Below are 115343 nucleotides of genomic sequence, written 5' to 3' on the forward strand. Positions count from 1 at the left end.
ATTGATAATTGACAATTGATTAATTGGGTCTAAGACCTCTTCGTTTACGAAGAAATTAAAAAAGATTTTCCTTAATTTCAATCCTCTTCTTTTAAGGAGAGGTCATTATCCATTGTTCATTATCCATTGTCAATTTGTGAATCATTTAGAAGTGTCTCTGTGATCAGTTCCTCTGTTCAGGTACTTATTCGTTGACGTAAGGATTAACAATTTTAGCCCAGTTGAGGTATCCTTTGCCGTTTAAATGCACGCCGTCAACGGTGTATAGGGGGTCTAATTGTTTCTGGTTGTTGGTAAAATGTTGATGTAAATCAATGTAGGTATAGGAAAATTCGCTGGCTAGGTTTTGCAGGTGGCGATTGACGGCGATAATATCTGAGTTGTTAACTTTGATGGGATATTGGATAGTGTTCATGGGTAAGAGGCTTTGAATAAAGACTTGAGTTTCTGGGGTTTGCTGTTGAATTTTCTCTAGGATAAGTCGATAGGTTTGGGCGATTTCGGTGGCGGATTTTTGTTCATTCCATAAGTCATTGGCACCAATCATCAGAAAGAGTTTTTGGGGTTGGGATGCGGTGATTTCATCGAGGCGATTGAGTACGCCGTCGGTGGTGTCTCCAGATATGCCGCGATTGCGGATATTGGTGTTTCCCAGGAGTTCTGCCCATTCGCCTTGATCGGTGAGACTATCGCCGATGAAGATAATTTCTGTTTCGGAGTTGGGGAGTTGTTCAAACATCTGTTTCCGGATATGGTGATAGGTTGATTGATAGGTGTTGCGACGACGGGGGATTTTTACGGTTTGTTCGATTTGTTGATGAAAGGGGAGTTTACTGACTAGATAGGGAATGCCGCCTCTGCGAATGATTAAGACACTGAAGACAGTAATAAATAGGAGGTTGAGGCTGAGGGAAACTCCCAGCAGGAGAGGGCTTTTCAATACCATGGTGAATATCTTAGAGGTGGCTGAGTAAGTGGTGGTTATCGGGACTAGATTCGGCTTGTAGTAAGGGATGGGAGCCCTATATTTTGTTGGGTTTCACTTCGTTCAACCCAACCTACAACTTAAATGACGAATCAGATATTATAAGATTAATTATTGGATCAGATGTGAGGGATAAAATTGGCGACTGTGATTCCATCAGAAACGTGCTATTGGCTGAAAAATGCTCGTGTGCCAATCTCAATGTTACAGGTTGAGGATGCGTCGATTCTGGAGAGTCGAACGCCTGATGGGTTGTGTTTGGTGGATATTCAGGTGGCTGAGGGGAAGGTGGCGCAAATTGTGCGGGCGAATTCTGTGTGGGTGGGAGATGGGGCGGTGGTGGATGTGCAGGGGGGACAGGTTTGGGCGGGGTTTGTGGATTTGCATACTCATCTGGATAAGGGGCATATTTGGCAACGCACGCCGAATCCAGATGGAACGTTTGATAGTGCGTTGGATAGGGCGAAGCAGGATAGTTTGCGGTATTGGCAAGCTGAGGATGTTTATCGCCGGATGGAGTTTGGGTTGAGGTGTAGTTACGCCCATGGTACTCAGGCGATTCGGACTCATATTGATGCGTTTGGGGAACAGGCGGGGATTAGTTTTGGGGTGTTTAAGCAGTTGCAGCAGGAGTGGGCGAATCGATTGGTTTTGCAGGCGGTGGCGTTGGTGTCGCTGGATTATTATTTGACGCCGGAAGGGGTAAGGTTGGCGGATTTGGTGGCGGAAGTGGGGGGTGTTTTGGGTGGGGTGGCGTATATGAATCCTGATTTAGAGGCGCAGTTGAATCGGGTGTTTCGGCTGGCGCAGGAACGGGATTTGGCGCTGGATTTTCATACGGATGAGACGGATGATCCGGAGTCGATTTGTTTGAGGAAGGTGGCGGAGGCGGCGCTGCGGTGTCAGTTTGGGCGACAGGTGGTTTGTGGACATTGTTGTAGTTTGGCGGTACAGTCGCCGGAGGTGGTGGCGGAGACGTTGGCGCTGGTGAAGGAGGCGGGGATTGGGGTGGTGAGTTTACCGTTGTCGAATCTGTATTTACAGGATCGGAAGTTGGGGAGAACTCCTCGTTGGCGGGGGGTGACGGTGATTCAGGAGTTACAGGAGTTTGGGATTGGGGTGACGTTGGCAAGTGATAATTGCCGTGATCCGTTTTTTGGGTTTGGGGATCATGATCTGTTGGAGGTGTTTAATCAAGGGGTGAGGATTGCCCATTTGGATGGGTTGTATGGGGAGTCTCCGGCGATGGTGACGAAAACGGCGGCGGATTTGATGGGGTTGGGGAATGTGGGGCGGATTGGTGTGGGTTTGGCGGCGAATTTGGTTTGGTTTAAGGGGCGCAGTTATAGTGAATTGTTATCACGTCCTCAGTGCGATCGCGTGGTGATTCGCGATGGGATGGCGATTGATACGACGTTACCGGATTATCGGGAATTAGATTTGTTGGGTTCGTAGTTAGCCCGCCAGGGATTCAAATCCCTGGCTCAAAGCTTAAGTCGTCTAAAGACGACTGTGTGGGTTTTTCCTTGTTTCGTTTCAATCCCTGATAGGGATTATAGAGGATTTCGACCGGTCAGCGTGCAGGGGTTGGTGATCCTAATCGATAGTTTCAATCCCTGATAGGGATTATAGAGGATTTCGACTCCTAAAAGAGTTACTGGTGTATTGAATGAATTTGTTTCAATCCCTGATAGGGATTATAGAGGATTTCGACTTACTGTAATTTTGTTCTTTGTTGAGCGGAAACTAGTTTCAATCCCTGATAGGGATTATAGAGGATTTCGACGTTAGCCCAATACTATGTACTTGATAATTAAGTAATGTTTCAATCCCTGATAGGGATTATAGAGGATTTCGACCCTCCTTCCCTTGTCAAAATCGGATCTGCCGAAAGTTGTCTCGTTTCAATCCCTGATAGGGATTATAGAGGATTTCGACGAGGATCGTTGAAAAAGCTATAGGTAGATTATTAGTTTCAATCCCTGATAGGGATTATAGAGGATTTCGACAAAAGTGAATTGATACTTTTATGGGCGATTCGTGTTTCAATCCCTGATAGGGATTATAGAGGATTTCGACGTAGGTCGTAGTAAGCCCGGATACTCAAACGATTGTTTCAATCCCTGATAGGGATTATAGAGGATTTCGACGCAGATTAGCAGCACCCCCAGAGGGTGAACCTTGTTTCAATCCCTGATAGGGATTATAGAGGATTTCGACTCAGCTCAGATAGGGTGTACTCTTCTATGGTAAGTTTCAATCCCTGATAGGGATTATAGAGGATTTCGACGAGCTGGTGGCAGGATTTTGTTGATGTCTGCGGTGTTTCAATCCCTGATAGGGATTATAGAGGATTTTGACCTTTATGTCGTGGCAGGGCGATCGGGGATGGGGAAGTTTCAATCCCTGATAGGGATTATAGAGGATTTTGACAGCGTATATGCTGGCTTCAGCGTCAGCATATAAAGTTTCAATCCCTGATAGGGATTATAGAGGATTTTGACCACATCCGCAGGTACAGACGGCGATTCTGGCACGGTTTCAATCCCTGATAGGGATTATAGAGGATTTTGACAGAATGCAGCCACGCGATCGCACTTGTACGATCAGTTTCAATCCCTGATAGGGATTATAGAGGATTTTGACGAGATCAAAGATCAGAGAGAAGAGAATATCTTCTAGGTTTCAATCCCTGATAGGGATTATAGAGGATTTTGACTGCCGACCTCTGAAACGCTTACTGTATTTGATTTTCAAGGTTCGATTGCGACAACCTCCTCTAACTATAGCATTTCAGCCCTCACTTTTGACAACCCCCGCGAACAAAAAAGTCTCAAACCCTTTCTGAATCAGCGTTTCAGCTTTTGCGACAACCTCCTCATTCGCGAAAAAGGCTGTATCCCTGACTCAATAAGGAATACAGCCTCAAATTTTGACTCCTCGAAAAAAACACCTACTGGTTGTCGCATCAGACAAAGAAAATCGAACTATCCCGAAGTGCTTCACCGCCGATGCGCTCAACCTTGCCTTGACAGCAGCCACAGAGGAAATAGAAGCGAATGCTATCCTGATCCGGCTTAATCACCTTATTCAGACGCGATCGCAACTTGGCATACTGGGTATCACTCAAACTGCACTCAAACACACTATACTGCATCCACTGCCCATAGGACTTAAGAATACTGTGTATTTTCGTCCGGCGCTTATCTTCGGAGATATCGTAAGTCACAACAACATACATCATCAATACAGGACTAACGGTGGATACTTGTCAATTTCTCCCATTAAATACTTCGCCAACAGTCGCGCCTGGATTTCAAACGCCTCCTGATAGGTACATTTGCGCCCTAACACCGGATGCTTAAACTTAGATTGTTTCTTTTGTTCGTATAACTTCAGAAACTCCCGCCGCCCTTCTGGAGATAAGTAAACCACATCACTCAGGGGTTCGCTGACAAAATCATCCGGCTTGAGTATCCGCGAATTAATCGCTTTGAGAATACTCCCATCCACGATTAAGGGGCGAAACTCTTCCATCACATCCAATGCTAAACTGGGACGACCATAATGTTGGCAATGAAGATAGCCCAAATAGGGGTCAAATCCGACAATATTCACCGCACTTTGTATATCATGGCGCAGCAGGGTATAGCCAAAATTTAATAACGAGTTTACCGGATCAGTAGCGGGGCGATGTCTGACTCGAAACTTAAACCCTTCAGCGCGAATTAGCTGATTAAACACCTTAAAATATGCTGCACTTCCCGCCCCTTCTAATCCGCGCAAGGAATTAATTGTCTTGGTTTTGTCTAAGGAGGTAATCGCCTTACTAATTTGAGTGATGGCTGATTTTAATGTCAGTTCTGGATATTCGCGCTGATTGCGACTGAGTAGGGTGCGATAATTTTTCAGTTTTCCCCGAATAAATCCCCGGACAATATGCAGCGCTGATTCCGATTCCCCAGCGGCTTGCCATTGGGCTTTCCGCACAAAGATATTTTTGGTCATTTCCGGTTCCAATCGTCCCAGATATTTCCCGGTTCCGGTGATAAAAGTTAAGGGGATTTTGCGGTCTAATAGTTCTGTAACAACGGCGGGAGATACGGTTGCCCGTCCGCAAATAACTATCCCATCCACTTTAATTAGGGGGACATCCAAGAGTTTCTGTTTGTTGGCTTTGACGCTAAGACGTTCATCGGTTTTGCCGATAAATGAATCATCTTGGGTAATGTAAACGGTTCCCATAATTTTTGTCCTTGTTTTGAATCGTGATGATGGTGGTAAATCAATTGAGTTTTGACCTCTCCCCCAGCCCCTCTCTATCCCCCCTTGCCCCCCTTTGAAAGAGGGGTGGTAGAGGGGTGGGAATGGGGCTAGGGAGTTAGGTTTTTAATTGCCTATTTCCCTGGGGATTGGGGCGGGTTTTATTTTATCTCGGTTGTGTCAAAAAGGATGGTTGTAAAACCCGCCCATACAGGAAAATTCAAACTTTTTTATTCCTCCTCCCGATACCGCCCCACCTTATCGGCGGCTTGGGGTAAACATTGAGGATAAAAACTGCATCCTTTACAGCGTTTACTGTAAATGGGTTTTGGCATTTTCCCAGTTTCTAGTAACTCAGTAACTGATTCAATCGTGTCCAGGGTTTCCTGTCGCAATGCGTCGGAAATCTCTACGAATTGCCGTTGATGGGAATGGGCATAATAAACATAGCCCCGACTTATAGATTGTCCCGTCATTTCTTCTAAACACAACGCCTGGGCGCACACCTGCAATTCATCGTTATCCCATTCCCCTTTCCGCCCCCGCTTATATTCCACGGGATAGAGTTCACCAGATTCTGATTCAATTAAATCTGATTTACCTATCAGGTGATACTGTTGAGACTTCAGCCAAATTGCCCGAATTTGCCATACTTCCTCCCGTTGCGCCTCGCCTAAAGTATGGACGCGATCGTGTAAACTGGTTCCTTCAATGGTATAGTGATTCTCAATAAATTCTCCCGCACAAAACATCCGCCAGCAACGGTGGGGACAGTAGGTATATTGGTTGAGAGAGGCGATGGAAATGTAATCAGGATTATTCATTATTTTTACCTATAAATGGTTGGTATTTTACGTTGAGATCCCCCTAAATCCCCCTTAAAAAGGGGGACTTTTTCGGGTAAGTTTTCCGGTTTCCCTCTTTCATTTTCCGGTTCCCCCCTTTCAAAGGGGGGCTAGGGGGGATAAATAAAATTAGGGTTGTAGGGGCGTAAGGCTTGCGCCCTTATTCAATTCGAGAGGGATAGTTTTACCGTCTTGTATTAATCGGGGCGGGTTTATTTACTTAAGGGAGTTGTAGCATAAGTTAACGGTAAAACCCGCCCCTACAAAAAAACCCTTTTATCCAAAAGTTTGAGCGAAATATTGCTACGAATTTATTCGCCTCACCATCCCCATTCCCATCGTTGTTTTCCGCCCCACACCAGAATAGAGGGCAAAATCCGCTAAGGCATTAATCTGCTGAATTGTCTCCGAGTCAACTTCCCCCATAATCCGAAAATTCATGCCCCCAATACAGCCAATAAACTTACTGCGAGAATCGGCAACTAATTCTGTATGAATATCAAAGAAACTGGGAAAAATATACTCAACCAATGTTTTGGGGAATTCTATGCCACTATATTGATTCCAGCGCTTAATCAAACTGTTACATACTAACTCCCTTGTGGGTAAGGCACAATCATATTTACTCTGACGAAATGCCGTGGGGGTAGAGAAGGCAAAATTCAGGGCGCGATCGCACGTTGACGCTTGGTCGTATAATTGCTTATAACTGAGAGCATTTGCCCAACATCCAGGCATTCCTTTTTGTGGTGTTCCCAGGATACTGGTAATCTGCAAATCAGCAGGACCTAAATGCCAAGGTTGTTCGGGATTCAGGTTTAGCCACAAGTGAGTTAATTGGCTAAATAAGGCATCATCTAATAGAGAAATCCGCCACCAACAGGGAGTACCCTGGGGAATTGGTTTATGGTGTTGCCATTGTAGACTAGCGGAAGCTGTATCACCCCGATGCTGAAGTTGTAGGGGACTCAAGGTAAAGGCTTTATCGGATTTGGCTTCATGGAGATAATCGCCTAAGTTTCTATCGACAGAACTCACCAAATTAAGAAATAGGGCGTGTAAATGTCGTCCACTGAGAAACTGGGTGGGAATCGGGGATTGGGGAAGCAGGTTTAGAATTAAACTATGAGGCATGAAAATAACCTATTATCGGGGTATTTGTACGGGTACGGCAGTGCCGTTCCCCTACCTAAGGTATCAACTAAAGCGATACTGCATCAGCCCAGGAATTTTGAGACGATTAAATCGGTAGTATTTTCCATGTAAACTTACCATTTTGATCAGACTTACAGGAGGCATATTAATCACGTCATAACGGGTAACACGATGGGAAAACATCACATCTAACGGGTTGAGAGGATAGGGAAATATAAAATCTTCTTCCCCCCCAGATAGTTTACTCTCCTGGGTTTCTACAATCTCCACCCGCGCCTTACTTGCCCATTTCCCTAACCGAATCCAGGTGGGTAAGGTTAAAGGCTTCTGGCTAATCAAAAAGCCCTCAAATCGACTTTCTGGGGCAATTTCTTTTGCCCTGCCAAAACTGGGAATATTTTTCTGGGTTTTCTTCATCTCAACATGATAGCGATTGTCGGCATATTTCCAGGTATTGAGAACCGACGCATGATAAATGCTGCGGGCGGGTGTGATATAAATCCCTTGCTGATTCAAGGGGGTTAATTGTGCCTGATACTGGGGAACTTGTTCGGCACAAAAATAGCGATAGGAATTCTCTGGGGGAACGGTTGTGGCATACTTTTCACTATCGACTAATCCTAAAGCATAGGAGAGGGCATAATTGTGTAGCACAGGTTCTGTTTCATAGAGTCTGCCAATTTCACGAGTGGCGAAATAGAGACTATCGTGTAATTCTATTTGATAGCGGTAAATGATTGCCATAATGTTAATGGAAATTGGGGATTGGGGATTAGGGAACGTTAAGAGATCCCCCCTAGCCCCCATCCCCCCTAGCCCCTGCTTTGAAAGGGGGGAAAAAGGGGGGGACAAGATATTCTTCAACGTTAACGTTTCCTCTAAAAAGGGGGGAACAAGATATTTATCAAAGATTACCCTAAAAATAGAGGAACAAAATATTTCTCAAAGTCCCCCTTTTTAAGGGGGATTTAGGGGGATCTAAACGGGGAACTAGGTTGAACTGACGTTGATGCCAATGCCAGCCTTGTGCCCCTACGTCAATTGGTAGATTTAGCTTTCGCCTTTTTCTTGGAACTAATGTGTTTTTGGGCATAGTCTTTGGCTTCAGCATCGGCTTGCTGTAACACAGATTTAATCCCGGCTTCATTTCCGACCAAGGTTTTCACCTCATTTAGCAGCGGTTGAAAATCACTGCCAATATAATCGGTGTGGACAATAAATTCTTGAATCATTAACTGTTCAATGGCGGTTGTCGCGGCGTCTATTACATCCTCTTCAGCTAAAGGATCAAGGGTGAGTAAGGTATTTTTTGCTTTCATTTGGTCATAAATTGCCTGAGTCCAACGTAAATTACTGGTAATCTCCCCATCGGCAAAAATAACCCCCATTAATTCATTTCTGACTCGTCCAGTGCGGGTAGTTTGTGCGCCATAGTGACGGGTGCGGAGGATATTATTAAATACATACAAAAAACTTGCCTCTGTGGGATCTTTGAGGGTGACAATACTGGGAAAAAAGACTTGGGGGCGGATATGATCCTGTTGATTAATTCGACTGGTGACTTCTCCGGGTTTAGAACCTTTTTCTCCTTTGGATGTCATTGTGCCATTTTCAAAGGGCGCATTCAGGGTAAAGGTTTCGTGAGATTCATCAAAGGGGGTAATGGAAAAGGCTGTATCAACGATAACTTTCGACTTTTCTGAACCCGAATCACCAATGGCAAATCCATAGATAATACAGTCCGGATTATCCATGGCAAAACTGACGTTATATTCACATTCGTCAGCCGTCATTAAGCCATAGTTTCGCAGTAATTCGCGCCCCACTAAGCGTTCTGGAGTAGACTGTTTCCGCTTAAACATGGAGAGGCGACTAATCGGGGTTTTATCTTGAATCCCTGCCCGCACTCGCGCCTTATTCAGTTCGCCATCGGTTTGAAACAGAGGATAAGATTCAGTAATCCGAATAGTCAGAAAATGAACATATTTTCCCATGGGTTTGTAGGGAATCTCTGAATGAAATAACTTTGTGTCGATACTTTTGATAAATGGCATTAATTTTCTCCTAAATAGTGAGTAGTAACTAAAAAAAGGTAATGTTCAACTAATCATCTTTAACTTATTCCTCCAACTCGATAAACCTTTCCCTCGAACCTGTTAAAATCTCTGCGTACCTCTGCGCCCACCTCTGCGTACCTCTGCGTTAAAAAAATAATTTTGGTCATAAATTAACCTCAACCCTCCCTAACTCCATCCTCTGTTAATTCCTCCTGGCGCTGACGATTTTCTTTATCATCTTCCAGGCGATACAAGAACTCACAGGTATCGCGAATTAAATTAATTTGTCGCCCAGCTAACCGGGCGCGATCGCACGAAAAAGATTTCTCAAATACTTCCACCACAAAGTATTGGGCAAATTCTAAAATTGCCTCCCGTTCTTTTTCCCGATTACTAATCACCCAGCGCCCTTCAGCGGTTGATCCATGAACCCGATCCATCAGTTTAAATACTTCCGCCGCTACCGCCATAACTAGGGTTTCACCATGAAAGACAGTACTATCCGCTTTAAGAATTGTATCAGCAGCAATATCAATGGGTTTTAACACGGCATTTGCTTTGGGATTATATCGCTTATTTGCCCGATAAAATTGGCGATACAGTTCCATCAACCGCTTGGGATGATTGAGACTCGATTGTTCCGTCACGATTAATTCCTCCAGTTCAGAATCATAATAGCTATAGGGGTCAAAACAAGGGTAAAATTGATAGGCATAGAGGCGAATTTTATTCAACGGTGCAGTATCATGGCTTTGGCTACGAACCCAACGGTTGAGATAACTAAACACATAGAGAGGGCTGGTTTCAAAATCTTTCGCCAGTTCAGTTAATCTGCCCCAATTTGGGTCATACCCAGACTTACCGGATTTAGCATTAACATCCAAATGAATCCCATAAGCGGCTGTAAGACTATTCAACGGTGCGGGATGCTGCAACCCGTTCTCTGTCCAGCCTTCTAAGATATAGTCTAAGCGGAAGCGATCGCGTCTCACCAACGCCCGAAATGCTGGGGGCGCACTATCCAGAAAAACCGTCTCTTCAAACGCCGCCCCATCAGTAAAGGGTGGAATGGGAGACTCAGAAACTACCGTTTTTACATCCAGAATCATCGGAAAAGCTAACGCTAACCAACTCGGCATTACCCACGACTCCGTATCCGTACTATCGCGCCCCGGTGGGATTGCCATGAAGTAAAATGTCATCGGTTGATCATCAGGATATGCCAATTTAAACGTGCGATCGCGTCCCGGTTCAATGGTGTCTTGAATCAGAAACATATCCACATTCTGATAACGGCTACGGCTTAAATCTGCCCTCAACTCCTGACTAATAAAATGATTGCGAATCTGAGTATTAAACCGAGTTTGAGCAATCCCACTATATGCCCGTTTCAGAAACCGATTTGTCTCTGGAGTAAAATAATAGGTGGGATAAAAATAGAGATAACGATATTTCCCATCCTCAAACCGTTTACCCACCGCTTGGGTTTGGTTCATCAAGATTTGCCGCAACATCATCTCAATTCCCGCAATACTAGAAATATTCCGCTTGGCATTAGAACCCCCCAGCATTTGCTTATTCGTATACACCTGGGGCGTAAACAAAACCGCCGATTCTATCTGTTCAATTACCGTATAAGCAGAATGAGAAATCGAACAGATTAATTGTCGCCCTCGCCCCGGTTTCTTCGCCGCCTGATAACTGGCAAATTCCTGTAAAAATACATCAACCGTCGCCTTGTCATCTCGATGACTGGGTAACATTACTACTCGTTCCAACCAAAGCCTTAAATCATCCCAGCCATCGGGTAATTCATACTGAGACACAAGCGGCTGAATTAACTCAGTTACATAGGCAATTAATTCCTCCCCCGTTTCTCGAATGGTTTCAATCCCCGGATTCTTTTGCAGATACTTCGCCGCCAAAAAATACCATGGGTATGGAACCCCGCCTGTATTCCCTTTCAACTTCTGCTGCTTCAGTTGTTGATTAATCTGCTGAATCTCCCGAATTGGCGACAAATAATCACCCAAATGCCAATACTCAGCCAGCTTATGGATTAAATCCAGATGGGGAAGTTCTGGTAACTGCTTATCCTGCTTCCGCGCCGCTTCAATTTGACTCACCCGTTCCCCCCAAATCTTACGACTGACTAAATCACCAAATTCTGCTAATTGATCAATGCGGATATCATCGCCAAATTTAAAGTCATAATCGGCGGATAAGATTCCCTGTTGCTGAAATTTAATCAGGTTATCACTGCGACTCTTGGCGACTGAGGGTTTATTCGGATTTAAAATCCGCAACGTCGCATCTAAGGCTACATTCATTAACCCAGATTCATCAAAGAATAACTGATAATAGTCTGCATATTTCATCCCCTTCCCATCGCGCCCAAACCCTGTTTGTCTCAGGCGCAATTGTTCCCGACAGAGGGATTTAATCGTGGCGACAACTCTATCGGGTAAACCATCCAATGAAATCTCTGGCGCGTGACGATGTGCTAGATAAATTACCCCGGTTGGTAAATAAAGTAACGGTTCATAGGGACAATGATTACCTGGGGCAATTTCTGGTTGGGTTTGATAAACCTGAATTAAGGCATTATTTACCACATTAGTTAATACTCCCCGATTCTCGGCAATACTGTGATATGTAAATGTCAGTTGTCCATCACTGAGGCTATGAATAAGTTCCTGAAGTCTAGGGTGTTCCGCGTCTTGAGGATGCTTCACAATCGACGCCAAGGAGTCAGCCAGACAGGTTAAATCAGACAAACAGCGCAGGGTGCGATCGCGCAATACGGGATTAAGTCCATATTCAGAAAAGTTCCAGTTAGTATCCCAGCGCCGTTGAGCATTATATGCCATGATTAATAAATCATCAATATACTCAGAATAGGTGTCGGGATTCTCTGGATTAATCAAATAATCTAATCCCAGTTGGCAAACTTTATCCCCAATAATCTGCCGATGCTGTTCTAGGGGTAACTTGCGACAATCTTTGGGGACATCTGGGAACTTTTCAAAGTCATGAAGAATAAACGCGGCGATGACTAAGCGCCGTTCTCGTTCTCCCACGACTCGTTTAATGGTTGTATCTAGTTTTTCTAATCGCTGTTCAATTAAATTAGCCGGAAATAAACCATTGAGTAAATGAGTATTCAGGGATTGATCTGCCGCATTATCCCGGCGTACTTTTTCTTTCCCTGCGGCTTCTCGCTGTTGATCTAGGTGATCGAAAAACTTCCCCCCTTTTGCGGTTACGCCAATGGCGAATTGTAAGAGATTTGGTAAAACATACTCGCCAAAATCCCGGATCACGGGGTCATCCGGATTCTGTGCTTGAATCGCCTCTCGCAGTAGAGTTAGGGTGAGTAAGGATTGTGGGGTTTCAACGGTGCGATTGGAGGGTTCTGTATCAAAGCCTAAGTCGTCATCGTCTAACCAATCATCATCGGGTTCTGGGGTTATATCGAATAGGGATAACTGGTTAAATTGCTGAGATTTTTTCGTCATATTTTACCTCAATTAATTGGGGGTTTATCTATCTTTTCGGGTGTGTTAGCAAGGCTTAACGCACTTTGATCACGATAGGCGATGGTGTTAAGACAAAACATAAGCAAATTGATGTCACAATCATTACCTGTAGGGACACGGCACTGCCGTGCCCTTACTCCTAATTGGAATTAAGGTATTCAGGAATAGCGCCGATTGTTTTAACCCGCCGAGTTTGTCGTCAGCGTTTCGGCGTTGATGGCGCTAAAGCGCAACTACGAAAGAACCTCAAGCAATCCATACCTCACCCCCCTCACCCTGAAACCGATACGCCAAAGTATCCAGTAATAGCGCCGATTGACCTAACGCGATCGCATAAGGGGCTGTTGCTTCGTGTACACTATACTGGTCGCTGATGGGATAGATCTGAAAGTGCATCGGTAAGCGTAACCGTCGCCTCACTTCCACCACGGAGTACCGCAGTACATAACTGACTAATCCCTGCTTTTGCAACCGTTGGTTAATTGCACCCACCCAGAGGTTATCCGGTTGCCAAACTTGAATCCCAGTGAGTACCTGCACCTTGAACGCCTCCGCAATGGGTTGTAAGTCCCCCGGATAGGTAAACTTCCAATTTAATCGTTCCTCCCGATAGGTGTGCAGTTTCATAAACCCCAGACAGTATTCAAACCTCCCCTTGGCAATCGGTTGTCCGGTGTCTGTGGCTATCTGCTGAAGTGTCCGTATAAATCCGGTTTTTGTCCACCATTCAATCTCTAAGTTACCCAGAATTCCGGGTAAGTCGTAGGTTTTAAATCGATCAACGGGATTCTCTTCAGTGATGTCATAGAGTCCACATTGCAATACACTCACCCCCCGAAAACTAGCCGCATCTTCAGCAATCGGATTCCCTTTCTTTCTTGACAATTGCTGCCAGTCTTGCGCCCATTCCCGAATCCGCCCAGCCACCCGGCTTAACTTAGTATTAAATACGGCTTCGCTGAGTTGACAAAAATTTTCCCGACTCTGGGCATACTGAGACTGAATTGTGCGATCGCGTAACTGATAAGCTAGGAAACAGGACTGAACTGCCCCCCAGCGGGAATAATACCCACGAAAGTGATTAATTTGGCGATAGTTTTCGACAATAATTTGATGCAAAAATGAGCGGTTATAGTTTCCATCTCGGCTCAACGGTGGCATCTCTGCCGTAAACAAGCGTTCGACTAAAAAGTTGGGAACTAAGGCATAAGCTGTAAAGGCTTTAAATCTCACTAATTTACCATTTTGCTCATACCCATGATGACGCCCCAACCGCCCCAACCGTTGAATAAAATTCCCCGCATCTGAGGACTCAAAGATGATAAAATTAATCTTAAAATCCACCCCCACATCAATCGTACTCGTACCAATCACTAAATCTGCCCCCAGCGATCGCGCTTTTTCTCCGCTTCCTGATAACCCGGTATTTTCCCCCACCGTTAACCCCAAGGGCTGCAACTGTTCTCGCAAAAAGGTCACCAGTCGCTTCACCGCCGCAATGGAATTGAGAATAATCGCCCCTTTACTCCCTGGATACTGCTGAAACTGAGCTACAATTAACGCCCAGTTGTCTCCTATCCAGGCTTCTGAGGCTCTAAATGAGGGGTCGAGGGGAATGAAATTGAGCGTAATCGACCGAGAAACTTGCCGCCAATTCTGCTGTTCTAATTGTTGACTTTGTTCTATGGTATCCGGAAACTTATAGGTATTTTCAATCAGTTTTACCCGAAATCCGGCGGTTTTCAATCGCTCAATTAACGGTGGTTCCGGTGTCGCTGATAGAAACAGGAATTTTTTGCGGCGATTGGTGCAGCGAATCAGTAATAGGGTATTGATAATACTGGCAACTTGAGGCGGACTAAAAACGTGAAATTCATCAAAAATAAATAAGTCAAAGTCTTTGTCAATTTTCCCCCATAACCGATCTGGACTATCCCCTTTAAATAAATACGCACCGCGATGTAAATAATGGAAAATATCGGGATTTGTGAGTAACACTTCCGCCTGACCGCTACGAGACGCGATCGCGGCGCTTTTTCTTAATCCTTCATTTTCGGCATACTGTTCTAATTCTGCCCCAGAAAGGCGGACAACACGGGGGTCATTCGTGGGTTTAAAGGTGTCAATATAGCCACGAATTTGGAGTTCTTGGTCACGGGCAAGTTCATTGGTAGGATACAGTCCAATGGCATAACTGTTCCCTTGCATTACGTCTAAATAAGCGGCTAAACTTTTCCCATCACCAGTCATGGCGGTGTTAAAAATTACATCAATCTCTGGGTTGCGGATTGCCGCTAAGGTTTCCACTTGATGTCCAGAAAGGGATGACCAGCTTTTCGGTAAGCTGATTCCTTCGGGTACTTTTTCAGCCGGACAAGAATAGATGGGTTTGAGCCTAATTTGATAATCGGACATATCCTTAAAACAGTGTCCGTAACGTCTTGTTATTTCCCATAATGACACTCAAAATAGAAAATGAGCCGCAATGTCCTGATAAAGTGTCCGTATAAATTCCATGAGTCGTAAAGGTCAGTCGATCACCCTATCCCTATCCGCACGAGACAAAGCCGAACTAGAAGCGATCGCGCTAGAATTAGGGATATTATGGGGAGAACGTGCTAATATCTCCAAACTGGTGGAAGCGATCGCGCGTCGTCAGTTATTGGTATTACCGAATAAGGATTGGACAGAAAGTCGCATCCAGGCGTTAGATCGGGCAATTGGCGCATTAACCGACATCGGCGAGATGGAACAAGCGCGGATTGTGGCAGAATTATTACTCGAACGCAGCGAACTCTCGATTCCCCTACGCCGCAAAATTGAAGGGTTTGTAGACAATTTACCCCCACCTTGGCGGCTAGAGATTGACCGTTATATTCGCCGGAATCATCCTTTTGAGTTATCCTATCAAGATGCCCCAGGGCGTTTATGGCACTTTACGATTCGCTACGGGAGAATCTATCTCCACGAAAAGCGTCAGTATTTGGATTGCTGGTGTGAAGAGACGGAGGGGAACCAAGATATTCCGGAGTTACAGCATAACTGGAGTTTGCGATTGGATCGGATTCAAGATGCTGCGATAACGCCGATTAAGGGACAATGGCGACGCAGTTTGGATCAGATTGAGGTGGAAATGCATCTATTAAGAGAGTTAGCATTTGCCTATCAAGCCAGACGCGAGGATCAGGAAAACGATTGGTTACCCGAAAAGCCACGAGTGCGGCGGGTGGTGAGAAGCGTATCGAGTACGTTTTGGTTTCTGCGGGAAGTGAAGCAATATGGCAAAGACTGTCAAATCATCGCCCCTGACTCCGTGCGATCGCGTGTTATCGATGAGTTAATTGCGACTTGTAATCAGTATGATTTAACTATTTTAATTTAATCCCTGATCAGATTGAAGATTTCGACAAGTGCGATCGCGCTGTGCTTTCTGGCTTTATGCATATTTATCAAAATTAGTCAAGATAACCCTGATAGGAATTTTGCACCAGAGAGGGTGACATAGTAGCCCTTGTCAACGGTGTGAGATTTGCCAAAGGAGAAGACGATGCATCGGATTCCCTGGGGATTAATATTGTTAAGCTAGTGATTGAGAGAGAACAGACAGCCCCTGAACAAGCAAGGCGCTTAATCGAACAAGCCCAAGCCCAGATAACGGATCAGACGACACAACGAAACCTGATTGATTTAATTGAGACAATCATTGTTTACAAATTACCGCAAAAAAGCCGAGAGGAGATAGAAACCATGTTAGGGTTAAGTGAACTCAAACAAACCAAAGTTTATCAAGAAGCCAAGCAAGAAGGGTTAGATGAAGGTCAACTCAAAGCCAAATTAGAAGCCATCCCTCGGATGGTTCAGTTAGGTTTGAGTGTGGAGATGATTGCTGAGGGGTTAGATTTACCTCTCAAAGTTGTCCAACCAGCAGCACAGTCATTCGCTCAACAGGATGTTGCGGCTTTTATTGAACTCTTAACTCATCAACGAGAGCTTTTCTCTGCTCAAGACTTAGCTGACTTGGCTGAATTAATCAAACCGTTACCCGATAAAATAGAAAATCTATCTTATGCGATCGCACAATGGTGCAAGCAAGACGGACATTCAGTACAGCTTCAGGCTTGGCGTCATCTTCTGTCTGGCTTATTGGCGGCTACAGTCGAGCAATTGTTAGGGAGGAACCTCGAATCCCTTGACACCCCATCTCCTGCACTCAACAAAGCCATGCTACAACAGGCAATTGAATAGTAGGGTGGGCATTGCCCACCTGACTCCTAAATCCCGCGTCGAAATGCCCGAATCGCTTCCCCTGCATCAGTTTCCGCCATCAAAATACACCGTCTCAGCCAGTCAATATCAAGTTCACTCAATCCAGATAGCTGGCTGCGTTCAATGGGTTCATAACCACTATCTCCAAGATGATAAAGCTGCAGTAATCCATCTTGCCAAAACCAAACCTCTGGAACGCCCAAAGCTTGATAGCGTTCTAATTTACTGGTATCTCCACTGGTGAAAACGACTTCAATTGACAAATCGGGAATCGGCTTGACACTTCCGATACAAAAAGACTCGTCAGCTTGGGCGAAAACAACGCCGGGTTTTTCCTGAGTCATCGCCCCTGTAGGCTTAAAGAAGATTCCCTGTTCAACCAGAAACGTTGTGATTAAGTAACTAATAATACGAGCAAATGTTTCATGATCTTGCCCCGGCATGAGAATCTCGATCATCCCTTTATAATAACAGAGGCGCACTCCAGAAGAACCATCAAAACCCGTTTGAATACACTTAAACTGTTCCCAGGTTCCCTGATGAACAATGCGTTGATCGGTTGTTTTGTCAAGTAGTGGGGACATGGTATTCAGTTTTGGTTATCGCTGATAGGAGTTATAGAGGATTTCGCCAATTGTCGGCAATTGTAGGGGCTTGGTTACCAAGCCCTTACTTAAATGGGTGTTTCTTTTCAATCCCTGATAGGGATTATAGAGGATTTCGACTTAGGGTGCAGCCTGCGATCGCGTCCAGTTTTAAACGGTTTCAATCCCTGATAGGGATTATAGAGGATTTCGACTGGATTAGAAGTCCAGATAATGCCTGGTGAATACGTTTCAATCCCTGATAGGGATTATAGAGGATTTCGACGTGTTCAAATGGATTTGAATGTTCCTAACGATGGGTTTCAATCCCTGATAGGGATTATAGAGGATTTCGACGATTCGGTTTATTGATTGTATCAGGCTTGATAAAAGTTTCAATCCCTGATAGGGATTATAGAGGATTTCGACCAGGGATTGGTGCGGACTCTTGTGGTTGCTCCTCTCGTTGGGGTTGTTTCAATCCCTGATAGGGATTATAGAGGATTTCGACGTGCTGCTTTAGTGTAGTCGTTAGCAGTTGAGCGTTTCAATCCCTGATAGGGATTATAGAGGATTTCGACTAGGAACTTTGATTCTTTGCCCCGATCCTTGCTCTGTTTCAATCCCTGATAGGGATTATAGAGGATTTCGACGGAGAGGCTCTCATCGAAAAATGGCAGGAAGTGTTTCAATCCCTGATAGGGATTATAGAGGATTTCGACCCGTGATAGGGTACTGTTGGCTTTCCCGCTTCCCTTTGTTTCAATCCCTGATAGGGATTATAGAGGATTTCGACCAGTAAATCCATTTTTTACTCCTTTTTTTAATCCGTTTCAATCCCTGATAGGGATTATAGAGGATTTCGACAGATTTTGGTTTAATTGTATGGCAAACTTATTCGTTTCAATCCCTGATAGGGATTATAGAGGATTTCGACCCTCCGTTTGTCTTTTTCCTTGTTTGCCATGTCTTTAACTGTTTCAATCCCTGATAGGGATTATAGAGGATTTCGACGGCATTAGAAGCCGCCGCCTCCACTGTGATGAAGATTGGTTTCAATCCCTGATAGGGATTATAGAGGATTTCGACGCATAAATTCAGAGTGCAAACCACGAAGACGCTCGTTTCAATCCCTGATAGGGATTATAGAGGATTTCGACGGATTTCTTGCTGCCCTTGACCCGGAAGCTGACGTTTCAATCCCTGATAGGGATTATAGAGGATTTCGACTCCTCCCTTTAACTGGGAAGATTTTGGTTTATCTAGTTTCAATCCCTGATAGGGATTATAGAGGATTTCGACTGCCGACCTCTGAAACGCTTGCTGTATATAGTTTTCAAGGTTCAGTTCCGAGAGACTCCATCTAATATACCATTTCCGACTTCGACAGACAAGAGGCATCTTTAAAAAAAACTCCAAAACACCCTCCCAGTAAGCCTTTCAAGATTTCCGAGAACCTCATTTTCGGGGTAATGTCCTCAAACCCAGACCCCATAAGGGACACAGCCGAAAAATTACCACAGCCCCTGAAAACACCTACCCCTTCTCGGATTCAAGCCCAGAAAATCGAATCAACCCTTCTACCGCTTCTGTGTAGATCCCCGACTTCTGAATCTACTTTATCCATACCATCAAGGTTTCAACCAAGATGTCGGGGATCTGGAAAGTTCCTGAGTATCAAGGTAACTCCACCGATGTCGGTTTAGCAATGTGAGGTAATCCCCAACCCAACTTCTCACGCAACACCCGGAAAAACTCAGGCGGTTGCAAGCGAATAAATCGAGCCGAATAGCGCGATCGCTCAACCTGTACGTGATCCTCCGGTAACACATAACAGCCTGCATTCCCATCCACCACCATCACCAACTGATTTGGCGTCGCCGGAAACACCTTCACCTGTTCCGTATCCGCAAAAACTAACGCTCTCGACGCCAAAGAATGAGGACAAATCGGCATCAACTGCAACACCGGCACCCCAGGAGTTACCACCGTTCCCCCCGCACTCAGGGAATAAGCCGTTGAACCCGTCGGAGTCGAAATAATCACCCCATCTGCAGCAATATCCACAGGAGAATGACGCCCAATTTGCACCTCAAAATGGCACATACAGGTCAAAGGTTCCCGGTGTAATACCATCTCATTCAAGCACAGGGCTTCCCACCACATACATTCATCCCGCACCACCCGCACCAACAGCATGGTTCGTTCTTCAATCTCATACTCCCCCGCCATCATCTGTTCCATCGCCTGGGGAAGTTGATTCAGGTAAGCCTCAGTGAGGAATCCCATGTGACCGGTATTAATCGCCAGCAACGGAATCCCAAAGGGCGCCACTTGACGAAACGCCGCCATCACTGTACCGTCTCCGCCCAGAACGATCGCAAACGCCATCGCTTCATCAAATCCAGGCGCCGCCAGCTTATCTATGGGTGTATGACACACTGGAGAATCGGGACGGGAATAGCCTAAAAGTCCGCCAACACCCGTTGCCATATATACGTCCCAACCCGCAGCCATTAGCTGCTCTTGTAGCTCCTGTGCTACCCGACGAGCTACAGGTTTATAGTCGTTATAGATAATCCCTGCTTTGCCCACATTCACCAGTCCGTGTCATACATAATTATCTTCGTTGTAGCCATTTGGATAAGACTTGCTCGCTCAATTTAGACCCCCTTGACCAAAAAGCTTACACCAAAAAGCGACAATCTGTGTCATTGAACCATCAAAACTCTGGCACCAACTCAGGGCGGGTTTAGGTACATCTGGGTGCGTTCAAAAACGATAGTCGTGAAACCCGCCCCTACACAATCACGCGCCATTCCCTCGAACAAAGTCAACACTCAAAACTCTTGCACTCACTCAGGGCGGGTGCGAGTTACATCTGGGAGAGGGAGAGAATTCAAAGCCTTCTCTCTCTAACCCCCCTTTATACCCCCCTTTCAAAGGGGGGCTAGGGGGGATGGGGGCTAGGGGGGATGGAGAGAGGTTTTCCAGAGAGGTTTTCCCGATCATAAGAAAAGTCAGCCCCATCACCCATCAGAACTTAAGGTTGTTTCATCGGCGTCTTCTTCTTCTTCTTTTTCGCTTTGCTCTTCTCGTAATCAATTTCCCTAAGCTTCTTCATAATTCGGCTAAAGTACTCTTGCAGGTAGGCTTCCAATGTGGTTATTTCTTTCGGATCAAGACCAAAAACCGGATAAACCTCATCCATTGAAGCCGTCATCGGTTTCCCCGTGGCTATCACCTCCGTGAATGCCAATCGATCCGCGATATTCCAACCCCACTGGAAAAATCGGGTAATCTGGCGCATTGCTCGCAAGAAATTAAGCGGAAGTCGGGCAATTCTGGCATCCTTACCAGACAAGCGCTCACATAGATTAATAATCTCATCAGCTCGCCACGCCCGTGTTCCCACAACTGGAAAGGTTTTATTTCCCGTTTCCGGAACCTCAAGAGCGCGAACCGCAAATTTTGCTATATCCTGAGTATCCATGTACGCTGTGGGCGCCGCTTCCCCCGTAATCCAAACCGCTTGTCCTTCTAAGATTGGCACAGCATACTGCATAATCAGTCCTTGCATAAAGCCGGCGGGTTGCAAGATAGTGTAGTTCAATCCCGATTCCGCCAGAAAGACTTCAGTACACCGCTTAATCTCCATCAGCGGCACACGGGGAAATTTTTCACAATTAAGAATCGAGAAAAAGACAAAGCGTTCTACTCCCGCCGCCACAGCCGCTTGAATCAGCGCCACTTTGCCATCCCAGTCTACCTGTTTAATGGTTAGAGGTCCTGTTGGTCTAGAGGTTGCTGCATCTACAATGGCAGTTATGCCTTCAAGAGCAGGTGGTAACGTCTGTGGTTCACACAGATCCCCTTGAACCACTTCGGCTCCCCATTCTTTTAAAAACGTGGCTTTTCTAGGGCTGCGAACCATACAGCGTACCTGATGACCCTGATCCAGCGCCCGACGAACCACCTGTCTTCCTAAAGTGCCTGTTGCACCGACGACCAACAAGTTCATTTATAAACTTTTTGCCTGTAAACTTAACGTTTCTATAAGATTCTATCAGAAAGGCTTCAAAGATGCTCAAATATAGGGAAGTTTTCACCCTTCACGACCTTCAAGGGCATGGTGCGTGACCCAAGGCTAGCTTCGAGGGAAGCTGGTTTTGGGGGAGTCACGTCTCGACAAGCTCCCCCAGCTTCCCCATCAGGTTACCCTTCGCCGCCTTGGATTTTGAGTAACAAAAAGCCCAAACCCATACCCACGAGAATTAGGGTAAAGGATAGTACGGCAGCATTAAAAATTTCAGCGCTCATGTCTTATCTCCTCTTGCGATCGCTTTAGCAGGCTCTAAGTTTAAGATTATCGTGATTGGGTTCAAATCCAAAATGAAAACTGAGAAACATTTGTTTACACAACCGATGCGTCAACCCCTAGGGCGTCCCCGCTTAGCGGTAACCTTGGGTGATCCGGCTGGAATAGGTCCAGAGGTGGTACTCAAGGCGTTGGCGGATGAGGAGATTACTCAGGATGCTGAAATAACTGTCATTGGCAGTCGCTCTTTGTTACAGACGGCGTATAATCAACTACGGCAACAGTTGCACCCGACCACGCCTCTAGCTGAACCGGATACCCTATCAATTTTAGATATTCCCCTAGACACCTCAAGAGAACATCAAATTACTCCGGGGTTGGGAAATGCGGTGAGTGGTGGTGCTTCTTTTGCTTACCTCCAGAGTGCGATCGCGCAAACCTTAGCGGGTGAGTTTCAGGGGATTGTCACCGCGCCAATTGCCAAGTCATTCTGGAAAGCCGCCGGACATGAGTATCCGGGTCAAACCGAAGTCCTGGCAGAATCTGCTGGTGTAGAGCGATTCGGTATGGCATTCGTGGCGCGATCGCCTCATACCCACTGGCTATTGCGGACACTCTTAGCGACAACCCATATTCCCTTGCATCAAGTCCCCCATACCTTAACCCCAGACTTGATGAGGTCTAAACTGGATTTACTGGTGGAGTGCTTACGCTTGGATTTTGGTGTAGAAACCCCGCGCATTGCAATTTCTGGGTTAAATCCCCACAGTGGCGAACAGGGACAGCTAGGAAGTGAAGAAAAAGACTGGTTGATTCCCTGGCTAGAACAGGAACGACAGCAACGTCCTCAGCTGCAATTGGATGGACCTGTACCACCCGATACCCTTTGGGTCAAAGCGGGTCAAGCCTGGTACGACAATCCAGAAATTCCCAATCTCCCCGATGCTTATTTGGCACTTTACCATGACCAAGGCTTAATTCCGGTTAAACTCATGGCATTTGACCGTGCGATTAACACAACGATTGGTCTACCTTTTGTGCGAACGTCTCCGGATCACGGTACTGCTTATGATATTGCAGGTCAGGGAATTGCCAATGCTACAAGTATGAAAGCAGCGATTCAATTAGCGGCACAATTGGTGCGACACAGGCGAAAAGAAGCATAGGTTATGAGTCATAAGTCATATTCTAGGGGCGGGTTTTACGAATAACGTTGGGCAAAAACTGATAACTTGACTAAACCCGTCCTCCGAAACATATTCTATTTCCTCTGTCAAGATGTAATTCCTATAAACTAGATGTTAGCTTAGTGGTGCTGATCCTGAGTGCGATTGCCACATTTTTGGCGGTGGTGATCGCAAGTATGGAGAAAACACTCATCGCCGCCCCACCGGGACGGATATTAATTAATTGAAAAAATGAGTGCAACTTGTTTGTGAAAGAAGCAAACAACTGGGAATACTAAATAGAGGGAAAAGCCGTGAAGGTAGGGTTACCAAGTTCACTGGAGTAACCCATCCTTATTAATCATCATGATTGACGTGGCTTAATCCTCAGACCATTGCCCTCGCGGCACAGTTAAACTGATGGTTGAAATATTCTCTCCCTAGATTTAGTTAAATGGAAAACACCAATACTTTGACCTTTAACAATAACCTGACAGCCCATGTTGTTCAAGTCCACAGTTTTACTGCCTTGAGGACGGCGTTGCACCAGCTTGGTCTCGACCAACCCCGCCCTACCCTAGCCCTCGTGGGTGGGGCGAGTAAGATTAGTGAGTCTGACAAAAATGATTTGCGACATCTTTTTATCGAAGTGATTGCGCCTCTAGCTGAACAACTGGGAATGGCAGTTGTGGATGGGGGTACGGATGCGGGGATTATGCAATTTATTGGTCAAGCGCGGACAAAGATTCGTGCGACATTCCCCTTAATTGGTGTCGCCGCCATTGGTACAGTTATCCTTCCTGGTGTTAAGAATGTGAATGCTGATGCGGAGATGCTAGAACCCAATCACACGCACTTTGTATTAGTTCCAGGCGGCAATTGGGGAGATGAATCACCCTGGTTATCTCAGATTGGTAGTCATTTAGCAAAAGGTTTACCCTCAGTTACAATTGTTGTGAATGGCGGCGAGATTACCTGGCAGGATGTGGCGCAAAGTGTGAAAGCCAAGCGACCTGCGATTGTCTTAGCCGGGAGTGGACGAACGGCGGATAAATTGGCAGCCGCGTTGCAGGGAGAGGTAACGGATGAGCGAGCTATAGATTTAGTAGCATCGGGACTTTTGCACGCTATTGAGATGAGTAAAGGTGCAGCAGCACTGGCTCCTCTGATTGGGCAGATGCTCTCTTTACCGCCAGATGTATTGTCAGAATAAATTAACTCCAGATAAGGTAGGAATAATCGTTGGTATTGACACGGTTAAACCCTAGGTTTTAGAGTATGTGTAATCAGGAAATTGCTGCCAATCCAAGAGTTGTTATGACATAATAAAAATGAGTTAACTGAGACATTTGCTGCTGACCTGCTTTAAGTCTTGTCTGAAGCGTTTGTTACTTAAAATCAATCATTCGTTGGGTCATTTGATACTGTCTTAAGCCCACCCTTGTTATATAGACTCTTGCAGATCAAGGTATAGAACGTGGCAAAAAAGAACTCTTATAGTCAATATCTTAGGAACCACCTGGGTAAATTAATCGATGAGACTGACTTACCCCCCTTGAAAAAGGAGTTTATGAAATCCCGATGGCTAGATCAAGTGCTGTGGTTGGAAGGACGGGCAACAAAGGAACGCGATCGCCATCACTCGCTGAGGCTACTGACGATTATCGGCGGTGTTATCGTCCCTGCCATGGTGGGATTCAACAGTACTAATCCTAGGATCAAGGAAATTGTCGGATGGTCAGCGTTCGGCTTGAGTCAAGCCGTAGCCATTTCAGCCGCCGTTGAAGAGTTTTTCTCTCATGGAGAAAAATACAAACAATTCCGTAATACAGCAGAAAATATGAAAATTGAGGGCTGGCAATTCCTGCAAATGGCTGGACCCTACAGCCAGTTTGAATCCCACGACGACGCTTATTCCACTTTTGCCTATCACGTTGAGCAGCTGATTCAGAAAGACGTGCAGGGTTTCGTGAGTCAGTTTGAAGAAAAAGAACAGAAGAGCAAGGAAAAGACAGCAGAAACCGTGGCTCAAAATGCCGAGCTAGCTCTGAGCAATCTCAATGAGCAAATGGAGTATCAAGCGCAATTGCGGCGGGAAGCGGAGAAACGCCGCTGGGAGGAAGAGCAGAAGCTTTTGCAAGGTGAATTTTCAGCACCGCCGGAACCGGATGCAACCAATGAGGAAGACGTCCAGCCAATCCCTTCGGTTACTTTAGAGGACTTGCCTATTTTAGGCGCCGCCGCGATGGCTTGGTTTGAAGAAGAAGAACCGGAAGAACCGAAAAAGCAGGAATCTTCAAACGGTAAAGGGAGCAGTGAGCCTGCCAAATCGGCTGTACCCCAACTGATTACACCGGAACAAGCGGCAAAAATTATGGATTGTCCGCTATCGGATTGCCAGAAATATTTACCTGGGGTATTGGAGGCACTACAAAACTATGAAATCTTGGATAAGCAGGTGCTGATTGGTTTACTGGCAACAGTGCGGGTAGAAACTAACGGGTTTAAGCCAATTAATGAGTTTGGTGGACCCAAATATTTTACCAAACATTATGAAGGACGCCGTGATTTAGGCAATGTGCAACCGGGGGATGGGGCGAAGTATCACGGGAGAGGCTATATTCAGATTACAGGTCGAGCGAATTATCGCACTTATGGGCAAAAATTGGGGGTTGATTTGGAGAATAATCCTGAATTAGCTCTTGACCCGACAATTTCTGCTAAGATACTAGCTTGTTACTTCAAAGATAGAGGAGTCGCCACTGCCGCAAAGGTGGGAGATTGGCGCAAAGTCAGAAAATTGGTGAATGGTGGCTATAACGGTTGGGATGTTTTTTCTAAGTATGTTGATAAAGCTAAAGCGGTAATTGGTTAAGGTATGGAACCCACAGAAGAAGTTTTTTTTCAACTTCAGGAACTCAAAGAAGTAATCCAGGAGCTTAAAGAACAGATTAAAGAAATGCAAACGATGCATGAGGCGCAACAAGAGTCAATTACATCTTTGATTGCTCTGTCTCAGAAGCAGACGACGGTGATTGAGCAGCAAACCTCTGTGATTCAACAGTTGGTAAGTCGATAAGGGAACAATGTAGCTGCACTGGCTCATCGGATTGGACAGGGCTGTTTCAAGAAATTGTCGCCTGGATAGCGTTTGTAAACTTGACAGAGATTTGAGGTTCTTCAGGACTTATTCGGCTAAATTATAAACTAAATGCCGAACAGCTTAAAGGCGGATTTGGTATGATTTACCGTTCAACAGCCCCTAAGGCTTTAAGGGTGGCTTTTTGTGCGTCCGTTAACCCTCGAGTCTCCGTAATGTTCATCCTCTCGTAAAGCCGATTCGCTCGTAGGGTTTTGAGGCACTCACCCGTATTGATATCCCAGATTTTAATCGTTTCATCTTGACTACTACTAATCAAAATACGACCATCTGGACTCCAAGTCACTGAATAGACCCAACTGGTGTGACCCTGCAACACTCCTATGGCTTCACAGGTTTGGGTATCCCATAAGCGAACCGAGAAGTCATGATTACCACTCGCCAGAATCCGACCATTCGGACTCCAGGCGACAACCCATACCCCACCCGCATCGCTATCCCAGGTTTTTAGACATTCACCTGTACTCACATCCCACAAGCGAATGGTTTGGTCATGACTACCACTGGCAAGAGTACAACTATCCGGACTCCACGCTACGGAACAGACCCAACCTGTATGACCCTGAAATATTTTCTGGCATTGACTGCTATTGACATCCCACAATCGAATCGAGAAGTCAAAACTACCCGTAGCCAGGGTTCGACTATCTGGACTCCATGCCACTGTCCATACCCAACTGGCGTGACCCTGCAACACTGAACGGCAAACCCCGGTTTGACCATCCCATAACCGCACCGACAAGTCATGACTGCCACTGGCAAGGGTATGACCATCAGGACTCCAAACTAATGCCCAAATGCTACCCGTATGACCGGGTAACGCCAAAAGACATTGACCACTCTCCACATCCCACAAGCGCACACAGGCGTCAAGACTACCCGTCGCCAGTTTACGACCATCTGGACTCCAGGCGACGCTGCGTATTCCATTCGTGTGACCGGACAAAACCTTGAGACATTCACCGCTACGGATATCCCACAACCGCGCCAAAAAGTCGTCACTACCACTCGCCAAGAACTCGCCATCGGGACTGAGAGCAACCGACCAGATCCCACTGGTGTAACCATGCAGCGCTTTTAGGCATTGACCATCACGGACATCCCACAAGCGAAGGGTTTGGTCATGACTGGCGCTGGCAATCGTGCGACTATCGGGACTGAAGGCAACTGACCAGATTCGTTCTGTGTGACCCTGTAAAATCTTAAGGCAGCGACGATGACGAATATCCCACAAGCGCACAATTGACTCAAAACCACTACTGGCGAGGAGATGACCATCCCGACTCCAGGCGACTGAGCGAATCCACTCGGTGTGACCTTGGAAAACATGGAGACAGCGACCATTACTCACATCCCATAAGCGCACGGTTTTGTCATCACTGCCACTGGCGATAGTACGACCATCGGGACTCCAAACTACAGCTCGTACCTCATCAGTGTGACCGTGAAAGGCTTTAATACACTGACCCTGACCCACATCCCAGATGCGAATCGCTGGGTCAAGACCACTACTGGCAATAGTACGACCATCCCGACTCCACGCCACTGACCAGATCCTACTCGTTTGACCCTCTAGCGCCTTGATACACTGACCCTTACCCACATCCCACAAGCGTACTGTGGGGTCAAGACCACTACTGGCTAAGGTTTGACCATCGGGACTGAAGGCAACCGCCCAAACTCCATTGGCATGACCGTGAAACGCCTTGAGACATTGACCCTCACGCACATCCCATAAACGCACGGTTTGGTCATCACTACAACTTGCCAGGATTTGACCATCGGGACTGAAGCTGACTCCCCAGACCCAACCCTGATGCCCTTTCAATGTCAACAGTTGTTTGCCATCTGCCACTTGCCACAAACGCACGTTCCCATCCACATCCCCTGTCGCCAAGTGTTTTCCATCGGGACTAAATGCTACTACCAGTACGCCACTTAAGGTTTCTGAGAAAACCGATCTACTTAAATCGGCATTTTGGAAGTTAACATTATACAAATTCCGGCGACGTAAGTCAGCTTGCCAAATCGTTAAATTAGAAAAATTATAGTTGGTTAAATTAATGTGGAGTTGATGTAAGAGGTTAATCAAATTTCCGCCACCATAGCCCGCTAATGCGGAACAATGTTCTCGGAGTTGGGTTAAAATACCAGCGAGTTTAGCTTCTAAGGTTTTAGGTGACTTAAAGGTTTGGTTAAGTCTTTGGACAAGGGGGTCTAGAACCAGACGGATTTGACTGGCTCTGACATAATCTTTGGCGGTCACTTTGACCAGAGGGTGACTGATTAATAATTCAGGGTGTTCTGTGGAAATTTCGTCATAACAGCCATAAATGAATCGCTCAGTCACGTATTCCATGACGACAGGTTGTTGGGTGTAACGGAACGACAACTTTTCTTGGGGTAGGCGCGTGGCTTTCTCAATTAGCGATCGCCCCCACAGACTTTCTAAGGATTCTAATAAATTTGACCGAGATACCCCAGGCACGATGTCGTCTTGAAGTTCGGCGATGGTTGTCCCTTCTCGATTAATCGCTAACCAGTACATAATAGTTTTTTCTAGAGACGGGAGGCGGTCAAACTGTTGATCGAGCAAGCGGCGAATGCTATTGAAGACAACGGTATCTTCGGCTAAAAAGGCTTCAATTTCACCGTCAAATAGGGCTTGAATCGAGGTGGCAACAATTTTGATAGCGAGGGGGTTATTGTCGTAGCGATCGCACAACTGTTTTTGGTACGTTGGTTGTCCGACTAATCCCTTATCTTGCAGCAATGCGATCGCGATATCAAAAGAGCCACTCAAGCGCACGGAGCGCACGGGCAGTTTTTCGCCTTCACTGGCGGTAATAATGGCTGGTTTTTCTCGACTGGTGAAGATGACACAACTTTGATGGGCGGTTTCGCCAATAGCTCGGAGCAGGTTCTCATAGTCCTCATAACCGGGACGAAATTGTCCAGCTTGAGCCGCTTCTAAAATGGCTTCCATGTTATCTAAAATTAACAGACAACGGAAAGTACGCAAATAATGAAGGAGTCGTCCCAATTCCGGTTTGGTTTCTTGTTGGTTAGAGATAAAGGACACTAAATCACCCACAAGGATTTCTAGAGGTGGGGCGTTGCGTAAACTTCGCCAAATCACATAGTCAAACTCATGCTGCACCTGTTGAGCCACCTTGGCGGTGAGTGTGGTTTTGCCGATTCCACCGATGCCTAATACTCCAATCAGGCGACACTGATCGGTGACAACGGATTGCACTAGAGTTGCTCGTTCTTGGCGGCGTCCATAGAACACGGAGACATCCGCCGCTTCTTCCCAGTCAGTGTGATTGGGGATTAAATTCTCTTTGGTTCCCCTGCCCCCCTGCTCCTCTGCTCCTCTGCTTCCCTGTTCCTCTGCCCTCCTGCTTTGCTGACGCCACTGGCGTTCTAGAGCTGAGGGAAAGTTGGTTTTACTGACTTGTTCACCCAAGGCTTCACTCAGCATCTTCCACAGCTTCGGACCTACATCTCGTTTCAGATAGCTGGCTGAGTACCCTGTTGCATCAGCAATTTTTTCGTAAGTCTGTTTTTGCCAGGAGCCTTTGAGGATAGCAATTTCTACATCACTTAGCCGTCTTCCTACTGTGGTAAAGATGACTTCGTCTGCCAGTTCCAAGCCTTGTTCAAAGTTCATAGTCATCATTGGACACCCAAAATTGCCATAATATTAGCAGAACTTTGCCAGAACTGATCTGTATTGACGATAACCTGTTGCTCTCAGAAACTAGGATTTCAGAGGATTTGACTTTGGAGCAATAATAATTGTCATTTTTACTGATGCAATGGATAGAAAAAACTCTATTCGGAATTTTGGTTCCTGAGTTCTGAACTCTTTTTGGGTTATATCAAATCCCTTCAATGGCTTATCGTCAAAAAACTCTACCCATTCCTCTATCTCGACATCTCCGTCAGTTTTAATGATAAGTACTCTAGCGGATTCGATTTTTTCAACACAAGTAAATCACCAGAACTTTTCCAGACTTTTCATGTATTGACGAGAATCTGTTGTTGGCACAAACTGGGGTTAAGAGACTTAGGTGAGCAATCAAGTTAGTCGTCTGAATCTATTGTTCTGCCAGTTCTTTAGTCATTATTAACGTTTCTTTAAAAACTGCCTCTAATCAAAAGGAGCATTATATGGCGCTTATAGTCAATTCAAGTGGTTTTGGCGTTTTCATTCAATGTGAAAATAATAAAGGAGAGGAAATTGGATGGAACGGGGGTGACATTCATCCAGGTGTTACTCGGTATATTCAAGCAGGGCGTATAGAGGGTAATGGAGGTACTTGTGAATGCAGGGTATATTCAGTAAAAACAACAAATGAACCTGCACCAGGTGGAGGATATGTACAGAAACAGACACCCGATCAACTTATCACTTCTAAAGTCATTAAACCCCATGCTCTTTGGTACTTTAATGGAGGTTCTCTGACTACAGACCCTACAGGTCTACGGTTTACGGATAATAGCAAGCGTCAGGGCTGGTAATTTCAATTTTATACGGAAAAGTATTTGGGTAGCGAGGAAATAGCTCTCTAGATACCACCAGCTTAAGTTCATTTTTTCACCAAATAATTATGTTCAGTTTGCTGATAGGAATAGTACTCTAACTAATAATGAGGTAGAAGTATGGCTGTTTTTGTTAACTCTACAAATTACGCAATCCATTTTGTTGGTTATAGAGCAGATGGCTTAAAATTTGAACAAAATGACCCCAATATATATCCAAATAACGCCCGATTTATTAATCAAGATCATTTTGGCGATACTAGCTGGTATATAGTCGTAGCATACGAGCTGGGTGCTTCTATACCAGATAAAGTAGGACTTGATAGCTCAACTTCTGGTGGAGGTCTAAGCGTAACTATTCCAGGATACGGAAGTATTGGCGCAAGCGTAAGTGGCGCAACCCTTTACTCAAATGGTCTAGCTGTTGTGAAAGCAGGACCTCACGATCTGTGGGAAGTCCGAGAAGATTCAAAAGGAGGTTGGGGTTTCCTTAAAGTTAGTACTTATTCAAAAGAAAGGCTGCATGGCTGGTAGTTAAGGGTAACTGCTCACAGTAAAAAACCGGGCTTGTTGAGAACGAAGTCAATGCGATCGCGTAATCTCTTCTGTTATTCTCCGCTAGATTAACGATTTTCCGAGAATAAACTCATCCATCAGGTGATTATTGCGATCGCACGCTGAACCCGCCCATCATTTTGGTCAAACCAAACCTTCCGCCCCTGCTGTTGTACGTTGATAGAGTTTTATAGCAAAGGCTTTACTATCTGCCCGTCCGTAGGAAATAAACGCATCCTGGAAGCCGTTCATGATATCAACTTTGATCGCATCGTTATGGCTTATGGGGGAAGGGGTAGAAAGGTAGAACTAACTTTTCACGGAAAGTCTAGAAACCTGCATCGGGGCGGGTTTAGTAAAATCTGGGTGCAACCGAAAAGATAGTTGTAGATACCAAACCCGGGTTAGCCACCCCCTTTATAAGCTAGTCCGCGCAGGCGGACTTTGTTTGTGTAGCTGCGACTTCTAGTCACCAGGGCAAAAAAGGGGTTCCTCACGTTGCACTGTGAAAACTAACCGCTATCATCAATGCAATACTCTAACTAGCTCCTTAACTTTAGCCGTCTGCCGATCCTTAAATTGCTCAGGAAAACTTAACTCTAGAGAAATTTTCTTAGGCGCAGAACTACTGCTATCACCAGGAATCAGGATTTCTAATGAGAGGATTTGGGTTAAAAATCGCTCCCGCGATTGGCTTAGGGGATCTTGACTTAAAAGCAAACCAACTAAGGGTTTTTCTTGCTGCATTTTATTTAAGTTATTGGGTTGAAGTAATTTAGCATTCGATGTGATAGAATCATCCAATTCCAACTGCAAGCTTCCCGTGCCAATTGCTGTCACAGTTGCCAAATAAAAGTCTCCTTCCCAAAACAGTTGAGCTGAGGCTTGAACCCGCTTGCGGACTTTGGCACTCCCTTTTTCCACTTTAAATTCTTGGAATGCACGGAAAAGACCTGTAGCCAAAAATCCTAAAGACTGCAACGGTTTATCCACATATTCCCGTGTTTGCGAATACCATTCCTTAACGTCAGAATACGTCACTAAGGTTAAATTATCTCGCTGTGCTTGGGTGACATTAATAAACTTAACCGCCAATTCCATTTGATGATCATTGATAGACTTTGCCACCACAATCTGAGCCTCCATAATCACCCTCGCCCCGTAATCACCCACTAATTCAACTTCAATTTCATCGGGTAAATTGGGTTGACCTTTGACTTCTAGGATCATGCGAGTTCCCGTTTCCGAAACATCCAGACTCACGCCACTCCAACTTTGGTCATAGCTGTAAATCGTTGCCCCAAGCCGTCGCCGTAAGCGGTGGGCGGTACGTTCTTGCGGTTGTTCAAAGGCAACCAGTAATGCTGCCATTAATAAAACCATGTTAAAGATACACCATAAGGCGTTAACCAAAACAGCCTCTGCATCCTCCGGACGCAGGATTAACCAAAAGGGAACTGACCCTAACGCCAGCAACACAAAAGCGGTAACACCTAAAAGCCCCCGTACAGATTGCCAATCAAAGTTGGAGAAGCTAAATTCCCGTTTGACGAGGGTCATGTCTTTGTCCGTGACGTTAAAAGAACCCAAATTGGGATTAATTAACGCCATCGTTGTCACATAGCCCGCCTGGAATGCCATGACAAATTCAAAGATTTCATTCCAGAAGGAAAAGCGTACATGCTTATAGGTAATGTAGTTAGCATTCAGGGACAGAAGGATATGAGGAAACGCATACGCCAAGGTTTCTAATCCCAAACCCTGAATTGGGTTGAGTCCAAACAGTAAGAACAGGGTAGGCGCGAGGGCATAAATCAGTCGGGGATAGCCGTAGAAGAAGTGAGACGTGGCGCTGAAATAACAAATCCGCTGTGGAATCGTCAAATTTAGCTTACGGTTGAGCACTGGATTTTCAATCCGCAAAATCTGCGCCATACCCCGCGCCCACCGGACTTGCTGACCCACATAGGAGGAAAAGTTCTCCGGGGCGAGACCCGCAATCATAATTTTGTCATAGTAAATCGACTTGTATCCCAGAGAATGCAGTCGGAATGCCGTGTGACAATCTTCAGTCACCGTCTCCGTGGCAATCCCACCAATCTGTAGGGCATATTCTTTACGAATTACCGCTGCTGAACCACAGAAAAAAGCTGCATTCCAAAAGTCATTCCCTTTTTGAAGTACCTTATAAAAAAGTTCATTACCAACCGGAATCCTGCCATCTGTACGCAAGTTCCGTTCAAAAGGATCAGGATTGAAAAACCAGTGAGGTGTTTGCACAAATGCCACTTTTGGATCAAAAAAGAAGCCGGCGGTATGTTTGAGAAAATCTCGCAGCGGAATATGGTCACAGTCAAGAATCATCACCAAATCCCCCTGCGTGCGGCGAAACGCGGTATTAATATTCCCCGCCTTGGCATGTTCGTTACTATCCCGCGTCATCATGGTGCAGCCAACTTCTTCACACATTTTCCGCAACTTCTCGCGACGAGCTTTATATTTTTCGGCTCGACCATCATCCAAAACATACACATGTTTTTTGTCATCTGGATAGTCAATTGCCATGGCTCCTATTGCAGTTTTGCGGACAATTTCCACATCTTCGTTGTAGGTAGGAATATAGATATCTACCTTGGGCCACTGGTCTTGAGGATATGCCGACAAATCGACCGGTTCACGGTCTTGAATGTGCAGGGTTTGAAAATACGCCAGAACTAGCGTCAGGATGGCATAGAGTTCAGCCACCAACAACAGCACACAAAAGAAGCCATTGAGAAACGTATCAAAATTGAGCGTGTAGTTGAGGCGATAGTAGAGATAGCGAGATGTGGTCACTAAACTCAACCACACTAAAAATAAGTGGTAGTACTCACTAATTTGTTTGTCAGAAACGCGGTTTTCCGCCCGCACAACCACTTGCCCGATCGCCAAAAGAAAAACGGCAACAATACCCTGTTGCCAAACCTTGAGTGGGGTAACAATCAAGGGAATCGAGATCACCAGAAGAAACAGAACCAGCCATTTCAAATGGCTCAAGCCAATTCGTGCCAGCGATCGGTCAAAAAACTCAGGCACGCCATCAACTAGCCAGTCAGTGGCGAAGGGACGTTGGGGACGAAATCGCTGGAATTTAGACGAAGACGAAGACATATTCAACGATATGGGTTAGTGAATAAAAAAGCAGGAGGCTCCCAGGCAGAAGGCTAACTCTGACCAATGACAAAGGACAAATGATCAATAACTAATGACTCTTTTGATCACTAAGCCGCTTGAGATAGAACTGAGAAATTCCATACAGCAGCAGCGCGATGACAAAAATGCCAGCCGGTAAAAAGAACCAGTTATCTTGAATAAAGCGAGACGCCTTACTCAAAAGTCCCGTATTTTCAACGCGACGAGTTGAAGGCGCACGTTCCAGGAATTCCAATGTGTAGGCATCAGGGTCATAGCTAGTTGCGTCTTGCTGATTGCTGCTAATCAGGACTGTATCTTCCTGTAGTTGGAAGAACCAGGGATCTTTGCTAATTACCTGCCGCACTCGTTCCAACCCATCCGCCGTCTGTGCAGTTAGCGCCAACAGCACCCGTTCTTTGTTATCTGGCGACATGATTTCCTTAATCATGCCTTCGTTATCTGGTAAGGCTTGAATGCGACCTTGATTCCACTGGCGAGAAAAAGCATCCTGCAAGCGGAAGCCACTGCCATCAAACACCTCTGGAAAGGGAAATTGCTCTCTTGTACCAATTCCCACCAAATGGTGTCCCTCGCGTACTTCAGCAGGCAACGTCGTCGTTGTATAGGCATCCAAGTTGACCGAATCCGCCTTACTGAGTCGTCCCAGACGTTCGCTAAAGGATAACATCGTCAGCAAATCCGTATCACTAGGGGAATCCGGCACAACAATCGCGGTTCTGGACAAATCCTGAGGTGCCGCAAAGGGATAACCTTCCTGCAACAGTTCTAAATCGGGGAGTTGCACCGATTGTTGGCGGTTTAGGTTAAAGCTAGTGTCTGCATGGAGGGTTCCTGTCAATTGTTGGTCGGTGACGTTACCGCATACGCCCGGTTCTCTGGGATTGAGTCGGAATGCTACTTCCAGTTGGGAATCAGGTTTGATTAAGTGAGGCGGCAGATCCACTTTCAGGCTTTTTCGGGTGGCGCCGTCTTCTGAGGTTAACCGTGCCCCACCGATAAACGTCCCATCCAGTAAAACTTCTACCGCAGAGGTACGGGGATTGATTTGCGGACCATAGCTATAGCGCAGGGTCATGGAACTCCCCCGCGTAAATTGGTCATCTGGCAAAGCGTGAAAATCAATTAGAATCGGGGGCGCCGCTGACCCACGTACTGTGATGTCTTCAACTGGATCACCGTTGGCTTTGGTTTGAATTTCGCTGAGGGTAAAGGAATTTTTTTCCGGTAAATAAGCGGGCCAATTCCGGAGTGATGGAGTGTCTACCTCTTTGAGATTATCCACTAATACGGCTTGACCTGTGCCAAATTTACGGCTCTCAGGCTGGACTAAAAACTGAGCAGCTTTGGCAACACCGTCGGCGCTATTTCCGGTCACGACTAAAACGGGAACGGCTCCATCTAAAGTCGTGGTCATCATCAAGATACCCACGTCACCGGGTAAAGGGACTTGGTTCCCATCTAAAATTTGGTCGCCACTGATGCTAAAGGGCAAATCCAAATCCGCTAACACCGGTTGCTCGGCGGGTGTACCAATGACGATCAACCGTTGACCCCACTCCACATCCTCCAAATCGTTGATGATTTCCGTGTCAATGGGACGGAATTCAGCCATTCTGCCTAACCCGGCTTGAAAGCGAGACGCGGCGGTTAACCAGGTATCGTTAACCTTGGGCAGAAGATAAGCAATACGATTGGTATCTAAACTGAGGTCGTCAAAGAAGGGATAGGGATAGCGGCTAAAGTTGAGCGGAATCGGTTGGGGCTGATATTCCAACTGTAACTCTGAATCGGGTAACACTTCTGTCCAAAGCGTGGGATCACCCGGATTGCTACATTCTTCGTCATTACTCTGTCGGGCGACAATTACCAGTTCGTTATAGTCCTGAATCAGTTGGGGTCGGATATTGAAGAGTACGCTGCCAACTTCCGATTGTTGACGGTTAAGGGGAACTGAACCCACACTCGCGCCATTAATTTGTACCGTGAGATTGGAGTCCTTGGCAATCAGGGCGGGTGAATGTTGGAAACGAATCAGGGCTTTAGCCCCTTGGATTTCCCAGCCTCGGGGACGGGTAAAGCCGAGTCGAGCTTCGGAATATACCCCTCGGAAGCGGAAGCGATTACCCACGATGGGTGAGCGATTGAATTGGAGGATGTACTCCCCAGTTGGTAGGGGTTCAGCATCCGCCGTTTCTTCCTCGCGCTCAGCCGGGGATGGTGCTGGAGAACGACGCGCTGGTGCCGGTTCCTCTTCGCTTGGGGATGACGCCGGAGAGCGACGCGCTGGTGCGCTTGATGCTGGCGCCGAGCGAGTGGGCTGGTTCTGAGGTGGCGGTTGACTGGGTGCAGGCGTTGTTCGCTTGCGCGTTGGCGATGTGGATTTTTGCGGGGGGGACGCCGGGAGTGGTTTGTAAACGGGCGCCTTATCGGGAGCAGTAGGTAAGGTGTATTCGCGAATTAACTGATCTTCCTGCTCTTGCAGGCTGTTGTCGCTTTGAGCGACGGCAAAGTTGGTAGTGAGCACCAGTCCGACGACTAAAACGCTACACAGAAGCAACAATCCGAGTCGTGTTCCATTAGATACACGGTTGGAGTGTTGACGTCCGCGATGGCTTGAAGGAGTTGGAGATTGGAAGTGGCGAAACAGGCGTTTCATAGGAGAACTCTTACGGTTGATGGAAATGCCCAGTTACTATTGCTTGGGGACTGAATTATGGGATTCCAGATATCTGGAATTCGGGGATGTTTAAACGAGCCAATTTGGTCGGTTGGGTTTGGCTATTGCTCTACCCAAACGACTTTTGCCAAACGGACAGGCTCCCATAAACGATGGCAAGGGACATCATTTATTCCCGGAACCCGCCAAAATTAGGATTGTCTGTAGATAGCATTCCCGCTTCAGTCCAACGAGTAACAGGTTGACTTAACCTGGTTATTTGTAGAAACGGTGGTGACATTTTTCTAGCCCTCTGAATCGGTATTCGACTGGATGCCACCCTGATTTAAGATGCGATTATTCGGGGTTACGAATAAATTCTCAACGGTTTAAAGCCTTGACAGACCTTATCGACCTCTGTATCATTGCTTTATCGATTTCTCTGAAAACTGCGGCTGGGGTTGAAAAAACTGAGAATTTTTAACCAGGTCGGGTGATATAAGTGCTATCCAAGCTAAGTTTTGGGTATAGTAAGCAGATTCATCATCCCAAATTCCCTGATTGTATTGCGGTAAAAGTTTACCCTCCAGTATTTGCTCAGCTATAGCGGGGTTAATTAAGCGCATAGCTGGGTAAAGCATGGCATATTGGGAGGTTGCATCGTATTTGACCAAAGATTCTCCATCTAGGTTAATTCGAGCAGGCAAGCGAGAGGTCGATTGCCATTGGTCTTGAAGATATTGAGTTGCTGTTTTCAGATAATTCAGCGCTTCGGTTGATTGGAACCATTCGGCATCCCAAGCGACTCGCCACCAGACGCGGTACGCATCAAAGCTATAGACGCTTTTCAGTTTGCTTTTTGAGGGTATGGACTGGAATTGATTGGTTTTGAAATCCAGAGCAATCCAATCACTAGGTAACCCAACCGCCGAAACTTGAGAGGAGTTCTCCAAGACGTAGTAGCTACTGTCTACTAAACTCAGCCAGTTTCGTTCGGGATCAACCTGAGCAAACAGGCGAAACGCATAAGGGGCGAGATAGGACGGATTAAGATAAATCGTCGATGGCGACGGGACAAAGGCTTCCTTTGGTCCAGGGAGCAGATAACGCTTCCCATCAGGTCCTGCGATGGTGGAATACTCCCACAAATCGCGCAACTTGATTCGCGCTAACTCTAGGTACTCCGGGCGATTCCAGCGGCGGTATGCCCAAATTAATGCTGTAATCGCATCAATATCAGCATCGCTGGCAAAATTTCGATCAATGGCGCCCCAATTTCCCTCATCGTCCTGACCCCACAGCCAAACCCAAAGATTGTCTTCGAGTTCGCCTGTTTTTGAGAGTCGATGCAGGTTCTCTTCTGCCCAGTTTAAGGTAAGGGCAAATGTGCTTGGGTCATTAATCAATACAGCCCTGAGCATAGCGTAGGCTTGTCCTTCTGAGGTAGAGCGATCGCTGGCTTCGTAGTCGATCACTCGCCCGTCTTCTTGAATAAATTGTTGTTTGTAGATGACCCAGCTTTGTTCGAGTATATCCTGAATAGCCGTCGATGGGGATAAAGTTGGAAAATCAGCAACCGGGGAAGTCGTTGCTGTGGGTTGGGAAGGGGATACAGACGCTTCCGGCTGTTCGGGTTCGGAGAATTTTATGGACACACAACTGGTGAGATTCAACAGCAGTAACATAGCGCTTGTAGTAAGCGCTTTAGCGCTTCTGGCACTAAAGTGCCTACTACGAACCCAGCTTTTAAGAACCCTTGCCAACTTTCCCCCCAAATCTATGATTTTTCCTTTGTCATTTGTCATTTGTCATTTGTCATTCGTCATTCATCATTCGTCATTCGTCATTCGTCATTTGTAGGGGCGAAGCATTTGGGGGGCTATCTGATGATACTTGTCCAAAATATTATACCCAAATGCTTCGCCCAGCTCCGGTGATGTCGTTGATGGATAAAACGGATAAAATCGGGGCGGGTTTAGTTACATTAGTGATTGAACCTGAATGTTATCAGTAAAACCCGCCCCTACCCATTCAAAACCGTTCCCACGGGGGTTGAAATCCTCGTCGTTGTAAAAAGTCTTCCTGAATTTGTTGCCTTTGATTTGATAATTCTGGATTGAGGGTTCCTCCTTGTTGAAGTTGCTCTACTTGTATCGCTTCCAAATCCGCTAAGGCTTCAAGTTGATAGTCTTGAACCCGTTTGAGACTAATCATCGCCTGACGAATCCCTTGATCATTGGGTTCAAGTGCCAAGGCTTGGGAATAAAGATTGCTGGCTTCATCCAATCGTCGTTGTTGAAATCGAACGCCAGCTAGTGCTGATAATGCCTCTTGATTATCAGGTTGCGCCGATAAAATTAACTGGTATGCTTGTTCTGCTAGTTCTAAATCATCGATAGCTTGACCAATTTGCCCTTGTAAGAAGTAGTTGCGGATGTTAGTAGGATCTCGCGCTACCAGTTGCGCTACCCTAACCCGGGCTTGTTCGGGACTGCGTTGAGCGATAAGCTGAATCGCTCGGATTTGCACAGGCAGGTTCGTCGGATCAATCTGAAGTAGTCTGTTATAGAGTGCCTCGCGTTGGGGAGACGGGGGTAATGCTCCCACCAGAGTAAATAACTCCGAAGGCGCATTGGTGGCGGGTTGAGTCTGTAACCAATAGTTGAGAACCCCTTGGGCTTGGGACTCAGAAATCAGATCCGCCTGGTATGCTAGGTTGGCACGCGCTAGTTGTAATGTCGTCTCCTGGGGATTGCGGGCAATTAACTGGTCAAATACGGCTAGGGCTTCCGTGGGACGATTTTGTTGCAGCCGAACATTCGCTAGCCCCCGTATAGCCCCGTTGAGAATATCCCGTTCTGAAGGATTACTGGCAATTAAGGCTTGGTAGCGCTGGGCGCTGGCTTCTAAGTTCCCTTCACGACGCTCAATTTCTGCGGCTAACAACTGTGGGGCTACGTCTTCAGCACCTGCGGGGGTTGCTGCATAAGCCGCTAACGCCTGTCTTGCTCCCGGTAGGTTATTGTTATCCAGCAAAATCTGGGCGATGCGGAAATTTAAGAAGGGAGCATTAACACCCGATTGGAGGAGATTGGTGTAAATGGGTAATAATTCCGGTCCTGGGGGTTCAATCCCGGCTAAGGCTTGGGCGATCAGTTGTCGTTCACTGGGATCGGCGGGTAGCGGTTGCAGGGCGCTCAATAGACGGGCTTTGAGTTCAGCTTCGGAAATTAAACCCAGTTCCCGTTCCAACGCCACTTGCTTGACTAAGAGGGTGCGGTCATTGGGTTGTAAGCTTAATAATTGCCGATAGAGATTTAGGGCGGTTTGCTGTTCGTTGGGTAACCCACTAAATATATCAGCAATTTCACGCAAAAGTTTGGGTTCGGGATTGGGGGTTTGATTGAGCGCCTGACGGTACAGATTTGCTACTTGTTGGGTCAGGGCTTGGTTACCCGTCTGATTGCGAATTTCATTTAAGGCTCGTGCTAACGGTAAAGTCGCATTAGGATTTCCTTGCAGGGGTGTTAAGACATTTAGCGCTTCAGTCGGCTGCTGATTGGCAAGATAGGCTTGGGATAAGGCGGCTCGGGTGAAAATGGCTAACTGCGGATCAGAGAGGAGTTGGGGCGATCGCAGTTGTCCTTCCAAAACCTGTACCGCAGCCGCTGGATTCCCGGTGTCTTGTAAGGCGCGGGCGTAAGCAACAGCAGGATACCCGGTAATTTGTCCCCCTGTCATCAGATAGCGGTTAAACAGTTCCAATCCCCGTTGCGAATCACCGCTATTGGTAAAGGTTTCGGCGGCTCCGAGAAGAATATCCGGTGTGGGATTTCCTTGTAGAACAATTTGATAGTCCGCCAAGGCTTCGGCAAATCGTTGCTGAAAGCCGTAGAGTTTGGCTCGCAAAGCCCGGGCTTCGATATCGTTGGGGTTGAGATTCAGTAATGTGGTCAGTGCTTCAATTCCCTGAACCTGCCATTCCGATCGATAAGTGCCAAATAGACCCACCGACTTTAAGGCTAGTTCATTTGTGGGGTCTTGCGCCAATACTCGTTGATAGGCATTCCACGCTTGATCAACATTTCCTTGTCGTCGATGAGCGATCGCTAGACCTAACTTGGCATCCAAGGAATCAGGATAGCGCCGCACCGCTGCCTCAAATGCCGCGATCGCGTCTTGGACTCGTCCTTGACTCAGCAGTGAAAAGGCTTGGCGGACTTCTGTGGGTACTGTTTGGGCATGAACAGCCGGTATGGCGTAAACCATCGGTGCGCTAATCACTAATCCAGCTAGTCCTAATCCAATGAGTTTAGTCATTTGTTATTCGTCATTCGTCATTCGTCATTCGTCATTTGTCATTGGCGAACCGGGGATTGGGCTCTCGCATTCGCGTTGACACTTTGGTAGAAAACCGATAGATTTGGGCGCGAATGCGAGAGCCCCTACAAATGGATCTGCTCCCCCTGCTCTGTTCAATTTCCTCGGGGAATTACATCGAATTCGGTTTTTAAGCGCACACCGACATCCGTTTCCGAGAAGTTATTGCGTTGCTGGAGGGTAAATCCCAGACGAAGATTGGGTAAAAATCGGAAATCATAGAATAGCTCTAAAACATCTGGATCTTCTTGACTTTCGTTATTCGATAATTCTTGACCATACCCTAATCCTAGGCGATCATTTTGGGTAAATACATCCAAAAAGCTAACACCAAAACTATAGGTCGTAGCCGCTTCGTCAATTTCGCGGTTGATATACCGACCATAGCGACCAAAGACCCCCATATTCCACTCTGGAATAAAATATTCAGCATTGAGACCATAAGCCTCTTCCCGATCATCTTCTTCGATTCCAAAATTATTATCCCCGCGTGCGATGGAGAAAATTTCGTTAAATCCTGTCTCTGAACCCCCGTCGCGATCAGTAGCATAAGTACCGCGAATAATGCCATTGCCATAGCGCAGACCAATTTCTCCAGCAAATCCATCTAAAGCAAAATCACCGATACTTGCCGATGATGAAAAAGCCGCCGCTTTGGCTTCAATATTGTCAGTCAGTGTCCAATTGACCAAGAAGCCGGGGCGAGGGGAAATTCCAGTAGCACTTAGGGCAGGATTTGTTTGAAAAACGGGATTAAAGAAATGGGTGACGCCATCTTTAGCAAAGCTGTTGCGATCAAAGTAAGAGGTTAAGTCTAATTGACCGATAACAAAGCGTAAATTCGGCAAATCGGTAAACGGAGCTGTGGCAAAATAAAGTTCGTTAATGTTTAATCCTTGGTTGGGAGAATCAGCTAAGCCACTATCTTCGCTGGTTAAATCCAATGTGGCAGCAAATAGCGCCCTAGGAGTTAGGGGATAGACTCCAGCCAACCGCGCCCTCGCTACCGATGAGTCGCCCTGTACCACATAAGTTCCTTGGAACTGTAAGGAGGGATCTCGCAACGCTGTGCTGCGTAGCAGGGAAGATGCTGGTTGATTGGGCTGGGTTGGGTCAAACTGAGGAGTCGCCACTGGAGGGAGCAGGTTTGGGTTAGGAGTACCGGGTACAACGACTGGATTGGGTGACACGAAAGGAGACTGTGCCAAGGAATTATTCCCGTTCAACCCGTTTGAGTTAGGATTAACCGTTGGGGGTAACGCCGCTTGAGTTTGTGGCAGGGAATAAAACTGTCCTCCACTGGGATTATAGGCATTAAAACTTGGGGAATTTGGGTTAATCGGTGCGGGCAAGGGAACTTGGTTTTGGGGGAAGGAATAAAACTGCCCGACACCTGGATTATAGCCATTAAAACTTGGGGAATTTGGGTTAATCGGTGCAGGTAAGGGAACTTGGTTTTGGGGTAGATAAGAAAACTGCCCGACACCTGGATTATAGCCGTTAAAACTTGGGGAATTTGGGTTAACTGGTGCGGGTAAGGGAACTTGGTTTTGGGGTAGATAAGAAAACTGCCCGACACCTGGATTATAGCCGTTAAAACTTTGGGAATTTGGGTTAACTGATGGAGGTAAGGGAGCTTGGTTTTGGGGGAAGGAATAAAACTGCCCTGCACCTGGGTTATAGCTATTAAACCCAACTGGAGTTTGAGTGGGTGGCATTGACCAAACTTGCGGCGTTTGAGGGATGTAAGCAAACTGCCCGCCTCCAGGGTTATAAGGATTTGCTCCCATTGGGACTCCCATGGATTGTATTGGCACCAGGATTAGGGTTTGAGGCATATAGGGAACTTGTCCCCCTCCTGGATTATAGATGCTGCCCCCGATTGGCATTCCCATGGTTTGTACGGGTACTAGAATGACAGCTTGAGGCATGTAGGGAACTTGTCCCCCTCCTGGATTGTAAGGATTTGCTCCCCCAGGAAAGCCCAGAGTTGACGCAGGTATAAAGTTTGGAGTTGGGGCAAAGGAAGAGGATTGTCCCCAGGTGGGGTTGTAGGAATTGATGCCCATAGCCGCTCCAGTACCGGGCATAGGGATAATGTTGGGCGTTTGGTTAAAGGAAGAGGGCTGTCCCCATGTTTGATTGTAGGGATTAGCACCCTGGGGTTGCAGAGTGGGTGAAATGATAGAGGGAAAAGCGGGGAGCTGCCCTGAGCCTGAGTTAGAGCCTGTAGAACCTAGAGGAATAGTATTTGTCGGTACAGGTAAAGGAGATGAATTTTGTAAGAGGGTAGGAAGCTGCGCCACCTTCAAGTCGAAGTTATCTCTAAACCTGACAGAGGTTTCGAGGGCAAGTGTTGGGTTACAGGTGGTTTGATCTTGACAATTCTGATTAGAGGAAAGTTCGGGAGTCAGAAACTCTTCCTGAATGTTTAAGGTTTGGTGGGAAGAATTTAGAGCCAGTTCTGATAAACCCGACTGAGTTGATATACTTGCTTGAATCGGAAGATTGGGGATGGGGGAAGGAATAGTCCTGAGATACGTGCTACTTTCTGCTTCCTCTATATCGGTGGGGGCGGGACTATTTTCCTGACTCTGTTGCTCAGAGTGTCTCGCTGGAACGGTTTGGTCAAGTGTTTCTTTTTTACCAGCTTTAGCATTGGCTTCAAACGCGATGACTGAAGGTTTAGGATTCAGGTTCATCGATGGAGAAGCATCTAACCCTGAGACGTTGCCAACCCTGTGGGCATAGACGGGAGCCTTATCTGGACGTTGGCTCAGTTCAAACACCCGTTGATGCGAGCGCTTTGCTTGATTCAGAGATAATGTGAAATCATCTGATGATTTTTCTCCTCCAATATCTTGCTGATTGGCAACCTCTGAGTCAGATAGAGTTGCCTGAGCGGGTTTAATTTCAAGTAATCCTAGCGTCCAAAAAGCGATAAGTGATCCAATACTAAGCAAATTAATCCATAGCAGCGGCTTAAGAAAGCCGAATCGTTGAGAATCAGGGACTATTAAGTTCATTACCGGAGTTTGTTTGACCGATTGATGTTTGCCCTGCACCCTGTCGCCACTCTAGCAAATGAATTAATCATTGGCGACTCATACAACCTCAGTTGAATTAAGGTTGAATCTTGTTTTATTGATAACCGAAGAGAGCCGATGATGTTTTTTGGTTATAAACATCCACCTGTTCTAGCTAAAATCACCCGATTACGCCTGAATTCCAGAAAATTGACAGGTCAATTCCTGCCATATTTATGGCACTCTTAGCACAATGGTTTAGTTAGGAACTAATCCCCACCCCTGAAACTTTTGCCAAGCCACAGAAACGTTTAGCTCTAAATAAAACGGTAAGGCAAAGCCTAAATCCGTCCTAAGCTAAGTTTACCCAAAGGTACAGGCATGGATTGCCGAAACCGTTGAGTTACTATGGCTTCGCTCGTTACCGAAACAGCGATCGCGCCTCAGTCAATCCCCTTTGATCAAAGGTCTAATCAGCTAGCTGTGTTGGCTTGTGCAACACGATGACAGATGGAGATACTTTGACTTAAGAGAATGGGTACTCCTTTCCTAGACCATAGTTTCACAGATTGTTTGCTCTTAGAGCGAAAATTGCACCCCTGAATAATTTTTAGATCCGCTCAAGAGGAGTTAGTCCATATCTAGTTTAATGCGTAGTTTGACAGAGGCTCCAGAACCCTTAAGCCATTGGAGCTGCAATTGAGCATTAATCTACAACCACGCCTTAACTTCTCAGTTTTAACATATTCAAGAAATTTGCCAAGGGGGTACAGAGTGTAGCGCGTCAAAACCTCCCAAATCCCCTGGGGCTAAAGTATTGATTCACTATTCCAAATATTCGCTGGTGAAAGGATAATAGATATGAGGCACAAAGGAGTAGAGTTCAGTTAATTCTGAGTGAATTCACAGATAAAGAGCGGGAGGATGGAAGCCCCGTATTTTTCAAATCGGAGATGAAATCCGACGCGGCGAATTTATTCGCTGTCAACTGGTACAAAAGTCCACACCGAACCCGATCAACCGAGTTCGGTGTGGGGTAGTTCACCGCCCGATTCCGACATAGCGGAACCCTGCGCCTTCTAGCACTTTAGGATCGAGAAAGTTACGACCATCAATGAGTACAGCATTATGCATCAGCTTTGCCATCTTGCCATAATCCAGAGTCTGGAATTGTTCCCAGTCGGTGACTAATACCAAGGCGTCACAGCCATCAGCCAAGCGATCAGGATCACCTTCCACCTGCACACCGGATAAACCGTGACTCATACCACTAGAGGAAATAATGGGGTCATAGGCTTTGACTTTTGCTCCCAACCGATTGAGATTTTCAATCAGAATCAGTGCTGGAGCATCTCGCATATCATCAGTATCCGGCTTAAAGGTCAATCCCAGAAGTCCCACCGTTTTACCTTTGAGGATTTTGAGTTCTTGCTGGAGTTTTTCCACAGCAATTAAGCGCTGGCGCTCATTCACACTAACCGCCGCTTTCAGTAGCTGAGCATCGAACCCATAGTCATCAGCCGTATGAATCAACGCGGAGACATCCTTAGGAAAACAGGAACCGCCCCAACCAATCCCAGCTTGCAGGAATTTACCACCAATGCGAGTATCTAAACCAATCCCTTTGGCGACTTGAGTCACATCCGCGCCCACGCGATCGCAGATATTGGCGATTTCGTTAATGAAGCTAATTTTCGTGGCTAAAAAGGAATTGGAGGCATATTTTACCATCTCCGCCGAACTCAAATCCGTCACCACCACAGGGACAGGCGGTAGGGAGTTATCTTCTGCAGGTTGACGCTCAACGATAGGAGCGTAGAGTTCTTTCATCATGGCAATGGCGCGATCGCTATTGCTTCCCAACACGATGCGATCGGGGTTAAAGGTATCATAAATCGCTGACCCTTCCCGTAAAAACTCTGGATTACTCACCACGTCAAACTCAACCCTCGAGTCTGACGTCGTATGATCGGCTACACCATCAAGTACAATCATTCGTACCCAATCCCCAGATCCAATGGGCACTGTTGACTTATTCACAATCACCTTGTATCCACCATTGAGGTGAGTACCAATACCACGGGCTACCGCTTCCACATAACGAGTATCACTTTCACCATTTGGTAAGGCTGGTGTTCCCACCGCAATAAACAGAATTTCCCCATGAGCGACACCCCCTGCCAAATCTGAGGTAAACTCCAAACTGCCAGCTTTACTGCAAGCTTGCATCAGTTCGGATAGTCCCGGCTCATAGATTGGTGACTGTCCTGATTTCATCAATTTGACTTTTTCTTCATTGTTATCCACACAGATAACATGGTGTCCGATATGGGCTAAGCAAACTCCGGTTACTAAGCCGACATATCCAGTACCGATAACACAAACGCGCATGAGCTGATCCTCTCTGGTAGATGGTAGGAATCAGGGCTATCTAGCTGATTGATTCGTTTGCTGGTAAGCCCCCTGACTTAATACTGTAATCGCTTAGCTCGAAACCAGGGAATACCCTTCAGCCGTTAAGCGATCGCGGAAATCCTCAACAGTTGTTTTCAACCCCTCCTGTAAGGGTATCGTCGGTTGCCAACCCAGTAAAGTCTTGGCTTTGATAATATCGGGGCGGCGACGTTGCGGGTCATCTTGCGGTAGATCCTTAAATATAATTTCTGTATCCGGATTGACCATTTGTTGAACCGCTTGAGCCAGTTGTAAAATCGTATACTCATCCGGATTCCCCAGATTAATCGGTCCGGTATGATCATTATTCATCAACCGAATTAATCCTTCAACCAAATCCGACACATAACAGAAACTGCGAGTTTGTGAACCCTTTCCATACACCGTTAGGGGTTCACCCTTTAAAGCTTGCACGATAAAATTACTCACGACGCGCCCATCATTTTCCAGCATCCGAGATCCGTAGGTATTAAAAATCCGAGCCACCCGAATTTCTACACCATTTTGGAGATGGTAGTCAAACGCCAGAGTTTCCGCCACTCGCTTCCCTTCGTCATAACAACTGCGAGGTCCAATTGGATTAACATTTCCTCGGTATTCTTCCGTTTGAGGATGGACTTCCGGATCACCATACACTTCTGAGGTTGAGGCTAATAAAAACCTTGCCCCCACCCGCTTGGCTAACCCCAACATATAGAGGGTTCCCATGACATTGGTTTTAATGGTCTTGACAGGATTGTACTGATAGTGTATCGGCGAAGCGGGACAAGCCAGATGGTAAATTTGGTCAACCTCTAGTCGAATCGGTTCCGTAATATCGTGGCGGATCAGCTCAAAGTAGGGATTATCCAGCCATTTAACTATATTGCGCTTGGTGCCAGTATAGAAGTTATCTAAACAGAGAACTTCATGATCGGCTTCCATTAACCGATCAATGAGATGGGAGCCAATAAAACCAGCACCACCTGTAACTAGAATTCTCATAGGTTTTTCAGGATAGAACGACCTTGTGGGCTACTTTGAGTAAATTGATTCAGCTCTACCATGTTACATTTAAACCCACATTGGCAAGTCATCGCCATCCTTAAAATCGCTTCATTCCTTTCAGAACGTGAAATTGAGACAAATTAAACGCCCAAACCCTGACAATCGCTTTTGCCTGTGGTTATGATATTGGTTGAACTTTCTTAACACAACTAGATTTTAGGCAAGCGAACGCGGTTTAGGGTGCATGATTTGATCGTTGACTTGCCATACCTCAAAAGTTTGACCTGATTAACTGACAAAACTGCCCAATTTATTTTGGCTCAAAGGTTGTCGATCGATCCTCACGGCTCGAAGTGAGGCTGTAACCTGGCACAACGTTGCTGGGACGTTTCTGAGGGGAGTTCTCTGGCAGTTTTTGCGTCAGAGACATTAATTTCGGTGCTTAAGTTGTATCCACCTGCTTGAACTTAATTTATGCTGCTAGAGACCTTACACTCGCCAGAGTCTGTCCTCGCTCAAATGGATACCTTCAGTACCGGGAAATTAGAACTGTGGTTTCAGCCCGTTTATCAAACGGCGACGGGTGCTGTATTACACAATGAAATACTTCTGCGTTGGCGAGACGAAGCCGGAAATCTGCACTTACCCCAGGAATTCTTACCCACGTTGTCGGATACCGGACAACTGCAAAAAGCTGATCGCGCCGTCATTCGCAAGGCAATAGAACTCTTAGCGGAACAGCCGGATCGATGCCTGTCGATTAATCTTTCGGGAGAGGGATTAAATAACTTTGAACTGATCGAATATATTGAAACACTTCTGGATCAGTCAGGAGTTGACCCGAAGCAACTGAGTTTTGAGCTAACCGAATCAACCATCGCCAAAGATTTTCCCACAATTCGGGCATTTGTCCGCGAACTCAAAAGTCTCGGTTGTGCGATCGTTCTGGATAACTTTGCCAGTCGCGAATTAACCCTGTTTCAATGTCAACAACTGGCGGTTGATCTGGTTAAAGTTGATGGTCAACTCATCCAACGGCTAAAAACAGAACCGAGTAGTCGTGTCTTAACCAAAGCCATTCTCGAAGGCATTCAGGCGCTGAGTCAGGTGGCGGCTAAATTTGTCAGCGATGCGGTTACCCTCTCACTGGTGAAAGAAGTCGGGATTGATTTAGTTCAAGGACACCATCTTAAAACCCCTAGTCCATCACCCGATTGGACGGAATTAGTTCGCCCAGAGGAGGAACAGGATTCACCCACGGCGGAAGTCCAAAAACCCACTCAATCCTGGCGTTTCCTGGTGGGAACGGGGTTTGTGGTGCTGGGATTAGGGGCAGTCGGTGTGGGGATTGCCTCCATTGGCTATCGCCTCAGTCACTTAGTTGTAGACGGTAGCACGATTAACGGGCGAATTGTGCGGTTACAAGCGCCAACCACGGGTAATATTCAAGCATTTTACGCCCAGCCAGGAGTGGTTGTGAAATCAGGACAACTTCTCGCCCGGATTAGTCAAGAACCTAGTCCCCAAGAACAAGAAGCCCTACTCCGCCTAGAACGCGCCCAAGAACAAGAACAAATCCGCAATCAGCTTGAAAGTCTCGAATTACAAGGGCAAATTCAGGTGAATGCCACTCAGCTAGCATCGGCGAAACAGTCCCTAGGATTACTGAAAACGCAGTTACAGCAACTTGAACGTCGAGACCAAGCCGTGCGACAAGTGGATGTAGAACTGGGCTTAGACTCGATTAAGGAACAGCAAGCTGTGGTTCAAGCGGCACAGGCAAAAGCTGAAGCCGCCCGATTAGATTATCAACGGTATCAAACCCTATTAGAAGCAGGAGGTGTATCCGCACAGGAAACCGATCAGTTGCGCTTAGTCTGGCAATCCGCACAAGCGGAAGTCAAGCAAGCCCAATCTGTCCTGGATGGGACGCAAAAGGCAGTCAATGCTGCCCAAGCGGGTATTGCTCGCAGTAATCGCAATAATATTATGGGCGGGGTTCTGTCCGATCAACGGATTACTTTACAGCAGACGATTCAACAGCAATCCGTTGTGGTAAATACGATGGAAGCGCAATTGGCTAAACTCAAGCAGCAGCTAAATAACAGCCAGTCTCTCCAAAAAAATGCTCCTTCTCTGGTCAACGATCTCAAACAACTGCAAAGCGAACGTAAAGTGCAAAACGTGTCAGCCCCCTTTGCGGGTGTTGTCTACACTACGGAACGAGAACAAGGCGAACAGGTTAATCAGTTAGAACCAATTGTTACGTTGCTTGATTGCAATAACCTGTGGGTAGAAACCGTAGTTAGTGCTGAACAAGCCAGTTCAATCAATACCGATAAACCTGTGACTGTAGGATTAGCAGGTTATGCCCAAACAGTCAAGGGTGAAATTGACCTGATTCAGCCGATTAGTAATATGCAGCAGCTTAATAAGTTGACCCAGGTTCAAGCCCTACAGCCTGCGATTCCGCCTAAATTAGTGGGACAACCGTTAACCCGAATTACAGTACGGATTCCACCGCCGCCGCAACATAAGAATTCCCAACAGTTCTGTGGATTGGGACAAGCAGCGAGGCTGACGTTTCCGAAGAAACTTTTTGGTAATCGTTGAATTGGGATTTATATCTCAATTTTTTTTGTCTGTATTCCCTTGATTGCAGGCAGTTATGGCTGGTTTATAGGACTTACGCAAAGGTTCTATAGGTAGGGTGTGTTAGCGTAGCGTAACGCACCTTAACCAATATATAAGTGGGTGGACACAATTAAAGTTAACGGTTGAGATTAGGGAACAGGGAACAGGGAACAGGGAACAGTAAGGGTTTGAGGACGATTTGCCAAACTTAATACAGTACCGTTTTCTTTTGTCCGACTACTTATGGTGTGGCTGCGTAAGTCTTGGTTTAGTTACATCTTTTGTGAGGTAAAACATGATAACCGTAATCTCACTCGGTCAGGGCGGGTTTAGTTACATCTAGGTGAGGTGACAAATGATAGTAGTGAAACCCGCCCCTACACACCATTAAAGACGTGCCATGGCACGTCTCTACATCCAAAAACTCTATGACTCGACTATTTCGTTGGCAAAACATCTCGTCCTATCTCAACGGGTTAGCCCTTCTGTGTCTTTCCGCCTTCGGTTTTATTGGCTTCTACCTGCTGCGTAACCCAGAACAATTAGACCTATTAGGCATATCCGGTTTAATTAGTATGGGGCTGATCGGCATTTGGCGATGGTCATGGTGGGCGCTGCAAGTGATTCGTTCTCGGATTTACCTACACTGGGTTTTTCCCCGGTGGCGCAAACAAGCCGATCGCATCCCCCTGGATAAGTTACCTCCTGTTTGCTTATTAGTCCCAACCTATAAGGAAAAACCTTGGATCACGGAACGAGTTTTCCGGGTAATCGCCCAAGAAGCCCAAAGCCTCTCTTATCCCCTGACGCTGCTAGTTACCAGTAGCAGTGATGACGAAAATGCTGCCATCTTAAAGGTACTTAAATCCGTTGATCCTGAACTTAGTTGTATTCGCCTGATCCAAATGGTGCAGACGGGGGAAGGAAAGCGCAAAGCCATGGCGGATGGATTACGAGAATTAGCGCGTTTAAATCTACCCCAAAATGCCGTTGTTGGTTTAATGGATGGCGATTCTGAACTAACACCTGGAACCTTACGTCGCTGCTTGCCATTTTTTCGCCTATTTCCCAAAATGGGGGCGCTGACAACGGATGAATTACCAATTGTTGAGGGATCGTATCTGTTTTCTGAATGGTTCCATTTACGCCTATCCCAGCGTCATTATCAAATGTGTTCTGTGTCCCTGTCGCAAAAAGTGATGTGTTTGACGGGACGCTTTTCCCTATTTCGGGTGGAGGCTGCGCTTCATCCCACATTTGCGGATCAGTTAGAACTGGATACGTTGGATGATTGGTTGTGGGGACAGTTTAAATTCCTCTCCGGCGATGATAAAACCACCTGGTATTGGTTACTGCGCCGGGGTTATGACATGCTTTATATCCCCGATGTGATTGTCTATTCCATTGAGACGATTTATGGGTCATTACTCGATCGCGCTTACCAGAATATGCGCCGCTGGTATGGGAATATGTTGCGGAACAGCGATCGCGCGATCGGATTGGGTCCGGGTAAGGCGGGATGGTTCATGTGGTACTGTCTCCTGGATCAACGGATTAGTTACTGGACGACTCTAATCACCCCCGGTTCGTTATCGATTTGTTTAGTTCAAGGGTATTGGTTAGCCGCTGGACTGATTCTCTGTTGGATTCTTTGTACTCGACCGATCATTTTAACCATCATTTTCTGGGGGCGACAATCTCGACTTAAACCGATTCATTTACCCGTCTTTTTAATTGCCCAGTGGAGTTCCTGTATTATCAAAATCTGGACTCAGATGAACCTTGCTCAACAAAAGTGGTCAAACCGAGGAAATCAAAGTATCTCCGCCGCCGGATCGGGTTGGGAACGGTTGGTTAAAGTAAGTGTGTCTCGTTTTCTTTATGTTTCCCAGTTATTTGGTTTTGTGATTATTTTATGTTGGTTTGCCAGCCTTCTCACTCCCTTGCAAGATGTGGCAGGTTTATGGTCAAACAGTACCTGGGCGATGAGTCAATCGGTTCCCCCTCAAATTATTGAAGCGATAGATCATGGGATTATTCCCAATGATGGTCAAGATGATGCCAAATCACTCCAGGCGTTAATTAATCGTCTTTCTGGGGAAGACTCAGTTCAGATTAATTTACCCATTGGTGAAATTGATTTGTTTCATCCCATCGAAATTAATCGTAGTCATACGATTATTAAAGGGCAAGGGATACGGCGAACGATTTTACAAGCGCATATCAGTCAAGCTGATACAGAAGCCGTTCTAGTCATGCGACCCCTAATCGAAAAAGTGGATTCTCGTCAGAATCGGATTCAGGATATACATTTAAGTGGATTTACACTTCGTAAAAAATTACCCAACTCAACGGAAAATATATCTGCTGTTGGCAGTATCCTTTTGGAAAATGTAGTAGAGTCTTCGCTGAGAAACCTTGATTTAGCTAACAGTAGCAATCGGGCTTTAATCATGCGTCATACGGAGGATGTAACTGTCGAGTATGTGTTGCCAGAGACAGCTTTCAAGAAAAAGGAATAAAAAGAATCTGATTTTCGTATTCTTCAGGCTGGCTACATCAAGTCCGGGCAATCGTCTGACCAGCCAACGCAATATGGCTCCGTTAAAGTTTTCGTCATTGGACTTACGCAAAACCTCTATGTGTAGGGTGTGTTAGCGTAGCGTAACGCACCTTTGCCACGATATGTGGTGTAGCTGCGTAAGTCCTGCGTCAGTCAAAAGACGCACTTGATATCAACTCATTGGGTATTAATGGCGAGTAAGGAGACGTTGCCTCAGATTAACCAAGTTATAGTTTTGAGCCAGTTTTTGTCTGTGTTGTTGAGCTTTTTGGCGACGTTGTTCTAAGTAGTTATCAATTTGCTGGCGATGGGTAAGGTAGTAAGTGATAGCCGTGTAAATCTCTGACAGGTGAAGCACATCGTACTGGAGAGCAATCTCTTCAGGAGTGGAGCCAGTGTGGTAGGCGGCAAGTAAGCTGTCAAGGGTAACTCGGCTTTGACCAATACGGATACCCCCGGCTTCGTCCCATCGTAGGGGTGGAGCTGTAGCTAGAAATTCAACTGGAATGCTCATGGGATAGTCTTTCTGGCAGAACTTGACTCTTTTTCCTAGCTTACTCTACTGGTCAAGGAACTTAATGCTTAAATTGGATTGACATGGGTTGAGCTTAAATGTGTGGGATGGGGAAGCAGGGACACCGTAGCTGAAAATTAGGATGGACAGGGGTTGTGGCTTAAGTTGACACGGATGAAGGCTTGCGCCCTGAGATACCAGATATAGTTTTGACCGCTACCTAATTAACCCAAGATACTAGTATATACCTCTTCCAGGCAAGCCGTATTCTGCTGCAAACTAAATCGTTGCTCTACGCGCTGACGTGCCGCGATCGCAAACGCTTCCCTCATCTGTGTATCCTGCACCAGAGTCAAGATAGATTTTGCCAGATTTTCCCAATCCCTTTCTCGAACCAGAAACCCTGTTTCGCCATCCACCACAGCTTCAGGAATCCCCGCACTCCTAGAACTCACCACAGGTAATCCCATCGCCATGGCTTCTAAGATAACTATCGGCAGCCCCTCTGTCTCTCCCCGATCAGTTGTGATACTTGGCGCACAGAGTACAGAAGCACAATTCATCCACATTTTAACCGTTTCTGGTGCTTGTACTCCCAGAAAACGGTAGCGACTTAATCCCTTTTTCGCTAACGTTTCTAAACTCTGACGCAGAGAACCATCGCCAATCATCACTAACTCGACATCGGGTCTAATTTTTTGCACCTCAGCCATTGCCCGAATTAAATAGTCGCACCCCTTTTTCTCAACCAAACGCCCCACAAATAAAACCGTTGATTCTCGCTGAACCTGGGTATCCGGCGTGAATTTATCGACATCAATGCCAATATAACCAACTTTCACCTTTTCCGCTGGACATCCTTTTTCTATCAGTTGAGAACGGATAAACTGGGAAACCGCAATCAAACAATCGGCTTCCCGAAAAAGGGTCTTGCGCCTTCTCCCATAAAACTCCCGAAAAAACTGACCCCGCCGCTTGACAAAATCTTCCCCATAGTCATACCACGTTTTTCCGCTTACTTCGATTTCCGCTGTTGCATAATAGCCGTGGAATGTAACAACTAGCGGAACACCTAACTTCCGAGCTAAAGGTAATGCTAAAACGCCATCCAAGCCAAAATGAGCGTGAATCAAGCTAGGTGATAAATTTTTGATTCGCTTCAGCCAATTCGGATGAAGTACGCCAGCTAATTTATACGCTGTCTTCCACAAACCGGGCAAAGGTTTTTCATCATCCAAAACCAAGCAGTTTTCCTTTGGTATCATAGATTTAGCACTATGAAGATAGGAAGACCCGACGTAGAACCCTTGATAAGACCTAAAACTTTCAACTTGAGCCGGAATAAACGTTTCTGAATAAGGTAACAGTTGGTCGCGGTAAATAAGAACTATTTTTTTCATTAATAATAATTTAGCTTATTTAGGCAGCAGAGGACGCAGAATTGACTTAGCTAGACCGCGAATTAACGGAAGACCAGTCAACGGAGAGAAAACCAGTTCGGGTGCAACGTTAGACGCTTTCAGATAACTCTCCCAAGCCGTTCTATAGTTCCCCTTTCTATACTCATTTTCCGCGCTTTGCGACAAACGAGCGCTTTCTCGAATCCGGTTTCCCTTGGGTTGCTCTGTAGCCGGAAGGCTATCAATAAACTCCTGAAACACTTTTTCTCTAAGTTCTTCTATATTTTTCGGTCGCCACTGTCTACCGTGAACACGGTAATCTAGTACAATATCTGGAATAAGAGCAACTTTACCCAATTTAGCCACTTTCAGCCAGAGTTGCCTATCCTCACAGATTATCAGATCGGGTCGATAACCGCCCACTTCTCTAATAATTTTTGTTCGGTATAAATTCTGACCCGAAATCGAAGACCAACCCGCCAGCAATTCCGACCAAATGAATTTCTCTACATAAACTATGGGATGTTCTATTTTTAGGGCATAATCACCCACTTTAAACTTCCATCTCGCGCCCACTGAAGCGACAATATTTTTATTTTTTACCAAAGGTTTGGCTAAATTAGCTAAAGCATTTTGACGCAGTAAATCGTCATCATCAAGAAACATGATCAACTCTCCTCTAGCCTCTTTTAACCCTCGGTTCCGTGCTGCCGAACGTTCGGAATTTTCGGGTTGCTTAAATATCCTAATATTAGGTTTATTTATGTTGGTTAGCCACGTCCAAGTTTCGTCTTCAGAAGCATCATCGACAATCAGAAGTTCCCAATTTTTAAAGTCTTGGGCTTCAACGCTAGCGACAGCTTCTTTGAGAAATTCCAGCCGATTATAAGTTGAAATTACCACAGAAACCAAGGGATGATGCATTACTTTTACCTCAAACGGTTAACCAGCTTGTTAAATCTTTATCAAGAAGCTCTTGAAGCTTCAATATGTCTTCTCGATACTCTTCTATCAGTTGTTTACGAACCTCTGGAAGCAGGGGTGGCTTGGGACGGCGGTTAAGGTTTAATAATCTGGATTTTACCGACTTACGTAATTCAGGTGAAACAAATTTACGCAAAAATGTACTGGTTGGGTTCCGAGGATCGAAAAACTTATTAAGCGTTCTATTTTTAGGGATAGAAGTAACATTGTATTTTTGCGAAATATTCGGACAAAAATTATCGTCTACACCCAAAAAAACAAAGATATCGTTTAATACAGAAAAAGAGTCCGCTTGAAAATCTTCATAAAGATAGACTTTAATTTGGTTGCTGGCAAATTTGTCGAAATAGCGCTTCAACTGAGAATAATAAAACCCTCTTTGTTTATAATGCCAACGAAACCAATAGTTCTGACAAATTCGCTCGGATTCGGCTGCGATTGCTTGGGAAAAATCAGCAATTGGTTCAGCGCCTCTACTCAAATTAAATAAAAAGTCAGAGTAGGCTCGTTCAACCGGATCGCGCAGGATTGCGAGCAGCTTGACATCAGGAATATAGTGCTTTATGGTATCCGGTGCTTTTGGACTTAGCAAATAAAGGGGTGATGCTTCACCAATTGCTACTTGGTTAGAAACCTTTTCAAAGAAACGACAATAGGCTTCAAGATTAGTAATAAAATTAGGCGTATCACTATCTCCATGAAAATTACCACAATAATCGTCTTGGCGTTCTCCTTCAAGGGCAAAAAAATTCAGTTCTTTACGAGGACTCATATATATTTGTGGATGCTCGTCAAGATAGTTATTCAAGGATGTTGTTCCCGCTTTTGCTGCACCGATAATTAAAAAATTAGGCAATGTCATATATTTGGGGTTTTGCTGATGAGATTATCTTATTTATTTACCTAAAAGTGTATTAATTTTGGTTTGACCAATTCTGGCTCGTTTACACAAATCGTAGAATGCGGCTAAAAACTGAGATTGATTATGGTTGGCTAGAACCCATTCTCTACCTTCTTTGCCTAAACGAGTTCGTAACTCTCGATCCTTTATCAAGCGAGTCAAACCGTCAATAAATTGAGGAATACTGTCCATCCCACTCCCATCCCAACGCCCCACATAAATCCCGAACCGAGACACGACATCTTGAGGATTAACACAACTTAACAACGGAGTTTCACATTTGAGTGCTTCTTGGAAGCTGACAGCTAATCCTTCATGAATAGAGGTGTTAACTAAAACCCAGGCTGAAGCCAGAAGGCGAATTTTTTCCTCTCCTTGAACATGACCCATTAGTTTCACATTATCAGGTAAGTTATCGGGTTGCCAAGCCCCCTTGCCTTGAAAATGAGGTTGCCCCATAAAGATAAACTCTACATCCGGAAAATGGCGGGCTAATTCTGCAAAAAGCCAAGGGCGTTTATAGGGGTCAAGACGGGCTAAAAAAATGACGCTTGGTTTTTCACTTTTGACAATCTCTCCGGGTTCTAGATCAATAATATTGGGCAAAAAATAAACCTCTGGCGGTTGTACTCCGTAAGTTCCTAGAACTTTATCTTTGAGAAAAGGTGCAGGAGTGGCAAAGAAAATCCGACGTCCCATCCATTTTGATTGGTTAACGACTCCAGCAAAGGATGTACAGTCAAAGCATTTCAGTCCTAAAGGCAACATATTTTCTTGCCCCGGAATGCGTACTGTATTAATTTTTTCGACATCTTCTGGCGGACGCGGATCACGTACCCAAAGAACGATAGGTGTGCGCGGTAGAAGCCAAAATAAAGGGCGATAGTTCGGGCGGTAGTCAATCGATAGGATTAAGTCAAATTTTTCACTCCAAATGCGACGAACATAAGCCCATTTATCAGGCTGACGCAGGATCAGCGGTGTTTGATGAATTCGGGGATCGGGTTGACCCGATTGAGCGTAGGATTCACCCGCAATAAAGACAACATCCACGCCTAAGTTGGGGTTAGCGTTAAAGCAGTTAGCCACTTGCCGTGTCGCCCAGCCAAATCCGCCCATGCGACTGACAGATAGATCGAAAAATTCGTTAGCAATTACACCTACTTTTAGATTTTCTTGGGAATGTTTGGGAGTTGATTGGTTCATAAAATTAATAAACAAATAACTAATTTCATTTTTTAAACTAACGTCTTCTAAAATAGAAAGGACTTGCTAAACTATTAACTAGCAATGACATTTCACTCGCAGCTACGATATCAGTCGTCATAACTCGGCGGTATTTTAACCAATGAATCGCGAGGCGACGAAAATCGTTAATCAGATACAAGAAAAACATAAAGGGACGTTGCCATCGTTTATATCGTAGCATACGAGTATGATGGCGACCCCTGCCGATTCCCTGAAAAAACTGCTGTAAGTATTGCTTTTCTAAGCGGGTTTTGGGAATGTAATGATCAATGTGCATTTCCGAGTTATACCAAATTTCCCAGCCAGCTTTTTGTATGTAGATAAGGGCTTCTATATCTTCACCTTTTGCGGCTAAGGATTGACCAACTGGTCCTTGTAAAATCAAATATTTGGGGATGCAGTCTAACCAAGCCTGTTGGCGAATGACTAATCCGGCACCGGGGGGTAATACTCCCTTGGCTCTGTAGGTGTTGAAACAAATGGTTTGTTGGCGTTCAACGATAGGTAAAAAGCCGGCAATGCGTTCAAAGTTTTCCGGTGGAGGAACTTCAAACGTTCCATGAATTTGACTGCCGTAAGCACCAGCTTGGGGATGAGACTGAGCAAATAAGTAAGCTTTCGCTACCCAGTCTAATGCAGGTAAATTATCGTCGTCTAGAAAGCCAATCAGAGGAGATTGAGCTTCTTGAATGGCGCGTTGCCTTGCATAATAGGCTCCTGGCTGGGATTCAAAAAAGTATTTGAGCGGAAATGCTTCAGCCCAGTTGCATTGATAGTCTTGGATAATCTTTGCTGTATTGTCTGTACTGTTATTATCGACGATAATAATATCCCAATTTATATTTTCTGTGTCGCGCTGTGATCGCAGTCTTTCCAACAGGGCTGGCAAGTAATTTTCACGATTGTAAGTGCGAATAGCTACAGTAAATTCAGGCATTGAGTTTATTTTTTATTCATAAACTGTGGGTAACATACTCCTTGATTCAATCGTAACTTTTTTTATTTTGGAGTAAAACATTTTTCCAGAAAATGTACGATAACTTCACAAAACAATCGCGATAAGTTTAAGATTGATTAAGACTGATAAATTGCATCATTTTTAGTCAGCTTGATTCGGACTTGCGCTTTTGTTTCCTTGGGTTTAAACCCAAGGAGAGTTCACTCTTGTGCTACTCGCTCACCTCGGAGACTGAGAAATCAGCAAAATCGACATACACATCTTTTGGAGTTGCCCAAGAGGGATCACCACCGCCAAAAAAGGTGGAAAAGAATATGCCATCAATTTTGAGCTCTTCAACGCTGCGGAAGGTCAATCCTTGTTCATCGAGAACCATGTTTCCATCCAACCAAACTTTAACCCGACCATTGGCTTGACCCGGTTCATTGAGGACAACCTCCTGCTCAATATGATGCCAAGTTCCGGGAATAAATTGCCAATTCCCCCGACCAATTGATGTGCCGTATTCGTCACTTGTGGGTAAATAGGCATACAGTTCCCCATCTCCATTGCGTCTCCACATGAAGCGCGTCGAAAACCCATCGGTTCCATCAGGTGTTTTCCCGCCACTAGCACCATCACCCCCGTAAAGTCCCGGCAATTTCCCCCCCTTAACAAAGTCAAAGTCGTCGGAAAAACGAACATAATAACTCAAGCGCAGAGAATCTTTAGCGGGTAAACCTAAATCCGCATAAAACTGCGTACCTCCCAAGGGAGCGTCATTTTTTCGAGAAACCGTAGGACTAGCCGAACCCGCCGGATAGTTCACCCGCAGCACCATCTCAAATCTGCCGTCGGGGTCTTTGATCACTTCACTATTTTCTAAACCCCACTGTTTCTCAGTTTTAAAATTCCAAGATTTCTGCCAATCCGTTGCTTCAAAGTCGTTCGACCAAAGGGGGGTAACATCAGCGTTAGAGGTTGCATCTTGACGAGTTTCTGTGGAATTGGTTAAGGCAGAAGAGGACTCTATTTCATTTGAAGCAGTCTGAGCGCAACTATTCAGCATTGTGACTAAAAAAGCTGCACTTAAGCATTGAACTGAAGCGGTTAGATACTTAAATTTGGTTGACATGGGTTTGGCTTAAACGTGGGGATAGTGTAGAGTTTTGCTCATCTTTATCTTGATGCACCCTCAACCATCCAATTTAATCCTTCAGCTCGGCTTTTGTCAGCCCTTGACTGAAGAAAGGCAGAAGGCAGATGGCAGATAGCAGGGAATAAGGACGTGATCGCTATTAAGATGGATAAGCTGCTATGCAGCTAAATCCAATAATTTAGCTCCTGAAACCCTTTGCTAGCTTAGATTGCCTTATCAAATTAAATGCGTTACAGCTTATCAATACTGCTCGGATCAGCTCTAATTTAATCAGAACTTACGCCGATCCAGCATATATAGTGCCAATGGTGCGTTACGCTTGGCTAACGCACCCTACAGATAGAGGCTATGCGTAAATTCTCCCTAGAAGGGCGGGTTTATTTAATTTATCAGTTGTTGCCATAAGTTATCTGTAAAACCCGCCCCTACATCCCCGGCTTCCCCAGCTCGCCATAGTGCCATGGCACGTCTCTACATTTCTCCCTACTGAGGGTCAAGACGCAATACTGCCATAAATGCTTCTTGAGGCACATCAACTGTACCTAAAGATTTCATCCGCTTTTTCCCCTTAGCTTGCTTCTGCAGTAGTTTTTTCTTGCGGCTAATATCCCCGCCGTAACATTTAGCGAGTACGTCTTTCCGCAGTGCTGGAATATGTTCACTAGCAATCACACGACTACCAATCGAGGCTTGCAGGGGAATTTTGAATTGGTGACGGGGAATCAGTTCCCTGAGTTTTTCGACTAACGCCCGACCAACGTTGTACGCTTTATCACGGTGGACAATCATTGCCAGGGAATCAACTGGATCACCATTAATTAACACATCGAGGCGGACGAGAGTGTTTTCTCGATACCCAATGAGGTGATATTCCATACTGGCATAGCCGCGCGATCGCGACTTGAGTTGATCGAAAAAGTCGGTGACAACTTCCGCCAGAGGCAATTCATACACCAAGGTGGTTCGCCCTTGGGTTAAATACCGCATATCTTTAAACTCACCCCGCCGAGTTTGGCAAAGTTCCATCAGTGTACCCACATAGGTTTCTGGGGTAATCATCTCGATGCGACAGTATGGTTCTTCAATTTTTTCCCGCTGCTGGGGTGGAGGGAGTAAGCTGGGGTTGTCAATTTCCCGAACCTCCCCATCCATCGTCGTCACTCGATAGACTACAGACGGAGCGGTAATGATTAAATCTAAATCATATTCCCGTTCTAATCGCTCCTGGACAATTTCCATGTGCAATAAGCCCAAGAAACCACAGCGGAAACCAAACCCCATGGCGCTAGAGGTTTCCGGTTCATAATTTAGGGCAGAATCATTGAGCTTGAGACGATTGAGGGCTTCTCGTAAATCTTCGTACTGATCGGCGTCGGTGGGGAATAAACCACAGAACACCATGGGTTTAGCTTCCTTGTAACCGGGTAAGGCGCTATCGGCGGGTTCTGCCGCTAGGGTAATTGTATCGCCGACACGGGCATCTTCTACCGTTTTAATCGCCGCCGCTATGTATCCTACTTCTCCGGCGTGCAGTTGATCAACCTGGATTTGAGTCGGTGATAGCACGCCCAGTTCATCAATTTCGTATTCTTGTTTGGATGCCATCAGGCGAACTTTATCCCCGGTTTTGACTGTACCATCCATTACCCGGAAATAGACAATGACGCCTCGGTAGGAGTCATAGTAGCTATCAAAAATCAAGGCTCGCAGGGGCTGGTGCATCGTATCCTGGGGAGGAGGAACCAGATGCACGATGGATTCTAAAATCTCATTGATACCAATCCCCTCCTTTGCCGATGCCAGGATGGCTCCGCTACAATCGAGACCGATGATCTCTTCGATCTCTGAGATCACTCGTTCCGGTTCAGCACCAGGGAGGTCTATTTTATTAAGAACGGGAATAATTTCTAGGTCATGCTCTAAGGCTAAATAAACATTTGCCAGAGTTTGAGCTTCAACGCCCTGGGAGGCGTCTACCACGAGCAATGCGCCCTCGCAGGCGACAAGCGATCGCGAAACCTCATAAGAGAAATCTACATGTCCCGGGGTGTCAATTAAATTGAGAACGTACTGCTCACCATCTTGCGCCCGATAGTTCATGCGAGCAGCTTGGAGTTTAATGGTAATCCCGCGCTCCCGTTCCAATTCCATGTTGTCCAGGAACTGTTCCTTCATTTGGCGATCGCTCACTGTACCTGTTGTCTGTAAGAGGCGATCGGCTAAAGTGGATTTACCATGATCAATATGGGCAATGATGGAAAAATTGCGAATGCGAGAGACAGGAACATCAGTCATAGAGATTATCGGGTGACAAAAAAATCGGCAACAGGCAATGGATGGCTCTTAATGTATTGTAATGTTTCTGCCCAAAATGGGGATAATACTCCTGATACTCTAACTCCAGAGAACTTTTTCGGACGGAGCGAGTCACCAATTCTAGGTGGCAACAGAGCAAGTTGTCGTAAAATGAATGTAGGGGAACATAAAAGCGCTGAACATGAATGATCATGCCGTCCGAAGAGAGCATTCAACGGACAAAGAAGAAATATCTATCCTTATGGATGCTCAACTGTTAGACCAAATCAAACACTTAACCAACGATCCGTCTAAGGTGATAGAAACAGCCATTCGTCAGTGGCTAAGAGGAGAGCGCGATCGGGACGATGAGCTAACCCGCACTTTGAGACGAAATCCACCAGTACCGCCACGAGGCGAATGGAATGATTGAGAGCCAAAAGGTCTATTGCTTTATTCTTTCGCCTGAGGCTCTAGGGCGTTAGGGGGTTGCATTTACGTCTTGGTGCGAGCGCTAATCCTTTCGCTGCTTGTAGTTTTCAGGTTTCTTGTAGATGATTGCTCCTGCTGATTTCCACAATCCTCGATCTGGGTATACCACTATGCAATCTACTACTGCACAAGGCTCGTCAAGCTTTTTGCAGGGGTTAGATTTTGACCTGATGTGTAGCCAAGATGCGTCAGGTCAGTATCACTCCTTTTATTGGCGACAAGCCCAGCAGTATGATTTAACTCAAGAGCAGGTGATTGGGGTTCCCCTCAACGAAACCTTTCATCCCATTGCTCTAGATGCTTATCGGGATCGAATCCAGCGGATTCTAGACAACCGCACCCCAGAACGCTGCATCCACGACTTCTGCTATGGTGATCAGGTTTTTCCTTTTGAACTGGTGATCAGCCCAATTTTACAATCTGACGGTCAGGTGACTCAGGTTTTGGTGATGGGTCATCTGTTACCCGAAGGTGCGGTACAAAAAGTTATTGATTCGCTGGTTCCGTTAAGTGTCGATCCCAATCAAAAACTGCTCACTCAAATTGCCCGCCGGATTCGCCGGACGTTAGATTTAGATACAATCTGGCAACAAACGGTAGATAGCCTGGGGAAAGCCCTGCAAGTTAGTCGCTGCATTATCTGCTCCTATAGACCCGACTTCACGGATGTCAAGGTGGAAGCCGAGTATCGCCAAGATTCACTGGATGAAATGTTGGGGATGACGCTGGAACTGGAGTCGGAACTAATACTCAAACAAGCCTTGTGGAGTTCCGAACCTGTGGTGGTTGACCAAGTCGTCCCCAGTCGGTTCCAGGAAAAATCCCTGCTAGTGGTTTCCACGTCTTATAAAGACGAACCCAATGGATTAATTAGTTTACAACAATGCGATCGCCACCGTCCGTGGAGTGATGCAGAAATTGAGCTGGTGCGGGAGTTGGCTGAACAAGTGGGAACCGCGATCGCTCATGGTACGCTCTATAAAGAACTGGAACTGGCAAGAGAGCAAGCTGAAGAAGTATCCCGCCTCAAAAGTGAATTTCTGGCGAGTACCTCTCACGAATTGCGGACGCCTTTAAATGGGATGATTGGCTTTCTCAAGCTGATTCTCGAAGGGATGGCGGATGACCCCGAAGAACAGCGGGAGTTTATCCAAGAAGCCCATAATAGCGCCTTACACCTGCTCAACATCATCAACGATATCTTAGATATCGCCAAGATTGAAGCCGGAAAAATGGAACTGGAGTTTAGTCCAGTTGAGTTAGAGTATCTATTCAATAAGGTCTATGATTTTACCGCGCAGCAAGCCCATCACAAGGGTTTGAGCTTCACCCTGGAAATTCCCGCCGTTTATGATGGCATTGTCATGTATGGGAACTATCAACGGCTGCTACAGGTGATGTTAAATCTGGTGGGGAATGCGATTAAATTTACCGATGAAGGGGGAATTACCATCAGCGCCGAAGTCATCCGCAAGAAAGTCCATTTTCAAGGACAGGAGTTTCCTGGACATGTGAAGGTGCGGGTAGCGGATACTGGGATTGGCGTTTCCTTGGATAAGCAAGACAAACTCTTCCAATCCTTCAGCCAGGTACATGGTGGACTCAATCGTCCTTATGGGGGAACCGGGTTAGGGTTAGCGATTTCCCAAAAGCTGGTGGAAACCATGGGCGGTGTCGTACATTTCTTCAGCATGGGAGAAAACTTAGGCTCAACCGTGACATTTACCGTACCCCTCTATCAAGAACCCGTGATGGTGTCTCGCACGGATTGAGACCTCATAAGCACTAAAGTGAGTCTTAGACGTAACATCTATTGTTCCAGACGTAGCCGGCTACGTCTGGAACTTTGCCAAAGGACGCTAGGATTAACGTAGTTGTGCTGTCAAACTAGGTGAACTATGTCTCAAACACTATCTCCCCCCTTGGCATTAACCTCAGAAAACGTCGAAGCCGTCCTCGATGAATTGCGTCCTTACCTGATGGCGGATGGCGGTAACGTTGATTTAGTTGAAATCGACGGTCCGATTGTGAAGCTGCGGCTACAAGGCGCTTGTGGGTCTTGTCCCAGTTCTGCCATGACCCTGAAAATGGGGATTGAGCGCCGCTTACGGGAATTTATCCCGGAAGTTGTGGAAGTTGAACAAGTCATTTGACACTCCCCACGCATAAATGCGGGGGATTCTTGCATCTAGTTACTCGCTCCTAAAAGGAGCGAGTCATTCATCAAGTTAGGGGCTGTGCCAAGCAGCCCATTCTCTGTAGCAGATGAAGCCATTACAGCAGCATCCCTGTGTAGCTCCAGACAACAAGAAAACCCTTGCGGTGATAGATAAGCTTGACGCTACCTTTGTCCACATTTGCGCGTCGAACTTGCTCTAAAACTGGCTGCCAATGAGACGAGGCAACAACTATAGGTACTCGTTTATCCCCAGCAATAGTGGGAAAACTCAAACTATAGGTATTGCCTCACTTGGACAGTTTCCAGTTCTGTTTGTTGATTTCAGGAGGTAAACATTTATAGTGCTTAACCTTCCGACTCGTAGCCGAAATGGTATGTCGAATTGTTTGATTAGCAAGCGTTTTTAGTTGAGCGTTAAGGGTTTGCAGCAGTAGCCCGAATACCTAGATTTACCTATAATTTGTCGTTACTGACTTGACCACAATAGCCTTGGAGTATAAGCGCCCCATTGTTGTCGAAAAACTTGATTTTACCGATAAGAAAAAACGGTTGCGTGAGCTAAATGCAAGGACACGCCGTATGTTGAGTAACTTTGCTTACTCTAAATTTCTTCAACTTCTATTAGCTAGATGCTTCAAACTGGGTATCCAGGTTATTGAGGTCAATCCTGCCTACAGTAGTTGGATTGCATTGATTAAGTTCATGTCGATGTATGGCATGAATAGTGCCACAGCCGCTGCTTTCGTGTTAGCTCGGCGTGGAATGTTTTTATCAGAAAGACTGCCAGCCAGAACCGCCTACCAAGAAACGGAATCTTTGAAGCACGTCTGGTCACATTGGCGGTTAGTGGCGAAACGAGTCAAAGGTTCGTCTCGCCACTCCTTCTATCAGCCTAGACTAACAGTCTACTCCAGGTTACGCTCAGTACGGAGCTCTTAATCACGGGATGAACCGCCATCGGCTGCTGTCAATTCCTTCGGGGAGCTTGGAGAGGTCGGTGAGAATCCGACGGGAAGTCGTTAGTACCGCATGACGGCGTATCTTGCATAGTTTTGCATAGATATTTTTTAGCGGTTAAGAGTTATAAAGGGAGAGAATTCCTTTGTTCACATATCAACTCGATACCCTTAACGTTTATTATTAGCGATGAGCCATCCATTGTACGTTGCCTTTATCTGGCATCAGCATCAACCCCTCTATAAAAGTCGCAACAACCTGTCCGGGTCAAATGGACGATATCGCCTCCCTTGGGTGCGGCTACATGGGACGAAAGATTATCTGGATTTAGTGCTATTGTTAGAGCGCTATCCCAAGTTACACCAGACGGTCAACTTGGTGCCGTCGCTGATTTTGCAGTTAGAAGATTATATGGCGGGAACAGCCTTTGATCCCTATCTGGAGTTAGCCCTGACGCCGAGTGAGCAACTCAAGCCAGACCAACGACAGTTTATCGTTGAGCATTTTTTTGATGCCCATCACCGTACCTTGATTGACCCCCATCCTCGATATGCCGAGTTATACCAGATGCGGCAAGAACATGGGAAAACCTGGTGTGTGGATCATTGGACGCATCAGGATTACAGCGATTTACTAGCATGGCACAACTTGGCGTGGATTGACCCGATATTCTGGGATGACCCAGAAATTGCGGCTTGGTTAGAGAAAGGACGAAACTTTACATTAAGCGATCGCCAGCGGATTTATTCTAAACAACGAGATATCCTCAAGCGGATTATTCCTCAGCATCGCAAAATGCAAGAGGCGGGTCAGCTAGAGGTGACAACAACCCCTTATACTCACCCGATTTTACCCTTACTCGCCGATACCCATTCCGGGCGGGTAGCGATTCCGGAGATGACATTACCCCTACAGCACTTCCGGTGGGAAGAAGACATTCCCCGCCACCTAGAAAAAGCGTGGCAGATGTATGAAGAACGATTTGGGCGTACACCACGGGGGTTGTGGCCCTCAGAACAGTCGGTGAGTCCAGTGATTCTACCCTATATTGCTGAGGCGGGATTTGAGTGGATTTGTTCCGATGAGGCGGTATTGGGGTGGACAGTGCAGCACTTTTTCCACCGAGATGAAGCGGGAACCCTAATGGAACCCACATTGTTATATCGCCCCTATCGCTTAGAGACACCCCAGGGGAACTTGGCAGTTGTCTTTCGCGATCACCGCTTATCTGATTTAATTGGCTTTACTTATGGGTCAATGGAACCCCATCAGGCGTCAACGGATTTTGTCAGTCACTTAGAAGCCATTTCTCGTTCCATCCACCGCCATCAGCAGCAGGGAGAGACTGGGTTAGATCAACCTTGGCTAGTAACGATTGCTTTGGATGGGGAGAATTGTTGGGAATTTTACCAAAAAGATGGGATTCCTTTCCTCACCTCACTGTATGAAAAACTCTCGGCGCATCCTCAGATAAAATTGGTCACGGTGTCGGAATTTCTGGATCAGTTTCCCCCCACCGCCACACTTCCAGCAGATCGACTCCATAGTGGATCATGGGTAGATGGTAGTTTTAGCACTTGGATTGGTGATCCAGTTAAGAATCGGGCGTGGGATTTACTCACTCAAGCGCGGCAGACTTTAGCCAATCATCCCGAAGCTACACCGGAAAACAATCCTGAAGTCTGGGAAGCTTTATATGCGGCTGAAGGATCAGATTGGTTTTGGTGGTTTGGCGAGGGTCATTCATCGAACCAAGATGCTATTTTTGACCAGTTATTCCGAGAACATTTGAGTGGGATTTATGAGGCATTAAATGAACCGATTCCTGCCAGTCTTAAGCAACCCCTGGACACCTACGAATCGAAAGGCGATCACCGACCGGAAACGTTTATTCATCCGGTGATTGATGGCTTTGGAGATGAGCAAGATTGGGATAAAGCAGGTCGCATAGAAGTTGGTGGCGCACGGGGAACGATGCACCGCAGCAGTGTGATTCAGCGGTTATGGTATGGTTTGGATCACCTTAATTTTTACCTGCGATTGGATTTCCAGGCAGGGATTAAAATTGGTCAGGATATTCCTCCGGAATTGCATTTATTATGGTTTTATCCGAATCGAACGGTTAACAATAGTCCAGCACCTTTAGCCGAGGTTCCCGATACTGCCCCGGTGAACTATTTGTTTCACCACCACTTAGGGATTAATTTGTTAGCCGGTTCGACTTGGTTAGAAGAAGCCGCAGACTATTATCAATGGCATCCCCGCACCAGTCGCGCCCAAGTTGCGTTTAAGCAATGTTTAGAGGTGGCTGTACCCTGGGCAGATTTGCATGTTGAACCGGATTATCTGCTACAGTTGGTGATGGTTTCTGCTGATAATGGCATTTTCCGCAGTTATATCCCAGAGAATAACTTGGTGGGGTTGCAGGTGCCGTAAATGGGTTGATTGTTCATTGTTCATTGTTCATGGTTTTTGTGGCTATGAATGATGAACAATTTAACCAATTGATGAGGAAAGGAGAATTTGAAGGATGACGGATTTCCGAAAATTGAAAGAATGGAACAAAGCCCATGAGTTAACGGTTGACGTTTATCAGGTGACTAAAGGGTTTCCAGAAGAGGAATTACTGGGGTTAACTCAACAGATTCGTCTGGCTTGTGCAGGGATTCCGATTAAAATTGCTCAGGGGTGCGATCGCGAGGAGGCGGAGGACAGACTAAGCTTCCTGCGGCTGGCGCGGGATTCGGCGATTGAGGTGGAGTATTATCTGCTACTGTGTTATGAGTTGGAATTGCTTAGTGCTACAGATTATGACCGTTTGGTTAGTGGTGTGGTTGAGGTGAAAGAACTATTGGAGTCTTTTATCCAAAAATTCTAGGGGAATTTTTGATAGTGGAGTTTTATCAATAACACTGATAGTCAGGGCGGCGTTTATTTATAGCAGTCACTAGAGCGCCAGTCCAGTAATCCCAGCCATAACGCAAAATGGTCATTCTGGCGCTCATCCTCAACGGAAAATCAGGCTATTGATTATTAGTGGATCGGCGCTCTAGGGTCATTAGGACATAATCATGAATGCCATGTATTGTTTCGAGGCAGACTTAGTGTCTTAACCGCTGTGGCGGTTGCTCTAATTATGAAACAATGAAATTTTATAGCAATTACAAATGTAGTTAATTTACTTCAAACATTGCTGCACCCAATCTTCTAAAATTTCCTTCAACTTAGGAATTAAATCATTTTTTTCTCTTAGAAATTCTCTGACTAGGTACATTCCTTCAGAACCTCCAACTCCATGCATCAATAGCAGTGCTGCATTCATGAAAATTCCTGGAGATGGATGATTTAGGGCATGAACTAAATCTTTTGAAGTAATATCCGTGTTTTTAGCAAGCTCCCATTTAGGCTCAACAGGTACTTTAGGAATTTGGCTAGAACTGATACTCCAAGCAAAGGGGTTGTCAGTAATCTTTTTAATTGTTTGCTGTAAAGCCCACTCTTTTTCGTTGTCGTTAGTCTCACTTCGTAGTACAGATTCAATCATATCTAAATCGTGCTGGATGTCCTGTAGAGCGAATTTAGCCTGTGTAGCCAATGTTGGAGAGTCAATCTTCATTGCTGCAATTGCTCCCTTAAACACGGCATCAACAGCATCTAAATCAAATGGAGCGTTTATAAGACTCCAGTCACAAGCCCGGACTTTTGACCAACGCATTCCTCGCAAAAGGATAGCAAAAGCAACTAGCTCTTGTGATTGCGGCTTTGGTAGAATTGCTTCTGAAGTAGTATTATCGGTTACGCGAATAACTGCCTCAAGAATTGCTTGATTAGCTTCCCAATCTCGTTTTAGTTCTCTAAAGTCTGGCCAAGAGGTATCGTCAAAAGTTTCGTAAAAAGCTTTAGCTTGCTTAACTAATCTAGCGCTACTGAGTGGTAAAAGCCTTTTTGCGTGTTCTTGTCGCTCATCCTCCTCAAGGTTTTTCAACACATATTCACGAAGATAAAATTCCATTGAAGAATTAGTGAAAAATGTAAATAATCCTTCCTCAAGGACTTGCTTAATTCGTCTATCTGTCTCAATACCAGGTTGCTTTCTCATAAGTAACTCGACCCCTTCAAGCACAACCTGATTCCAGAGATTCCATTGTCCCTGCCAATCTTCTTCAATTTCTATATCTCGTCCTTCTAGGAGAGAATTTGCATCTATATGCTTTATATTTGAAGGTTTTGAAGGTAAGGTAACTATAACTCTAGATATTCGCTTTGATTGAATTACCTGAGTGATTATTGTATCTACTATTTCGGTTACAGTATCCAAGTCTATATACTTATCCCCAAAAACTAAGCAAATCCTAACAGCAGCTAAGTAAGTCCAAGGCTGAGTATCGTTCAGTAAGGATTGTGCAATAGAACCAATGATTTCTGGAGCCAGATTCGTCAGCTTCAGTGCCGCTTCAAGGACTTCACAACTGACGGATGAATTAGATGACTTTAGTCGAAGCTTTATCTGATTAGCTACTAACTTTAAAAGTTCAAGTGATGGCTTTTTGAACTCTGCCAAAATGTCGGTAGCTAATAGCACTTCTTTTGATGCTGGATCTTCTGGATTGTCAAGTTCAAGCAAATAGGTAATAATCCCCTCAGCCGCACCTGAACCAGCACAAAATAGGATAGATTCTCTCCACTCAGGTTTCCGTCTAACTCGCTCTAACCATTGGCAAAGTTTCTCATCACTTAAACGAGAGGCATATCGTCCGGCTGCATATTCACACAAAGTCGGATGAACAAAGCTAATTATATCCTGGGTTCCCAAGCTGTACCGCTTAAAGATGCAGCGATTTTGCCAAAACTCCACACCATCTTCTGCTTTTTCTTCCGCTTCCCGCAGCGTGTAACCTCTCGACTCAAGCTCTTCAATGATGCTGTTAATTAATTCATCTGCTGCAAGCTCAGGTTTATGCAGTAGTCTCCATCCGGCTATTTCAAAAATGCGTTGTGCGTCTCGTTCACTAAACTCAATGGGTTTTCTGTCAAGTGGAGGTCTTTTAGATGCAAGCTTTATGATGTTGCTATATAACTCTGTACGGTTTTGACCAATTTCTACATCTTCGGCTATTAACTGAACAATAAATCCTAAAAGTAGTGGATTCTGCACTGCTAGGGAAGCATTGGTACTGTCTTGTAGCTGCCGATGGAGTGAATCTAGTCGTTCTTGAACCTTAGCCGCATCCTCACAGTAAGCAGCCAAAAGCTGTTGAGAATATTCCAAAATGTCTGGCTTATTTAGCGGAGATAGTTTGATATGTTGCCAACCGGGTAGAAGGCTTGATTCATCACTAGGGCGTGTAGTTATTACAACCTTGGTGCTGGAGTTAGCTACCCATGCATCCAACTTATCTGCTATGTTGGCTCGATCAGATTTACACTCATCTAGTCCATCCGCCAGTAGATAGTCAGGTGTACTGAGCGCCAGCCGTAATTCCTTGTCGTTGAAAGCAGAATTATCAGCAGCAGCTTTGAGGATTGCCCATTCAAATCCCTCACTTTTATCACTATCCAATAATTTTTTCACGTCCGGGAGTCGAATGAAAATAACCCGTTTTCCCGCAGCGGATAAACAATGGGCTAAACGCCTCAAGAGTGTGCTTTTTCCAGCTCCTGGAGCGCCGATTACAACACTTAAGCGATAAAGTGTTGGGATGAACTCTGCGTCAAAGCTTGTCTTATCACCTTCTCTGAGTTTGGCTTGGAGTGGAATCCAATTTGTTTTAATAGAAAGCTCTCTCTGGAGAGGAAATCCTGGAACTTTTAAGTGAGCAGTTTTTTGACTGAGCCATTCTCGATAATTTTCTACGATTACCTCTGCCTTTTGCCTTACACCTAAACTATCTGCTTGTTCTTGACCACAAAAAGCAGCTACCCAAGCTCTACCAAAAAAGTCATCTACTAGCTCAGGCTTGTCTTTCAGAGCAAGGGATAGCTGATCGCTCCCCCAAGGCAGAAATGTTACACCCTCATTTTTTAACAGTTTACTTTGAGTTTCAATTTCGTCAGCTAACTCGGTTCTGTTAAGGCTTACCTGTGTACACAAAACGAATGTATCTGTCTGACTGATCCACTTTCCTTTCTTTCCTTCAATGAATTTGGAGACAGCATTTTTTATATGAGCTACACCAAAATCCTTAACACGCTTGCACTGGTATACCCTGTATTTCTCTGTAAGCCTTTGCCGAGCATAGATATCAATTCCCTCCTGATCCTGACCCCGCACACCATAAAGCTGGCAATGTTCTACATTAGCTTCCAATTGAGCTAAACGCAGACACAGCTTCTCAAAATTTTCCTAAGTTAATTGTCCAAACGGCAATTCTTGCGATCGCGTTTCTACAGGAGGATTGATGTTACTATTGGGGGGTGTTTCTAGCCAGGAAGGAATGGTAGCTTGAGAATTTGCACTCATAAAGCTTGATACAGCGCTCTTACTAGCTTAACCAAAAATTTGGTCTTTAAGCACCTTTCTCTTCACCAGTTGATGTGCTTGAATGAGGGGTTGTGACGGTGATTCATTCAAGCGATGACAATGGCGCGATCGCACGATGGGTTGGTTGATCCTGATAAGCGATCGCGTTCTCAATAGAATAAGGGCTTTAGCCCTTACTACGAACTATGAACGGTTTCCTCTCCCTCCTGAACATCGCCTAACAATTCAGCTTAGACTCATGGCTGATGAAAATACCCTATCTTTAGGCTGAAATAAGGTGTAATTGGGTGAAGCTCATCCCACGGAATCGAGTCCGTGGTATAAATGCATCATTTATTTTTTTTAAGTGCTGCTGTCCACTCGGCTATCTCTGCGGCTGTCATGCTACCCTGAGGGCGAAGCCGCGCATCTTGATATCCCCAGCATTCGACATCAATCAAGTATTGACTTCCAGATAGCAGTGTACCTTGACAAAGGTGATCTGAAGAAGGCGCCTTACTCATTTCCTTGTGCAAACGGTGTAACAAATCCTGCATCACCCAAGCCGGAATTCGCTCACGCTCACTCGGATAAATAAAGCCAAAGAGAATCAAATGGGTTAGGAGTACCCGCCAGTGAGAACCGAAACGTTCCAGCAAGTGAGACCAGTTTAGCTGATCGGCACAAGCGCGAAACAAATGTGCCACATCTGCACCATCCCAACGATGGCGCTCCATGATAAATGCCTTGGATCGAATCATCTCTTCGGGTGAGCAGAGTTTGACGGGAACGCCAAAAATTTCGGCTTCGACAGCATGTTCCAACCAGATCTGATCAACCTGATCATTGCCATTAGGTGTCACCGAAGAACTAAACACACTCAAGATGCCTATCCTTGCTGTACTCGGTAATCACGACTATGAATCCCAACAGCCTGATCAGCTCCAAAAGATCCTTTCTGATGCTGGCATTATCCTGCTAGATGGGGAAACCTGCGAGATTCAGGGTATTGGTTTTGCTGGTGTTAAAGGTTTCGCGGGTGGTTTTGGTCGGAGAACTCTAGAACCTTGGGGTGAAGCGGCGATCAAAAACTTTGTTCATGAAGCAGTAGAGGAAGCCCTGAAGCTGGAATCAGCCTTAGCTCGACTACGAACTCAACAGCGTGTCGTCTTACTCCATTATTCCCCCATCTCAATGACTGTTAAAGGTGAACCCCCAGAGATTTTTCCCTTTCTGGGTTCCAGCCGATTGGAGGAACCGTTGAATCGTTACCCCGTCTCTGTGGTCTTCCATGGACATGCCCACTATGGTAGTCCTGAAGGTCGCACCAGTAAAGACATCCCCGTCTATAACGTCGCTATGCCACTGCTGCGGCAAACATTCCCCGATCGCCCGCCGTTCCGTATAGTAGAACTCCCGATAGCCGCGCACGCAGCTACATGAGGGACAAAAGAGTTAGAAGTTAAAACTTTTGTTCACTTGATTGAAGAACTCAGCCAGCTTACCCTCATCTAATTTGCCATTCGTGCGAACCCCATTACAAACATCCACACCAAAGGGTTTAACCGCTTGAATCGCATCTTTGACATTCTCCGGAGTCAGTCCACCCGCAAGGAAAACTGGCACGTTGACTAACTCCCGGATGCGTCGGCTAATTGTCCAATCATGAACTCGCCCGGTTCTACCCAGTTCTTTCTCTGATAACATGGGATTCCCCGAATCGAGGAGCAATGCTGAAACATGGGGTGCAACTGCCAAAGCTTCCTCGATCGCGGCTTCGCTGGTGACATAAATCGCTTGGACAATGGCAATTCCTGGTAACGCCTGACGTAAATCATCATGGCTTCCCCATTGCAGGCGATCGCACATCTGAATCGTGTTGACGCCTAAGCGTCGTTGCTGGGCAATAATCGCGATGGTATCAAATTTACTGGTGAGTAGAAATGAACAGACACCCGGAGGTATCCTAGCGGCGACTTGGGCAATCAATCCTTCAGACACCATACCCGATCCACTGGGCATCTCGGATACTAAGCCTATGGCACAAGCGCCATAACAAATGGCGAGATTGGCTTCGTCAACACTACCGATGCAGCAAATTTTAACTCTGGGTCGGATTGTGGGTTCCATCAAATTCCGAAGAAAAACGTTCTCATACAAAGGCTTCAGGAGAGGGCGAGCCGACCGTCTGTAGGGGCGGGTTTTACCGATACCATGTAAGAAAAAACTGGTAACTTATGTAAACCCGCCCTGTTTCTGGTGTTGTTAATTAGGCTAAGCGGGTTGCCCCTACCTTGTCGATGATAACTCTATTCGAGGAACAATTAATTTTAACTGGAGGATTGATCAACCCATTGGAAAAATAACTTGCTCTGTTGAACACCTTGATTAACACCATAACTGGTGATGGTTAGCGATCGCAGGTGGTCAAATAAAGGTTGACCAATGAGTTCCACCACCCGCACAATGGGAAGCTGACGCTCAAGCAAGGGTTGACTCTCTAACCAGTTGATATAGAGATACCCGTCATTTTGAGTCGGTAAGGCGGCGATCGCGTTCTGGAAGCTGGGATTGTGCAGTAGCGAATCCTTCACCCCATTAAGCGCCGCGTCCATTGCTTCAATTGAAGTGGCAAACACTTCGTAGTCTCCCACCGTGGTGTGAACGCCCTGAACTTGGGCTTGTAAACTTAACAACCCATCTTGGCGATTCTTCAGGGCTTTTGCCGTAACCAACTTCGTCCACGCCGTAATTGTGCGATCGGCAAACGGCAGTTCTCCGACATTTAATCCCTGCTGCTGAGCCACTATATCCAAATGCTCAATCCCATCAATCGCCTGATCATTTTTACCCGTTTGTGCCACAAAAATCCAGTCGGGATTCGGTTGATCCGGTCGAGGGAACCAGGATAGGGCATAGTCCCCTTCCACCCAACTGAAAATCTCTTCTGGCAATTGAATCCCCCAACGAGACTTGAACTGGGCAATCCCTTGGTTGAGTAAGCTGCTGAGATTCTCATCGGCTTCGAGTCGGGTGGATAGTTGTCTCCAGAATTGGTTTAAATCAACCCCAGCAATTGCCAAAGCACTTTGGGCGGGAATGTACTCGAGGGCATCAACAGGCTGAGACAGGACTGGGGTAATCGGTTCTGGACTCGATTTTGACCGGGGAATAGCCGTTTGTGCCAACAGCCCCTGAGGAGTTAGGGACAGAGTAAGGGCTAAACTTTTAGACGCCTCAAACGACTCGCGATCGGGAATCGGTTGATTAGAAATCCAGGCGGCTAGGGCGGGTAAATTCACCAGGCTGAATCCAATTCGCGGTTCTGTCAAACTTTGCAGCAGTTGTTGATAATCAGGATCTTCTGCCAAACTCAAATCAGCAACTTGTACCGTATTAATCGCATTCCGCAATACCTTGGGGTGATTGGCATATAGCACAAAGCGATCGCCCACGATCGCACTGGTTAAGGTGTCCGGGATGGGACGAGATTCTGTATTGTCTGCAACCTTTTTCCCACCAGGATTAGATGGCTGATAAATCAGGTTGACTCCTTGATAGGATTCAACGACTAAATCGGCTGAGTCAGCACTCATGCGTCGGGAATAAACCTGTTCCTGGGCGGCTTGGGGTTCATTGGTGGTAAAGATGAGTAAGTATCCCGGTTGTGCCGCATTTTCGGGATTGCGGTCAACATCTAAGGAGGTTACAGCCAGAGTCAGTTCATCATCAATCCAGGGTTGAATGTCCCGTTGATAGTCCAGCCCCAAATTTGCCAGCAGACTGTTTTCCAGTTGTTGGAACTGTGCGATCGCACGTCCTCGCTTCTGGGGCTCAACCACCACTTGCTGCAACGCTGCTAAGCGATCGGGATTCACGAGTAACGATATCATCGCGGGGGCTTGTTTCGGCACGAAAATCGCCGCCGTGGGATTTTTTACCTCCCGTTCCTGCAATAGAGTTAGGGGGCTGTGGGCGTTGACCCAGAACCAGCCACCTCCAGCGAGTAATAGCAACATTATCACACCGGCTGCCAAGGCATAAAAAAACGAGCGTAGTTTCATGGTCATTTGTCCTTCGTCTTATGTCCTTCGTCATTCGTCTTATGTCCTTCGTCATACTCGCTTCCCGACAAGAAGCTACGTCTTATGTCCTTTGTTGAAGGTGACTTGCACTCTAATCGGGGCGGGCGCGAGTGATATCAAGGTGACAACCTTCCCGTTAATGGTAAAACCCGCCCCTAAACGCTCTCCCTCTGCTCCCTCTGCTCCCCCTGCTCCCCCTGCTCCCCCTGCTCCCTCTGCTCCCTCTGCTCCCTCTGCTCCCCCTGCTCCCCCTGCTCCCTCTGCTCCCTCTGCTCCCCCTGCTCCCTCTGCTCCCCCATCTCCCCCATCTCTCCCACACCCTTTGCCAATCTTAAAAAGACCGCCGGGAATTCCCATCTCCTTCAGGGGGTTGGGATGAAAGGCGGGTAAAAATATATAGAAGGTTCGATGCCTTCTATTTTTACAAATCACTTCCCAAGGCATTGCTCAGTAATGTATCTGTTGATCACTTCAGCCGACATAGAGCCGACTGTTCCAACGTAATAGGCTGAAGTCCACAAGCTGTCCTTCCCACAGGCTTTTTTGAGATGAGGGAATTTTTCTCTCAAAAAGCGAGAAGAGTAACCTTTGAGTATATTAGCAATATTGGCTGGACTGAAACGAGGAGGAGCAGAAACAAAAACATGAACATGATCAATGTCTGTTTCTATTGCTAGTAGAGTTAGTTCGTTACGGTCACAAGCCTCTTGTATCAGTTGCTTGACGCAGTCCGCTACTTCTGGTACTAATATCTTTCTCCTGTACTTAGGAATCCATACCAAGTGGTAAGCGATGGAGTAGTGAGTCCATCGCGTTTTCCCTGTCTGGAACTTTGTTGCTGTATATGAGCTTTTCATGCTACAATTTTACCATGCAAACTACCAATGTTTACAGGCTTCCATTTCTTTCTATCGAGGTATTCCAGCGATTGCAAGCCAGTCAACAAGAGTCGGCAAAGGTCTGGAACACCTGCAAGGACTTGCACAGAACATGCAGGGTCTCACATTTGGAATGGTTGAGTCTAACAGACCTCCAAAAACACACCAAAGGAAAGTTTGAGTTACACTCTCAATCTATTCAGTTGGTCTGTCGCGCTTTTATCGGCAATATTGACAGTACAAAGTCCAATCGCCAACAGGGATTAAAAAATATTAAATACCCATGGCGGGACAAAAAATTCTACCCCGCTCATTGGCATGGTCAAGCGGTTAAAAACCAAAAAGGTAAAACCGTTCTATCAATGGGAAAGGGAAGAAAGCCGATTGTTCTACCGATTGAAATCGACCCGTACTGCACTATCGCTAAATTAGTTTGGAGTCGAGGATTTGAGCTTCATGTTTCACACAACGTAGAAGTATCCCCTCAAGTCAAAAGTGATGTGACAGCCGCTATCGACTTGGGCGAAATTCATCTAGCCACGGTTGTGACAAGTTCCGGTGAAGGACTAATCGTTACAGGTCGAGGCATCCGTTCACTCAAGCGGCATCGCCATAAGCAGTTACGTCAGATTGTCAAAAAGCAGTCTCGTTGCAAAAAGGGTTCCAGACGCTGGCAGAAATTGCAACGAGCCAAAAACAAATTGTTGCTTAGAACTGAGCGCCGAATTAAAGATCTCCGTCATAAAGCCACCACCTCTGTTGTGAGCTTTCTCAAAGCTCAAGGTGTTTCCCAGGTCTATATCGGGAATCCAGATGGCGTTAGAAGAAAAAATAGTGGGCGTAAGCACAATCAGCGAATGGCTGGATGGGAATACGGCACTGATATTGATTACCTCACCTATAAGTGCAAGATTGCTGGTATCAAAGCTAGCGATGGCAACGAGAGAGGCTCAAGTAGCACTTGCCCCGAATGTGGACACCGCCATAAACCTCGTTCCCGTAATTGGAAATGCCCTAAGTGTAAATTTACGGATCACAGGGATCTAGTAGGTGCTGTCAATATTCACCACATCGGATTTGGCAAAAAAATAGTGATGCCAACTCGCATCACGTATCTACGACCTGGTATCACCAGGAGTAGTAGTAGCGGCGACACCCGCCATAGTTGTCTAACTTTAGACTTAGGCTCAGCCACCTGTATTTCAGGATCTTCCACGGAAGATAGGTCAACCCTTAGTTTTGGTTAGAAGCCTACCCCCTTGCCATCGGGTGGGAGTGTCACGGATATCGGTATTCTGGTATGTATTATTTTCCTTGTACCCGTTATGTCAGCTCAATCCTTTGGTCAACCCATTCCCCAAGTCAATGTTGAGGAACTCGCGCAGCGGATCAGCCAATCCCCACAAGGACTCCAGCTTATCGACGTGCGTGAACCCCAAGAAGTCGCGATCGCGCATATTCAGGGGTTTGATGTTCTACCCTTGAGCGAATTTGCCCAATGGTCCGACCAAATCCACAGCCGCTTTGAAGCTGATGCTGAAACCTTGGTGATATGTCACCACGGTATCCGTTCGGCTCAAATGTGCCAGTGGTTAGCGGATCAGGGGTTTACCAATGTCAAAAATGTCGCGGGCGGAATTGATGCCTATTCCGCAATAGTCGATCCTACCATCCCTCGCTACTAGCAGTCGATCATGGCAAGCTACAGAATCCCAGGTTCTTCTGTTATCTTAAAATCAATACCCTTTGAGACGGCATTCATCCTATCGGGAAAGTCCGTTCCTTCAAACGTCAGTTTAGCGGCGTTGGCGATTTAACCTATCTCTAGGGATATCTTGGAGAAAAGTTTCTCCATAAATTGCCATGACCATGATGATTTTAAATGATTCTGGGGAAAATCTGATTACGTTCGGCTTTTTTTCAAATGTCTGTACACGTCAGTCTTAATCATCGGCAACAACATATTCTTTGGGCAACTATCCGTCATTACATTGCGACGGCGGAACCTGTGGGTTCCAAAGCTTTAGCCCAGGAGTATGATTTGAGTGTTAGCCCTGCTACAATTCGCTCTTGCATGAGTGTGCTAGAAAAATCTGGCTTACTCTATCAACCTCATACCTCGGCGGGACGAGTTCCCTCGGATTCAGGATATCGCATTTATGTGGATCACCTGATTCAACCATCCAATACGTTGGGACGTCACGCTGAGACATTATTGGCAGATCATTTGAAGGGTGACGATTTCAACTTTGAAGCTTTGCTACGCGATGCAGGGCAAATTCTCTCGACTCTAAGTGGGTATATTACCCTGATCACCTTACCTCAAACCCAAACGACACGATTGCGCCATTTGCAATTAGTATCTGTCACACCAGGGCGGGTAATGTTGATTGTGGTGACTGATGCCTATCAAACCCAATCCATTGTTATGGAATTGTCCTCGGTATCGCCGGATGATCAAGCCGATGCAGCGAATGTTGAGCAAGAGTTACAAATATTATCCAACTTTTTAAGTAGTAAGCTGCGGGGACGATCTCTAGGTGAACTGGTGAACTTAAATTGGAGTGAACTTGACCGCGAATTTGTCCAGTATGCCGATTTCTTGAAGAAGGTATTGGCAGAATTGACTCGCCGGATGAAAACATCGGTAGCCACGCCGATTTTAGTTCGGGGGATTGCTGAGTTATTGCGTCAGCCGGAATTTGCTGAATTGCAACAAGTTCAAATGTTGCTTCATCTGTTGGAAGAAGAACAGCAGCAACTTTGGCCCCTAATCTTTGAACTTCCTGATAGTGTAAGTTCTAGGCGGCGGGCAAAAGTGCGAATTGGTTCAGAGAATCCTTTGGAACCCATGCAAACCTGTACGTTGGTTAGTGCGACTTATGAACAGGATAATCTGCCTGTGGGTAGTGTGGGAATTCTCGGACCTACTCGGATGCTTTATGAAAACGCCATCGCTCTTGTGGAAGCCACGGCTGATTATCTGACGGAGGCGTTGAGTCAGGTGGCTTAGTCATTTGTCATTTGTCATTCGTTCTTTGTGATATAGCTATCGTAATCAAGGTGAGGACTGTCGTGACGGCTGATCGGGTATCTTTGAACATAAAACCTTTTCTTCGCTTTTGAATATCTTGCTGATCTAAGTTGACCGCAGGATTGGCTAAAAAGCTTAATTCAGTCCGCGTAGGCGGACGAAAGTTTGTGTAGCAGCGATTTCAATCGCCGTGGCAAAAAGAGGGTAACAAAGGTTTGATATGACATACACCCGTAGAGATTACCCTAATCCGAGCAAGATTGCTCCAATCTCTTAATCTTCTCTACATCTTGGGGTTCACCTGGCGGTACAGTTCTTTCATCCATAAAATACATTTCAAAACTCTCCAATTCCTTACCGCCTTCATGGGTAGCATTCCAAGTTCGACAGAGATACTTGCCATAATAAGGATAAAGCTTTTGACCAATCGCTCGATTTAAATTGATGAAATAAACCCGCCATTGCTGATTCCCATAAATAGCCTTTAGCTGCTTAGGAGTTGGCTTTTCCCAATTCACCGCACCCCCACCGAGAAGAACATCGATTTCACTGCCATTTTTAAGTTTACCTTCAATCACATGCCAACCATCATCTAGAGGCGGTGACGGAGCAAAAATACTCCACGACTGATCCAATCGCGTCAAACGACTCAGGGGATCAATGCGCTGAAATGTCCTGCGATTCAAAAACTTATGCGTCGCACTAATCCAATCATCTTTCTCAACCGGTCTTCGGGAAAAGGTTTGAGCAGCAAAACTCCGAAGATTCCAAATAAATGTAAACATCAGTAAAACTAATGCGATCGTATTCAGCAGCCGTGAAGGACGTACCTCAATCGGGCGAAACTTTAGCGGCTTAGTCAACATCCCAGCCGTGCGTCGATTGGTGGCTATTGTCTCATAAAACTTTGTCCCTGCTGCCATTACTGGACGCCATCTCAACATCCTAGCCAAGAACCCAAATAACGGCGACAGACTAACCACATAGGCGATAGCTTCAAACTTAAAATGCCGATTTTCTTGCCAATCCACAACCACCCAGGAATTTTGGGCTTCCATATCCGCACATATAGACGCATCATCTTGAGCCATTAGTAACGGAGTTCTCGGTAAAATTAAGACCGTGCGAATCAGGTGGACAACCTTCTTGCAAAAGCCACAATCGGCATCATAATAAATCCTTAACCCCCGACGTTTATCGGTATTCAACCGCTTAGCCAGTCCATCCCAAACCGGACTCGGAAGCAACGCCAGCCACGTCGCCATACTTAGAAATGATAAAACGCCCAGTTCAAAACTTAACTCAAATCCAATATGTAACAGAATAAACGAAACAATCGCCACGCAACGGAAAAAGCTATTCCGGAAGGGAATAAATATCATCAACGGTCCGATCCATTCAAACCAGAGGGCGCTGAATGTAATTGCTTTTAACAAGAGTGGCGGAAAGCCCAGTAAAAATAGACCAAATCCCGATACATACTGATCGAAACTTAAGGAATAATAAACCGCATCGCCTTGGGGCCACCAAATTTCACTCTGGGTTTTATATGCCGCCGACCACATATAAATAAAGCAGAGTTGTACCATCAAGGCAAACGTCGCACCAGAGACAACCCGCTTGGGTAATGGTTGGGTTGATGTATTCAGCGCACTATCCACCGAATAAGAAGCACCCAAAGGTAAAAACATAGCCCAAAATAGGATAGCTCTGAGCACATCATCGGCGGCAAAAATTAAAGCCGGATTGCGGTGTTGCAGAGAGATAACCAACGCCCACGTCGCAATTGTTGCTAGCCGGGTGCGATATCCTACTAACATCGCCAAAGCGATAAAAAACGCCAATAAAAAAAGTACCCCTTGGACAAAGGGCTGACCGCTAATTAAATGAATTGACCAGTACCAGGGATTGCGTAATTCGTCAATTAGTGCGCTGCGCGGGAGTATCCCATAATCCGTATAATGAGCATTTAAGCCTTTAACCCGGCTGATTAAATCCCAAATCACCATCAACGCCAGACCGATGCGAAAAACTGCCAGCGATCGCAGGTCAAGCCCAAACACTTCCTCTATCTTAGAGGCTAAAGGACGTTTAGTTTTTTCTTTATCACCAACCATACTAAAATAAACCTTCTTTTGTATCGAGAAAACCCGTTCAGCAATTGAAACAGTTTAAACAGATATCAAATGCTCCATTCACTTAAACTTAGCCAGATGAATTCCGAACACTTCCCCTTGTCTGACTTGACTTACTTCGCTTGGGTGCGGTCTTTATTGACAAAGGGTTCTAATCCTTCAGCCAGTTCTCTCGCTCTAATTTTCCGACCGTCCGGTAAAAGGTGGTGGTGCGTATCCGCAAACAAACTCGAATCGCTTTTTAGGTTAAAGGTTTCTTGATCATAGGCAATTAAAGGGGCAATTTTTTCTAGCTCGGCGGCAATCTTTCTCATATTCGTGATTGACTCTTGCTCAGTACTAGCATAGACCCAAGGTAAGGATAAAACTAAAGTAGCGCCTTTGGCTTCCACCTGCTCCCGAAATTCAGTGATTCGGTCTATGGCATGATCAGAAATCGGTTGCTTAATTTGCCATTTCCACCACTTACCCTGGCGGACTTTAGTCACTGTGGGATCTCCTCGGTTAGTAAAGGGATCGGAGTAATATCCCGTCATTTCGCCTTTTTCGATCAAATCTATTGTCGATTTCGTCAGTCCTCGTAGAGTCGGTGTTCCCACCAGCAATAAACCCTCAGCTAGCTGCTTGGGAGGAACATCACCCAAACCTGGTCGTCCAATGGCAATACCAAACGGTACTGACCGTTCCAGCAACCCATCATCATCTAAGAGAATTAAATCTTCAGGAATAAGCAGGACAATATCTCCAGGACGCACTTCCTTTAAAATGCTCGGCAGGATCACATTTAGACCCACCGGTCCATCCAATCCCAGGTTGAACACCGGAATACCCAGTCCCGCTTCTATCGCCGCTGCACTATTGGCATAATTTGCTCCTGAACCCCCCACAATCAACACTCGGGTTGGTGCTTGTACCTGTTCGGCGACTGCCATCTTGTGTTCATACATTTTTCGCAGGAAGCTTAGTTCACCACCATGGTGGACGTTATAAATGTAACCTAGTGACCAGGCGACACCCGCCGTAATTAACCAAGATCCGAGCTTAAAAGGTTGCCACATAAAATTAATACTATATAACTATACAACCGTTAATTGTAAAGCTTAGGTGAAGGATACGCCATCAACGTGCCAGAATATTTTACGTTTTGTAAATAAATATGAGTATAATCCTCTAAAGACTACCAGGGTTATCAAGCTGTATTGGTCAAAAACAATGGTTTTCCTAGAATAAACGAAATTTTCGGTGGTTGCCACAGATTTTTAAATAAATGTAAAATAAATGGCAGCCATTGCAAATCACGACGCTGCCAAGGAACTCAGTTATATAATGATCAAGTTCATGAACCGCGCCTTACTTCGTGAAGACGCGGATTGGCAGAGATAACCTGCCAGGAAGTCATGAATAAGGGCATGAGTTGGTAGGGGATAATCACTTCCGAACGCTTCTCTAGTTCGGCTTAACTGTAGGCTCAGGAATCTCTGAAAACTGGGTAATTCCAGGACACACCCTTGCCAATGCCTTAAGAGACGTAAACATCACACGAGTGGATTATATCTATGAATCGTGTTCCAGTAGTTAGTAAAAAAGGAAAACCGCTGATGCCCACTAAGCCCTCCAGGGCTAGACGGTGGGTCAAAGAAGGGAAAGCAGTGGGGAAATGGTCAGACCTGGGTGTCTACTACGTTCAACTCACTGAGCCGCCATCGGCTGAAGAGGTGCAGCCTATTTCTGTTGGAGTCGATCCGGGTAAGTCTTATTCCGGTATTGGCGTCCAATCAACCAAATGCACCTTGCTGCAACTGCATCTCATTCTCCCATTTGGGCGGGTGAAAAAACGAATGGAAACCCGCGCCATGCTACGACGATCTCGCCGGGGACGCCGGATTAACTGGAATGTCCCATTCAAACAGCGTAACCATCGCCGATGCAGGTTCGACAACCGTAAACAGTGTAAGCTACCCCCATCCATTAAAGCCTCACGGCAACTGGAACTAAGGGTAGTCAAAGAGTTGGCAGCCATCTTCCCGGTAGCGGCAATTGGGTATGAGCGGGTTAAAGCCGACATAGATCAAACCAAACGCAAACGTGCCAAGTCGGGCAAAGGTTTCTCTCCGGTGATGACAGGTCAAAATTGGGCAATATCCCAGATGGAGAAAATCGCCCCCGTCTACGTCCGCCACGGTTGGCAAAAGGATGGGAACGGTACATCTCAACTCCGAACCCAACTGGGGTTAGAGAAAGACAAGATCAACAAGTCTATAGCCAAGCCGGAAACCCATGCGGTAGACGGAGTGGCGTTGGCTTGTGGATATTTCATCAAATATGTCCCATTCGTTGGTTCTAACTCCCATGGTTATACCCACAAAGGCAGCGTTGACGTAACCGCTTCCCCATTTAAAGTCATCACCCGCCCCGGTGCGGTGAAGCGGGGCAAAGAGTATGGGTTTTTCCGTCGCCAACTGCATTTTGAAGTTCCAGATAAATCTGGAGCCAGGAAGCCAAAAGGTATTCATGGAACGGTTAAAGGTTTTCGTGCTGCCGATTTGGTTAAAGCCACAAAATCAGGAGTTAGTTATGTTGGCTACGTTGGGGGATATTCTCCTAAAGCAAAAGTATTTGCCGTCTACGACTGGCAATGGAAACGGATTGGTTTATTTTCACCCAAGAAAATGGAATTAATTCGCAGATCTAATGGCTTATGCGTAGCTTAATAATTGGTATTATTCGAGGTATCGAACCCCGAATAATACCCGCTATCCCTCCCCGTCCTACTTCGTGGAGGACGGGGATACCCGCGACTAAGTTGTTGCTTGACGCCACGTCGCCTAAACAACTCTGCTAGAGACAACGTTCGGGTTGATGATTAATCGCCACCATACACACTCATGAAAATCAAGCTTGAGCCGATTCCTCTAGGGATTATTGTCATTGGAGTTTTATTTTCACTCTATTTACAATTTCAAATTCCCGAAGGTACGTATTTTAGCGGCGATGCTGCGCTCAAATCCTTACTAGCACAGCAGTTAAGTACGGGTGAATGGCGTTTTGATCTGTGGCAACCCACAGAAGCCTGGGTGCGAAATCTTTGGCAGGATGGGCTCTATCCCTATGCACCACCGTTTGTCTACAACATAGCGGGGCGATATTACATTACCTTTCCCTTTACGTTTCCCCTAATCACCGCACCATTTTATGCACTTTTTGGCTTCAGAGGTCTTTATCTCGTCCCGTTAGTTGCCACTTGGGCAATCTGGGGTACTTTCTATCTTACCTGTAAACGTTTAAAGGTTAGTGCATTTCATACCTCAATTGCCTTAATTAGTCTGATCTTTGCCTCGCACTTAACCCTGTATAGTGCCATGTATTGGGAGCATAGCCTTGCAGTTGCGCTTTGCTTTACGGGTATGGCAATGCTGCTAATGATAGGATATCCTTCGGGTTTATCGAAACCCAGTGCTTTAGTCAGTGGCGGTTTAATCGGTTTATCGGCTTGGTTTAGACCTGAGTTTTTGTCTATGGTGGCGACGTTATCCGCTTTGGTGATTATTGCCGCCTTGGCTAAGAGGAACTTTTTGAATTTATTTAATAAGTTTAATTTAAAGTCTATCCATTATTTAGCCAAAAACAAGGAAACTTTTATCGCTAGCATGTTCGTGGCAGTCAGCCTATTTTTTGTCGCTAACAAACTGGTTTACGGTCTTTTTCTGGGGATGCATGCTGTAGAAATCGTCGAGGAGTTCTCTTGGACTCGCCGCCTTGCCGAGGCTTGGGGCAATTTCCAGGAACTCAGTGTCGTCGGATTTGAGTACTTCCCGATCGCCTTTTTTCCGCTACTTTACTTGCTCTTGTATGGCTTGAAGAGACTAGAAGCTAAACTGAACCTGAAAATCGTTACTCTGGGTATAATCGGTCTATTAATTGCCGCCGCTGGGTATCTGTTTCTGACCGGAGGTTCGGCTGAGTTAAAGACAGCGATTAAGCAGTATAGTCTGCCAATCCTCATCGCGATCGCGTGGCTGTATGTGTTCAGAAAAATTGAGGTAAAATTCGATGCTAGGATAGGGGTAATTTATCTAATCTGTGTGATGTTCACCGCTGGTGCTTGTTTATTGTTAGATTCTGGCGCGGACGAGATTGCGGTTGGGGGTAAGCAGTGGGGACCGCGATACTTATTGTCTCTTATACCCCTAGTCACCTGGATAACGATAGAGGAGCTAAATTTCATCAAGGACAGATCAGGTCCCCTTTTCCGATACATCAGCATTTTTACCATCGTTGTCCTTTTAGCCATTGGCATCCACAAAAACACCTACTTAGGCACGCTGGCGTTGCAGAAGGCGCATCAAGGTGTTCCTCCCGCCACCCAACTCTTGGGAGAAACTCCAGAACGGGTGATTGCAGTGTCTCATCAATATGCTGCTCAATTGCTAGAACCCCCTCTGAGAGGCAAAAAGTTCTTTTTCCGAGCTGAAACTAGCAATGATTTGGTTAAATTAAGTAAAGTGTTAGTTGAGCAGAATCAGGATCACTTTATTTATGTATGCTATCCTTATCGAAAATGCCAGCCACCCGAAGATAGTCAGAATAATCTCCAATTCACTAAAGGTGAGCAGCGCTTTCAGATTGAATTATCTAATTTAGGTCAGTTTGGCAAATATCCCATCTACGAAGCCTCGATTAAGCAACCCTTGTAGACGAGTAATCGTTGAGCTATACTTTAAGTCTTAGTTATAGCTCCAATGTCGTCTTGATTAAACCCTACTTTGAGACCTCCAATGTTAATAAAACCTCGCAAAAAACAACTACAAGAAATTGTTCATAACCAAGAAGTATTTGCCATTATTATTACCACTGAATTTAACCAACCTGGTATTCACTTTTTTACCCCTGACAGCTTTTCGCAACAGCTAGCCTATATGAGGCATCCGGCGGGAAAAACGATCACTCCTCACATCCACAATCAAGTCCGTCGAGAAGTCTTTTACACTCAGGAAGTTCTGTTTATTAAACAAGGAAAACTCCGAGTCGATTTTTATGACGACCAGCAACAGTATTTAGAGAGTCATATCCTAGAAACTGGGGATGTCATTCTCCTGATTAAAGGAGGACATGGCTTTGAAGTCTTAGAAGAAGTAGAAATGATTGAAGTCAAGCAAGGTCCTTATGTGGGGAATGAGGACAAGACTCGTTTCCCCGGCGTTGAGAGCAAACAGGTCAAGATAACGGATTAACCAACTATGGGAGAAGCAATTCCGGTCAATGAACCTCTGTTAGACGGCAAAGAAAAGCAATATCTCAATGAATGTATAGACACCGGATGGATTTCGTCTGAAGGACCATTTGTCAAGCAATTTGAAGCCGAATTTGCCACTCGTGTGGAACGAAAACATGGCATAGCCGTGAGTAATGGTTCCATGGCTCTAGACGCGGCTATCGTTGCTCTGGGAATTGGTGCAGGGGATGAAGTCATTTTGCCCACATTCACGATTATCTCCTGTGCCGCTGCAATTGTGAGGGCGGGGGCGATTCCAGTGGTTGTGGACAGTAACCCCCACACCTGGAATATGGATGTCCAGCAGGTAGAAGCAAAGATTACCCCCAAAACCAAAGCCATTATGGTTGTCCACATCTACGGATTACCCGTAGATATGGACGCCATCCAAGCTTTAGCCCAAAACTATGGACTATTTGTGATTGAAGATGCGGCTGAAATGCATGGTCAAACCTATAAGGGGAAACCTTGTGGCAATTTAGGTGATATTAGTACGTTTAGCTTTTATCCCAACAAACACATTACCACAGGTGAAGGGGGAATGATTGTCACCGATGACGACAACCTAGCTCAACGCTGTCGTTCTCTGCGAAATCTGTGTTTTCAACCCCAGCAGCGTTTTGTCCATGAAGACTTAGGCTGGAACCTACGCATGACAAACTTACAAGCCGCCGTTGGACTGGCTCAATTAGAGCGGTTGGATGAATTTGTAAGTCGTAAACGCCAGATGGGACAACGTTACACAGAACTTCTTGGGAATGTAGCAGGTTTAGAGTTACCCCTTCCCCGCACCGATTATGCGGAAAACATTTACTGGGTGTATGGTGTAGTCTTAACCGATGACGTGCCTTTTGATGCGAAAGAGGCAATGAAACGATTAAGAGAGGAGAAAATTGGCAGTCGCCCATTCTTTTGGCCCATGCACGAACAGCCTGTGTTTCATAAGATGGGACTGTTCAAAGAGGAGTCTTACCCCGTCGCTGAACGTTTAGCCCGCCGAGGCTTTTATCTTCCCAGTGGTATGGCGTTAACCCCCGAACAGATAGAACGAGTCGCTGCCACTGTTAAAGAGATTTTGCTAGAAGCGGGGCAATAACACAGAACCAGGCTCGTGACATACTCCTACACCAACCTGGATACAGGTGGTTGTGCTAGGCTTCGCAACCAATCCGGCTATTGCTTAGGAGGCGTTGCGCTTTAAGAACCCCAAGACTCCCGACAGCAACCACTAAGTTAAGGATTTTTTCCGGGAAAGCTGCCAGATGGTTGACACATATTTGCGTCCTTTGACTAAGTAATCCCACAAGTTTAGACCCGTTTTGCTCTCGCCTGCTGTACGAGGTACGCAGATGTAAGGGATTTCAACGAGTCGGTAGTCCAGTCGTTTGGCACGGTATAACAAATCGATGCAGTATTCACCATAACCCCCGCGCAACTTGATGCGTTCCAATACTTCGGCGCGGGCGGCGATGAAGCCGCTGGTGTAATCATGTATCCGGCTGTATAGCATCACTCGGGCGAAGGAATTGATAATCCAACTCAGGGTGCGAGCCATTAAACCGTGAGCTCTATCTGTCCCCCCCGGAACCCACCGGGAACCAAAGGCAACATCGGCTTCGTTTTTCTGGATAGCTTGCACCAGTCGGGGTACGTCTTCAGGGGGCATGGAGAGGTCACAATCCATCCAAGTGACAATTGCAGCATTATAGGTGTGAATCGCCTCATCAATGCCACGCTGGATAGCCGAGGTTAGACCTTTTTCACCAATACGCCGGACTAAGGCAACCCCTACCGCGTTGCCATCCTCTGGTGAAGTAGAGGAAATAGGATAGCGATCGGCAAACTGTTCTACAATCTCCCAGGTGCCATCAGGGGAGTTGTCATCAATCACAAGCACCAGGTAGGGGGCTGCGTTACTCGCCAGAAGGCGCTCAATCAGCGCACTGATATTGTCCTGCTCGTTGTAAGTCGGCAAGACTGTACAAACTAGTTGATTGGGTGATGCATCTTGAACGTCGGACATTTATCCTCTCCAGATTAGCCGTTACCAGAGGAAAGGAGCAGCCGAGAGTAACTTTTTCCCCTTTCTTCTGTTCATAAACATACTCTGAGAGTAAATCCTTGGTCAATTTATAAGTCTGATTTAAAATCCAATGCAGTATTTAGGCACTGATTATCTATATTATCCTGGATCAGAAACCTATAGATAACCATCAAGCCGTCATCAATTCCAAATCCTGCGCCACCAGCGATTCGGTTTAGTCCCAGGAAAATCAATTTTCTGGCGAATATCCCCAATTTGCCATCCCGTCAGCTTGGCTAACGTCTGCGCCTCCTGTTCAAATCGTTGATTCAAAGAGCGTTTATACTCATCAGCGGCGGGACAATTCATTTCCCCGGTGTAAGGATGTCGCAGTACATATCGACCTTGAAAATTTTGCCGACTCCCCGTTTCTTGGAACATTAAATCTTCAGGAAATGTATCACGAGTGTAGCGGACGTGTAAACGGCTAATAAACACATTATTGGGCGCATTTGCATTCAACCAAAACACACCTGCTTGCTCTAATTCATCCCTCGTTAAAGGGTCAGCCGCACAGGGATCGCACCATCCCATATCCCAGGCATATTCTAAAAATGCCACTTTTTTCCTTTCTTGCTCATAGGCTGTCTGAAACATATCCTTATAGAAATGAGCAAACTCATCTTTAACAAAAACAGGAAGTTCGGCATTAGACGGGATTTGCACAGTGCGATAATTAGTAACTTCTGCTTGACCGTTGGGGGATAAAATATACACAATTAAATCTTGCTCAGTTGTGGCATTAATCATCCCCAAACGAATCGGCAACATAAAACGCGGCGATTCATACGCCATCTGTAAAGGGCGGAGTAATTGAGAACCCCCAGCTGCAAATTCTTTCAGATTAACTTTCGCCACAAAAAACTTCATATCTTGGCGAATATAAGGTTGCAGTAGCCGACTAGCACCACGAGGGATGCGATAATCATTACGCCTCAGCCAGGTTTCCAACCCATCCGATTCTTTGGCACTAAGAATTAAAATATCGTATTCGCCAACCGAAAAACGAGATTCTATCGTAACGCCTAAAGCACTCTCTCCCCGATTTGCCCCATACTCGTCTGCTGATGCTGCCCCTCTCAATGCAGCTTCCGGCTGAAATACGGGCATAGGGATACAGGGATTCGGATCAAAATATTCCACCAATCGCGGCGCACTAAACCCATCCAGTCGTTCGATAATCTTCGGGTTTGCTACCTGTACTTGTTCTTGTTCTAGAACCACAGGAACAGGCACAACCAAGGCAAAATCTTTAACATCGCCTTGATAGTCATTCGCCATCGTCAAAATCGTGCGATCGCTATCCCGTGCGATAATCACTTGAGAGGCTTGGTTGTAAAGCTTTGTATCCGCTTTCGCCACATAAAAGCCACAAAAAGCCAAGGCTTTTGGCGCAAATATCATAATGGCAAAAACTGCCAAGAATAACGCAAGTAATACCTGTACTAGCTTTTTCATTATTTCCTAATTGGGACAAAGAATTTATTAACCTGGGTGTTTGTTGCATTTTCCTCCTCACCCATCACCGTGAAACCTCCAAACAAATCGCGGTGATGACCAAATCCAATCTAAAATCACGGTTAGGGGAGAAAGGGCAAATAACGCCCAGAAAACCGCCGTAGACATAAAGAAATGATTCCGCAGAATAAAGGTTAAAATCGCAATACTGACAGCCCAGAGTAAACGACTCACCCTAGCATTGGGAATGGAGCGGGGATCAGTTAACATAAACAGGGCAAACAATAAGAACGAGCCACTCATCAACCGATGCGCCCATACATCCCAGGTCCAGCCCAACCAAAGATTGCGAAAGGCTTCGAGTAAAGCATAAGCGCTGAAAAAAGCCGCCGTTGTATCCCAACGCCCCACCCGTTTTAAAATCATGCCCCCAGTCCCGGCAAATAATAAGACATACCAGCCCTCCTCTCCCCACTGTCCTGGAGAAACCCAGGCATCCTTGGTAAGGATTAAAACTGAAATTATGCCAAAATTAGCCGGATTTAAAAAATGTTTACCCTGGAATCGAAACAGAAATTTACTTAAAATCGCCAGCGCCCCCGCCAAGATCATCGTGCTGTAGTGATCGACTCGCAGGAGTAAACTTAATCCTAATGCGGTAATCATGGCACTTTTGAGGGATATTGGGGAAGTGTTGAGTGTGGACTCTTCACGGCGTTCGAGAGCATGGTTTTGAGTGAATTCCTCATCTGCCTTATTTCCCTGGGAGATAGACCAAAGCCTGATGCTGATATACTGGGTCAGCAAACAAGTCGCGATCGCAACACCAATGAACTGAGGCTGTAATGTCCAATCTCTCGTACCAATACCCAATACCAGGAAGAGTGAGAGAAACAGAATCTGATAGTCTCTGGGATCGGATTGCTGCATTTGACTACCGTGGGAAGATATCACATGCCCATGATCTCATATCCAGCATCGACATATAAAACTTGACCCGTGATCCCACTAGCGAGATCACTACATAAAAAGGCGGCTGTATTGCCAACTTCTAGCTGAGTAACCGTTCGTCGTAGGGGTGCTACCTGCTCCACATGATGAATCATATCCAAAATGCCGCCCACGGCTGAAGACGCCAGGGTGCGGATTGGACCTGCGGAAATCCCATTGACGCGAATATTACTCGGTCCTAATTCGGCGGCTAGATAACGGACACTCATCTCCAATCCAGACTTGGCGATTCCCATGACATTGTAATTGGGGATCACCTTCACACCCCCAAGATAGGTCATAGTGACGATACTTCCCCCCTCTTTCATTAAGGGTTTAGCAGCGGCGGCTAATCGGGTTAGGGAATAGGTACTAATTTCTAAGGCTGTTGTAAACCCTTGTCGCGAGGTTTGGCTAAACTCTCCGGATAAATCCTCTTTGTTGGCAAATGCAAGGCAATGGATGAGGATGTCGAGTTTGCCCCACTGCTTCTCAATCGCCTCAAAGGTGGCATCGATTTGGGCATCATCTTGGACGTTACAGGGTAAGAAGACACTGGGCTTGAGGGGTTCTACCAACTCTCCAACTTTCTTCTCAAAGCGCCCCTTGTCATCGGGTAAATAAGTGACCCCCAACTCGGCGCCAGCTTGGTGCAACTGTTGGGCTATGCCCCAGGCGATTGATCGATTGTTGGCAATCCCAGTCACCAGAGCATTCTTTCCCGTCAAATTCAGCATAGGTATCTTAATTCTTCAAGACAATAGAACAATTCGTAAAAAAATAACCGTGAGGTGCGATGTTCGTTGTATGATAACGCCAAACCGTTAACCATCAACTCAACTCGTCAGATGTCCGTTGACATCTCACTTCATTATGTAACAATTGGTACAAAAAACCTATTGGGACTCAGATTAAGTATTCTTGAATACAATATAGGGATCGTTCATTGAGCCGATTTTGGAGTCTCAAGCTTCATCGGCGACCACTTAGAAGTCAATAAGGCTTTGGCGCAAGGGTAATAGATATGGTCGTAATGCAAGATAGACCGTTGGCTGCTGTGTTCCGTCAAATCGGCGGAAGCTCATTTCCTCCCGTTGTTGAAACCTTTGAGCGGGGCAAAACTATTTTTTTTCCCGGAGATCCCGCTGAACGGGTCTACTTTTTGATCAAAGGAGCTGTGAAGCTTTCCCGGGTTTATGAAGCGGGGGAAGAAATTACAGTTGCCTTGTTGCGGGAAAATAGTGTCTTTGGGGTATTGTCCTTGATTACAGGTCACCGCTCTGATCGCTTTTACCACGCGGTGGCGTTTACCCCAGTTGAATTGCTTTCGGCTCCGATTGATCAGGTAGAGCAAGCGCTCAAGGACAACCCAGAGCTATCGATGTTGATGCTACAGGGATTGTCCTCGCGGATTTTACAGACGGAAATGATGATCGAGACATTAGCTCACCGGGATATGGGATCTCGCTTGGTCAGTTTTTTATTGATTCTCTGTCGTGACTTCGGCGTTCCTGGCAAGGATGGGATTACCATTGACCTGAAGCTTTCCCATCAAGCGATCGCGGAAGCCATTGGCTCTACACGAGTCACCGTCACTCGTCTACTGGGGGATCTGCGAACTGATCAAATGATTTCTATTCAAAAGAAAAAAATCACGGTTCACAACCCTGTGGTGCTGAGTCAGCAGTTCACGTAGGCGTCGTAGACAATTTACTTATTGCTCAGGTTCATCAATTTTGAAGGCGAGAGGCTTTAGCTTGATTCATTTGATGAACTTTAAGCTATATTGCGTTGATAATAGTTTGGGTGATTGCCAGTAGGACAAACTCCCCAACTAAGCCGAGAATCTGTTTGAGCGCGATCGCAACTGGCACAATTTAGTTCTCTTCGCTTATCTTAGATGAAGATATCAGGTTTAGGGACGCCGCCAGACTTTAATTTTGGACTCTTGATTCTCTGAACTTTCGGTTATTCCAGCTAAGAGTTTGCCATCTGAACTCATCACCAAATCACTCATTTTTTCATGTTCTAAGGTGGCTTCTAGCTCCGCTGTTTGTAGATTCCACACCTTAATCCCTTCATCGGTACTGCCAATAATGCGATCGCGACTGAGAACAAAGGTATCATACCAAAAAGAGTTTCTCGTCGAAGACACACGTCCTTCGGCTTTCAGCATTCCCGTCGTTAAATCCCATACCCTCAAATCCGTCACGGGTTGGCGATAGTAAATTGTCACGGCTGTCTTCCCATCCCCACTGATGTGCGCCGAGTGCATATACCCAAAACCGTCAGACCATTTTTTCTGGAGGATAATTTGCTGGTTAGTGAGTAAATTCCACGCCACAAGTTTGCCACCCACACCCAATTGAACCAGTGCTGTTTTGCCATTAGAACTAATCACATGAGGATGGAAACGTGGTGAGTTGTCTTCGATTGAAACAGGACCAATTTTGATTTCAGTAGACGGCGAATTGGGTAAGGTTAGTTTTAGCTGACCCGTTGCCAAATCCCAGACTTTAATTTCGGTATGACTGCGACTAATAATTGTCGTTCCGTCGGATGAAATCTCAACCCCATGGATAGTCTCAGTATGTCCCGCGAGGGTTTGAGCAGGCTGGTTAGTGGTCATATTCCAAATCCGAACCATGCGATCGCCACTACCACTGACAACTACTTTACCATTGGGCGCGATCGCAAGAGCCTGAATCACACCGGAATCACTCTGTAGTGTTTTTTTCAATACTCCAGTTGGCAAGTCCCAAACTTTAATCGCCTTATCTTTTCCACCACTGATTAGGGTTTTTCCATCAGCACTGATGACAATAGCCAAAGCAGTTGCATGTCCCGTAAAGGTACGAAAGACAGAGAAATTGCAGTAGGGAGACTCTGTTGAATTGTCAGAACAAGACTTCAACACTACAGGTTGTGTGTCCCGTTTCAGTGATGGAAAAAACTCATCTAGATGCCATAAAATATTGGCAGAAACCATCACAAACAAAACTCCTCTGATTAACCAAGAGCGACGGATTCGATGACTAGAGTTTGGCGGATCAAGGGGTTCTCCCCGAACGATCTGAGTTAACTCGCGGCGACTGCGATTTGCCTCGTACCAAAACGCGCACCAGAAGGTCAATAATACAAAAATCGGTAATCCTAGAAACAGCAAGCCTTCAACTATAACCACATCTCCCGAAAAAATGCCAAAGAAAAATAGTGGGATAGTGGCGCTGTACCAGGTGAAGTACCAAAACACTAAAAACCCAATCACTAAGGGATGTAACCTCATCGTGATCCGAATCACTGTTCCCTGAGAGCCGGATTCAAATCTTCCTCGGATTGTGGGTAAAAATGAGTTGCGGTAATGAATAATTCGCCGCACCTCAAACCCATCACTGGAAATTCTTCCGGCATAAGGTGCATGGTTACGAGAAAAAGTCCAGCGAAATGTTTTGGGCGCTTCAATGTGAGCATTGAGCTTATCAATAACATCCGGCAATGGCTCTTGGGTTTTCAGAGTAAAGGTATGATAGGGTAAGAGTTGCATGGGTTGAACCCTCAAGAATCAAAGGCTTTCTTGTGACCAGAATGGGTCACAAGTTCATCCTGATTTGATGCTTCACGCTGCACCCGTTCTGGACGCCCCATACCCGTTGTCATAGCATAATGTTGGGCTAACAGTCGCAACCATAGCGCGGGATAACGATTTTCAATCCACGGTTGTAAGCGACGAATCAGATCAGTGAACCACCCTTTAAGGAATCCACTCACTATAGCATTTCGAGTAAATGTGAAGTAGCTCTTCAGCCAACGTAATAAATCCTTTGCCCCTGCCATGTCCCAAATCCAAAAAATCAGGGCAGGATTACGTCTAGCTGCTTTTAATGCCAGTCGGTTGAAGGTTAACCAATCAAAACGGTCTTTAATAAAGGTATCAGCAACCTCTGGCGGTTCATCAGCTAAAAGCCCAAAGAAAGTATTCAGCATGGCGTTAATTCGTTGGGGAGGCAAATGACGCCCAGTTGGCACCATCATACCTTTGGAAAAGAGCCAGGTGACTGCAATATTGCTTTGATGAGCGCGAATTTGGTTTAAATCTTTGGCACTCAAGAGATTATGCCGCAGGGCGGTATCGAGTAAGTCGGTTAAGCGCTCCAGATTCCGAACCAGGGAACCAAATCCGGTAAACACCAGAGGCGATTGCAGGGAAGCCGCATCCCCAATGGCAACCAGCCGATCAAACGCCACCGTGCGATCGCGACTATCTAGGCTAAAATGTCCGGGAATATAGCCGAATGTGGGTTTCTTCCACTGGAGCTTTTCCACGTCGCAGCGGCGGTATTCAGGTAAAATTGTAAAAAAGTCTTCATACATTTCTAATAAAGAGCCAGGGTTCTCAGGATGCACCTGATGGTAATGGAACAAATAGATTGTCAGTTCCTCCCCTGCTCCCGGAAACAGTTCCCAAATCAACTGCCGTCCCCGGGAGATGTCGCCGTGGCTATTAAGAACGTCTCCATAGTTAGAATCCCACACCCCAGGATCAAACCCACTGGCAATTACTGCACCGACGGTAGGGCAGACGCTATCAAACGCCCTGCCACCATTCAGTTGCCAAGCGATGGGGGAAGCGGTACCCATGGCATCGACTAAAAGCCGTCCTGTGGCTTGTCGGGGGGTTTTGCTGGGCAGATGCTTTAGACTGACGACAACTTCCTCTGGAGTCATCTCCGCCCGGATAAACTCTGTCTCATCCCAGATGTCGCCACCGGCTTTTTGTAACTTTTCTCCACATAGTTGTAACAATTTCTCTGAATTAATTGCCAGATTCAGTACAGTTGGTGTATGTAAGACAGGTGCTTTTAGATGAGGAGGGTTGTTGCCATCAAAGAATTTGTTGAAGCCATCGATATATTCTCTAGCGATCATGGCTTCAAACTCATCGGGGGTAAATAACCCCAAATCGATGAGACTCTCAAACTCAGCCCGGGAAATATTCCACTCTCGGTTCATGCGCCCAAAGGGTAAGCGTTCTACCAGTAGGACTCGATACCCCCGTTGTGCCATCACAGCGGCGTGAATGACTCCTAGGGCGCCACCGATGTAAATCAGGTCATAGGTGGACTTTGATCGGCTGCTTCCTCGAAGCTGTGTCGGTTCCTCGGTTGTCTTAAACACAACTTGTTTAGGCTGTTGTGGATATAGCACTCCTTCGCGCCATCGTTTCTCCCACCAATAGACGCGGTTGAGGTCATACTCCCCTTTGGGCATTTTTTGGAAGAAATGAACCGTCTGGGGATAGTAGGGCGCCAGCGCCTCAAAGATAGACTGTTGGGATAAATCAACCTCTGGGGGTTCAGGATAGTGGTAGGGAAACTTACCGCGTAAATCCGCAGTCAGCTTCTGGAGCAATTGCCGTTCTCCCGCGATCGCGCGATCGCAACCGCGAAAGGCTTTCAAGTACGTGGTTCGCTGCACCGACCAAACAAAAATGGAGATTTCCGGAATCGGAAGCCTTATCGGTGTAGATGAATTGGCTAAAGGCGCAGGTTCAATTTTTACCAGGATACCATCAGGGGTTATAGTTTTCTTCCCCAGCCCAAAGTGCCAGTCCTGCTGCAACCAGGTGCGAACAGTGTCGGTGTCGGGGTTCGGTATTTCTACGTAGAGCAGTTCTTTCATCGGAGTGATCTGATTCGCTGAGGAATTAGGCAAGATAACGGAGGTGAGTTAAAGCAAAATACGCTACACTTCCGGATACTGATTGGTTTAATATTAGTAAAAAAAGTTTACACTCTTCTCATTTTCAGTCAATTAGGGTGCTTTTGTTAACTCGCCATGAATTATCCCATCCCAGTTAGTCCTCAAGAAATGGCGGCTCTCCGTCAAAAACCAGTGAACGAAGAATTAGTGGCAGCGGCAATTGCCGGTGTCATTCAGATTGCTCGTTCTCAGGGACAGTCCCTAGACGAGCTTACCGCCGAAGTGCTTGCAGAAGATAGTGTCTTAGATCAGGCACAACGCCGCTGGCTTAGTGATATTGTCGCCCAAGCCTGGAACATTCTGCCATCCATAGAGGCGGTAGAGAGTATTCCGGTTTCTTGAAGATGTCAAGCGGTGTCAATCATCGCTTGTCGTCAGGTTAGGCGTCAGGTTGCTCCCGCGTCCTAGCCGTCCCCTACAGAGTCTGTGCGTAAGTCCTACCCCAGGCGTCGTTTTACACTATCCGGACGGCTATTCGGGATAAAGGTAGATCCGAATAGTACACCGTTTAGGAAAAATAGTGGTGTGTCTTAGTGAAGGCATAAGGTAGAGATCTGCACTTGTTTAGGGTATCTGCTTTTTCTTATCTTGTTAACGGGTAGGTATTTGAAGCCGCGCCGCCCTAGCTAGTCTAAAGGTTGGCTCAAGGGATTTTTCTTTGTTGAGTGAAATATATCTTGATTAAAGATTTAATAAAAAATTAGCAATTGAGGGAATTATCGGGCAGCTTCAGGAATTAGCTAAGCTAGCATTAGAGTAATCTGGTTAACCCCAACGTTATGTTTAAAGCCCGCACTCTGATTAAATTCCTGATCATTTTTTTGCTGACGGTCTTTATTTTAACATTTAACTGCCTTCACTATTTTATTTTTGGAGTATTCAATATTCTCGGTCAAGACTCTCTAGCCGGAAATCAGTACAATTACGGAGAAGTTTTGCAGAAAGCGGTCTATTTTTATGATGTGCAGCGTTCCGGAAAACTCCCTGCCAATAATCGGGTGGAATGGCGGGGGGATTCAGCATTAACTGATGGTGCGGATAATGGGATTGACCTAACTGGAGGCTGGTATGATGCAGGCGATCATCTAAAATTTGGCTTTCCCATGGCAGCTTCAACCACGCTTCTGGCTTGGGGAGTCATTGAATACGAAGACGCCTATAAACAAAGTGGTCAATATAACGCCATGCTGGATAATTTGCGCTGGGTTAATGACTATTTTATTAAAGCCCATCCTGCGCCAACAGTGTTGTGGGGTCAGGTGGGTAAAGGGAGTTTAGATCATGATTGGTGGGGGGCGGCGGAGGTGATGCCGATGGAGCGTCCTTCCTATAAAATTGATGCCACTTGTTCGGGTTCAGATTTAGCAGGAGAAACCGCCGCCGCGATGGCAGCTTCTGCAATGGTTTTTCAAGAAACCGAGGCGAATTATGCCCAAAGGTTGCTAAAACATGCCCAGGAACTCTATGACTTTGCCGAGCAATATCCGGGCAACTATTCGGATTGTATTACTGAGGCGGCGGAGTATTATAAATCCAGTGGTTATACTGATGAACTGGTTTGGGGCGCTGCATGGCTTTATCGAGCAACCCAAGCGCCAGAGTATTTACAGAAAGCTGAAAGGTATTATGAGCAGTTAAGGGATCAACCCAATGCAACTCTCGCCTATAATTGGACGCATACCTGGGATGATAAATCTTATGGGAGTTATGTATTATTAGCTGAATTAACCGGGAAAAACAAGTATCGACAAGACGCAGAACGTTGGTTAGACTATTGGTGCGATCGCTGTCAGTGGAAACACGTCTCCTATACCCCAGGGGGACTGGCTTGGCTGGATGAATGGGGTTCGTTGAGATATGCGGCAAAAACGGCATTTTTAGCGTTTATTTATGGGGACTCCGTAGACTCGGCTTGGACGCGACGAAAGTATCATGCCTTTGCCGAACGGCAGATTAATTACATGTTAGGGTCTAATCCAGATCAGCGAAGTTATGTAGTCGGATTTGGCAATAACTCACCGAAACAACCCCATCATCGGACAGCACATGGTTCTTGGGCAAATAGTAAAGAAACTCCGGAAGAAACGCGGCATATTTTATATGGAGCCTTAGTTGGTGGACCGGATCAGCAGGATAATTTTATCGATGAACGGTCTAATTTTAAGATGACTGAAGTGGCGACAGATTATAATGCCGGATTTACCGGAGCCGTGGCGAAACTCTATCAGAAGTATGGGGGGAATCCATTAGCAAATTTTCCTCCAACGGAACAACGAGAGAATGAATTTTTTGTTGAGGCGCAAGGGAATCAACTCAGTGATAATTTGATGGAAGTTCAAGCCACCGTTTATAACCAATCCGCCTGGCCCGCCCGGATTATTCCTAATTTATCATTTCGGTATTTTATTGATATTAGTGAGGTAATTGAAGCCGGAGGAAACCCAAAGGATATCAAAGTCAATACCAGTCCAGAATCAGGAATAACGGTATCTGGACTCACGCCTTGGCAAAATTCACCAACGATTTACTATATCCAGGTGGATGTAGACGGAACTCAACTTTATCCTGGGGGAGAAGCGTATTATCAGAAAGATGTCCAGTTTCAGGTAAATACACCAACAGGTATCTGGACTATGAATAATGATTGGTCATACCCAGAGATGGTCGAACAAGCCGGGAATGGCAAGGGCACTCATATTCCGGTTTATAATAGTGGAAAATTAATTTTTGGAATTGAACCGCCAAAGGAGGTATAAAATCAAATATAGGGGCGACTCACTTGTATAGATGAACAACTCCAGAAACAGGGCGGGTTTATATACGTTACCCGTTTTGAAGAGCATGTTATCGGTAAAACCCGCCCCTACAGACCGTCGGGTTAGCCTCTTCTAAAACCCTTGTGTCAGAACGTGTTTTTCAGGAATTAAAGGTGCGTCTACAGATTAAAATCTGTAAATAAATGGGATGGAATGATGCCATGAAAATCGATAGACGTTTTTTCCTCGGTTGGGCAATATCAATGGTTTATGGATTCTGGGCTAAAGGACAAGCGCAATCGGTAAATTTAGATAATCTAACTAAACTGTTGATTAATCAAGTCGGATATTCCCCAACCCGTCCTAAATTAGGCTTTTTACTCAATTCCCCTCATTCTGCCACGAATCCAGTCCAATTAATTAACGTCCGTAATAACCGCCCCGTATTCGAGGTGGAGTTATCAGCATTGATGCAAGATGCAGCCAGTCAGGATAATATCCAACAGGTTGATTTTACCGCATTCAACCGTCCCGGACGCTATTACCTGAAATCTGGAGATATTCAGTCTTATCCCTTTGATATTGGTCAGGATATTTATCAGGATGCCTTCAATACAATGCTGCGTTCCTACTATTTACAACGCTGCGGGGTAGCCATACGAGATTCTATCAATGGGATTGGTCATTCTCCTTGCCATTTAAATGATGGCACCTTTGCTCATACCGATGACATGCATCGGGGGGGTGAAATGAAACGCGCCCAAGGGGGTTGGCATGATGCAGGAGATTTTGGCAAATATGTAGGACCAACGGCGGTAACTGTGGGTCGTTTATTAAGTTTATATGAGCAATATCCATCGTTATTTTCTGACCGTCAATTAATGATTCCTGAAAGTGGCAATGGCAGACCCGATGTGCTGGATGAAATAAAGGTAGGATTGGATTGGATGGTGACCATGCAACGGCGTGATGGTGCGGTTTATCGGAAGCTTTCGGGGAAAGAATGGCCCCCCATGATTCTACCGAATGAAGATATCCAAACTCGCTATATTTATGGGATTTCTACACCAGAAACGGCAAAATTCGCCGCCGCGTTGGCAATGGCGGCGAGAGTGTATTCAGCCTATGATGTGTTATTGGCGAAGAATTATTTGAAAGCGGCGCAAAAAGCTTGGGAATTTTTGCAAAGTGAACCCTCTATGCGGGTGGATTGGGTTGAGGGTGATGATAGTGGTTCGGGGAAATATCTGGCTGGAGAGTGGGATACGGAAGCCTCGTTAACGACGGATAAAGATGATCGTTTTTGGGCGGCGGCGGAATTGTTGATTACGACAGGGGAGGCGAGTTTTGCTGAGTATTTAGAACAAGAGCTTCCTGAGTTGTCTTATACTTTATTTGAATGGAAAGATCCCTCAGCCTTGGGGATGGCAGATTATCTGCTGCAACCGCGTCAGCAAGGTTCAGAGAATCTGAAGGCGCAAATGAAGCAGAATTTATTAGAACGGGCAGATCGTTTGCTGGAGACGGTGAATCGTAGTGGTTATCGCTTGGCAATTGATAAGTTTATCTGGGCGTCGAATAAGATGGTGGCGGAGGAGGGGATTACCTTGTTTTATGCCTATAAACTAACTGGAAATCAAGAGTATTTTCAGGCGGCGGTAGATCAGTTAGATTATTTGTTGGGGCGCAATCATTTTAATCTATCCTTTGTTACGACTGTGGGGTCAAATTCAGTCCGCAATGTCCATCACCGAGTTGCTGTAGCGAAAAAAACGGTGATTCCCGGGTTAATGGTAGGGGGGGCGAATGCAGAAGCCCAGGATGGAATTGCCCCGAAAGGATTGGGTCCGCTAAGTTATTTAGATGATGAGCGATCTTATGCCACGAACGAATATGCGATTGATTATAATGCCTCCGCGATCGCACTGATGGGAATGGTGATGGCGGAAGGTTCATAGTTGCGCTGTTTTCGCGATCGCATCCCGTTAATGAGGATAACAATACCACAATCCCGTAGTGCGCCCTAACCGAAAAAAACTGGGCGGTTAGAAACCGCAGCTACACGAACAAAACCCGCCTGCGCGGGTTAAAATACCCGTGCGATCGCATCCCGTTGACGAGGATAACACTATCACAATCCCTTCACCACCCATAGACCTGCACCCAAGCGCGATCGCACAATCTTTTTCTCAGTATATCAAGGACTAACTTGGGACTAACTTGGGACAAAGTGGTTAACCAGTGGGTTGGGATTGGGATTAAACCTGGGATTCGGGGGTGTTTGATGGAAGAGTAAAGCATTCAACCCGATTGTGATGAACAGGAATCATTCTGAACTTTTGCTAAAAACCTTGGAAGTGAGTACATTTGTCGTGACTCTGTACACCTATTCTGCTTTTGTAGGAATTGCGGCGGCGGGTTTAGCAATTTATTGTTTACTTCAGCAAGCGCGGGAGGAGGGGTAGTATTAGGTTCGTCGTAGGGGAACTTTAGCCTATAATCCAGTTAAATTGATGCATAATTAGGTTTTTAGGAGGGGACTATAGCTTATAAGGTTCCTTACCATTAATAATACAAGGATTGGCAAATCCTTGTAATGTGAGCATCTTGCTCGCTACCCATTCCCAATTTAAATGCGTGACAGCTTAACCTTAGATTTTGTTGGGTTTCCTTACGTCAACCCAACCTACAATGTTTAATCTCAATCAAAGTCCCCCTTTTTAAGGGGGATGCAAGGGGGATAAAAAATGCATCAACGAAGCCATAGCGACTTTTCCAACAACCTCTCAGGCGCGGTTTCATTTTCGCAGTAACCTACCAAGTTAGATGGTGTAGGGTGGAACATTTCATGATTCATAGTTTATCTAAACTTATCCATTGAGTAAGGCATTAATAATCGTTGCTAGTTTCTTCAAATTCACAGGTTTGGTCATATAATAGGATACACCTGCGGCTAAACATTTTTCGCGATCGCCTGACATCGCCAGCGCCGTTATCGCAATAATTGGAATGTTAGCCGTGCGGGGGTTGGCGCGAATCTGTTGCGTGGCGCTTAACCCATCGAGTTCTGGCATCTGAATGTCCATTAAAATCAGATCAGGCTTCCGCCGTTGGCTGAGTTGTACGGCTTCTTTGCCATCTTTTGCTATGATCATTTCATAGCCGATTCCCTGTAAGTAATCGGATAAGGTTTGGGTGTTGGCTTCGTTGTCTTCAGCTAATAAAATTAAGGGAGTCGTTCGCGGCAAATTCGTGTCTTCAATGTCTGATAAGCTACACCCAAACGTCGCCTTTTCCTCTGGGGAACTGATGGGATGATTTGCTGAATGAGAACGCCAAGGAAGTCTCACGGTAAAACAACTTCCTTTTCCGAGTTCACTGTCTACTGTTACCCATCCCCCATGTAATTCCACAATTCGCCGGACTAATGCCAATCCTAACCCGGTTCCCTGATGACGCCGGGATAAACTGCTATCAATTTGGACGAAGGATTGAAAGAGTTTCTCTAGATGTTCTTTAGCAATACCTATTCCGGTATCACTAACACTGATACAGAGAATATCTCCTGGGGATGTAGAGGCGTAGCCGGCTACGTCTCTACATTCCGTATCTTGATGAATTTCTACCGTAACCCGTCCCCCCTCTGGGGTAAATTTCACCGCATTACTTAATAAGTTAATTAAGACTTGCTGTAAGCGTCGTTCATCGCCCAGAATCGTCCCTAATCCTTCGGCAATATTAGCCGTCAACGTAATATTTTTATCCAAAGCGAGGGGTTTAATCAAGCTTAAACTCGCATCACACAGTTGGGTAATACTGACGGATGTCAGGTTTAACTCCAACTTCCCCGATTCAATCTTGGCTAAATCGAGAATATCATTAATTAACTCCAGTAAATGTCTACCACTTTTTTCAATCGTGGCGAGAGATTTGCGCTGCTTGTCGGTAATCTCCCCATAGACTTCTTCTTGTAAGCTTTCAGATAAACCCAGAATCGCATTTAGAGGCGTTCGCAATTCATGACTCATATTTGCCAGAAACTCGTCTTTTAACTGGGTGGCGTGGGCGAGTTCCGCATTTGTTGTCGCCAAGATATCATTATTGTGGCGCAATTGCTCGTATAATTGAGACTGTTTAATCGCGATCGCGAGTTGGGTGGCTAGGGATAGGAGTAACTCAATTTCCCAGGTTTTCCACTCTCGCGGATGGGAACATTGATGCACGATTAGTAATCCCCAGAGGATATCCTGTTGGACAATGGGGACAACCAGTTTTGCCCGGATTGCGTACTCCCCCATGAAGTCTACCATACAGGGTAAAACATCCTCGCGATCGCGATCGGCTAAAGTATACACTTTCCCCTGAACATAATTGTGATAACAGCTTCTGGGAAAGGCTTCCGCCGAAAAAATAATATTCAATAACTGGGGAAATCCTGACGCTACCCCTTCCGCAATCGCCCGTCCCCGATTATCCTCAAAAAGCTGATAGACTAATACTCGGTCAGCCATCAGTAATTGTTGGACTTCTTTAACCGTTGTAGTGAGAATTGTCTCCAAGTCTAGGGATTGACGAATGCGTTGAGACATCGCACTGATTAATCGTTCCCGTTCAACCTGTTGACGCAGAGTTTCTTCAGCCTGTTTGCGCGACGTAATATCTGACGCCGTACCCAAAATCTGTTTCGGTTTCCCCTCAGATGTGCGAGTAAAAATGGTATCCCAACTATATAACCAACGCCATTGACCATTTGCATGGCGCATCCGATACTCACATTCAATAATATCCCCATCTTTCGCCCGATCAAAGCGTTGTTGCTTGAGTGACATTAAAGCTAAATCATCGGGATGCATCAGAGAGGGAAATAATCTAGATTCCATCTGCTGAATTTCTTCTGGGCTATAGCCCAAAATTTGAGCAACGGAACGGTTAATGTAGATATTTCGTTGTTCGACTAGATCATAAATATATAACACATTCGGGTTCGTATCCGCAATCCGTTGGATAAATCGCTGACTTTCTTGCAGCGCCAATTCTGCTTGTTTGCGATCGCTAATATCCCGAAAATAGACGGATAACCCCTCCTCCGAGGGATATACCCGCACTTCAAACCAGATATTATGGGGTGCATACAATTCCTCAAACGCCATCGGTTTTTGTTCCCGCGCCGCTTGGCGATAGACATCTTCAAATTTCGTTCCCATGGCGTCAGGAAATTCATCCCAGATACATCTACCAATCATGTCGGGTACGGGACGATTAATTAAGGGGGCTAAGAGGGAGTTAAAGTGGGTAAACCGCCAATTTTGATCCAGGGCAAAAAAGCCTTCAGTAATACTTTCTAATATATTATTAATCTTGCGATGAGAGTCTTGTAGGGCTAATTCCGTTTGATGGCGTTCATTAATTTCTCGGTGCAGTTGTTCCACCGTCTGTTCTAACGCCGTTGTCCGTTCTTGCACCCGCCGTTCTAGGGCTTCATTCAAGTGTTTCAGCGATTCTTCGGCTTGTTTGCGATCGCTAATATCTCGATAGGCACTTAAAAAGAAAATTTGATTATCTTGGTAAATAATTGAATTCGATACTAACAGGGTTTTCTGTCTGCCTATTTTATCTACAAACGTGGTTTCAATATTTCGCAGTTTGCGTCTGCGATTGGGATTTTTTTGCCATTGCTTCACTTGCTGATAGAGAACCGGATCAGGATAAAGTTGGAGGAGAAAATCATCACAACGATTCGCCTCCTGGCGTGTATATCCGGTAATTTGCTGCATTTGATGATTAAAGATGCGGAATTTTCCCTGACTATTACTCAGGGTAATTCCTTCGCCTACGGTATCAATCACTGTAGACAATTGTCCCGCCATAGATTGAATCGCTTGTTCGGCTTTTTTTCGTTCCGTGATATCCGTAACCGTGGTTACCCGCAAACAGCGTTCCCCTTGCTGCATGATTGGTCCAGTGGTAACCTGAATATCAATTAATTTACCATCATGACGCCGTACCTGCCATTCCCCGGAATGGTTAGGGTTAAGGAATTCGGTTAAGGGGCGTCCTAATAAATAATCATACGGATAGGCAAATAGTTGGCAAAAGGCAGGATTCACCCGAACCAGTTGCCATTGTTCATCGGTAATACATAAGCCTACTGGGGCAGATTCATAAAATAACTCTAACAGTTTTTCACTGGTTTGGGCTTTTTCCTGCGCCTGAACCCGATGGGAAATATCCAGCCAGGCACCAATTATTTCTTGGGGGATTCCTTGTTCATTGCGAATCAATTTCCAATCATCTTGTAGCCAAATATACTCTCCATTCTTATGCTTAAATCTATATTCTTGAATCGAATAGCCTTGCTGAAAAAGTTGAGCAAATCCGGTGAGGGCGGTGGGTAAGTCTTGGGGATGAATATGATTTAACCAAAAATCGGCTTGTTCCAAGATTTCCGCTGGTGTATAGCCAATCAGAGCAGTAATATTATCACTAATAAATGTGGTTGGATAGGGAGGAATAAACTGGCGACTATAAATTGCTGTGGGACTCGCGGAGAGTAAATAATGCAGTCGTTCTTGAGTCGCCTTTGCCAATTTTTCTGCCTTTTGTCGTTCAGCGAGTTCCGTTTGCAATTGGGCAAAAGCATTCGCTTGTTGAATCGCGATCGCGATTTGAATGCTGAGTTGTTCTAATAAGTCCAATTCCTCGGGTTGCCATTGATGGGGGGCGGCACAGTGATGGGCGACTAATAAGCCCCAGAGTTGTTCGTTAATAATAATGGGTACGGTGAGAATAGCTTTGACTTGAAACTGTTCGAGTAATTCTAAATGGCAGGGATTTAACCCTTGATGATAGATATTATTTGCCACCTGACGCCGCCCATTCAGATAGTCAGCCCCCTTGGTTTCTTGGAAGTAACTATCGCGAATTTGTGAGCCGATAACTGGGGGAAAATCACCCACCGATTCAGCGACAATCTCCCCACTCCAATCCTCAGTGAACTGATAAACCAAGACGCGATCGCAATGGAGTAATTGCCGCACTTCCTGAACCGTGGCTTGGAAGATATCCGGCAGTTTCAGGAAGCAGCGAATCCGTTGGGCAATGGAACGTAAAATATGTTCCCGTTCTGCCTGTTTTTGTAACTGTTCAGTGCGGGATTGGACTAATTCTTCTAGCTGGGTATTGCGACTTTCTAATAAGTCAATTTTTTCCGCTTCTAACTGACCGATGACTTGCTGTAATTGGTCAATCACGCCATACATTTCCATCGGATCAAGAACTTGCAGCAACCGAGTTTGGGTGACAATTCCCAACAATTCCCCCTCGTCACCCGTGACGACCAATCGCCGTACATAGCGACGCTGCATTTCCTGATTGGCGTGCCAAAGATTATCTGTGGAACGCAGGCAAAATAGGGGTTGACTCATGACATCATTTGCCTTTAATCCACTCAGATTGACACCCAATACCTGAAACTGGACAATATCCCGTTCCGTGACAATTCCTACAGGTTTTTGTTGATTTTTTCCCGAAATCTCTTGACAAATGACCACACAACTGACTCGATGTCGTGCCATCAACTGTGCCAGTTTGAGAACTGAGGTATCGACGGTTGCTTGAATTACGGTAGTATTCATCACCTCATCTACCGTTCGTAGTTTGAGCAGATGAGATGGTTCAATGACTGAACGCAGGGTGGAAAGCGTAATTAAACCTAGCAACTGTTCGTGATCATCCACCACAGGTAGATGACGAATCTGGTATTGTTTGAGAATACCCAGGACACTGAAAACATCTCGAAACTCGCTCGACTTGAGGCGATAATCTGGGGGACTCATTACCTGGCGAATACTCACCCCCGCCAAATTTCGCCCTTGTGCAGTTAAGCGCACCACATCCCGTTCAGTAAAGATACCCATAAGCTGTGATCCTTGGATGACTAACACACAGCTAGTGGAGAGAAACAGTAAGGGATTCTCAGAGGGTTCTGGCGTCTGATCTTTATCCTGGGAACAGGAACATCCCTGCACCTGACTCATTCGCGCCAAAACCTCAACCACAGGGGTATCCAGCGTCACTGTAACCGGCTGGCGATCGAGGATATCGTTCAGTTGGGGAGAGTGGAAGCACCAAGGTTGGTTAGGGAGATGAGGAGCGGATGCCATAGGGATGCTAAACTAATAAGCTATGAGTGATTAAGTCATAAAGTCGAATGGAAGGTCGCATTAGTGACCGTTTTGGGATAAAGGTGTACTATTCCTTTTTCAGCATACTGTTTTGATTACTGTTCGTAGTTGCGATGCGAGCGCCATAAGCCAGTCAACTACCGCACACCAACCCTTAGGGGTATGGTGTGGGCTTGAAAAAGCCTGTTGACCAGACGGCTAGTTTATATATTGGACTTTGGACAAATAGGATTTTTAGACTGCATATAGCGTAAGCTTTCTCTCATTTTTGCCCTAGATGTAGTATCTGCAAGCATTTTGTCCAAAGTCCAGTAGAGGTAGAAAGCCGCTTTTGAGATGGTGATCGCTAAAACGATTATGGGATAAGGCTTTAGCCTTGCTGTAGTATATCTACACTGGGGAGACTTCCTTCTAAGATTGCTACTGCGCCGAAAATCAAAAATAACACTCCCCCTAACGCCGTCACCCAACGTTCAGAAATTCGTCCTGCAATTAATCGTCCACCGATTACCGCAATCGCCGTGCAAATCCCATGACCTAAAATTGCCCCTAAAGTAACGCCAATCGGTTGATAGGAGGCGGCTAAGGCGATGGTGCTAATTTGGGTGCGATCGCCCCACTCCGCCAGAAAGGTCATGGTAAAGGCTTGCAGTACAATAGCGAGATTGGCAGAACGTGACTTATCTTTTGCTGAACGTGCGATCGCGCCATCCGGATTCTGCTTGGCGACTTCCATCGCCGCTTCCTTTGCCCCTGTATTTTCAGCTTGAGCTGGCATTTGACTGGCATCATACAACAGCTTAAAGCCAAATCCTAAAAATAAAGCAATTTCCCCATAATGAATATAATATTGAGGGAGCAACGACACCACCTGTCCCAATAACACGGATAGTAATGTCATCGCGGCTAACGCCCCTAGGACTCCTAAAAAGACCAGCCGCCGCGAATGGCGCATGGACAAGATTACGCCGATAAAAAACGTCTTATCTCCTAACTCAGAAATCGTAATCAGTAATAATCCGGCGGTAAATGCGGCTAACATTCTCTCAAGCTCCTTAACTAATATACCGCTGATAGAGCTTGATGAGAAAAGGCAGACCTCACCAAGCTCACATCAACTTGTGAACTTAGTGAAAGTCTCGCTACCAAGGGACTAGAAAAAAGTGCAGATCGTGATTCTGGAGATTTAACTGACATGACACTTCAGTCCCTTGTCACCTGAACCAGGCTCATCGCCAGTATGTTGATTCAGGTGTCCTGGTAATATTATGACCAGGAGCTACTCCCTTTCATTATTTTTAAAGATAGCATAATTTATTTTTTTTATCGAGTATTCTCAGAGATTCAATTCAGAAGCTATTTTCCATATCTGTTCATTTTTCATTCATATTGATTTCATCTTTTAAAGTAAGGAGTCTGACAAAATTCCTTACTATACCGTAGGGTGGGCATTGCCCACCAGCCAAAATCTCTTAACTTTATCCATCAGGATTATTTGTTATAATATGGAGTTTTATCCATCATCCAGATTCCCGTTCCCCAGAGAGTAAGTCGGTAGATAACTCTCTTCCAGAAGGATAATGGAGCTACTCAACGGCTCAGGGCAAGCTCATCAATCAAGTTTTTCAATCGTAGAGATAGACACAGGCAACATCCGTCTATACCTGATCAGCTTGACTAAATTTTCAGTATCAGTTGTAGCAAATTTAGGTTCAAAGTCCTGGACAATGATTCTCCAAAAACCAATTGACGAATCTTGCCGAAACCTGCAAGCTTGAAAAGAACTGACAATCCGTCTATAAACAGTAAGGGATAGCTAACCGTTAATTAGGGAGCATTCTAAAGAAAACCTAAAGAAGACGCGGGTACAGCTAATGTCATGTCAGAGGAATGCTACTGAAAACGCTTACATTGGCTGATATTAGTATGCTCCCCTTTGAAGCTGTACCCCATGGCTTTCATCGGCATACTCAGTAAAAATTAACCAAAAGGAGAATTTCATGGCACCTATCAAAGTCGGCATTAATGGATTTGGTCGCATCGGACGCCTAGTTTTCCGGGCTGGACTAGCAAACCCCAATATCGAGTTTTGCTGCATTAACGACCTAGTTCCGCCAGAGAGTATCGCCTATTTGTTAAAGTACGACTCAACCCATGGTCGTTTCAACGGTAAGGTAGAAGCCAAACCCGACGCCATTGTCGTCAACGATAAGGTAATCCCCTGCGTCTCAATCAAGAATCCAGAAGAACTACCGTGGGGTAAATATGGCGCTGAGTATGTGGTTGAGTCCACGGGTCTATTTACCGATTATGCTGGTGCATCCAAGCACCTCACCGCAGGGGCGAAGCGAGTCGTCATCTCAGCTCCCACTAAAGAAAAAGACCCCGAAAAAGTCCCCACCCTCTTGATGGGTGTGAATCACAAAAGCTACGATCCCGACAAGCATACTGTCGTATCCAACGCCAGTTGCACCACAAACTGCCTCGCTCCCATTGCCAAAGTCATTCAAGACAACTTCGGTTTGGCAGAAGGTTTGATGACCACCGTTCACGCCATGACCGCAACCCAACCCACCGTAGACGGACCGAGTAAGAAAGACTTGCGGGGTGGACGCAGTGCGACTCAAAACATTATCCCCGCCTCTACAGGTGCAGCCAAAGCCGTCACTTTGGTTCTACCCGAACTCAAAGGCAAACTTACCGGCATGGCATTCCGTGTACCGACTCCCGATGTCTCGGTGGTTGACCTCACCTTCCGTACCGACAAAGCCACCAGCTATCAAGAAATCTGTGACGCGATGAAGAAAGCCTCGGAAGGGGAACTCAAAGGAATTCTGGGATATACGGACGACTCCGTTGTTTCTACAGACTTCACCACCGATCCCCGTTCTAGCATCTTTGATGCTGGGGCAGGTATGGAACTAAATTCCAACTTCTTCAAAGTCGTGGCTTGGTATGACAACGAGTGGGGCTATTCTAATCGCATGATTGACCTAATCCTGTCCATGGCAGCCCAAGGGTAAGTAGCGGTAGAACATCCTGGACAAAATCTATCTTGGGTAGGGGTACAGCAAAGACAAAAGCTTGCTTTAACTTGCGGTGGGGGATTGGGGGGCATGGGTCCTAGATAAGTGGCGCAGGGCAGCAATGTCTAACAGCGATGTTGGAAGCCCACACCAAATCAAAGATTATGGTGTGGGAGGATGTCACTCAAACCAAGTTGCTACCCCCAACAAGGGCGGGTGTGAGTAAAGTTATCGGACATCGACAAAACTTTGCTCTGTCAAACCCGCCCCTGTCCCCCTGTTGACAATTGTTTGACAATTCTGAAACTGATTCCGTAAAATCGTATTTTTTTATAGCCCTGTCGAAGACAACCAACCGGGTTGTCTTTACAATTTTTATAGCCAGATTAAGGATACAGTGGGATGACAGAACCTTTTGCGGATGTCTTTTGGTTGACCTCGGTGAATCGGCATCAGTTATTATATGTCAATGGGGCGGCTGAGCAGATATGGGGTCACACTCCTGAACAATTATTGACTCATCCGGGAGGGTATCTACAGTGTATCCTCAATGGGATTGAGCCCAGGGATCGAGAGCGAGTGGCGGCGGCTTGGACTCAACAACCCGCGAGTGAAGTGCCGCAAGAGTATCGAATTGTCAAATATGATGGCTCAATCCGATGGGTGCGATCGCGCTCTTTTATTATCCCTAATCCCTGGGGGGAAAGCCAAACAGGTGTTCCTCAAGTTCTCCTCGCCACGATTACCGAAGATATTACCGAAGACAAACAGATTGCAGACACGCTCAATCAACGGGAACAGGAATTTCGAGTCCTACTGGATCATTCTCCGGATATCGTCGCTCGCTTTGATCGCAATCTGCGTCATGTCTACGTCAATCCAGTCATTGAACAGGAAACAGGTATACCCTATCAGGACTTTCTGGGGAAAACCCACCGGGAATTAGGATTACCAGAATCTGTTATCCCAGTATGGGAGGAATCCTTACAAACTGTGTTCCAGAAGGGTGAGGAAAATGAGAGTGAATTCAGTTTCTTGACCCCCCATGGACAACGGTATTACCAATCGCGTCTGGTGCCCGAATTTGCCCCGGATGGTTCCGTCGAATTCGTCCTCAGCGTTTGCCGCGATATTACCGAAATTCAGCAGGCTCAACAAGCTGTGCGTGACAGTGAAGCGCGTTTCCGCACCGTATTTGAGTTAGCGCCGATTGGGATGGCGATCGCGAATGATCAAGGGCGGGTCATGCATACGAATTGGGCGCTGCAAGATCTACTCGGCTACAGCGCTGATCAATTATTAAATAAGTCATTCCATCTGTTTATCCATGCCGATGATCTGACAGAGTGCTATCAAAACTTACAGAAACTGATCACTGGGGAAATTACTCACCTGAACGCCGAAAAACGCTATATTCACAAGCAAGGTCATCTGGTTTGGGTGAATGTGTCGGTGTCAGCCGTTCGTGGCGCTAATGGCTTCTCGGAGTACACGATTGCTCTGATTCAAGATATTAGCGATCGCAAACAAGCTGAATTTCTCCTGCAACAGGCTCATCTCCAATTGGAACAACGAGTTAGCGAACGAACCGCCGAATTAGAACAAGCGAATATCCGCCTCCAGCAAGAAATTACTCACCGTCAGACGATAGAGATACAATTACAACAAGCCAAGGAGCAACTGCAAGCGGTTTTGGATGCGGTGCCAGGGTGCGTCTCCTGGATGAATCGCCAAGGACAATACCTGGGAGTTAATCAGTATTTGGCAGACATGTTCAACCTGTCGCCGGTAAATTTTGTCGGTCAATCCCTCGGCTTTCTCAACAATAATCCGACCTTTGTCAGCTATATCGAGCAGTTTATAGAGAGTTCGGCTCAAACTGACCAAAATATTCTTGAAATTAATATTAAGGGTTCCCGTAGATACCACCTGATTGCTGCTCAGAAATACCAGCAAGGAACAAATATTGTTTGTGTGGGAATTGATGTCACTCAAAGTCAAAAATCTCAACAAGAATTACAAAATCAAAAAGATTTTTTGCAAACAATTATTGACACAAATCCGAATTTAATTCATGTTAAAGACAAAATGGGAAATTATATCTTAGCAAATCGCATGTTTGCCGAGCATTGGGGTATTCCGGTAGAGGAATTGCTGGGAAAAACAACAGCAAAACTCCATAATAATGCGGCAGATGTAGAACGCTTCCTCGCTGAAGACCAAGAGATATTGACGACCTTACAGCCGAAGTTAATTCCCGAAGAATTTTCCTGGAATCACAGGGGTGAAATGCGGTGGTATCAAACCATTAAAACTCCCTTAGTTTCTCCAGATGGACAGGTAAATCAAGTTCTCGGTGTGAGTACAGATATCACCGCCCGTAAACTAGCAGAGGAACTCTTACAGCAAAGTGAAGCCCGCTTACGTCTTGCCCTAGATGCTGCACAGATGGCAAAGTGGGATTGGAATTTGCAAACCGGAACCATTACTTGGTCTCATCGCCTCGAACAACTCTATGGATTGGCATTTGATAGTCCAGAAATTCCCTACGAAAATTTTTTGGAAAAGGTTCACCCAGAAGATAAAGAACTGGTTAAAAAAAATATGCAAAATGCAATTAAAACGGGGGAGGATTATGATATTGAATACCGGATTATTTGGCCCGATCAGATTGTGCGTTGGATTCAAAGCAAAGGTCAGATTATTTATGACAAAACAGGTCAGCCTATCTGGACAATTGGACTAAATCTGGATGTGACAGAACGTAAGCTCGCCGAAGAACAGCTACGCCAACGTGAAGAGCAATTACGTTTAGCCCTAG

General features: G+C 45.8%; 79 protein-coding genes and 2 CRISPR repeat arrays (1 of these 81 running past the window's edge). Of the genes, 33 read left to right on the forward strand and 46 right to left on the reverse strand.

The genetic code is table 11. The features are described 5' to 3' along the window. Positions 1-184: 184 nt before the first annotated feature. Entirely contained in the window at positions 185-946 is a 762-nt protein-coding gene (locus RID09_RS28650) for a GDSL-type esterase/lipase family protein (protein WP_446339314.1), read from the reverse strand. 186 nt (positions 947-1132) lie between these two features. Here RID09_RS28650 and RID09_RS28655 point away from each other — a divergent pair, with 186 nt between their 5' ends. Continuing rightward, the gene (locus RID09_RS28655; RefSeq protein ID WP_446339397.1) at positions 1133-2440 is read left to right on the forward strand and encodes a cytosine deaminase; all 1308 of its coding nucleotides are present in this window, start codon (positions 1133-1135) and stop codon (positions 2438-2440) included. 78 nt (positions 2441-2518) lie between these two features. Further along, a CRISPR array of direct repeats spans positions 2519-3704; the repeat unit is 37 nt; unit sequence GTTTCAATCCCTGATAGGGATTATAGAGGATTTCGAC. 249 nt (positions 3705-3953) lie between these two features. On the opposite strand, the gene cas2 is transcribed toward RID09_RS28655, so the two are convergent. The 8 genes from cas2 to cas3 all read right to left on the reverse strand — a co-directional run bounded on the left by cas2 (position 3954) and on the right by cas3 (position 15259). Continuing rightward, complete coding sequence (gene cas2, locus RID09_RS28660; RefSeq protein WP_446339398.1) at positions 3954-4226, reverse strand: CRISPR-associated endonuclease Cas2; 273 nt, start codon at positions 4224-4226, stop codon at positions 3954-3956. 2 nt (positions 4227-4228) lie between these two features. After that, complete coding sequence (gene cas1d, locus RID09_RS28665; protein ID WP_446339315.1) at positions 4229-5230, reverse strand: type I-D CRISPR-associated endonuclease Cas1d; 1002 nt, start codon at positions 5228-5230, stop codon at positions 4229-4231. 248 nt (positions 5231-5478) lie between these two features. Further along, positions 5479-6072 (reverse strand): CRISPR-associated protein Cas4, encoded by a 594-nt coding sequence (gene cas4, locus RID09_RS28670; RefSeq protein WP_446339316.1) that lies wholly within the window; start codon positions 6070-6072, stop codon positions 5479-5481. A gap of 324 nt (positions 6073-6396) precedes the next feature. Next, on the reverse strand, positions 6397-7227 hold the full coding sequence (cas6, locus tag RID09_RS28675) for a CRISPR-associated endoribonuclease Cas6 (protein ID WP_446339317.1): 831 nt from the start codon (positions 7225-7227) through the stop codon (positions 6397-6399). Positions 7228-7290: 63 nt separating this feature from the next. Then, positions 7291-7992, reverse strand: coding sequence for a type I-D CRISPR-associated protein Cas5/Csc1 (cas5d, locus tag RID09_RS28680; RefSeq protein ID WP_446339318.1), 702 nt, complete (start codon positions 7990-7992; stop codon positions 7291-7293). Between the two features lie 293 nt (positions 7993-8285). Further along, the gene (gene cas7d, locus RID09_RS28685) at positions 8286-9302 is read right to left on the reverse strand and encodes a type I-D CRISPR-associated protein Cas7/Csc2 (RefSeq protein ID WP_446339319.1); all 1017 of its coding nucleotides are present in this window, start codon (positions 9300-9302) and stop codon (positions 8286-8288) included. Positions 9303-9481: 179 nt separating this feature from the next. Further along, positions 9482-12823, reverse strand: a complete 3342-nt coding sequence (cas10d, locus tag RID09_RS28690) for a type I-D CRISPR-associated protein Cas10d/Csc3 (protein WP_446339320.1) — start codon at positions 12821-12823, stop codon at positions 9482-9484. A gap of 267 nt (positions 12824-13090) precedes the next feature. Continuing rightward, positions 13091-15259, reverse strand: coding sequence for a type I-D CRISPR-associated helicase Cas3' (gene cas3 / locus RID09_RS28695; RefSeq protein ID WP_446339321.1), 2169 nt, complete (start codon positions 15257-15259; stop codon positions 13091-13093). 100 nt (positions 15260-15359) lie between these two features. On the opposite strand from cas3, the gene RID09_RS28700 reads away from it, so the two are divergent. Together RID09_RS28700 and RID09_RS28705 are read left to right on the forward strand one after the other, a co-directional pair. Then, entirely contained in the window at positions 15360-16226 is an 867-nt protein-coding gene (locus RID09_RS28700) for a WYL domain-containing protein (protein WP_446339322.1), read from the forward strand. 140 nt (positions 16227-16366) lie between these two features. Beyond that, positions 16367-17089 (forward strand): DUF2887 domain-containing protein, encoded by a 723-nt coding sequence (locus tag RID09_RS28705; RefSeq protein ID WP_446339323.1) that lies wholly within the window; start codon positions 16367-16369, stop codon positions 17087-17089. 26 nt (positions 17090-17115) lie between these two features. On the opposite strand, the gene RID09_RS28710 is transcribed toward RID09_RS28705, so the two are convergent. The 4 genes from RID09_RS28710 to petM form a co-directional block, all read right to left on the reverse strand. After that, positions 17116-17694: a Uma2 family endonuclease gene (locus RID09_RS28710; RefSeq protein ID WP_446339324.1), complete on the reverse strand. Its 579-nt coding sequence runs from the start codon at positions 17692-17694 to the stop codon at positions 17116-17118. 104 nt (positions 17695-17798) lie between these two features. Beyond that, positions 17799-18996: a CRISPR direct-repeat array (repeat unit 37 nt; unit sequence GTTTCAATCCCTGATAGGGATTATAGAGGATTTCGAC). 375 nt (positions 18997-19371) lie between these two features. Then, positions 19372-20289 (reverse strand): NAD(+) kinase, encoded by a 918-nt coding sequence (locus tag RID09_RS28715; RefSeq protein ID WP_446339399.1) that lies wholly within the window; start codon positions 20287-20289, stop codon positions 19372-19374. A 448-nt stretch (positions 20290-20737) separates the two neighbouring features. Beyond that, complete coding sequence (locus RID09_RS28720; RefSeq protein WP_446339325.1) at positions 20738-21715, reverse strand: SDR family oxidoreductase; 978 nt, start codon at positions 21713-21715, stop codon at positions 20738-20740. 194 nt (positions 21716-21909) lie between these two features. Further along, the gene (gene petM, locus RID09_RS28725; RefSeq protein ID WP_446339326.1) at positions 21910-22014 is read right to left on the reverse strand and encodes a cytochrome b6-f complex subunit PetM; all 105 of its coding nucleotides are present in this window, start codon (positions 22012-22014) and stop codon (positions 21910-21912) included. A gap of 72 nt (positions 22015-22086) precedes the next feature. Between petM and pdxA the strand changes: the two genes are divergently transcribed. The 4 genes from pdxA (at position 22087) to RID09_RS28745 (ending at position 26257) form a co-directional block, all read left to right on the forward strand. Next, positions 22087-23178 (forward strand): 4-hydroxythreonine-4-phosphate dehydrogenase PdxA, encoded by a 1092-nt coding sequence (pdxA, locus tag RID09_RS28730; RefSeq protein ID WP_446339327.1) that lies wholly within the window; start codon positions 22087-22089, stop codon positions 23176-23178. A gap of 454 nt (positions 23179-23632) precedes the next feature. Continuing rightward, positions 23633-24391, forward strand: a complete 759-nt coding sequence (locus RID09_RS28735; protein WP_446339328.1) for a hypothetical protein — start codon at positions 23633-23635, stop codon at positions 24389-24391. Between the two features lie 264 nt (positions 24392-24655). Then, positions 24656-26053, forward strand: coding sequence for a DUF4231 domain-containing protein (locus RID09_RS28740; protein ID WP_446339329.1), 1398 nt, complete (start codon positions 24656-24658; stop codon positions 26051-26053). Between the two features lie 3 nt (positions 26054-26056). Further along, positions 26057-26257 carry a hypothetical protein gene (locus tag RID09_RS28745; protein WP_446339330.1) on the forward strand — a complete coding sequence of 67 codons (201 nt, stop codon included), beginning with the start codon at positions 26057-26059 and terminating at the stop codon, positions 26255-26257. 166 nt (positions 26258-26423) lie between these two features. On the opposite strand, the gene RID09_RS28750 is transcribed toward RID09_RS28745, so the two are convergent. Further along, on the reverse strand, positions 26424-30011 hold the full coding sequence (locus tag RID09_RS28750) for a WD40 domain-containing protein (protein WP_446339331.1): 3588 nt from the start codon (positions 30009-30011) through the stop codon (positions 26424-26426). Positions 30012-30514: 503 nt separating this feature from the next. Between RID09_RS28750 and RID09_RS28755 the strand changes: the two genes are divergently transcribed. Continuing rightward, complete coding sequence (locus RID09_RS28755) at positions 30515-30865, forward strand: hypothetical protein (RefSeq protein WP_446339332.1); 351 nt, start codon at positions 30515-30517, stop codon at positions 30863-30865. Between the two features lie 141 nt (positions 30866-31006). After that, on the forward strand, positions 31007-31420 hold the full coding sequence (locus RID09_RS28760; protein WP_446339333.1) for a hypothetical protein: 414 nt from the start codon (positions 31007-31009) through the stop codon (positions 31418-31420). Between the two features lie 546 nt (positions 31421-31966). Here RID09_RS28760 and RID09_RS28765 read toward each other — a convergent pair. After that, positions 31967-34591 (reverse strand): glycosyltransferase family 2 protein, encoded by a 2625-nt coding sequence (locus tag RID09_RS28765; protein ID WP_446339334.1) that lies wholly within the window; start codon positions 34589-34591, stop codon positions 31967-31969. A gap of 91 nt (positions 34592-34682) precedes the next feature. After that, the gene (locus RID09_RS28770; RefSeq protein ID WP_446339335.1) at positions 34683-37292 is read right to left on the reverse strand and encodes a cellulose biosynthesis cyclic di-GMP-binding regulatory protein BcsB; all 2610 of its coding nucleotides are present in this window, start codon (positions 37290-37292) and stop codon (positions 34683-34685) included. A 57-nt stretch (positions 37293-37349) separates the two neighbouring features. Between RID09_RS28770 and RID09_RS28775 the strand changes: the two genes are divergently transcribed. Further along, a complete protein-coding gene (locus RID09_RS28775; RefSeq protein WP_446339336.1) occupies positions 37350-37508 on the forward strand; it encodes a hypothetical protein in 159 nt (52 codons plus the stop codon). Between the two features lie 206 nt (positions 37509-37714). Here the strand turns inward: RID09_RS28775 and RID09_RS28780 are convergent, their stop codons facing one another. From RID09_RS28780 to RID09_RS28800, 5 genes are all read right to left on the reverse strand, one after another. Next, entirely contained in the window at positions 37715-39097 is a 1383-nt protein-coding gene (locus tag RID09_RS28780) for a glycosyl hydrolase family 8 (RefSeq protein ID WP_446339337.1), read from the reverse strand. 226 nt (positions 39098-39323) lie between these two features. Next, entirely contained in the window at positions 39324-41612 is a 2289-nt protein-coding gene (locus RID09_RS28785) for a tetratricopeptide repeat protein (protein WP_446339338.1), read from the reverse strand. 155 nt (positions 41613-41767) lie between these two features. Continuing rightward, the gene (locus RID09_RS28790; protein WP_446339339.1) at positions 41768-44698 is read right to left on the reverse strand and encodes a hypothetical protein; all 2931 of its coding nucleotides are present in this window, start codon (positions 44696-44698) and stop codon (positions 41768-41770) included. A 1041-nt stretch (positions 44699-45739) separates the two neighbouring features. Continuing rightward, a complete protein-coding gene (locus tag RID09_RS28795; protein WP_446339340.1) occupies positions 45740-47089 on the reverse strand; it encodes a UDP-glucose dehydrogenase family protein in 1350 nt (449 codons plus the stop codon). 93 nt (positions 47090-47182) lie between these two features. Then, positions 47183-48136: a UDP-glucuronic acid decarboxylase family protein gene (locus tag RID09_RS28800; RefSeq protein WP_446339341.1), complete on the reverse strand. Its 954-nt coding sequence runs from the start codon at positions 48134-48136 to the stop codon at positions 47183-47185. A 477-nt stretch (positions 48137-48613) separates the two neighbouring features. On the opposite strand from RID09_RS28800, the gene RID09_RS28805 reads away from it, so the two are divergent. After that, positions 48614-50752: an EAL domain-containing protein gene (locus tag RID09_RS28805; protein ID WP_446339342.1), complete on the forward strand. Its 2139-nt coding sequence runs from the start codon at positions 48614-48616 to the stop codon at positions 50750-50752. Between the two features lie 449 nt (positions 50753-51201). Further along, entirely contained in the window at positions 51202-53295 is a 2094-nt protein-coding gene (locus tag RID09_RS28810) for a glycosyltransferase (RefSeq protein WP_446339343.1), read from the forward strand. Between the two features lie 228 nt (positions 53296-53523). Here the strand turns inward: RID09_RS28810 and RID09_RS28815 are convergent, their stop codons facing one another. From RID09_RS28815 to RID09_RS28855, 9 genes are all read right to left on the reverse strand, one after another. Next, a complete protein-coding gene (locus RID09_RS28815) occupies positions 53524-53850 on the reverse strand; it encodes a DUF433 domain-containing protein (protein ID WP_446339344.1) in 327 nt (108 codons plus the stop codon). A gap of 224 nt (positions 53851-54074) precedes the next feature. Further along, the gene (locus tag RID09_RS28820; protein WP_446339345.1) at positions 54075-55250 is read right to left on the reverse strand and encodes a glycosyltransferase; all 1176 of its coding nucleotides are present in this window, start codon (positions 55248-55250) and stop codon (positions 54075-54077) included. A 15-nt stretch (positions 55251-55265) separates the two neighbouring features. Beyond that, a complete protein-coding gene (locus RID09_RS28825) occupies positions 55266-56174 on the reverse strand; it encodes a glycosyltransferase (protein ID WP_446339346.1) in 909 nt (302 codons plus the stop codon). Between the two features lie 10 nt (positions 56175-56184). After that, a complete protein-coding gene (locus RID09_RS28830; protein WP_446339347.1) occupies positions 56185-57096 on the reverse strand; it encodes a sulfotransferase family protein in 912 nt (303 codons plus the stop codon). A 33-nt stretch (positions 57097-57129) separates the two neighbouring features. Continuing rightward, the gene (locus RID09_RS28835; RefSeq protein ID WP_446339348.1) at positions 57130-58341 is read right to left on the reverse strand and encodes a glycosyltransferase family 4 protein; all 1212 of its coding nucleotides are present in this window, start codon (positions 58339-58341) and stop codon (positions 57130-57132) included. Between the two features lie 37 nt (positions 58342-58378). Beyond that, on the reverse strand, positions 58379-59320 hold the full coding sequence (gene hpsE, locus RID09_RS28840; RefSeq protein WP_446339349.1) for a hormogonium polysaccharide biosynthesis glycosyltransferase HpsE: 942 nt from the start codon (positions 59318-59320) through the stop codon (positions 58379-58381). Positions 59321-59552: 232 nt separating this feature from the next. Continuing rightward, the gene (locus tag RID09_RS28845; RefSeq protein WP_446339350.1) at positions 59553-60455 is read right to left on the reverse strand and encodes a polysaccharide lyase; all 903 of its coding nucleotides are present in this window, start codon (positions 60453-60455) and stop codon (positions 59553-59555) included. 507 nt (positions 60456-60962) lie between these two features. Further along, positions 60963-62774: a translation elongation factor 4 gene (gene lepA, locus RID09_RS28850; protein WP_446339351.1), complete on the reverse strand. Its 1812-nt coding sequence runs from the start codon at positions 62772-62774 to the stop codon at positions 60963-60965. Beyond that, complete coding sequence (locus RID09_RS28855; RefSeq protein WP_446339402.1) at positions 62767-62988, reverse strand: hypothetical protein; 222 nt, start codon at positions 62986-62988, stop codon at positions 62767-62769. The genes lepA and RID09_RS28855 overlap by 8 nt, the downstream gene beginning before the upstream one ends. Here RID09_RS28855 and RID09_RS28860 point away from each other — a divergent pair. The 6 genes from RID09_RS28860 (at position 62977) to RID09_RS28885 (ending at position 69280) form a co-directional block, all read left to right on the forward strand. Next, on the forward strand, positions 62977-63207 hold the full coding sequence (locus tag RID09_RS28860) for a hypothetical protein (protein WP_446339352.1): 231 nt from the start codon (positions 62977-62979) through the stop codon (positions 63205-63207). The two genes, RID09_RS28855 and RID09_RS28860, sit on opposite strands and share 12 nt — an antisense overlap. 121 nt (positions 63208-63328) lie before the next feature. Further along, positions 63329-65038: an ATP-binding protein gene (locus tag RID09_RS28865; RefSeq protein ID WP_446339353.1), complete on the forward strand. Its 1710-nt coding sequence runs from the start codon at positions 63329-63331 to the stop codon at positions 65036-65038. A gap of 126 nt (positions 65039-65164) precedes the next feature. Continuing rightward, positions 65165-65419, forward strand: a complete 255-nt coding sequence (locus RID09_RS28870; protein ID WP_446339354.1) for a NifU family protein — start codon at positions 65165-65167, stop codon at positions 65417-65419. Between the two features lie 500 nt (positions 65420-65919). Continuing rightward, complete coding sequence (locus RID09_RS28875) at positions 65920-66384, forward strand: IS200/IS605 family accessory protein TnpB-related protein (RefSeq protein ID WP_446339355.1); 465 nt, start codon at positions 65920-65922, stop codon at positions 66382-66384. A 207-nt stretch (positions 66385-66591) separates the two neighbouring features. Next, the gene (locus RID09_RS28880) at positions 66592-68838 is read left to right on the forward strand and encodes a glycoside hydrolase (protein WP_446339356.1); all 2247 of its coding nucleotides are present in this window, start codon (positions 66592-66594) and stop codon (positions 68836-68838) included. Positions 68839-68932: 94 nt separating this feature from the next. Further along, positions 68933-69280, forward strand: a complete 348-nt coding sequence (locus RID09_RS28885) for a four helix bundle protein (protein WP_446339357.1) — start codon at positions 68933-68935, stop codon at positions 69278-69280. 300 nt (positions 69281-69580) lie between these two features. On the opposite strand, the gene RID09_RS28890 is transcribed toward RID09_RS28885, so the two are convergent. Beyond that, positions 69581-72709, reverse strand: coding sequence for an NACHT domain-containing protein (locus tag RID09_RS28890; RefSeq protein WP_446339358.1), 3129 nt, complete (start codon positions 72707-72709; stop codon positions 69581-69583). Between the two features lie 503 nt (positions 72710-73212). Then, the gene (locus RID09_RS28895) at positions 73213-73746 is read right to left on the reverse strand and encodes a hypothetical protein (RefSeq protein ID WP_446339359.1); all 534 of its coding nucleotides are present in this window, start codon (positions 73744-73746) and stop codon (positions 73213-73215) included. A 1-nt stretch (position 73747) separates the two neighbouring features. Between RID09_RS28895 and RID09_RS28900 the strand changes: the two genes are divergently transcribed. Then, positions 73748-74305, forward strand: a complete 558-nt coding sequence (locus RID09_RS28900) for a metallophosphoesterase family protein (protein ID WP_446339360.1) — start codon at positions 73748-73750, stop codon at positions 74303-74305. Positions 74306-74317: 12 nt separating this feature from the next. Here the strand turns inward: RID09_RS28900 and RID09_RS28905 are convergent, their stop codons facing one another. The 4 genes from RID09_RS28905 to tnpA form a co-directional block, all read right to left on the reverse strand. Next, a complete protein-coding gene (locus RID09_RS28905) occupies positions 74318-74992 on the reverse strand; it encodes a phosphoribosylanthranilate isomerase (protein ID WP_446339361.1) in 675 nt (224 codons plus the stop codon). A 200-nt stretch (positions 74993-75192) separates the two neighbouring features. After that, positions 75193-76932: a DUF3352 domain-containing protein gene (locus tag RID09_RS28910; RefSeq protein ID WP_446339362.1), complete on the reverse strand. Its 1740-nt coding sequence runs from the start codon at positions 76930-76932 to the stop codon at positions 75193-75195. Positions 76933-77001: 69 nt separating this feature from the next. After that, on the reverse strand, positions 77002-77391 hold the full coding sequence (locus RID09_RS28915; RefSeq protein WP_446339363.1) for a hypothetical protein: 390 nt from the start codon (positions 77389-77391) through the stop codon (positions 77002-77004). After that, positions 77376-77804: an IS200/IS605 family transposase gene (tnpA, locus tag RID09_RS28920; protein WP_446339364.1), complete on the reverse strand. Its 429-nt coding sequence runs from the start codon at positions 77802-77804 to the stop codon at positions 77376-77378. Before tnpA ends, RID09_RS28915 begins: the two co-directional genes overlap by 16 nt. Positions 77805-77818: 14 nt before the next feature. Here tnpA and RID09_RS28925 point away from each other — a divergent pair, with 14 nt between their 5' ends. From RID09_RS28925 to hrcA, 3 genes are all read left to right on the forward strand, one after another. Next, a complete protein-coding gene (locus RID09_RS28925) occupies positions 77819-79072 on the forward strand; it encodes an RNA-guided endonuclease InsQ/TnpB family protein (RefSeq protein WP_446339365.1) in 1254 nt (417 codons plus the stop codon). A gap of 78 nt (positions 79073-79150) precedes the next feature. Beyond that, the gene (locus tag RID09_RS28930; RefSeq protein ID WP_446339366.1) at positions 79151-79510 is read left to right on the forward strand and encodes a rhodanese-like domain-containing protein; all 360 of its coding nucleotides are present in this window, start codon (positions 79151-79153) and stop codon (positions 79508-79510) included. A 239-nt stretch (positions 79511-79749) separates the two neighbouring features. Beyond that, on the forward strand, positions 79750-80838 hold the full coding sequence (hrcA, locus tag RID09_RS28935) for a heat-inducible transcriptional repressor HrcA (protein WP_446339367.1): 1089 nt from the start codon (positions 79750-79752) through the stop codon (positions 80836-80838). A 266-nt stretch (positions 80839-81104) separates the two neighbouring features. Here hrcA and RID09_RS28940 read toward each other — a convergent pair whose 3' ends face one another. Together RID09_RS28940 and RID09_RS28945 are read right to left on the reverse strand one after the other, a co-directional pair. Beyond that, the gene (locus RID09_RS28940) at positions 81105-82976 is read right to left on the reverse strand and encodes a DCC1-like thiol-disulfide oxidoreductase family protein (protein ID WP_446339368.1); all 1872 of its coding nucleotides are present in this window, start codon (positions 82974-82976) and stop codon (positions 81105-81107) included. A 131-nt stretch (positions 82977-83107) separates the two neighbouring features. Then, the gene (locus tag RID09_RS28945) at positions 83108-84052 is read right to left on the reverse strand and encodes a hypothetical protein (protein ID WP_446339369.1); all 945 of its coding nucleotides are present in this window, start codon (positions 84050-84052) and stop codon (positions 83108-83110) included. 498 nt (positions 84053-84550) lie between these two features. Between RID09_RS28945 and RID09_RS28950 the strand changes: the two genes are divergently transcribed. The 4 genes from RID09_RS28950 (at position 84551) to RID09_RS28965 (ending at position 89362) form a co-directional block, all read left to right on the forward strand. Beyond that, positions 84551-85705, forward strand: coding sequence for an RRXRR domain-containing protein (locus RID09_RS28950; protein WP_446339370.1), 1155 nt, complete (start codon positions 84551-84553; stop codon positions 85703-85705). Between the two features lie 174 nt (positions 85706-85879). Beyond that, positions 85880-87688 carry an LA_3751/LA_3752 family putative glycosyltransferase gene (locus RID09_RS28955; RefSeq protein ID WP_446339371.1) on the forward strand — a complete coding sequence of 603 codons (1809 nt, stop codon included), beginning with the start codon at positions 85880-85882 and terminating at the stop codon, positions 87686-87688. A gap of 81 nt (positions 87689-87769) precedes the next feature. Further along, positions 87770-88225, forward strand: a complete 456-nt coding sequence (locus RID09_RS28960) for a cupin domain-containing protein (RefSeq protein WP_446339372.1) — start codon at positions 87770-87772, stop codon at positions 88223-88225. Positions 88226-88231: 6 nt separating this feature from the next. Continuing rightward, positions 88232-89362: a DegT/DnrJ/EryC1/StrS family aminotransferase gene (locus RID09_RS28965; protein ID WP_446339373.1), complete on the forward strand. Its 1131-nt coding sequence runs from the start codon at positions 88232-88234 to the stop codon at positions 89360-89362. A gap of 132 nt (positions 89363-89494) precedes the next feature. Here the strand turns inward: RID09_RS28965 and RID09_RS28970 are convergent, their stop codons facing one another. The 4 genes from RID09_RS28970 to fabI form a co-directional block, all read right to left on the reverse strand. Further along, a complete protein-coding gene (locus RID09_RS28970) occupies positions 89495-90289 on the reverse strand; it encodes a polyprenol monophosphomannose synthase (protein ID WP_446339374.1) in 795 nt (264 codons plus the stop codon). Between the two features lie 201 nt (positions 90290-90490). Further along, on the reverse strand, positions 90491-91807 hold the full coding sequence (locus RID09_RS28975) for a DUF2330 domain-containing protein (RefSeq protein ID WP_446339375.1): 1317 nt from the start codon (positions 91805-91807) through the stop codon (positions 90491-90493). 57 nt (positions 91808-91864) lie between these two features. Further along, positions 91865-92737, reverse strand: coding sequence for an RnfABCDGE type electron transport complex subunit D (locus tag RID09_RS28980; protein WP_446339376.1), 873 nt, complete (start codon positions 92735-92737; stop codon positions 91865-91867). A 20-nt stretch (positions 92738-92757) separates the two neighbouring features. Next, positions 92758-93534, reverse strand: coding sequence for an enoyl-ACP reductase FabI (gene fabI, locus RID09_RS28985; RefSeq protein WP_446339377.1), 777 nt, complete (start codon positions 93532-93534; stop codon positions 92758-92760). 287 nt (positions 93535-93821) lie between these two features. On the opposite strand from fabI, the gene ntcA reads away from it, so the two are divergent. Beyond that, a complete protein-coding gene (ntcA, locus tag RID09_RS28990) occupies positions 93822-94493 on the forward strand; it encodes a global nitrogen regulator NtcA (protein WP_446339378.1) in 672 nt (223 codons plus the stop codon). 219 nt (positions 94494-94712) lie between these two features. Here the strand turns inward: ntcA and RID09_RS28995 are convergent, their stop codons facing one another. Beyond that, positions 94713-96341, reverse strand: a complete 1629-nt coding sequence (locus RID09_RS28995) for a WD40 repeat domain-containing protein (protein WP_446339379.1) — start codon at positions 96339-96341, stop codon at positions 94713-94715. An 11-nt stretch (positions 96342-96352) separates the two neighbouring features. After that, complete coding sequence (locus RID09_RS29000) at positions 96353-98476, reverse strand: NAD(P)/FAD-dependent oxidoreductase (RefSeq protein WP_446339380.1); 2124 nt, start codon at positions 98474-98476, stop codon at positions 96353-96355. A gap of 156 nt (positions 98477-98632) precedes the next feature. Here RID09_RS29000 and RID09_RS29005 point away from each other — a divergent pair, with 156 nt between their 5' ends. The 4 genes from RID09_RS29005 to RID09_RS29020 all read left to right on the forward strand — a co-directional run bounded on the left by RID09_RS29005 (position 98633) and on the right by RID09_RS29020 (position 103778). After that, the gene (locus RID09_RS29005; RefSeq protein WP_446339381.1) at positions 98633-98899 is read left to right on the forward strand and encodes a hypothetical protein; all 267 of its coding nucleotides are present in this window, start codon (positions 98633-98635) and stop codon (positions 98897-98899) included. Between the two features lie 437 nt (positions 98900-99336). Continuing rightward, a complete protein-coding gene (locus RID09_RS29010) occupies positions 99337-101313 on the forward strand; it encodes a glycoside hydrolase family 9 protein (protein WP_446339382.1) in 1977 nt (658 codons plus the stop codon). 221 nt (positions 101314-101534) lie between these two features. Next, the gene (locus RID09_RS29015; protein WP_446339383.1) at positions 101535-103271 is read left to right on the forward strand and encodes a glycoside hydrolase family 9 protein; all 1737 of its coding nucleotides are present in this window, start codon (positions 101535-101537) and stop codon (positions 103269-103271) included. A gap of 357 nt (positions 103272-103628) precedes the next feature. Beyond that, a complete protein-coding gene (locus RID09_RS29020) occupies positions 103629-103778 on the forward strand; it encodes a hypothetical protein (RefSeq protein WP_446339384.1) in 150 nt (49 codons plus the stop codon). Positions 103779-104183: 405 nt separating this feature from the next. Here the strand turns inward: RID09_RS29020 and RID09_RS29025 are convergent, their stop codons facing one another. Then, positions 104184-109475: a PAS domain S-box protein gene (locus tag RID09_RS29025; protein ID WP_446339385.1), complete on the reverse strand. Its 5292-nt coding sequence runs from the start codon at positions 109473-109475 to the stop codon at positions 104184-104186. Positions 109476-109866: 391 nt separating this feature from the next. Then, positions 109867-110538: a TMEM165/GDT1 family protein gene (locus tag RID09_RS29030; RefSeq protein WP_446339386.1), complete on the reverse strand. Its 672-nt coding sequence runs from the start codon at positions 110536-110538 to the stop codon at positions 109867-109869. A 958-nt stretch (positions 110539-111496) separates the two neighbouring features. On the opposite strand from RID09_RS29030, the gene gap reads away from it, so the two are divergent. Both gap and RID09_RS29040 read left to right on the forward strand, forming a co-directional pair. Further along, positions 111497-112519, forward strand: coding sequence for a type I glyceraldehyde-3-phosphate dehydrogenase (gene gap / locus RID09_RS29035; RefSeq protein WP_446339387.1), 1023 nt, complete (start codon positions 111497-111499; stop codon positions 112517-112519). Between the two features lie 405 nt (positions 112520-112924). Next, on the forward strand, positions 112925-115343 hold the 5' portion of the coding sequence (locus RID09_RS29040) for a PAS domain S-box protein (RefSeq protein ID WP_446339388.1). It continues 1004 nt past the right edge of the window; 2419 of the gene's 3423 nt are visible here — the first part of the coding sequence; the start codon lies at positions 112925-112927; its stop codon lies beyond the right edge, outside the window.

Origin of the sequence: Coleofasciculus sp. G1-WW12-02, assembly GCF_040219735.1 — a bacterium.
Classification (GTDB): Bacteria; Cyanobacteriota; Cyanobacteriia; order Cyanobacteriales; family Coleofasciculaceae; genus Coleofasciculus.

Bases quoted from the DNA above. Each gene is read 5' to 3' on its own strand.
- RID09_RS28650 (WP_446339314.1), bottom strand. From the start codon at position 946: ATGGTATTGAAAAGCCCTCTCCTGCTGGGAGTTTCCCTCAGCCTCAAC.
- cas2 (WP_446339398.1), bottom strand. From the start codon at position 4,226: ATGTATGTTGTTGTGACTTACGATATCTCCGAAGATAAGCGCCGGACG.
- cas1d (WP_446339315.1), bottom strand. From the start codon at position 5,230: ATGGGAACCGTTTACATTACCCAAGATGATTCATTTATCGGCAAAACC.
- cas4 (WP_446339316.1), bottom strand. From the start codon at position 6,072: ATGAATAATCCTGATTACATTTCCATCGCCTCTCTCAACCAATATACC.
- cas6 (WP_446339317.1), bottom strand. From the start codon at position 7,227: ATGCCTCATAGTTTAATTCTAAACCTGCTTCCCCAATCCCCGATTCCC.
- cas5d (WP_446339318.1), bottom strand. From the start codon at position 7,992: ATGGCAATCATTTACCGCTATCAAATAGAATTACACGATAGTCTCTAT.
- cas7d (WP_446339319.1), bottom strand. From the start codon at position 9,302: ATGCCATTTATCAAAAGTATCGACACAAAGTTATTTCATTCAGAGATT.
- cas10d (WP_446339320.1), bottom strand. From the start codon at position 12,823: ATGACGAAAAAATCTCAGCAATTTAACCAGTTATCCCTATTCGATATA.
- cas3 (WP_446339321.1), bottom strand. From the start codon at position 15,259: ATGTCCGATTATCAAATTAGGCTCAAACCCATCTATTCTTGTCCGGCT.
- RID09_RS28700 (WP_446339322.1), top strand. From the start codon at position 15,360: ATGAGTCGTAAAGGTCAGTCGATCACCCTATCCCTATCCGCACGAGAC.
- RID09_RS28710 (WP_446339324.1), bottom strand. From the start codon at position 17,694: ATGTCCCCACTACTTGACAAAACAACCGATCAACGCATTGTTCATCAG.
- RID09_RS28720 (WP_446339325.1), bottom strand. From the start codon at position 21,715: ATGAACTTGTTGGTCGTCGGTGCAACAGGCACTTTAGGAAGACAGGTG.
- petM (WP_446339326.1), bottom strand. From the start codon at position 22,014: ATGAGCGCTGAAATTTTTAATGCTGCCGTACTATCCTTTACCCTAATT.
- pdxA (WP_446339327.1), top strand. From the start codon at position 22,087: ATGAAAACTGAGAAACATTTGTTTACACAACCGATGCGTCAACCCCTA.
- RID09_RS28735 (WP_446339328.1), top strand. From the start codon at position 23,633: ATGGAAAACACCAATACTTTGACCTTTAACAATAACCTGACAGCCCAT.
- RID09_RS28745 (WP_446339330.1), top strand. From the start codon at position 26,057: ATGGAACCCACAGAAGAAGTTTTTTTTCAACTTCAGGAACTCAAAGAA.
- RID09_RS28750 (WP_446339331.1), bottom strand. From the start codon at position 30,011: ATGAACTTTGAACAAGGCTTGGAACTGGCAGACGAAGTCATCTTTACC.
- RID09_RS28755 (WP_446339332.1), top strand. From the start codon at position 30,515: ATGGCGCTTATAGTCAATTCAAGTGGTTTTGGCGTTTTCATTCAATGT.
- RID09_RS28760 (WP_446339333.1), top strand. From the start codon at position 31,007: ATGGCTGTTTTTGTTAACTCTACAAATTACGCAATCCATTTTGTTGGT.
- RID09_RS28765 (WP_446339334.1), bottom strand. From the start codon at position 34,591: ATGTCTTCGTCTTCGTCTAAATTCCAGCGATTTCGTCCCCAACGTCCC.
- RID09_RS28770 (WP_446339335.1), bottom strand. From the start codon at position 37,292: ATGAAACGCCTGTTTCGCCACTTCCAATCTCCAACTCCTTCAAGCCAT.
- RID09_RS28775 (WP_446339336.1), top strand. From the start codon at position 37,350: ATGGGATTCCAGATATCTGGAATTCGGGGATGTTTAAACGAGCCAATT.
- RID09_RS28780 (WP_446339337.1), bottom strand. From the start codon at position 39,097: ATGACAAATGACAAAGGAAAAATCATAGATTTGGGGGGAAAGTTGGCA.
- RID09_RS28785 (WP_446339338.1), bottom strand. From the start codon at position 41,612: ATGACTAAACTCATTGGATTAGGACTAGCTGGATTAGTGATTAGCGCA.
- RID09_RS28790 (WP_446339339.1), bottom strand. From the start codon at position 44,698: ATGAACTTAATAGTCCCTGATTCTCAACGATTCGGCTTTCTTAAGCCG.
- RID09_RS28795 (WP_446339340.1), bottom strand. From the start codon at position 47,089: ATGCGCGTTTGTGTTATCGGTACTGGATATGTCGGCTTAGTAACCGGA.
- RID09_RS28800 (WP_446339341.1), bottom strand. From the start codon at position 48,136: ATGAGAATTCTAGTTACAGGTGGTGCTGGTTTTATTGGCTCCCATCTC.
- RID09_RS28805 (WP_446339342.1), top strand. From the start codon at position 48,614: ATGCTGCTAGAGACCTTACACTCGCCAGAGTCTGTCCTCGCTCAAATG.
- RID09_RS28810 (WP_446339343.1), top strand. From the start codon at position 51,202: ATGACTCGACTATTTCGTTGGCAAAACATCTCGTCCTATCTCAACGGG.
- RID09_RS28815 (WP_446339344.1), bottom strand. From the start codon at position 53,850: ATGAGCATTCCAGTTGAATTTCTAGCTACAGCTCCACCCCTACGATGG.
- RID09_RS28820 (WP_446339345.1), bottom strand. From the start codon at position 55,250: ATGAAAAAAATAGTTCTTATTTACCGCGACCAACTGTTACCTTATTCA.
- RID09_RS28825 (WP_446339346.1), bottom strand. From the start codon at position 56,174: ATGCATCATCCCTTGGTTTCTGTGGTAATTTCAACTTATAATCGGCTG.
- RID09_RS28830 (WP_446339347.1), bottom strand. From the start codon at position 57,096: ATGACATTGCCTAATTTTTTAATTATCGGTGCAGCAAAAGCGGGAACA.
- RID09_RS28835 (WP_446339348.1), bottom strand. From the start codon at position 58,341: ATGAACCAATCAACTCCCAAACATTCCCAAGAAAATCTAAAAGTAGGT.
- hpsE (WP_446339349.1), bottom strand. From the start codon at position 59,320: ATGCCTGAATTTACTGTAGCTATTCGCACTTACAATCGTGAAAATTAC.
- RID09_RS28845 (WP_446339350.1), bottom strand. From the start codon at position 60,455: ATGTCAACCAAATTTAAGTATCTAACCGCTTCAGTTCAATGCTTAAGT.
- lepA (WP_446339351.1), bottom strand. From the start codon at position 62,774: ATGACTGATGTTCCTGTCTCTCGCATTCGCAATTTTTCCATCATTGCC.
- RID09_RS28860 (WP_446339352.1), top strand. From the start codon at position 62,977: ATGAATGATCATGCCGTCCGAAGAGAGCATTCAACGGACAAAGAAGAA.
- RID09_RS28855 (WP_446339402.1), bottom strand. From the start codon at position 62,988: ATGATCATTCATGTTCAGCGCTTTTATGTTCCCCTACATTCATTTTAC.
- RID09_RS28865 (WP_446339353.1), top strand. From the start codon at position 63,329: ATGATTGCTCCTGCTGATTTCCACAATCCTCGATCTGGGTATACCACT.
- RID09_RS28870 (WP_446339354.1), top strand. From the start codon at position 65,165: ATGTCTCAAACACTATCTCCCCCCTTGGCATTAACCTCAGAAAACGTC.
- RID09_RS28880 (WP_446339356.1), top strand. From the start codon at position 66,592: ATGAGCCATCCATTGTACGTTGCCTTTATCTGGCATCAGCATCAACCC.
- RID09_RS28885 (WP_446339357.1), top strand. From the start codon at position 68,933: ATGACGGATTTCCGAAAATTGAAAGAATGGAACAAAGCCCATGAGTTA.
- RID09_RS28900 (WP_446339360.1), top strand. From the start codon at position 73,748: ATGCCTATCCTTGCTGTACTCGGTAATCACGACTATGAATCCCAACAG.
- RID09_RS28905 (WP_446339361.1), bottom strand. From the start codon at position 74,992: ATGGAACCCACAATCCGACCCAGAGTTAAAATTTGCTGCATCGGTAGT.
- RID09_RS28910 (WP_446339362.1), bottom strand. From the start codon at position 76,932: ATGACCATGAAACTACGCTCGTTTTTTTATGCCTTGGCAGCCGGTGTG.
- RID09_RS28915 (WP_446339363.1), bottom strand. From the start codon at position 77,391: ATGCCTTGGGAAGTGATTTGTAAAAATAGAAGGCATCGAACCTTCTAT.
- tnpA (WP_446339364.1), bottom strand. From the start codon at position 77,804: ATGAAAAGCTCATATACAGCAACAAAGTTCCAGACAGGGAAAACGCGA.
- RID09_RS28925 (WP_446339365.1), top strand. From the start codon at position 77,819: ATGCAAACTACCAATGTTTACAGGCTTCCATTTCTTTCTATCGAGGTA.
- RID09_RS28930 (WP_446339366.1), top strand. From the start codon at position 79,151: ATGTCAGCTCAATCCTTTGGTCAACCCATTCCCCAAGTCAATGTTGAG.
- hrcA (WP_446339367.1), top strand. From the start codon at position 79,750: ATGTCTGTACACGTCAGTCTTAATCATCGGCAACAACATATTCTTTGG.
- RID09_RS28940 (WP_446339368.1), bottom strand. From the start codon at position 82,976: ATGGTTGGTGATAAAGAAAAAACTAAACGTCCTTTAGCCTCTAAGATA.
- RID09_RS28945 (WP_446339369.1), bottom strand. From the start codon at position 84,052: ATGTGGCAACCTTTTAAGCTCGGATCTTGGTTAATTACGGCGGGTGTC.
- RID09_RS28950 (WP_446339370.1), top strand. From the start codon at position 84,551: ATGAATCGTGTTCCAGTAGTTAGTAAAAAAGGAAAACCGCTGATGCCC.
- RID09_RS28955 (WP_446339371.1), top strand. From the start codon at position 85,880: ATGAAAATCAAGCTTGAGCCGATTCCTCTAGGGATTATTGTCATTGGA.
- RID09_RS28960 (WP_446339372.1), top strand. From the start codon at position 87,770: ATGTTAATAAAACCTCGCAAAAAACAACTACAAGAAATTGTTCATAAC.
- RID09_RS28965 (WP_446339373.1), top strand. From the start codon at position 88,232: ATGGGAGAAGCAATTCCGGTCAATGAACCTCTGTTAGACGGCAAAGAA.
- RID09_RS28970 (WP_446339374.1), bottom strand. From the start codon at position 90,289: ATGTCCGACGTTCAAGATGCATCACCCAATCAACTAGTTTGTACAGTC.
- RID09_RS28975 (WP_446339375.1), bottom strand. From the start codon at position 91,807: ATGAAAAAGCTAGTACAGGTATTACTTGCGTTATTCTTGGCAGTTTTT.
- RID09_RS28980 (WP_446339376.1), bottom strand. From the start codon at position 92,737: ATGCAGCAATCCGATCCCAGAGACTATCAGATTCTGTTTCTCTCACTC.
- fabI (WP_446339377.1), bottom strand. From the start codon at position 93,534: ATGCTGAATTTGACGGGAAAGAATGCTCTGGTGACTGGGATTGCCAAC.
- ntcA (WP_446339378.1), top strand. From the start codon at position 93,822: ATGGTCGTAATGCAAGATAGACCGTTGGCTGCTGTGTTCCGTCAAATC.
- RID09_RS28995 (WP_446339379.1), bottom strand. From the start codon at position 96,341: ATGCAACTCTTACCCTATCATACCTTTACTCTGAAAACCCAAGAGCCA.
- RID09_RS29000 (WP_446339380.1), bottom strand. From the start codon at position 98,476: ATGAAAGAACTGCTCTACGTAGAAATACCGAACCCCGACACCGACACT.
- RID09_RS29005 (WP_446339381.1), top strand. From the start codon at position 98,633: ATGAATTATCCCATCCCAGTTAGTCCTCAAGAAATGGCGGCTCTCCGT.
- RID09_RS29010 (WP_446339382.1), top strand. From the start codon at position 99,337: ATGTTTAAAGCCCGCACTCTGATTAAATTCCTGATCATTTTTTTGCTG.
- RID09_RS29015 (WP_446339383.1), top strand. From the start codon at position 101,535: ATGAAAATCGATAGACGTTTTTTCCTCGGTTGGGCAATATCAATGGTT.
- RID09_RS29020 (WP_446339384.1), top strand. From the start codon at position 103,629: ATGAACAGGAATCATTCTGAACTTTTGCTAAAAACCTTGGAAGTGAGT.
- RID09_RS29025 (WP_446339385.1), bottom strand. From the start codon at position 109,475: ATGGCATCCGCTCCTCATCTCCCTAACCAACCTTGGTGCTTCCACTCT.
- RID09_RS29030 (WP_446339386.1), bottom strand. From the start codon at position 110,538: ATGTTAGCCGCATTTACCGCCGGATTATTACTGATTACGATTTCTGAG.
- gap (WP_446339387.1), top strand. From the start codon at position 111,497: ATGGCACCTATCAAAGTCGGCATTAATGGATTTGGTCGCATCGGACGC.